Genomic DNA, 115343 nt, shown 5'->3' with positions numbered 1-115343 from the left:
CCTTCATATTTCGCACGCATCTGTGCAATTTGCTCAGGGGTAGCTAGTAATTTATAGATGGTAAATACATTACATGTATCTGGATTCTTCGGTTCTTCTAACGGAGTACTATCTGTTTCAATACTCATCACTTGTTTTCTCAACGCTTTGTCGTTTTCAAAAATATTGATGATGTTATTTCTTGATTTACTCATTTTGTTTCCATCAAGGCCTGGTACAATCATAACATCTTCTGAAATTTTTGCATCAGGTAAAACAAAAGTCTCTCCCATTTGATGATTGAATCTTGCAGCAACATCACGTGTAATTTCTAAATGTTGCAATTGATCTTTTCCTACAGGAACAAAATTAGCATCATACAATAAAATATCTGCTGCCATTAACATCGGATAGGTAAATAAACCGGTGTTGACATCAGCTAAAACCTCTGCTTTATCTTTAAAAGAGTGAGCTAAGGTTAAACGTTGAAAAGGAAAGAAGCAACTTAAATACCAAGTTAACTCAGTCGTTTGCGGTACGTCAGACTGGCGGTAAAAAGTTACATGATTAACATCTAAACCACAAGCAAGCCATGTCGCCGCAACACTATAGGTGTTTTCCTGTAATGTTTTCGCATCTTTTATTTGTGTTGCTGAATGTAAATTCGCAATAAAAATAAAAGACTCATTCTCTTTGTTGTTTGCCATTTCTACTGCTGGTAGAATTGCGCCTAAGAGATTCCCTAAGTGTGGAGTTCCTGTACTTTGAACTCCTGTTAGAATTTTAGCCATTGCGTGTTTGTATTTATAATAATAGCAAAGATATAGCATTTGTTGGGATTGTTTTTCTTTTTTTGATTTTCCTTGGTTTAACATTTCTTTATTTTTTACTTTTGATAGGTTGCAAGCAATTTTAAAATGCATTGTTGAATGAAATACATCCGCACGTTTTTTAGTGTTTTATGGCGTTTTTGGTTTTACCTCTGGATGCTCATAGTTATACTTTTGTTATCCCCTTTACTTCTTATTACAATTTGGTCTGATCAAACCTATCCAGCCTTTTATAAGGTAGCGCGTTTATGGGCTAGATTGACTTTTTATGGTATGGGGATGTCCTATCATATTGAGCAGGTTTATCCGTTAGAAAAAGGAAAGAGTTATATGTTCATTGCAAATCATACCTCCATGATGGATATTATGATGATGTTGCTTTTGGTGAAAGACAATCCTTTTGTTTTTGTAGGGAAAAAAGAGTTAGCAAAGCTACCTATATTCGGATTTTTTTATAAAAAGACCTGTATTTTAGTCGATCGTAAAGATTCAAAAAGTAGGTATCAAGTTTTTCAAAGTGCACAAGATAAACTCAATAAAGGATTGAGTATTTGTATTTTTCCAGAAGGAGGGGTACCTGATGATCGAAATATTGCATTGGATAGTTTTAAAGATGGGGCTTTTCGTTTGGCTATTGACCATCAAATCCCAATTGTTCCAATTGCTATGGGCTACCTCAAATATTACTTTCCTTTTCAGTGGGGTATTGGTAAACCAGGTGTAGTGCCTGTGGTTATTTTACCTCCAATTGAAACCCAAGCAATTGGGCAAGACCACAAAAAGAGAATTAAAGATCAAGCATATCAAAGCATTTATCAAGTGGTTACAAAATGGGAAGAAGAAAGAAGGCAGAAGCGGTAGAAATAAATAGTATAGCGCGATTGCGCAAAATAAAAGAGCCGCTACATCAATTAATGTAGCGGCTCTTTCTTATGTTTAAAGCTTGAATTAAGCCTCTCTATTTTTAATTTCTTCTTTGATTTTTAGTTCTAATTCTTCCATTAATTCTGGATTGTCCTTAATCAAAGATTTTACAGCATCTCTACCTTGTCCTAGTTTGGTATCTCCATAGCTAAACCAAGAACCACTTTTCTTCACGATTTCATAGTCAACAGCTAAATCCAATACTTCACCTACTTTTGATACTCCCTCACCATACATAATATCAAATTCTGCTGTGCGGAAAGGAGGTGCTACTTTGTTTTTTACAATTTTAACCTTAGTGCGGTTACCAATTACATTTTCTCCATCTTTAATTTGAGTGGAACGACGAATATCAATACGAACAGAAGCATAGAATTTTAATGCATTACCTCCCGTAGTCGTTTCAGGGCTACCAAACATCACTCCAATCTTGTCTCTCAACTGGTTAATAAAGAAAACGGTACAATTCGTTTTGCTAATTGTGGAAGTTAATTTTCTCAACGCTTGAGACATTAAACGAGCGTGTAATCCCATTTTGGAATCTCCCATATCTCCTTCAATTTCTCCTTTTGGAGTCAAGGCAGCAACAGAGTCAATAACAACAATATCAATTGCACCTGAGCGAATCAAGTTTTCAGCAATCTCTAACGCTTGTTCTCCATTGTCTGGTTGTGAAATGATTAAGTTGTCAATATCAACACCTAACTTTTGCGCATAGAAACGGTCAAAAGCATGCTCCGCATCAATAAATGCCGCAATACCTCCAGCTTTCTGTGCTTCTGCAATTGCATGTAAGGTTAAGGTTGTCTTTCCTGATGATTCAGGTCCATATATTTCAATTATTCTTCCTCTCGGATATCCATTCACCCCTAAAGCTAAGTCTACACCTAATGAACCCGAAGAGATGACTTCAACTTCTTCCACAGCTGTATCTCCTAATTTCATTACAGTTCCTTTTCCGTAGGTTTTGTCTAATTTATCTAACGTAAGCTGTAAGGCTTTTAATTTAGCTTCTTTATCTGCACTCATTTTTTTGAACTATTGATTCTTAACTGATGTAAAAATAAGATAAAAATATTAGAGAATCTGAGTGAAATGTAATTATGCTACAAATTGTAGCAATAAAAGCGTTTTTGATTGCTCTGTTTTTAATTGAAGGGAACTGTGGGAGGCCTATGAAGCTTCAGAATCTTGCGTTTTTTCCTTCAAGTGGCGATTTTTTGTAGCTAAATCTACTGCGTATTGAGAGTTAAGCGCTGTTATTTTTTTAGTAAATCAATAATGTGGCTAAAAAATAAATAGAAATGTAGGGGTGTAATTTAGGAATTCTTTGCCATAGTTGGGTTTGATTGTAAATTTCATATTTAATTTGGTTTTTGTATCTGCTTAGTTTATACCTTTGTGGAAATTATACGTCAAGTTCACGGGATTCAATTATTTAAAATCTTATTTTGTGATGTCACAATCAAAATCGACGCATCTAGATCGCGTATCACTAGGCACACTATTAGTAACTTTAGGAATTATCTATGGGGATATTGGAACTTCTCCGCTGTATGTGATGAAAGCCATCATGGGAAAAGCCATTATTCAAGAAGAAGTTGTTTTAGGGGCTATTTCTTGTGTGTTTTGGACCTTAACGTTACAAACTACAATTAAATATGTTTTTCTGACATTAAAAGCAGATAACAATGGGGAAGGGGGGATCTTCTCGTTATTTACGTTAGTTAAAAAGCTGAAGAAACCTTGGTTAATCGTTCCTGCTATTATCGGTGGAAGTGCATTACTTGCCGACGGAATTATTACACCGCCGATTTCGATATCCTCTGCGGTAGAAGGACTTAAAATTTATCAACCGGAATTAGCAACGATACCAATCGTGATTGGAATATTAGTTGGAATCTTTTTTATTCAACAATTCGGGACCAAAACAATTGGACGTTTCTTTGGTCCCATGATGATGATTTGGTTTTTGATGCTTGGTATTCTCGGTTTTAGCCATTTAATTGATAACCTAAGCGTGCTTAGAGCGTTGAACCCCTATTATGCTTTTCATTTGTTGACCATTCATTCGGAAGGTTATTTGGTGTTGGGATTTGTATTCTTGTGTACAACCGGAGCCGAAGCATTATATAGTGATTTAGGGCATTGTGGTATCAAAAATATTCGAATCAGCTGGATGTTTGTCAAAACGATGTTGGTGTTGAGCTACTTTGGACAGGGAGCGTTGCTTATTGAGCATGCCGGAAGTACCTTGATGGACTTATCCCCACATTCAGAACAACCCGCAAATCCGTTTTACTTGGTGATGCCCGATTGGTTCTTGCCTTTTGGAATTGGAATTGCAACATTGGCAGCAGTTATTGCTTCTCAAGCCTTAATTAGTGGTTCGTTTACCTTGATTAACGAAGCCATTCGATTAAATTTATGGCCGAAGGTTCGCGTAAAATTCCCAACGAATATTAGAGGGCAACTTTATATCCCTTCCATTAACTTCCTTTTATTTATCGGTTGTGTCTTTGTGGTACTTCACTTTAAAGAATCGGGAAATATGGAGGCGGCTTATGGTTTGGCGATTACCCTTTGTATGATCATGACAACCATCTTATTGGGGTATTTTATGGTGCTCAAACGAGTACCCCTTATCATTATCATCTTGGTAGAAATTATCTATTTGTCCATTGAAGTCTCGTTCTTTATCTCCAATGTGCAAAAATTCTCACATGGAGGCTATGTAACGGTGATTATCGCTGGTGTTTTAGCGTCAGTTATGACTGTGAATTACTTGGGTAAAAAAATTAGACGCAACTATACGGATTTGGTGAATATCGTGGATTATCAAGATATTTTGACCGATTTAAGTCAGGACCAAACCATGCCGAAATACGTGACGAACTTGGTGTATTTAACCAATGCTCATAATCCCTCAAAAATTGAATACAAAGCCATGTTCTCCATCATTAACCGTCGTCCAAAGCGAGCGGATAATTATTGGTTTGTCCATGTAAATGTAGTGGATGAACCCTATAAATTAGAATATAAAGTCGTCAAATATGGCACACATCAAAATATATTGCGTATTGACTTTTACTTGGGATTCCGCAATGAACAACGCATCAATGTCTTGATGAAACAAGTCGTAACGGAATTAATGCTGCAAGGCGAAATTGATATTACTACGCGTTATGAATCCCTCCATAAAATTGATGCAATTGGTGATTTTGAGTATGTGTTGATTGAAAAAGAATTATCCTACGACAATGATTTACCAATGAAGGAGAAGATTATTTTAGATCTCTATGACTTCTTGAAAAAGATATCACTTTCAGAAGAAAAGGCATTCGGATTAGATAGTAGTGCCGTGAAAGTAGAGCGTTTTCCTTTGATTATTAATCCGATTGAAGACCTGCCTTTGAAGCGTTTAGAATAAAAAGGTATAATTTTATAAAAGGCTGATGTGTAGGGATATACATCAGCCTTTCGCATTTTAGTATTTGTTTTTTAAATCAAAAGCGTATCTTTGTCCTTTGAAATTCTTCCATTTAGAATTTCACTTCGTTTTTTTATTTATTCTACACTTAAATTTATATAGCATGCAACTGTATAACACATTAAGCGCAGAAGAAAGAGCAGAACTTATTGAACAAGCAGGAGAAAACCGCTTGACTTTGTCTTTCTATGCGTATGCCAAAATCGAAAACCCACAACAATTTAGAGATGATTTATTCCTAGCATGGGATGCGTTAGATGCCTTAGGTCGTACGTATGTAGCTCACGAGGGGATTAATGCACAGATGTCTGTACCCGCATCGAAATTTGAAGCTTTCCGCCAAACGTTGGAAGCCTATGATTTCATGAAGGGCATTCGCCTAAATGTTGCGGTAGAACAAGACGATTTGTCTTTCTTAAAGCTAACTGTGAAGGTTAGAAATAAAATCGTTGCCGACGGATTAAATGACGATACGTTTGATGTGACCAATAAAGGGATTCACTTAAGAGCCAAAGAATTTAATCAATTATTAGAGGATCCCAATACGGTTGTAGTGGATTTCCGTAACCACTATGAAAGTGAAGTCGGTCATTTTGTGGGGGCTATTACACCTGATGTAGATACTTTTCGTGAATCATTACCTATTATCAAAGATCAATTAGAAGAAATCAAAGAAGATAAAAACTTATTGATGTATTGTACTGGAGGGATTCGCTGTGAAAAAGCATCAGCTTACTTCAAACACCATGGATTCAAAAATGTTTACCAGTTAGAAGGTGGTATTATTGAATATACCCGTCAGGTAAAAGATGAAGGGTTAGAAAGTAAATTCATCGGTAAAAACTTCGTATTTGACCACCGTTTAGGGGAGCGAATTACGGATGATGTAATTGCTAATTGCCACCAATGCGGAAAACCTTGTGATGTACACGTAAACTGTGCCAATGAAGCATGCCACTTGTTGTTCATTCAATGTGATGAATGTGCGGAAAACATGCACGGTTGTTGTTCAACTGAATGTTTGGAAGTGATTCAATTACCTGTTGAAGAACAAAAGAATTTGAGAAAAGGCGTTCAAAAAGGAAATTTAATTTTCAAAAAAGGACGTTCAGAATCGCTAAAATTCAAGAAGAATGTAGAAGGAGCAGCTGAAATTCAACCTGTAAAAGTGAGTACAGTGACTCAAATTCGCAAAAAACAAGTAGAGCGCAAGCAATTAGTTGGAACCGTTCAACACTATTTTACGAAGGCGAGTGTGGGGCAGTTTGAGATGGAAAAAGCATTGCAGGTAGGGGATAAAATTGCCATTGTAGGGCCAACAACAGGAGATGAGCGTTTGGTTTTAGAGAAAATGTTGGTGAATGGACAAGAGGTTACGGTAGCACAAGCGGGTGACCGTATGACAATGGAACTGGGGTTCCGCGTGCGTAAAAACGACCAAATCTTTAAAATACTAGATTAAATATATAAGCTATGACAGTTTCAGGAAGAGTTGAATTGATGGCTCCCGCTGGAAACTTCGAATCGTTGCAAGCTGCAATTGATAACGGAGCAGATTCAGTGTATTTTGGAGTAGATCAATTGAATATGCGCGCACGTTCAACGGTGAATTTTTCAGTAGATGATTTACCCGAAATAGCCAGACGTTGTAAAGAGAAAAAGGTACGTACTTACTTGACATTAAACACGATTATTTACGATCATGATTTGTCTGTAGTAAAAACCTTGCTTAACAAAGCAAAAGAGGCTGATTTGACCGCAGTAATTGCGTCAGATCAAGCGGTAATTGCTTCAGCTAGAGCGATTGGTTTAGAGGTACACATCTCTACGCAATTGAACGTGACCAATATTGAAACTGTTAAGTTTTATAGTTTATTTGCTGATACCATTGTATTGTCGCGCGAATTGAGTTTGCGCCAAGTGAAAAAAATTACAGAAGCCATTGAACGTGAGCAGGTCAAAGGACCTTCGGGAAATTTAGTGGAGATTGAGATTTTTGGACATGGAGCTTTGTGTATGGCCGTTTCTGGCAAGTGTTATTTGAGTTTGCATTCGCATAATTCATCTGCCAATCGCGGAGCATGCAAACAAAATTGCCGCAAAAAGTATACGGTTATCGATCAAGAAAGCGGATTCGAAATTGAGATTGACAATGAGTACATGATGTCTCCGAAAGATTTATGTACGATTGATTTCTTGGATCAAGTCATTGATGCTGGAATAAAAGTGGTGAAAATCGAAGGGAGAGGTCGAGCTCCAGAATATGTAGCAACGGTGATTCGCGCGTATAGAGAAGCCATTGATGCGATTGCAGAAGGAACCTATAGCAAAGAAAAAGTAGCTGAATGGATGGCTGCGTTAGAAACAGTGTATAATCGCGGGTTCTGGAGTGGATACTATTTAGGACAGAAGTTAGGAGAATGGAGTGATAATCCTGGAAGTAATGCCACACAGAAAAAAGTTTATGTTGGTAAGGCTGCGCATTATTTTCAAAAAGCCGCTATTGGAGAGTTCAAAATCGAAGCCTATGACATTAAAGTTGGCGATCGTATTTTGATTACTGGACCCAGTACAGGTGCACAAGAATTGACCATTGATGAACTATTTGTGAATGAACAAGCCACAGAAAAAGCCATCAAAGGGGATGATTGTACGATTAAGCTACCATTCCGTGTGCGCTTGTCCGATAAAATGTACAAAATTGTAACAACAGAATGATTGTAATTACTTTACAGCGCGAGAAATGTATTGGATGCAATTACTGTGTTGAAGTTGCTCCACAGCAATTTCAAATGTCAAAGAAAGACGGTAAAACAGTATTGCTTAGAGCAGTCAATAATAAAGGATTTCACACCTTGAAATCACCAGACTATACCATTTTAGAAGCTTGTGAACAAGCAGAAAAAATATGCCCTGTGCATATTATTAATGTCAAAGAAGTATAAAGATGAGAAAAATATATTATTTGAGTTCTTGCGATACCTGTAAGCGAATTTTGGGCCAAATGCCAAATTTGGATACATTCGAATTACAGGATATCAAAAAAGAACCCGTTACTGCTGCGCAACTACAAGCGCTTTATGCTGTGGTAGGGAGTTATGAAAAACTCTTCAATAAACGAGCACAGCTGTATAAGGCAAGAGGTTTAAAAGACCAAAATTTACAAGAGGAAGATTACAAAAATTTGATTCTAGAACAGTACACTTTTTTGAATCGACCTGTAATCGTGATTGACGAAGCTGTTTTTGTTGGAAATAGCAAAAAAGTAGTAGAAGAAGCAATTGCGAAAGCAACAAAATAAATAAAAATCGAAGTGAGAGCTTCGATTTCTTTATTTTATAACCTGTTGTTTAATAGTGTGTTGTGTTTTTATTTGTATTTTTTTTTCAAAAATAAGTGACCAAATGGATGTCTAGGTGTCTTAATAATGAAAAAGGGAATAATTGCTATGACGTTTTTCTGTTTTTAATAAGAAGAAAATTTACGCTATACTGGTTTGGATTTTTAATTGTTTATTAAGGGGTTCAATCAGAAAGAAGAGCCGGTATAGTTCTATTAAAAAGGAAAAATTGCTATTGAAAAAGAACATTTTTATTTCATAATAGTAGGAAAGTTGGTAAATACTTAACATAATTAAAGATTGGTTTGTTTTAAAAGTTACAGTTAAGTACAACGTTGGTTTTGAAAAGGGAAGCGCTAGCTTCCCTTTTTTAGTTTACAGTTTACAGTGAACGGTTTACAGCTCAGTATACTGTCCGCTGTTCACGGTAAACTGTAAACCGTAAACCGTAAACTGTAAGCCGTAAGCCGTAAACTGTTCACCGTTAACCATTTTTTCTTACCTTTGCAGTCATTATCTTTTAGAATATGATACATTCAATGACTGGGTTTGGTAAGGCATGCTTACAATTACCCACAAAAAAAATCACAATCGAAGTGAAGTCGCTTAATAGTAAGAATCTAGATTTAAACGTGCGTTTGCCGTTAAGTTATAGAGAAAAAGAGTTGACTTTGCGCAATCAAATTGCTTTAGAGCTAGAACGTGGAAAAGTAGATTTCTCTTTGTTTTGCGAGATTACTGCAGAAGAAACATCGAGCAAAATCAACGCTCCAATCGTATTGGCGTACATTGAGCAAATGAAGGCGATTATACCGAATGCCGATGCAACAGAGTTGATGAAAATGGCCGTTCGTATGCCCGATGCATTGAAGGTAGAGCGCAATGATTTTGACGAAGCAGAATGGAAAGAGATTGAAGTCGTAATCCAAGAAGCTATTCAAAGCATGAAAGCCTTCCGCGTAAGCGAAGGAAAGTCATTAGAAAATGATTTCAGAGCCCGTATAGCGAATATTTTCACTTATATGGATCAAGTATCACTATTAGATAAAGATCGTATTGTGAGCGTAAAAGAACGCCTTCGTACAAATCTACTTGAATTGCAATTGAACATTGACGAAAATAGATTTGAACAAGAGGTCATTTATTATTTAGAAAAATTGGATATCACAGAAGAAAAAGTGCGTTTATCCAAACACTTAGAATATTTCTTAGAGACTCTTGGGGGTACAGAAGCAAATGGACGTAAATTAGGGTTCATTGCACAAGAAATGGGAAGAGAAATTAATACGATGGGTTCTAAGTCCAACCATGCAGAAATGCAAAAGATTGTCGTGAAGATGAAAGACGAGTTGGAAAAAATCAAAGAACAGGTATTAAACGTATTATAAAGACAACACAAGCATAAGATGAATAAAGGAAAATTAATCGTGTTTTCTGCTCCTTCGGGATCTGGGAAGACGACAATCGTACGTCATTTATTAGAGCAAGGAGATTTAAATCTTGATTTTTCTATTTCTTGTACCTCACGTGAGGCAAGAGCAGGAGAGGAGAATGGAAAAGATTATTACTTCATTTCTTTGGATGATTTTAAGAAACACATTAAAAATGATGATTTCTTGGAGTGGGAAGAGGTATATCGCGATAATTTTTATGGTACACTAAAGGCGGAAGTTGAACGTATTTGGGCTTTGGGCAAAAATGTTATTTTTGACATTGATGTTGCTGGTGGATTGCGTATCAAACGCAAATTTCCTGATGAAACACTTGCTGTTTTTGTAAAACCACCGAGTATAGATGAGTTGAAAATTCGCTTGAAAAAGCGTTCAACGGAAAGTGAGGATAAAATCAATATGCGCATTGCCAAGGCTTCAGTAGAATTAGCAACAGCGCCTCAGTTTGATACGATTATTAAGAACTACGACTTGGATACAGCTAAAGAAGAGGCTTACCAATTGGTGCGTAATTTTGTAAAATAAGAGGAAATGAAAATTGGTTTGTATTTCGGAACCTTTAATCCCGTGCATATTGGACATATAGTGATTGCCAATCACTTGGTTCAATACACCGATTTAGATGAGGTTTGGATGATAGTAACGCCCCATAATCCCCTAAAGAAAAAGAAGGGATTACTCGAAGACTTTCACCGTTTGCACATGGTTAATCTGGCTACAGCAGATTACGACTATATTCGTCCATCTGATATTGAATTTAACTTGCCTCAGCCTAATTATACGACTAATACCATGGCCTATTTGCATGAGCGTTTTCCCAAACACGAGTTTGCCTTGATTATGGGAGAAGACAATTTAGATTCTTTACCGAAATGGAAGAATTATGAAGTCTTGTTGGAGCAATATAAAATATACGTTTATCCGCGTTTAGATCGCGATAAAGTAGAAGAAAGTCCGCTGATGCAGCACCCGCACATTGTGAGAGTTGAAAATGCACCAGTGATGGAGATTTCTGCTACTTTTATTCGAACAGCAATCAAAGAAGGAAAAAACGTACAACCACTAGTTGATAAAGAGGTGTGGAAATATATTGACCACAATCTGTTTTATAAAAAATAAAAAAATGAAAAAGGGCTGTTCGACAGCTCTTTTTCTATATCATACGATTAAGAGAGCAAGATCTAAACGAATTGCCAGTATTTAGATGAATACGGTATATCCTTGCTAAGTATAGAAGAGAATGAAGTAAAAGTCTTAGAACTATAGCGTATTGTTTTACAGTTTTTCAATTGTTTGCATTAAGTTTTTTAGTTACTTTTGACCTATTATAAGCTAAAATTATGAGTGATTATCCAAAGTTTGCAGTAATTGGAGGGGGAAGTTGGGCGACAGCTATCGTAAAAATGCTAAGTGAGAATCTAGGGCAAATTGCCTGGTACATGAGAAATGAGAATGCGATAGAAGAAATTAAGGTAAACCATCATAACCCTAATTATTTGAGTTCTGTCGAATTTGATATCAATCAATTGTTATTGATCAATGATATTAATAAGGCCGTTTCTTATGCAGATTACGTAATTTTCGCTATTCCTTCCGCATTTTTGAGCGAAGAAATGGAACAATTATACGTTAGTTTAGAAAATAAAGTGGTGATTTCAGCCATTAAGGGAATTATTCCTGAAACCAGCTTAATTGTTGGAGAGCATTTCCATCAAACCTATGATGTATCGTATGATAACATCGCAGTCATTACAGGACCTTGTCATGCTGAAGAGGTTGCTCTAGAACGCTTATCTTACCTCACAATTGCTTGTCGCAACGAGGAACATGCAAAAGTCATTGAAAGTTGCATCAGCAGCCATTATATCAAAGTGAAATTAACCGATGATATTATTGGAACAGAATATGCTGCTGTGCTGAAAAATATTTATGCGATTGCCTGTGGAATGGCGCATGGATTAGGCTATGGTGATAATTTTCAAGCGCTATTGATGAGCAATGCTATTCGAGAAATGAAGAAGTTTATCAAGAAGGTGCACCACATGAAGCGCAATATTAATAATTCAGCCTATTTAGGCGATTTGTTAGTAACAGGGTATTCGCTCTTTTCTCGTAACCGCATGTTCGGTAATATGATCGGGAAGGGGTATACCGTAAAATCAGCGCAGATGGAAATGAATATGATTGCAGAAGGGTATTACGCAACCAAAAGTGCTTATGAACTCAATGCAAAATACGGTGCTAAAACACCTATTATCAATGCAGTGTACGATATTTTGTACAACGGCAAAGATCCTAAGAAAACATTTAGAAAGTTGACTGAAAAATTAGATTAAAAAAAGTACAAAAAAGACCGTTATTGGTTTTTTTATCCTATAAAGCAATATAATTGGCTGATATACAGTTTTTTATGTTGCTTTTTTTATTTTTAGTCTGTATTGAAAATTAGTTGTAAATTGTTGATATCTAATTTGTTATAACGCTTTGTCTAGGGGGAAAATATATCAACTAGTTTTGTCCTGTTAAAAAAATAAATAAAATGGATCATTTAATTAATCACCCTGGCCTGTTGGCTGTTTTTGGAATTGTAGTATTAGTTATGCTTTTGTTGGATTTAGGTGTTTTCAATCGAAATAGCCATGTGGTCTCCACAAAAGAAGCGTTAATTTGGACGGTAGTATGGATCGGTTTAGCCATGGTATTTAGTGGCGTTATCTATTACTACATGGACTTTGAAAACTTTGCGCGTTTCCAATCCGCTTATTGGATAGAAAAAGCCTTGTCCATTGATAATCTTTTTGTATTCATTTTGGTGTTTACCTTTTTTAAAGTACCGAAAGAATTACATCACCGTGTATTGTTTTGGGGGATTATTGGCGCTTTAGTCTTTAGAGCTATCTTTATCTTTGCCGGAGTTGAGCTAATTAATCATACGTATTTACCAGCATTTGAACTATTTGGCCATCTGGTTGAAATTAACGTTGTCTTGACTATTTTCGGGATTTTCTTATTGGTTTCGGGAATCAAATCTTGGTTTGCCAAAGAAGATCACAGTGAAGAACAAGACTTAACCAAGAACTTCGCTGTACGCATGGTACATAAGTTCTTTAAAGTGAGTAATGAATACGATGGAGATAAATTCTTTACCGTAAAGAATGGCGTAAAAATGGTAACCCCACTTTTCGTTGCGTTGATGGTGATTGAGTTTACCGATTTAGTTTTTGCGGTAGATAGTATTCCAGCGATTTTCGCTATTGCACCTGATGACCCATTCATTCTATATACGTCCAATATCTTTGCTATTTTAGGATTGCGTTCGCTTTATTTCCTACTAGCTAATTTCATGGATAAATTCTCGAAATTGAAATATGGTTTAGCAATTATCTTGTCCTTCATCGGAGTGAAGATGATTATCTCTCCTTTTGTACATATTGATTCATTGGTTTCTTTGGCGGTTATTGCAAGTGTATTGACCCTATCTGTAGTGCTTTCTTTGCTGTTCCCTCCCAAGAAAAAGGATGTTTCAGAAATCTAATATAAACACATAAAAAAAAGCTGCCTAAACCAAGGCAGCTTTTTTATTTTTAAGGATATGCTCGTTATTTCTTAGGGCTAGCTTTTCCTTTGTGGCACATGTTACAAGTGACCACATTATTATTTTCAGGATTGGGATCATTGTTCCAATTGAAATATTCTGCATTGATTTTACGGGTCATCACAATCATATGACGAGCAAAGTCCTTTTCTTTTTTAGCGTCAGAAGCAAAATCTAAGCCATCACCTTCGGCTGCAGGAGCATGGCAATAACTACATTTCACGCCTAAAGCGGCACTATATTCTTTCATCACTTTTTTCAGCTCGTCTTTCGAAATATCTTTCGGAAGTACCGTTAGATTTTTCCATTCCGTTGGGTCTACTGTACTTTCCGTTACCACCGTAGTGTTTGTAAACGAAAGTAAGCTAATCATTAAGCCCAAAAAGCCTAATACAATACAAGTGTTTTTTAGTTTCATATCTTTTCACAATTTGAGTTGATGAACTAAGGTAGGGAAACTAATATTCGGAATAAATATAAATAAGGGTGTAATGGATTGATTTCTACCTATTTTGAGGCAGTAATTCCCTTTTTGTCTGCATAAGTAAGCGTTGCTAATGATTCATCAGTGATACTTTGAGCAGGGAATACGAAATTTTTGTCATAAAGCTTATTCCCTTGAAAGTAAGTAAGCATAAAGGTGTTGTGTAAATCAAAAATAGCTTCATCCAATAGCTCTACTTTGATCGATTCACCTGCCGCTAATGATGGAAAGGCATGTCTGAAAATACTTGAATTTCTCTTTTCTCCATTCAGTTCACCTTCTGCCTTAGAAACAACTAAAATAGCTTCCATGGTTTCTTGTGTATTGTTAAATAGATAAGCATACCAAGCATCTTGTAAAAAATCTTCATTATACTCCTTTACAACGGCGATTTCTACATTTTTTACTTCGGGTATTTCTATGTCTTTTTTCATGTGAATAAAATTTGGGCAAAGATAAAATTATTTCTGCTATTCTACTTTTTGTTTTTGAAATCAATGTTTGGCCTAATGTTTGTTATATATAAACCAATAATAGTAGTTTTTTGGTTTTAGTTTTGTAAAAAACCTTTCACGCAATCGTGTGAAAGGTTTTTTTATGAAAATGGAGAAGAAATGTTGTAACGTTTAGTATAAGGCTCATACTAATGAGGTAAACTACTAAAAAACAAATATGATGTACAATTGGTTCTTTACTTTAGAGCGGAAGCGCTTAGCCAGAGGAAACAAGAGCAATATGGATATTGTGGTTCTTATTTTCAAGTGGCTCGCTATTGTTTATTTTGCGTCTATGATGTTGCTTGCTGGAATTGCTACCTATCACGGTATCCAAGAGTATTTCACTACAGCAACCCCTATTGAAATTGTAAGCCGTTACTTGATTTATTATTTTGCATTGGAATTAATGTTCCGCTTTTTCTTGCAAAAAGGACCAGTAGCCAGTATTAAACCTTATCTGATTCTCAATATTCCTCGTTCAAAGATTGTTTCCTTTTATGTAGGAAAAACTTTTTTGAGCGCATTTAATATTGTACAGCTGTTTTTCTTTATTCCATTTGCAATCGTTGCAATTGCTGAAGGAGAAAGCAGTATTGCAGTTTTAGCATGGACGTTGGCAATTTATAGTATTGTATTTATGATGCATTGCGTCGCGATTTTAATGAGCGCCTATGCCCCTGTATTTTATGGAGTGCTTGGATTTGTTGCGCTTTGTTTTGGGTTGCAGTATTATGATATCGTTGACCCTACTTTATATACGCAGTATTTTTATGTTTTGCCTTATCAATATCCATTAAGTGTAGGCGTCTATTTTCTTGTTTTGGGACTTTTCATCTGGAGTACGTATCGTTTCTTTCTCAAACGAATGTATTTGGATGATTTAGAAAAAGTACGCATTAAAGAAGGAATTGCATTAGAGATGAGTTGGCTTGATCGATTTGGTCGCTATGCGAGTTTTTTGCGCAACGATATTCGATTGATTGTTAGAAATAAAAGAGCAAGGGTAACAGTATTGATGAGTGTTGTTTTTCTTTTCTATGGAGTTTTTATGTTTAATACTTCTGGAAAGGAAGCCATGCCCATGACTTTCGCCGTGTTTCTTGCTTTTTTCTCAACAGGAGGATTCTTAATGTTGTTTGGACAATATGTGCCAAGTTGGGATTCTTCCTACTATCCGCTGTTGATGACGCAAAATGTATCATATCGCGATTATCTCATGTCAAAGTGGTTGATTATCGCTCTGGGTACATTTGTTTCGACGATACTGTGCTTCTTTTATATTTTTGTGGATCTAAAGTTGTTCTACTTGATTCTCGCTATGGGGATTTTTAATATTGGAATCAACGGTTATTTTGTTCTTTGGGGAGGAGCATACCTTAAAACACCCATGGACTTAACTGCAGCAAAAAATGTATTTGGAGATAAAAATGCGTTTAACCTTCGCGTGATGTTGATTAGTATGCCTAAAGTATTGCTGCCCATCCTCTTTTATTTCCTCGGTTCGCTGATTTATCCGTTTTGGGGAGGCTTTGTCTTGTTGATTCTAATTGGATTGGCTGGAATATTCTTTTATAAATATGCGTTCCAATTTATTGAAAAAATTTACATCCGTGAAAAATATGCAGCACTAGCTGCTTATAAAAAATAGTAACTGTTATGATACAAGTAGATAATTTACATAAAACATATAATGGAACTACGGTTCTACAGCTAGAGGCATTAACACTTGGACAAGGCGAAAGTATTGGCCTAGTTGGGAATAATGGAGCTGGAAAAACAACCTTTTTTAGCTTGTTACTCGATTTGATTCAACCTAGTTCAGGGCATATTTATTCCAAAGGACAATTGGTTTCTTCTTCTGAACAATGGAAAAATTACACGACAGCTTTTTTAGATGAAACATTCTTGATTGGTTATTTGACAGCAGAAGAATATTTTGTCTTTTTAGGGAGCTTACGCGGTTGGTCTAAGGCGGAAGTTGAAGCTTTTGTTTTAGAACACAGTGCGTTCTTTAATGGAGAGGTGCTAAACCAAAAGAAATACATTCGCGATTTTTCTAAGGGAAACCAAAAGAAGATTGGCATCATAGGTGCTTTTATTGGAAATCCTGAGTTGGTCATCTTAGATGAACCTTTTGCAAATCTCGATCCGTCGACTCAAATTCGATTGAAAGAATTAGTGAAACAAAAACGAGCAACTCGTGCCATGACAATCATCATTTCTAGTCACGATTTACAACATACCTATGAAGTATCTGATCGTATTATCGCACTAGAGAAAGGGGTCCTGAAACATGATGTGTTGACCGAAACGTTAACATACCAAGAACTAGAAGGCTTTTTTAGTACAGTAAATTAAAAAATAGATCCCAGGATATCATGAAGCAGTACTCCCAAAAGGAGTGCTGCTTTTTTGTGTTTTGTTACGCAATTTTATGATTTACATTGATTTATAATCGCCTTTTCTTTTGTATTTTGCATGGGTTTATTTGATGTCATTAAGCAATCATGGCGGATGAAAATAAAAGGATGATGGTGCATTATTTTTCTTTGCAGTGTGATTTGCCTCATACAAGAGGGGATTATTCCTCCTTAATTTTTAACAATATTTGCATAAAGTATTAAAAAGTGATGTATTTTTACTGTCTTGTGAATAATAATAGAGCGAAAAAATAGTTGTTATATAAAGTTTAACCTAGATATTGAAAACAAATTTTGTCATTCGGATAGGAGGTATTATCCTGCTAATTATATCTTTTATAGCGTGTTCTGTAAAAAAGGATAAGATGTTGAATCGAGGATATCATGCTTTAACAACAAAGTACAATATTCTATTCCACGGAGATGAATCTTATACCGAAGCACTCGACGCTTTGAAGGAAGGTTATTTTGATGACTATTGGGAAATCTTACCCATCGAGCGTATTCAAATTGAAGTTGACCCAGAACGAGAATTTGAAAAAGGCGTATCCCTAGAATCTAAACAAGGAAGTATCTTGGACAATTTAGCTGTTGCTGGAACTGACCTCGGATCTCCTGAAAGCACAGATGGACAAGGGTTCACGCGAGCTGAAAACAAAGCGGTAAAAGCAATTCAGAAACACTCCATGTATATCAAGGGGAGAGAGCGCAACAGCCAAATGGCAAATGCTTATTTGTTATTGGGTAAATCGCGTTATTACGATGGTCGTTTTGTACCTGCTTTAGAGGCCTTTAACTATATTCTATACAAATATCCAGATAGTGATTTAATTGCTGAAGCAAAAGTGTGGCGGGAGAAAACAAACTTGCGCTTGCGCTATGATGACTTAGCTATTAAAAATTTAAAAGAATTATTGCGAGAACGCAAAGGACGATTAAACAAACAAGTAGAATCGGATGCCTATGCAATGTTGGCGCAGGGGTATATCAATCTCGAGCAATTAGACAGTGCAAGTACGGCATTAAAATCAGCAGTAGGGTTGGTATCCAATCAAGAGGAGAAAGCAAGATATAATTATATCCTAGGCCAATTAAATGGGCGATTAGGAAAAAAAGAAGACGCTACACGTCATTTTGAAAATATTATTGAGATGAATCGCAAAGCACCGAGGACATATACAGTGCATGCGTATGCAGAGATTTTTGAATTAACGGGCGCAAAACAAACAGATTCTGTCGCCTTTTTAAAACAATACAATAGCTTGTTGAAGGATCGAGATAATCGACCATATCTCGATGTGTTGAATCGCCAAGTTGGACTTTTTTATCGCGATATCAATCAGGAAGAAAAGGCACTGGCCTATTTGAAAACAGCGGCTAAAGTAGGAAAAGAAGATAAACAGCTGAAAGCAAGAAACTTTTTGAGTATTGCTGATATTTATTTTAATTCGGCTGGATATGCAGTGGCAGGGCAATACTATGATAGTGCTTTGGCGCTATTGCCTCCCAAAGCAAAAGAAACGTTTCGAATTAGCAAACGTAGAGAGTCGCTGCGCGAAGTAGTCGATTTAGAGGTAATTGCACATAAAAACGACAGTATACTGCGTTTAGTTGCGATGTCAACAGAGGAGAAAAATGCTTACTTTCAGGCGTTTATTGATGAATTGCGCAAAGAAGATTTTCGAAAAATGCAAGCGAATTTGGGAACAAAAAACAATTCGGGAGCAGACTTTTTTAATGTAGCCAATTTTGGTGAAGCTATTGAAAAATCGTTTGGAGAAACCAACTTCGGAAGCATGGGCGGAAAGACAACGTTCTATTTCTACTCCAATCAAGCATTGACCCGTGGGCGACAAGATTTTAAACGCCGTTGGGGGAACCGACTACTCACTGACAATTGGAGATGGAGCGCAATGCAATCTTCGATGAATAACAACAATGAAGAAGAGGAGGAAGAAGCTTTAGCTGAAAATCAGAAGAAGGAGAAACAACAAGACGATTTTGTTGATCCACGCTATCAATTGGATACCTATGTGGGTAAAATTCCTTCCGATAGTACCCAAATTGCCAAGTTAAAAGAGGATAGGGATTTAGCTTATTTTGAATTAGGTGCGATTTACAGCGAGCGTTTTGGAAAGATCGAGGAAGGAATTGATCGATTGGAACGACTATTGACGTTTGATCCTAAAGAGCGATTGATTTTACCTACGATGTACAAGTTGTATAAGCTCTATCAGGAAAAAGATCCAGCAAAAGCAGCTCAGATGAAAGCGCAGATTATTGCTACTTATCCGGAATCGAGATATGCCAAATTGATGCAAAACCTAAGTATAGGCAGTGATGGTGATTTAGCGCCAGAACAAGTCTATGCAGGAATCTACCAAGTATTCAAGGCAGAGAATTATGAAGAGGCCAAGGCCATGATGAAAAACGCATTGGAGCGTATCGATGATGCTTATGTCAGCAAGTTTGAGCTGTTGAATGCCATGATTATTGCTCGAACAGAAGGGGTGAAAAAATACAAAGAAGCGCTGAATTACTTAGCCCTGACATATAGCTCAACCGCAGAAGGAAGAGAGGCTTCTCAGTTGTTGGAACGCGTAATACCTGCTTTAGAAGGGAAACAATTTGCAACAACGGATTCAAGTAACTGGAAAATAATCGTTGCCGTGCCAACGGAAAAAATAGCTGATTTTGCAGCGAAAAAATCGAATATGCAACGTTTAGCTGGTGTTGAGTCGGGTACAGGATTAAAATTCACAGAAGACTATTACACTCCATCAGCGAAGATATACGTCTTACATGGTTTTAAATCCAAAGTAGAGGCAGAGCGAATGATTGGTCGTTTGGGCGATGACCCTGCTTATATTCCAATTATGCAAGAGGATTATAGCGTCATTCAAATTAAAAAGAATCTAGAGGAATACAAGGCTCCAGGAAGTGTGGAGCCCTAATAAAAGTGTTTTACAATGTTTGATAAATCGAAAAAGAAAGCAAAAGGAACAGGATTAGATTTGTTGGGACAAACAAATCGTATTGTTGAAGGGACAACGATTAAAGGCGATATTGAAGCGATAGCAGATATTCGAATTGACGGTGTCATTGAGGGAAATGTTGTGGTTAAAGGACGATTAGTGCTGGGACCTATAGCGAGGATTGTAGGAAATATCAGTTGTGAAAACAGTGAGATTGAAGGAGAAATAGTGGGGAATATTCTAGTGAATGATTTGCTTACTGTAAAATCTGCTGCTCGAATCAAAGGCGATATCAAAGTGGGGCGCTTAGCGGTTGAACCAGGTGCCAAGATTGATGTAAAATGCCAAATGGTTGGCAATGAACAGCTATCCTAATGACAGAAAAGAAATCACCCAATAAGTGGTTGTCTTTAATTAATATCCCCATCCAGATGGGGATAATTATTTATTTATCACACCGTTTAGGTGTCTGGTTAGATGGTAAGTACGAGTTAGAAGGAGGAATCGCAAATAAAATTTGTACGTTATTGGGAGTAGGATTAGCTTTGTACCAAGTTATTAAACAAGTCAATCAGTTAAATAAATAAAAGAATGGATAAAGAAATTGTACAAATTGGATTGAAACTTTTTATTGGTTTAGTCGTGGTATTTGCCCTACATTATGCCGTTGTGGCTTTTACTGATGCAGGTGATTCGCTAATCGAACTCGGATATAGCTTAGAAAAGTTTTACGGATTTGAATTTATCTTTTCTATTATCATCTTTTTTGCTTTGTTCGGAATTAAAAATAGCTTGCCTAATAATTTGGGTTTTGTCTTCTTAGGATTCATTACAATGCGATTAATTGCAAGTTATTTATTCGCAAAAGATGGATTAGATCACGAAATGACAGACGAAGGATTTAAATACAATTTTTTAGTGATTGTATTGGTTTTCCTTGGCGGGGATGCATTTGTTGCCTATAGTATTTTAAATAAGAATACTACGTCAAACGAAACTAAGTAAAAAAAGTTTGATATAAAGGTATGATAATACAAGAATTATTGTACTTTTGCACAAAATTTTAGGAACCAAAATATTCAAGAAGTTAAGATATGGTGACTCTCAAGAAATCACTGAATTTATTAGCAGCTGTTTTATTTACAGCCTCGTCGGTATTTTCGTACGCGCAAACTACTACTCAAAAGCTTGAAAACTCAATTCAAGAAGCTGAGCAATCTATTGAAGAAACCCTTGAACACGTTGAAGGGCATGAAATAGAAAAACCTGCTGAAATGACTCAAGCTGAGAAAGTTCAAGCTCATATTACGCATCACTTGGCAGATGATTATTCTTTTATCTTCTTCTCTGATGAAGAAACAGGTGAAAACTACGGTTTTTCATTGCCAGTTATCTTAATTGACAACGGTCTTAAAATCTTCATGTCTTCTGAATTTGACTTTGGAAAGAAAGTAGTTGAGAAAAACGGACAATTCTACAAGTTATATCACAGTAAGATATACAAAACAGATGCTGAGGGTACTATCATGTACGATGAAGCACATCACCCTACCAATGAGAAACCACTTGATTTCTCTATCACAAAGAACGTAGCTTCTTTAATTTTTACTACAATTTTAATGTTTATCCTGTTCTTAGGATTAGCAAAAACATACAAAAACGGACCAAATAATTTGCCAAAAGGAATCGCAAGAGGATTAGAGCCATTAGTGCTTTATGTTCGCGATGAAATGGCAGTGCCAAATATCGGTAAAGCAAAATACAAAAAGTTCATGCCGTATTTGTTGTCTGTTTTCTTTTTGATTTTCATTTTGAATATCTTGGGATTAACACCACTAGGATTTAACGTTACAGGTAATATTTCAGTAACAGTATGTTTGGCAATTTGTACGTTTATTATCGTTCATTTTTCTGCAAACAAAGATTACTGGAAACACATGTTCTGGATGCCAGGAGTTCCAGTGCCAATGAAATTGATGTTAATGCCTATTGAAATTTTAGGTGCAATTATTAAACCATTCTCTTTAATGGTGCGTTTATTTGCTAACATTACAGCTGGTCACTCGGTCGTATTCGGACTAATTGCAATCATCTTCGTTATGAAGGAAGCATTAGGAACTGGAGGAGCAATCGGAATTGGATTCTTCTTATCTACGTTCTTAGTTGTATTAGAAATTTTAGTTGCTTTCTTACAAGCGTTCATCTTTACTATGTTATCGTCATTATTTATTGGAATGGCTGTGGCAGAACATGATCACGAAGAAGCACATTAATCAAAGAGAGAATAAAAATAGAGTATAAATAAATTTGTTTAATTAATATTAAATTCAATACTATGACAATCCCAACTATCATTGGTGCAGGTTTAATCGTAATCGGAGCTGGTTACGGTTTAGGTAAAATTGGTTCTTCTGCAATGGACGCTATTGCTCGTCAACCAGAAGCTGCTGGAAAAATCCAAACTGCAATGATTATCATTGGAGCTTTATTGGAAGGTTTAGCATTCGGTGCTTTAATCTTAGGTAAATAATCCAAGTTAGTACAAAGAGTTTATCTGCAACGGTTGGTTGCAGGTAAACTTCTTATTTTAATTAAACAAAATCAGATATTAAAAAGTATAATTTTAGATAATGGATAAGTTAATTAACGATTTCAGTTTTGGACTATTTTTCTGGCAACTAATTATTATGATAGTAATTGTTGTTATCTTAGGAAAATTCGCGTGGAAACCAATTGTAAATGCTTTAGAAGCTCGTGAAGAGGGTATTACTGATGCATTAGCAGCTGCAGAAAACGCTAAAAGAGAAATGGCTAATTTAAAAGCAGATAACGAGAAGTTATTAGCTGAAGCTCGTGCGGAGCGCGATACTTTACTAAAAGAAGCTCGTGAGATCAAAGAAAAATTGATTGCAGATGCTAAAACAGAAGCGGAAGCTCAGGGTGAACGATTAATCGCTCAAGCAAAAGCTACAATTGAAAGTGAGAAGGCTGCGGCTATTCTTGACTTAAAAACGCAAGTTTCATCTATTTCAATTGAAATCGCTGAAAAATTATTGAAAGATCAATTATCTAACAAAGAAGCTCAAGCTAAATTGGTTGAGAAAATGTTAGATGATGTAAAATTAAACTAATATCACTATGGTAAGCACAAGAGCTGCGGCACGTTATGCAAAAGCAATGCTTGAGGTTTCTTTAGAAAAAGGAAATGTTGATGCTATCAATGGGGATATGATCCTTATTTCTCAATCAATAGCTCAAAGCAGTGAATTGAATGTGTTTCTTACAAATCCAATTGTTAAAGATCAGTTGAAATTAAATGCTTTATTGGAAGTATTCGCTGGAGTTAATGAAGGAACGAAAGAACTATTCAAAGTATTAAAAGCAAATAGTAGATTTGGGATTTTAGAAGCAACTGCTTTGGAGTTTCAAAAACAATACGATTTGTATAAAGGTATTGAGAAAGTAACTGTTACTACAGCAATGCCTATTGATGCTAGTATAGAGGCTAAGGTACTTGAGAAAGTAAAAACTTTAGCTCCTGGAAAAGAAGCTGTAATTACAAATATTGTGGATGAATCAATCTTAGGAGGGTTTATCTTGAAAATTGGAGATATCCAATACAATGCTTCTTTAGCAAATCAATTACAAGTATTAAAAAGAGAATTAATTAAGTAAAAAAAATCACCGCACGAATTTTCGTGTATAAACATAGATAAAAATGGCGGACATTAAACCAGCTGAAATTTCAGCGATTTTAAAGAAACAATTATCTGGATTTAGCTCTGAGGCTTCTTTAGAAGAAGTTGGTACAGTACTAGAAGTAGGAGATGGAGTTGCTCGTGTTTACGGGTTAACAAATGCGGAGTACGGAGAGCTAGTTGTATTTGACAACGGATTAGAGGCAATGGTACAAAACTTAGAAGAAGATAACGTAGGTATTGTATTGTTAGGTTCTTCTGTTGGTGTAAGCGAAGGTGCTACAGTGAAAAGAACAGGTCGTATCGCTTCTCTACGCGTAGGAGAGAAAATGGTAGGACGTGTTGTAAATACGTTAGGACAACCAATCGATGGTAAAGGTCCTATCGAAGGTGATTTATATGAAATGCCATTGGAGCGTAAAGCACCAGGTGTTATCTACCGTCAACCAGTAACTGAACCATTACAAACAGGTATTAAAGCAATTGATGCGATGATTCCTGTTGGACGTGGACAACGTGAGTTAGTTATTGGTGACCGTCAAACTGGAAAAACTACGGTTTGTATCGATACAATTCTGAACCAAAAAGAATTCTATGATGCAGGTCAACCAGTTTACTGTATCTATGTTGCTATTGGACAAAAAGCTTCAACTGTTGCAGCTATCGCTAAAACATTAGAAGAAAAAGGTGCAATGGCTTATACAATCATTGTTGCGGCTAATGCATCAGATCCTGCTCCAATGCAAGTTTACTCTGCTATGGCAGGTGCTGCAATCGGAGAATACTTCCGTGATACAGGTCGTCCAGCATTGATTATTTATGATGATTTATCTAAACAAGCTGTTGCTTACCGTGAAATGTCTTTGATCTTAAGAAGACCACCGGGACGTGAGGCTTACCCTGGAGACGTTTTCTACCTTCACTCAAGATTATTAGAAAGAGCGGCTCGTGTTATTGGTGATGATGAAATCGCTAAAAACATGAACGACTTACCAGAGTCAATCAAACCTTTCGTTAAAGGTGGTGGGTCATTAACAGCTTTACCTATTATTGAAACTCAAGCGGGTGACGTTTCTGCTTATATTCCAACAAACGTAATTTCAATTACGGATGGACAGATTTTCTTAGAGTCTGATTTATTCAACTCAGGGGTACGTCCTGCAATTAACGTAGGTATTTCTGTATCTCGTGTTGGAGGTTCTGCTCAAATTAAATCAATGAAAAAAGTAGCAGGTACATTAAAATTAGACCAAGCACAATTCCGTGAATTAGAAGCTTTCGCGAAATTCGGTTCTGATTTAGATGCAGCTACAATGAACGTTATCTCTAAAGGTCAACGTAACGTTGAAATCTTGAAACAAGCAGTTAACGATCCTTATACAGTGGAAGATCAAGTAGCAATTATTTATGCTGGGTCTAAAAACTTATTGAGAAATGTTCCTGTGAACAAAGTAAAAGAGTTTGAAAAAGATTTCTTAGAAGCTCTTAACTCACGTCACAGAGATGTTTTAGATCAATTAAAAGCTGGTAAATTCGGTGACGAACAAACTAGTGTTTTAGAGAAAGTAGCTAAAGAATTAGCTTCAAAATATTAAGAATTTTTTGAAAGAGTCTAAGCTTGTCTAAAAGCTTATTCTCTTTCTGAATTATATACGTTTTCAAATGGCAAATCTTAAAGAAATACGCAATAGGATTTCTTCTATTGGATCTACAATGCAGATTACATCTGCGATGAAAATGGTATCTGCAGCAAAATTGAAAAAGGCTACGGATACGATTACAGCTATGCGTCCTTATTCAGAGAAGCTAACTGAGATTATTCAAAATGTTAGTTCTACTTTAGAAGGAGAGAATTCAAGTGTATATTCGCAAGTTAGAGAGGTAAAAAATGTATTGTTCATTACAGTAACTTCGAACAGAGGGTTATGTGGTGGTTTCAATGCTAACATTATTAAACAAATTAATGTATTAGCGAATACAGCATTCAAAGGAGCAAACATTGATTTATTGACAATTGGTAAGAAAGGAAATGATATCCTTAAAAAATCATTCCACGTTGTTGACAATCAAAGTTCATTATACGATCATTTTGATTTTGAGCATACAGCAGTTATTGCTGAGCATGTAATGGAAGCGTTTGTGAATGAGAAATACGACTCTATTCAAATTGTATATAACCAGTTTAAAAATGCAGCTACTCAAAATGTAGTTACAGAGCAATTTTTGCCATTATTGCCTATCGAAACGGAAGCAACTGCAGCAGCATCTGATTATATTTATGAGCCTTCAAAAGAGGAAATCATAGAGACCTTGATTCCTTTGTCGTTAAAAACACAATTGTTCAAAGCAATTGCTGATTCTGTAGCGTCTGAGCACGGAGCTCGTATGACTGCGATGCACAAAGCAACAGATAACGCACAAGAATTGAGAGATGCGTTGAAATTAACGTACAACAAAGCTCGTCAGGCTGCGATTACAAATGAAATTTTAGAGATTGTTGGAGGTGCAGAAGCATTGAAAAACTAATCGAAAAAATAATTATACTTTTTAAAAGGCGCTCTTTGGAGCGCCTTTTTTGTTTGTATAGTTGTGTCTCATTTCAACTTGTTTGTCACGTAGATGCGTTTAAAATAAGTATAACAAGCGGTTTTTTATCGCGTTCGGCAATAAAAAAAGCTCGGACGAGCCGAGCTTTTAGATATGGAGTCTATTTATTGGAAATAAATACTGTCTATTAAGAGTTCATAGGTTGAACCACTACCTGTCTTCAAGGAGAATACATCGCCATTACCTGTGCTGTTGTAGGCTGTATCGCTTAAATCAAGGGTTAGTTTGACCCATTGTCCGCCCGTATCAATTGATCCATTGTATTGATTCGTGGTAAACTTGACTAAGTTTAAATTTGTAGTAGTTAGGGTACCTGCATTGAAAGGATCATACCCACCAGTAGGTTTGTTTACGTTGAATGAAAGCGATTTTTTATCGGACGTCCCCTTCACCCAAATGACCAATTTCGTTTTTCCTTCTGGAACTTGTTTTCCATTGATGGTAAATACAAAGTCATTGGCTGTTGTCGTTCCTGATAATTTCATCGCAGCTTTGCCATTTCGCCCTTCTCCTGGTGCTTGTGTTGCATATGGTTTTAGGCCATGTGTGCTCAATTTACTGGTAAATTCATCCCAGTTGTTGAAGTTTGCCAATATATCTGCCGCTGTTGGTTCTGGTTCTTCTGGCTCAACAGGGCCTTCATCGTCTTTCACAGGTGTTCCATCTTCAAATCGGATTTCATCAATGACTAAGTCATAATTGGCTTTGTTTCCATTTTTAAAGCTGATGAAGGTTCCCGTTCCTTCTGTATGGTATTCCCCGTTGAATGCCGTTAAATCTAAGGTGATTTTTACCCATTTACCTTGGGTGTCAATTTTACCATTATAACTATTGGTTGTGTTGTTGGGATTGTTTTCCATTGGAGTTTCATTGGGTTGTACGACTTTACTGCCCGATACCGCATCTAAGTTATAGGCTTTGTAGTTGATACCATTCGCTCTGTTAATGTTGATGGATAGAGATCGTTCTGATGTTCCTTTCATGAGGAAAGAAAGTTTTGTTGCGTCTTTCGGCATTTTTACTCCTTGTACGGAGAACAGATAACCATTTTGTTCTCTATTTCCCTTAATGGCTAAACCTGTTGAATTCTCCCATCCTTGACCTTCTGCTTTTGTAGCCATCGGATCACTCAATTGATTGTTGAAAATCACACGTAGAAAATCATCCCATTTTTCGAAATCAGCACCAGGGAAAGCTAAGAATTTACCAGGTTTAACCTCTTCAATAACAAATGGTTCATCCTTTAGATTGATGTCTTCCAGTATACGTGGATAGAATTGGATCATATCGTTGTAGATATCGAATATACCCGTGATAGATCCACTATTGGCGGGAATTTGATAAGAAACGAAATCTGTAGCATATTGGCTTGTTCTTATATAAAAAGAATTACTGTTTTCATCAACCACTTGTCTCAGCGTTTGATACTGAGCATCAACATCCTTTTCATCATATAATTTTTTTCCAACGAGTCCATGTGCAAATTGTACATCGGTTACGGTAACTAATTTTCCTTTGTATTCCTTTTTGTTTTTTATAAGTTCATCTAAAGTTACAATGTTATTATACTTTTTGATGTCAGCGAGTTTACAGTATTTTCCTACGTATTGGTTAATTACTGTTTTGGAGATAGCAGAGGTGTATTTTCCATTTTGAATACCCCCTCCTAAGTTGACCATACCTCCATTATTGTGTATATAAAGCCCGCCTAGTTTCACATAGACAATAGTTCCAGGAGGATATGTTACATAAGCGGATCTATCAGCAAGGTTGACAATGATTGGTTTTTGTGTAGTTTCGTCAACAATATGAATTTTGTTGTAGAAATTTCCTCCTTTATCACTAGAAACAACTACACCTTTTAAGATGTCTTTTGCATCTCCATTATAAGGAGCTACTTCTTCTGGGGCGATACGATAGAGGTCATCAATTGTTGTAGTTACGGTCACTTGAGGATCGTTACATTTCAATGAAGGCACTGAAAAGTCGTCATTCTTTGCACAACTAGTCACTAAAAAAGTGGTAAGTGCGGTAAAAAGTATGGATTTAAATATTGTTCTCATAGTAAAAGAAATTAGAAGTTGTAGTAAACATTAACGGAGAAGTTACGTCCATACCCATAGAAATATTTGTTGCCAAATAGATTGTAGGGACCGCTATTGCGCTGTACTTCTTGTTTGTAATTTGCATTTCTAGCTTGTTCAAAACCTCCAGTTTTGTATTCTTTGTCAAAAAGGTTATTAATCGAGGCGAAAAATCCGATAATAGATCGATTCGGCATTCTCCATGATTTTCCTCCTGTGATGTTGACGATGGTAAAATCATTTAACTTTTCTTGTTTTAATACATCGCGTAGTTTATCTTCTGTTAATCCTTCAAATGGAAGCCCTGAATTATCTGGGTCTATAATAAAATTCTGCGTTCGACGAATAGCTGACACTTCTGTATAAGCGTCGGCTAAATAGTTGATGTTTGCTCCGATGAACCAGAATTTAGGATCTCGATATTCTAATCCAAAAGATAAGGCTGTTTGAGGACCGTTAGAAAGTTTGTATTTTTTCAAACTTGTTTCTCCATAATCAAATGTTCTGGCGAGATTATCCGAGGATAAGTAGACGTTGGGGTTATTGGTGTAAAATGCCTGTCCTAAGGCTGCTGCTGCAGTCGCTTTTACGGATTGTGTAATCTGATATTCCGCACCGATTTCCAGCCCTAATTGTCTTTTGTTGATGCCGGTTATAATTTCGGATACAAACGAACCTCCATTATTGTATAAGGCTCCTTCTTCATCTACTAATCCTATACCATCTCCATAGTAGTAGTTGATTTTGGTTCCATTTTTAGTTTCACTTAAATATCCCGTTACTCTGGCTTTTAGTAAGGGTGTTCGCAAAATATAACTCCCATCTACACTAAAAATATCTTCGTTGCTCAAGTTAGGTACAAGGGAATTGTTTACGCGTATGTTGGCAAATGTATTTTTAATCGAAGGCGCTTGATTGATATAAGCAATATTAAAATCTAAGGCATGTTTTCCAGTGAGGTGGAAAGTAGCGCCACCTTTAAAACCAAAGTTGTTAAAACTTTTGTTCTCACTTTTTCCATAGGAATTATCTAGATATACTGGGTTTTTATACAACCCTTCTCTTTGATATGTGGTATACCCTATATTTTGCGCCAAGTAAAAATCAAAGAAATCATAATCAAAAACAACTTGTGTGAATACATTAATTACATCAGCCGTAAGTTTGTAGTTGTAACCAAAACGATCGCCTTCTTTTACTAGGCGGTTTGGATGATTGATATCTTTATCTTGGAGGCCAGCGTCTTGATAGGTATCAATGTCTTTGTAATATTTCCCGCCCAATAAATCAGTTAATTTTTGATAGTTATTGGAGTGTAATTTGCGGTAATTGACACCCGCATCTACAGTTGTATTGGCATTAATCTTCGTGCGAAAGTTAGAGTTGAAAGACAGTATGTTTTCTTGTTGTCTATCTTCATATAGAACAATCTGGCTTCTCCCTAGATTAATAGAATCGCTATTAATCGCGTAGATATTATTCCAATCCACTTGTCCTCCTCGACGAAAAGCTGCTCTACTTTGATTGGCTTGCCCTAGGTCTGCTATTGTATTTCGTTTGAAAGGATCATTATCATCTAGGGCATTGAATTCGTCAGATGTCATATTCCAATAGCGAGGGTCAATTTTTGACGTATGGAAACTCGGTAAATGTTGGTAATACGTTGGATCGGGATTTTGATTATTCTGATAACCCAATCGACTATCCGCAATATGTCCGAATTGGTAAGAAGCAGTGGTAGTTAAGCTGCTTTTGTCGTTGATATCCCAATAGTGGGTTAACATGAAGATAGGTTGCTCCACATCTTTGTAACGCGAATTTCGTTTATCTCCTTCTTGATACCCCCAATACGAATTGTATTTAAAGCCTTTGATATCCGCTTGTTCTTGCGTGATAGGAGCGTTTTTTCCTCTTTTGTTTTTCGCGTAAATGGCAGAAAAATTTAAGCTATGGTTGTCGTTGAATTTCTTTTCTACAGCGGCAAATAAAGAAGCTGCATGGTAATTGCTTCCTTCCCAATAACCTTCTTTAGCCCCGCGATACGAACCAGAAAATACATAAGCCCATCCCTTTTTATTCATCCCAGAAGAATGGGTGAAGGTTGGTCGCCAATTATAATTGGTATTGGTTCCAGTGAAAGTGGCCCGTGATCCTTTTCGAATATGAGAAGCGCGGGTGGAGATTGCTTGTGTCCCCAAAATACTACCAAACGTATAATCGGAAGGAGTAGAACCTGAAGAAAATTCTTGATTGCGCATCACATCGTTTAATCCTCCCCAGTTGCTGAATTGTGGGCGACCATCTAGGATTCTGTTCATCTCAATTCCGTTGATTAACGTCTTGCCATATTCGTTGTCAAGACCCCGTATTCTAAAGAAAGCCTGCCCCCAGTTGAAGGCTGCAACCTGTTGAAACGGGTCTTTGGTCGCTTGTAATAATCCCGAAGACGTATCCGAACCGGAGTTGTCATCGCTAAGATCATTTTCAGTCAGGGTGATAAAGCCTATTTGGGCTTGTGTCACTAAATCTTCTTCAATGAAAATGTCGCCTAAATCAAAGGGCTGATCTGGCTGGGCGTCTATGGGAAACTGTTTGCTGATAAATCCTGGATAGGATATCACAACAATTTGGTTGCCCATCTGATTGTTTTCAAGAACAAAGATTCCTTCACCATTGGTTAGAGTAGAAATGTTTGAGCCAACAACTCTCGCCACCACTGCATTAATCGGGGTTTGAGATTTAGCATCGAGTACTTTTCCTCTAATCTCGTGATTGCTTTGTGCATATGTAACTGTCGATACTACACCAAGCAAAACAAATAAAAGTTTCCTCATAAGTACGATTATGTATTAAAGTGCTAATCTAAAAAGTGCGATACTTTTTATACAAGTAAAGTTAAGTTTTTAAGATAAAAACTGCTACTTTTGTAAGAAGTATTTTTGTAAATTACGTTAACTTATGAAGATTATGGTAAAAAAACTGATTTTATCGATATTTCTAGTAGTACTGGGTATAAACCTTCATGCACAAGAAAAAAAGTTTCAAATTCACACCATCGCATTTTATAATGTTGAGAATTTGTTTGATACCATTCGCGATCCAAAAATTTACGATGAAGAGTGGACCCCTGATGGTGCTCAGGCTTGGACCAAGAAGAAATACGAAAAGAAAATTGATAATCTGACGCGCGTCATGTCCCAGATTGGTACGGATGAAAATCCAAAAATGCCAACTATTATTGGTGTGGCTGAAGTTGAAAATAGAGGAGTATTAGAAGATTTAATTCACGCACCAGCTTTGCAAGCAGGAATGTATGATATTGTACACTATGACTCACCAGATCGACGAGGTATTGATGTAGGTTTTTTGTATAATACCCAACATTTTGTACCTACACATACGTCCAAACACACGTTGTATATCTATGATCAACTGAAAGGAAAAAAAGAAGATCCTGCTTCTCAAAAGCGTATTTATACGCGTGATCAATTGTTAGTGACAGGATTGTTGGATGGAGAAGAAGTGCATTTTATCGTTAATCACTGGCCTTCAAGAGTAGGGGGTGAAAAAGCAAGTAGTCCTAATCGTGAGGCTGCTGCAGCACTGAACATGAAAATTATCGACTCGTTACAGACCATCAATCCCAAAGCTAAAATTATTACCATGGGGGATATGAATGATGGTCCTTACAATAAGAGTATTAAAAAAGTATTGAAGGCAGAAGGAGAACGCCAAAAAGTACAACCTCAAGGATTATTCAATCCGATGGAAAAAATGGCGAAAGAAGGGCTAGGAACTTTAGCCTATCGCGATGCTTGGGATATTTTTGATCAAATGTTACTGACAGAAGCCTATTTACAAGAAGGATATGAGTCTTGGAAATATTGGAAAGCGAGAATATTTAAAAAACCGTTTATGGTACAAGCAACAGGACAATACAAAGGATATCCATTGCGAAATAGTCACAGTGAACCTGGATTTAGTGATCACTTTCCTGTTTATATTTATTTGATTAAGGAACAATAATAGATAAAGAGCGGCTAACGAGCCGCTCTTGTTTTTTACTAGTGGATTGGTCGTTTCATTCCATGGAGGATTCCTCAAATCGGATTTCATCGAGTACTAGGTTATAGGTACTAGGAATAGTTGCTGTTTTTCCTCCAAAGCGAAAAGTGAGAAAATCTCCTTCTCCCGTTGTGTTGTACCTCACACCTTGTAGTGGTAGTATGATTTTTACCCATTCACCCTGAGTATCAATAGTGCCTTTATACTTATTGACGTTTCCTTGCTGATTGGTAATGGAAGTGGGGGACACAATTTTACTTGTTGTGACATTTTCCAAATTAAAAGCAACATAAGCGCCATCTGCTTGATAAAGATAAATAGATAAGGATTTCGCATTCGCTGTTCCTTTGAGCAAGAAAGAAATAGCTGTTGCGTTAGAAGGTACTTGAACTTGAGCTATGGTAAAGGCATTTTCTGTTTTTGTAGGAGTACCTCGAAAGGCTAATCCTGTTGAGTTGTTCCACCCTTCCTCCATGACTTGCGTAGCGAATTTTAAGCCAGGTCGTTTGAGCACCCCAAGAAACTGTTCCCAATTTTCGAAGTCTGCCCCAGGAAAGACTAACGTTTGTCCAGGTTCAACGACGATGGGTAGGGATCCTTGTTCTTCCTCCTCTTCTGTTGTTTCCGCTTCAAAGGGCGGTTGATCAAAATTGAAATCTTCCAATACGCGAGGATAGAATTGAATTTGTTTACTGAATACATCTGCAATTCCGATAATTGTGCCACTTTGTGCAGGAATGACGTAATCCACAAAGTCTTTGGTCAGTTTTCCTGTACGGATATAGAGACTATTTCCGTTCTGATCTACCATTTTTCGCAAGGTATAGCCTTGCGCATCAACTTCTTTAGGGTCATATAGTGTTTTGCCAACTAATTTGCGATCGAATTGTACATTTTCGAGTAGAACTAATCGACTGGTATACGTTTCTATCTCTTGCTTTAAAGTAGCTAAAGAAAGTTTAGTGGTATAAGCGTCGAGATTTAAAGGTTCGCAATACTTTTGAATAGTGGTGTTGATGGCATTTTTAGCCAGGCTACCAATGTATTTTTTGCCAGTAGAAGATGTGTAGATTCCTCCGCCAATATTCAGTTTACCAAAAGCATTGCTGTAGTAGAGTCCGCTTAAGGCGATGGCTACTTTTGTACCAGGTGGAAATGCAGTATAAGATGCTCCCATCTCCAAATTAACGATAGCAGGTACTTGTGTGATTTCATCAACAAGGTGTAATTTATTGTAGAAATTACCTCCTTGATCACTGGAGATAACAACCCCAGTCAAGACATCATTGGCTTGGCCGGGATACAGCTGAATGGTAGCGTCTGCTAGCAATTGTAACTGCTCAAGTGTGGTATTAGGGGCTAGGGTTGGAGCCAGACAATCAAGAGTAGGGAGTGAAAAGTTGTCGCTTTTGGCACAACCAACCAACAGTAAGACTATGAAACTGAAGGTTATTATTTTTCTTTGTAGGATTTGCATGAGTAGAAAATTAAAAATTATAGTAAACCTGAATAAAAAAATTGCGTCCATAACCGAACCAATATTTGGTCCCAAACATGGGATGACCTCCTTTAGAGCGGGCAATCTCTTCTGCATAAGTAGCATTTCTCGCTTGTTCATATCCTCCTGTTTTGTAGGTGGTGTTCAAGAGATTTTGCACAGAAGCAAAGAAACCGAGGATGGTGCGATTTAAAAGTCGCCATGATTTACCGCCAGTTAAGGCAACCAAGGAAAAGGCAGGGAGTTTCTCTTGCTTTAGCAGGCGATGTAATGCTTCGGGTGTTAAATCATCAAAGGTTTGTCCTACTTTTTCAGGATCCATAATGAAATTTTGCGTTCGTTTTAAAGAAGCGACTTGAACAAAGGCATCAGCGAGATAATTGAACGAGGTACTGATAAACCAAAATGAGGGAGCTCTATATTCTATTCCGAAAGACAAGGCCGTTTGCGGTCCATTTGCAAGGCGATAGTTGGTCAGTTTAGCTTTTCCATAATCCAAAGGCTTTACAAGTTGCTGCGTTTGTAGTTGCAATTGAGAATCATGCGTATAAAAAGATTGGCCTATACCTGTTGCAGTTGTCATCCGCAACGAGGGAGTGAGTTGATAAGCCGCTCCAAATTCAACACCAACATGACACTTGTTTATATCCGTGAGAATTTCAGAAAGCAGTACCCCTTTTGTATCACCAAGACCTAAACCTTCTGTATAATACGTCGTTAGTTGCGTACTGTTACTGATATTAGCAATATACCCAGTAAGTTTAGCTTGAAACTTAGGCGTTCTTAGGTTGTAAGTTGCATCAAACCCCAAAACCGTTTCTGGCTTTAAATTCGGAATGATGGTATTGCTCACTTGAATGGACGGGAAGGTATTGTGTATCGTTGGTGGTTGATTATACCAGGCCCCGTTGACACTGAAGATGTGCTTTCCGGAGAGGTAGTAGGTAAATCCACCTTTGATCCCCAAATTATTCAATAGAACAACCTCACTTTTTCCAAAAGAAGTTGTGGGAAAAAGCGGATTTTTATACAATCCCTCCCTTTGATATGCCGTATAGTGCAGCTGTTCCGCAAAGTAAAAGCTCAAGCGTTTGTAATTAAACGTAAATAAGGTAAATGCTTCTGCCTCTTCTCCTGAAATGTGGTAATTGTAACCATAGGTATCTCCAAGGCGAATCTGACGATTGGGATGGTATAAATTGCTATCGCGCAATTCGATGTCTTGAAAAGTATCGATATCCATGTAGTAGGTTCCACCCAGTAAATCAACAGCTTTCTTAAAATTGGATGTACGTAGTTTTCGATAGGTAATACCCGCATCTAGGGTAAGGTGATCTGTCAATACGGTGTGGAAATTGGTCGTAGCTGCAAGCGTTCGATCTTCTTGTCTATCCTCAAAGAGAATAATCTTACTCTGTCCGTTGAATTGTTGATTCTTTTGATAGATACTTGCCCAATCCAATTGTCCCTCACGGATAAAGGCTGCTTGTGCACCCTTGGCTTGTTGTAAAGCTGCCCATGTTGCTTGTTTAAAAGGATCTTCATCTGATAGTGCTTCAAATTCATTGGAGGATAGCTGCCAATATGCAGCATCAATTTGAGCGAGATAGTAGCTGGGCAAATTTTTATAGTAGGTTGGGTCAGGATTGAGGTTGTCTTGATAGTCCAGCCTACTGTTGGCACTATAGCCCCATTGATAGCCTACTGTTGTGGTCAGCGTACTATGTTCATTAATATTCCAATAATGGGTGAGCATGACCAAGGGTTCTGCTAGGTCTTTATATCGAGCATTGCGTTTTTCTCCTTGTTGCCACCCCCAATAAGCATTGTAATTTATACCTTTTAAGTTTATTTGTTCTTGCGTATTGACCGAAGTTTTAGCCCGTTTGTTTTTGGCATATATGCCAGAAAGATTCAAACTATGTTGAGGGTTGATTTTCTTCTCCACAGCCACAAAAAAAGAAGTAGCATCATAATTACTCCCAGGCCAATATCCTTCTTTGGCTCCGCGATAAGAACCAGAAACAGCGTACGCCCAGTTGTTTTTACGCAACCCAGAGGCATAGGTTCCAAAGGTGCGCCAACGATAGCTAGTGTTGGATCCAGAAAAGCCGATGCGCATTCCTTTTCTCATCATAGCGGCTCGTGTTGTAATCATTTGGGTACCTAAAATACCCCCGAAAGCAAGAGGAGAAGGCGGAACGCCTATCGTAAAGAGTTGATTCCGCGTAGCATCATTTAAACCTCCCCAATTGTTCCATTGTGGCCGACCCGTTTGTAATTTGTTCATGACTAAACCGTTCACAAGCGTTTTGCCATACGACTGGTCTAATCCACGCATGCGATAAAATCCCGAACTCCACGTATAAGCAACCGCTTGTTGAAAAGGATCTTTGGTCGCTTGAAGTAAACTCGCAGACCCTTCAGTACTTGAATCGTCGTCATCCAAATCATTGTCAGTCAACGGAATTAAGCCAAAATGTTCTACTGTGGTGGAATCTTCTTCTAACACGACGGTACCTATATCGAGAAGCTGATGCGGTAGCAGGGACAGGGTAAACCGTTGTGTAATACAAGAAGGATAAGATACTTCAATAATACAAGTCTCTTTGATGGGAACAGCTAGAACAAAATCACCTGAGGCATCTGTTAAAGTGTACTGATCCGAGTTGCTAACTTGTACTAAGGCTTCTTGCAAAGGTCGGTGGAATCGTGCGTCAACTACTTTTCCTTTGAGTTCTACTCGATGTTGTGCGTGAGCTAAATTCGAGCAATGGGCTAGAAATAAAAGAAGTAATACTACTCTCATAAATTATTTTGATTAAAAAAGGGTTGGAATTGATTTATCTCTTATAAAGTTAATTTTTTATTGAATTATTCTTTATTTTTAATTAATAATAATGATTAAATGTTATAAAAATGAATGAAATAAAGAATATGTGTTTGAAAATGATAATTTTTATTGCGTTTTTGTCGATGAGGATGAGTCTTGCTCAAGAAAGGCAGTATCATATTCGAACGATTGCTTTTTACAATTGTGAAAATCTGTTTGATACCATACGCAATCCAAAAATTTACGATGAAGATTGGACGCCAAATGGAGCAAGAGCCTGGACAAAGGAGAAGTATGAAAAGAAGATTAACAATTTAGCGCGTGTCTTGTCGCAAGTAGGTCGTGAGGACAATCCTACGATGCCTGCAACCATTATTGGTGTAGCGGAAGTAGAAAATAGAGGAGTGTTGGAAGATTTGGTGCGTTCATCAGCCTTACAAGCAACGAATTATGGTATTGTGCATTTTGATTCTCCTGATAAGCGAGGCATTGATGTCGGTTTGTTGTATGATCAACAGCATTTTACCGTGCTTCACACGTCGAAACATCCGTTGTATATCTACACTCAGTATCCAAGGAAGCGAAAAGAGCAAAAGGAAAAGAGGATTTTTACACGAGACCAATTATTAGTTTCGGGTTTATTGGATGGAGAAGAAATACATGTAATTGTCAACCATTGGCCTTCGAGAGTAGGTGGTGAACAATTGAGTCGTCCCAATAGGGAAGCAGCTGCCGCATTAAATAAGAAAATTATCGATTCTTTACAGCGCATCAATCCACAGGCGAAAGTCATCACGATGGGGGATATGAATGATGGTCCTTTTAATTCGAGTATGAAAAAGGTTCTTCAAACCGAAGGAGTCAAGCATAAGGTTGCTGTTCAGGGATTATTTAATCCGATGGAAAAAATGGCGAAACAGGGATACGGTACATTAGCCTATCGAGATGCGTGGGACATTTTTGATCACATTGTGATTACCGAAGCTTTTTTGAAAGGACAACAAGAAAGTTGGACGTATTGGAAAGCGCGTATTTTTCAGCAACCGTTTATGGTGCAATCTACAGGACAATACAAGGGGTATCCACTGAGGAATAGTAGTAGCGAACCTGGTTTTAGCGATCATTTTCCCGTGTATGTCTACCTGTTGCGTAAACGATGAGCAAAAAAAAAGAGGTAGCTTACTGCTACCTCTTTTTTTATTGAAACAGCTGTTCAATAATTTCTTGTCCGTATACTTGTGATACTTGTTTTACAAAGGATTCAAAGCTAAAACTAGCTTCTTGATTCGCCTTGTCTGAGATGGTTCGAATTACCGTACAAGGAATACCGTACTCGTAGCAGACTTGGGCAACTGCTGCTCCTTCCATTTCTACACATAGTACATCTGGAAGTGCTTGTTGTAAATTTTCTTTTTGCTGATTCGTGGAAAAAAATTGGTCACCACTGGCAATCGTCCCAAAGTAAACTTGGGGTTGCTTGATTGCAAATTTATCCAATTCTTGAGGGGCAATCTTCGCAGAAAGGATATCAGGGGATAGAAAACGTTCAATGTGTTGCATCACTTGCTTAGAACGCATTTCGCTTGTTTCAAAATACGTCTTGTTGAGCAAGGGAATTTCGTATTGTGGACGCAAAGGAGATACATCCATATCATATTGAATTAAATCTCGTGCAACAATGACATCGCCTACTTCAATATGAGGAGCAATGCCTCCAGCAACACCAATAAAAATAATTTCACTAACATTAAAACGCAACAGTAGGGCGGAAGCCGTTGCAGAAGCAGCAACTTTACCAATGCGCGAATAAACCACCACCACGTTTTGCTTGCCTAATACGCCTTGGTAGTAGGTGCGATTGCCAAGGGTAATGGTCTTTTTATCTTGTAAAATAGCGATAATGCCATCGACTTCTTGGGGTATAGCCCCCATGATTCCTATGATCTGTTCCTTCATGTAGAATTGTATATGTGAACATCAAAAGTAGAAATAAATGTTTAATATGTAAGGAGCATTCACTGATTGATAGCTGAACGATTGTAATCCAATGCACAGCACAATTGGTTTTAACTGCTTTTTTTAGCTAATAAAATAACGATCTGTGACTTATTCCTTTTTTTTACAAGGAAACAGAGAATTGTTTGTCCTAAAAAAATCTTCAATCAACCTATAAAAAAATAGTATCTTTACAACGAAAAGTGAGAAAATAATTCCTTCTTAATTTAGAAGGATTAATATATAAATACATAAATATATAAATGGCTTGTACAAATTGTTCAACGAAGACAGATAGTAATGGCGTACCCAGAGGGTGTCAGAGTAAAGGAACATGCGGAACAGATAGCTGTAATAAATTAGCAGTTTTTGATTGGTTGTCAAATATGGTTTATCCAAATTCAGACAGCATCTTTGATATAGTTGAGGTTCGATTTAAGAACGGAAGAAAAGATTTTTATCGTTATCCAAGTGGAATAACAGTAGCAATGGGAGATATTGTTGCAACTGAAAGTTCCCCAGGACACGATGTGGGTATTGTTTCTTTAGTCGGTGAACTGGTTAAGGTTCAAATGAAAAAAAAGAAAGCAGATCCAGACGGAGAAATCCTAAAAATCTATCGCAAAGCAACACAAAAAGATATTGATATTTGGCAGGAAGTTCGCGAAAAAGAAGAACCTGTGCGAATGCGAGCAAGAGAGATTGCCATCAGTTTGAACCTAGAAATGAAAATATCTGATGTTGAGTTTCAAGGTGATGGATCAAAAGCTACATTTTATTATACCGCTAGTGAGCGTGTCGATTTTAGACAGTTAATTAAAGAATTTGCAAGAGAATTTAGCATTCGAATCGAGATGAAACAGGTTGGTTTCCGACAAGAGGCAGCGCGCTTAGGCGGTATTGGATCTTGTGGAAGAGAATTGTGTTGCTCTACTTGGCTGACGGATTTTCGAAGTGTAAATACAGCAGCAGCACGTTACCAACAATTGTCCCTGAATCCACAAAAATTAGCAGGACAATGTGGGAAACTAAAATGTTGTTTAAATTTTGAATTGGATACGTATTTAGAGGCATTGAAAGATATGCCAGATTCAGATACGAAACTAATGACAGTGAAGGGAATTGCTTTTTGTCAGAAAATAGATATTTTCAAAGGGCAAATGTGGTTTGCTTATGCTAATAATTCAGCCAATTGGTATGTATTGACTACAGAGCAAGTGAAAGAGATCTTGGAGTTAAATGCACAGAATGAAAAAGGAAATGAACTTGAAAGTTATAGCGAGGATATTCCTTCAGATAAAGATCACTTCCAAAATGCAGTAGAGCAAGATAGTGTAACGCGTTTTGATCAACCAAAGCGAAAAAGAAAAAATACCAAGGCAAAAGGTAAATCCGGAGAGCGAGAAGGCAATGCACCTGCTAGAGGGGCAGAAGCCAAAGGAGCCGAAGATAAGGATGCCTCAAATGCAAGAGAAGATAGAAAACGCAGACCAAAGAATAGGCCTGCTAAAAATGCAGATGGTAAAGATAGACCGGTAAGCAAGGAGGGAGAACGCAAAACGGAGGGTAGACCAGAACGTAAAACGGAAGGTAGACCTGAGCGCAAAGCAGAAGATCGCAACGAAAGAGCAGAAGGTAGACCAGAACGCAAAACAGAAGGTCGATCAACGCGAAAACCGGCGGATCGAAATGAAAGAGTAGAGGGTAAATCTGAGGGCAAATTGGATAAAAAAGGCGGTAATAGAGAGCCTAAATCAGGGAATGAACAAGGAACTGAGGAAAACCAAGGCAAGAATCAAAAACCGAGATCCAATAAACCAAAACCGAGAAAACCTCGACCAACAAACCCGAATACAAACCCAACAAATAAACAAGACGGTGAAAATAAATAGTCTTTATTTAGCTTTGAGTTTTTTGTTATGCTTGTTTATTAGCTGTAAACACGATAGCAAAGTAGTTTTTGATGAGTACCAACCCACGAAAGGGGTCTGGGAGAAAAACGACGTGAAGACCTTTGTTTGGGATGTACAAGATACATTGACGGCTCATAATTTGTTTATGAATGTCCGAGTAAATAATGAGTATCCATACAGTAATATGTTTGTGATTTTTAAAATTTACAAACCTAGTACAGCTATTGTAATTGATACGATTCAATTTCAAATGGCTGATCCTAATGGTGCACTGTTAGGGAATGGTTTTTCAGATGTGAAAGAGAGTACATTGTGGTTGAAAGAACACTACATCTTCAACGAAACTGGAAAGTATAAAATGACAGTAGAACAAGCTGTTAGAGCACTAGGAGAGGTAGAAGGTGTCCCTGCCTTACAAGGGGTAAGTGAAGTTGGATTGAGAATCGAAAAAGCAGAATAAGTTTTTTAAAGTTGTATGAAAAACAAAAAACAAACGAATAAAAATGCCGCTAATTTCAAAAAGTATGTATCTGCTTTTTGGATCGCCTTTTTTGGGTTGGGTGTGGCTATAGTACTATTTTTCCTTTGTGCTTCTTGGGGAGTTTTTGGAGCAATGCCTACGTTTGATGAGTTGGAAAACCCTTCAAGTAACGTGGCAACCGAAATCATTTCTTCAGACGGAAAGACGATTGGGAAATTCTATTTAGAAAATCGCGTTCCTGTAAACTATGACGATTTGCCTCCTCATTTGGTGCAAGCGTTGATTGCAACAGAAGATGAGCGTTTTTATGGTCACTCTGGTATTGATGCTAGAGGGACTTTACGTGCCGTGACTTCTGTAGGAAGTAGTGGTGGTGCAAGTACAATTACACAACAGCTCGCTAAATTGTTATTTCACGGGGAAGGATCTCGTAACTTAGCGAAACGTATTGCACAAAAAGCAAAAGAATGGGTTATTGCGATTAAATTAGAGCGCCAATATACCAAAGAGGAAATCTTGACGATGTATTTGAACAAAGCAGATTTCGTAAATAATGCAGTTGGAATTCGTTCGGCAGCAAAAGTATACTTAGGTAAAGAGCCGAAAGATTTAACTATTGATGAAGCGGCTATGTTAGTAGGAATGCTTCAGAATCCGGCTTATTTTAACCCTGTACGTAGACCTGAATTAGTACAGAAAAGACGTAATGTCGTTTTGCACCAAATGGCAAAAAATGACTTCATTACGAAAGAAGAAAGTCTTCGTATGCAAGAACTTCCTTTGTCTTTACACTTTACACCAGAAAGTCACAGAGAGGGAATTGCGACCTATTTTAGAGAGTATTTACGCGATTATATGCGCCGTTGGGTGAAAGAAAACCCGAAAAAAGACGGAACAACCTACGATATTTATAGAGATGGTTTAAAAATTTATGTTTCTATCGATTCGCGTATGCAAAAATATGCGGAAGAAGCGGTACAAGAACACATCAGTAATTTACAAGAGGAGTTCTTCATCCAGCAAAAGAACAATAAAAATGCACCGTTTTTTAATATTAATGATAAAGAAACAGAGGCGATTATTAATCGTGCGATGAAAACATCAGAACGTTGGCGTCAAATGAAAGAACAAGGTAAATCGGAAGAGGAAATCCTGAATTCTTTCAAAGTAAAAACAGAGATGCGTATCTTCTCTTGGAAAGGAGAAATTGATACGATGATGACACCAAGAGATTCTATTATTTATTACAAGCATTTCTTGCAAACAGGATTGATGTCGATGGAACCACAAACCGGTCATATTAAGGCTTGGGTTGGAGGAATCAACTATAAACATTTTCAATATGATCACGTTGGGCAAGGAGCTAGACAAGTAGGGTCTGTATTTAAGCCATTTGTATACGCGACAGCGATTGAACAATTGCATTATTCTCCTTGTGATTCCATTATCGATTCACCATTTACAATGCCAAAAGGTAGATATGGAATTAGCCAAGATTGGTCTCCTCAAAACTCAAATAGAAGTTACAAAGGAATCATGACGTTAAAGCAAGCCTTAGCGGGATCAGTGAATACTGTTACAGCTAAGTTGATGGATAAAGTAGGACCGAAAGCGGTAGTAAATATGACTAGAGATTTGGGTGTATCAGCAGATATCCCACAAAGTCCAGCTATTGCGTTGGGTGCAGTTGATATTACCGTAAGTGATATGGTAGCAGCTTACAGTACGTTTGCGAACCAAGGAATTTATGTGAAGCCTGTTTTCGTAACGAGAATTGAAGATAAAAATGGCGTTATCTTATTTAATGCTGTGCCAGAAACAAAAGATGTATTGAGCAAAGATGTGGCTTACACGGTAGTAAAACTACTGGAAGGAGTTACAGAAAGTGGTTCTGGGGTGCGTTTGAGAACGACGTGGCAAGGTCCAGGATATAAACGAGTAACTGGTCACCCTTATAAATTTACGAATCCAATCGCAGGTAAAACTGGAACGACACAGAACAATAGTGACGGTTGGTTTATTGGAATGGTTCCCAATTTAGCAACGGGTGTTTGGGTAGGTAATGATGATCGCGCCGCTCACTTTAAAACCATGTTATATGGACAAGGAGCAACGATGGCATTACCAGTTTGGGGCTTGTTTATGAATAAATGTTACGCAGATAAAACATTACATGTTTCTAAATCTGCTTTTGAAGTTCCAGAAGGATTATCCATTCGAGTAGATTGTACAAAAATTGTGCAAGAAGCCGAGACGGAAGACGAAGGACTAGACACAAATGAATTTGATTTCTAATATTGAAAACGCCTTTTTTTAAAGGCGTTTTTTTTATACTTTAGAGCAGTTAATTAAACCAAAGATTATGATAAACAAAAAAGTAGCCAATGTTCAGGAAGCATTAGCTGATGTTCAAGATAATATGACGATAATGCTTGGTGGTTTTGGATTGTGTGGAATACCTGAAAACTCAATCGCAGAGCTTGTTCGCAAGAATATTAAAGGCTTAACGTGTATTTCTAATAATGCAGGTGTAGATGATTTTGGTCTAGGTTTGTTGTTGCAAAAACACCAAATTGATAAGATGATTTCATCCTATGTTGGTGAAAATGCAGAGTTTGAACGTCAAATGCTGTCAGGAGAACTGAATGTAGAGTTGACTCCACAAGGAACTTTAGCAGAAAAATGTAGAGCTGCTAAGATGGGAATTCCCGCTTTTTTCACTCCAGCTGGTTATGGAACGGAAGTAGCAGAAGGAAAAGAAGTACGTGTTTTCAATGGAAAACCTCATATTTTAGAAGAAGCTTTTGACGCAGATTTTGCCATTGTAAAAGCATGGAAAGGAGATGAGGCTGGGAACTTAATTTTTAAGGGAACAGCAAGAAACTTTAATGAATGTATGGCAGGTGCTGGAAAAATTACAGTTGCTGAGGTAGAAGAATTAGTGCCAATTGGAACACTAGATCCAAATGAAATTCATGTGCCTGGTATTTTCGTAAAACGTATTTTTCAAGGTGAAAAATATGAAAAGAGAATTGAACAACGCACTGTACGTCAAAGATAGTAACCCACCAACCGTTTAAAAAGAAATTATGTTAGATAAAGTAGGTATTGCAAAGCGAATTGCAAAAGAATTACAAGATGGATTTTTTGTAAACCTAGGTATAGGTATCCCAACACTTGTAGCGAATTATGTACCAGAAGGAATGAATGTTGATTTTCAAAGCGAAAACGGCGTTTTAGGGATGGGACCATTTCCTTATGAAGGAGAAGAAGACGCGGACTTAATTAACGCAGGAAAACAAACGATAACCACTTTACCAGGGGCGTCTTTCTTTGATTCGTCAACGAGCTTCGGTATGATCAGAGGAAAACACGTAGACTTGACTATTTTAGGAGCGATGGAGGTTTCTGAAAAGGGAGATATTGCCAACTGGAAAATTCCAGGTAAAATGGTAAAAGGAATGGGAGGAGCAATGGATTTAGTTGCATCTGCTGAAAATATTATCGTGGCGATGATGCACGTGAATAAAGCAGGTGAATCAAAAATCTTAAAAGAATGTTCTTTGCCATTAACGGGAGTAGGATGTGTAAAAAAGATCGTTACGGAGTTAGCGGTAATGGAAGTGACACCGAATGGAATGAAGCTTTTAGAACGAGCACCAGGTGTTTCTGTGGAAGATATTATCAAAGCAACAGAGGTAACGCTAATTATTGAAGGAGATATTCCAGAAATGAATATAGATTAAATAGAAAAGGAGGTTTTAAACCTCCTTTTTTTATAGCGTTTGGTAAGGTATACCCGTTTGTTGAACAATTTTATCGCCTGTAATTTTGCGATAGGTTTTCCAATCGTTTTCTCCTAGTGGAGGGAGAGTTAAATCTAATTCCTCCGCTTCTTGGGTGTAATAGTCTAAACGATTCTTGTAATGAGGAGATACTAAATTGTATATTGTAGTGGTGGTTAATCCTTGGGCAAGTAGAGCCGCCGTAAAGGCTACAATATCGCGAATGTGAATCATGTTCACAGGCAAATCGGGGTTGTCTAGAACGCCACGGTTCACAATATAACGCACCGGTTTGCGATCTGGACCAAATAATCCTCCTAAGCGCAAAATACAACTTGTGATTTCATTGGTGTTCAACAATAGTTGTTCAGCAGCTAAAATCTGTTTGCTTGTCGGATCGTTGCTGTAGTCTACACTTTCTTCTGTTACTTCTTGTTCTTGAGGGCTATATACGGAAACAGAACTCATCATCATGACTTGTTGTACGCCTTGTTGTTTAAGATAAGGAATTAATCGCTCAAAACTACGGGCATATAAGTCACTTTCTTCTCCTCGAATGGGAGGAATAGTAATGACTAACACGTCTACATCTTTTAAAAAGAGTTGGATTTGTTCTTCGTCTGGTTCTTGTAAATTCACAAGATAAGGATCTATGTTGGCAGCTCGTAATTCAGGTATTTTAGCCTCACTTGTTGTCGATCCTTTGATGGTGTATTGTTTATCTTGAAGATAGTGGTTTAGGTGTAAACCCAACCAACCACAACCTAGTATTCCTATCGTTTTCATCTGGCGTATCTTTTAATTAAATGCTAAAAGTAAGCAATTCCTTTGGGGGAGTGAATTTATCTGGTGATATTTGAAATTATAAATTTCAGTAGACATGAAAAAATTAGCATTATCCTTGATGACTTTATTTCTTGTAGGGGGAAGTTTTGCCTTGCAAGCCCAAGAAATAGAGAAGCAACTGGTTATAGAAGAAAGAAAAAATGATCCAAAGAGCGAAGAAAGTCCTTATGTTATTTTAGTTTCCTTGGATGGGTTTCGCTATGATTATATTGAAAAACACGAGGCGAAGTTTTTAGCTGAACTAGCGAATTTGGGAACTAAAGCAGAATCGCTAATCCCTTCGTATCCTTCTGTTACTTTTCCAAACCATTATTCTATTGTGACGGGGATGTATCCTGGACATCATGGTTTGGTTGGAAATAACATGTACGACAGAAATACGGAAGAACGCTATTCATTGGGTAATGCAAAGGCCGTTACGGATGCGAAATGGTATGGTGGTACTCCGCTATGGGTACTAGCAGAACAACAAGGCATGTTGAGTGCTTGTTACTATTGGCCAGGATCTGAGGCACCAATTCAAAAAGTACTACCAACCTATTATTACAAATATTCAGAAAAATCGGATATCGATAGTCGTTTAGTACAAGTAAAAGAATGGTTGAAATTACCCGCAGAAAAACGACCGCATTTCATTACGTTTTATATGCCTGAAGTGGATCATGCCGGACACCAGTTTGGCCCAGACGCTGAGGAAACTCAAAAAGCAGTTCAGTATGTAGATGAGGCCATGGAAAAACTATATACTTTAGTTAAAGATTCAGGATTGCCAATTAACTTATTTATCGTTTCTGATCATGGAATGTTAGAATTAGATCAAAAAACGCTATTAAAATTGCCTTTCGAAGTAGATGAAAAAGAAATGGCAGTAGCTTCTAATGGAACATATGTAAGCTTATTTATCAAAGATCCGAAGAAGATTAAAACTTGGTATGAGAAGATAAAAAAAGCTATTGATCCTAAATTAATGGAGGTGCATCTAAAAGATAATTTACCTCAAGAGTATCACTTCGGATCGAAAGATGATCGTTATAATCGAGTAGGTGATATTGTATTGACTGCCCATGCTCCGTATTACTTTACGAATAGACCTTTGGCTGGAAGTCACGGTTTTGACCCTGCAAAGGTGAAAGAAATGCATGCGTTATTTATGGCTGTTGGACCGAATATCAAAGAGAAGCATACAATCAAATCGTTTGAGAATGTACACATCTATCCAATGATTGCAAAAATCTTAGGATTATCTGTAGATGAGAAGCAATTAGATGGAACTGGAGCAGTTGCCAAAGAGGTGTTGAAATAAAGGTTGATTTTATAGGGATAAAAAAAGCAGCGGTAAATTAATTTTATCGCTGCTTTTTATTAGTATTAGTTATAATCCTATAATTGTATAGTTTTTAAAATCTCTATAGTCAAGTGGTTTTTCTATTAGGTTATCTACCCAGTCTTTAATACCATATGTGTTTAAAATGTATTGATCTTTAATTGCATACGCAAATTTAGTATTGCCTTCATTCGTGTGTAGATAGGTCATGTTGGTGTTTTGATCAGTAAACTTGTAAAAATTATTTCCTTCAAAGTTTGTAACAGGTCTAATATAGTTCTCTTTTCGAGCAACAGTATAAAAGACGAAATTATCCTTCACTATTTTTAGATTTTTAAATGGACTATTTTTTAATTTAGTACTATTTAAAAAATTATCAACTATTGAATTAAATTCATCTTGTGATTCACTTAATTCATAGTCATTTGTTAGTAATAAGTAGTCTGTAAATCTTGTTTGTAAAGCAATATTGTAGATAACTTTACCAGTATCAGGAAAGTAAAAATTAGATATTACTATTTTAGGTTCAACAAGTTTTTTACCACCATTAAATGGTCTTGTGTTTATAATATTATCAATGTAGAATTTAATGTTTTCTTCTGCAATAAAGCTGTGAATAGGTATTAATCCTTTGGGGGCAACATCTGTCATTACGGTGCTATTTCTATCGTTAAGAGAAGAATACCAGCTTGTTAGGTTGATGCTTGTTTGGTTTATATCGTTAGGATTACTACTGACATTTACTCCATATTCACCGCCAACAGTTTGGACAGAACAAAGTACAGTGTTTAAACTTTGAGTAGTTATTACTTTATTTTCATTTCTATTTCCAATTACTATTTTAGTACTTCCTCCACTACCAGTTATTGGAAAAGTAACAGAGCCATCAATGGTATAATTTACGTCCCTTTTTAGTTCCGTTTCAGTTCTATTATATTTACCGTCTCCAACATACATTGCAGTTGCTAAACCACCAGTGAAAAAATTGGAAAGAACTAATCTACCGTAATTATTTAGGAAATCCTGACCGTTATTATTATATAATTCAGATAAAAACATTTCAGACAAATATTTAGCTCTAATTAGTTCTAAAGTATTAGGAGACATAAATAATTCATATTGTCTATCAATAATGCCAATATCTAATTGACCAAATATAAGGTTACTTTTGTTTAAGATTGACTGTGTAAATGTTTTAGTATATTTAGATTGAACACCAAGTGAAATTCTTGTTCCATATATACTGAAATTTGTATTACCATCAACATTTCGTATTTTCTCGTTTAAAACATAACTTTCACGCTCGCCAAAAGTTTTAAATGCTGTGCTTTTGTAAGTACTTTCTCCAATTCTATGAATCAGTAATGCATCAGGTCTATCATTAACATAGCGATTAACATCAATTACTGGAAATCTAATGCCTCTTTCAACATTGTCTTGGAGATGTTCTAAATTATAAACTCGGCCAAGATAATTTTTGAAATCAATTAAGTCAGAATTATTTTGAGTTGTGAAAGGTGTTCTTTCTGTTTTTTCTAGCTTTAGAATAAAAGGCTCTTTACTAGTTCTTTCTTTAAGAATAATTTCTTTTGATTGAGTTAGATCTTCTTTTTTAGTGAAATCCTCCTCCTCACTACAACTTAGTACAGCGAATGCTAATAAAGTAGTTAAAAATAATTTTGTTTTCATAATATAGTTTTAAATATTAATTGGTATAATTTAAATTCTAAAAAAATTAAAATTGATAACCAAAACCTAGGTTCAAGTATATATTGTGCATACTAAAAGAAATGTCTTCGAAGTCTTTTTTAAATAATCGATTTGCACCGTAGCTTACATCACTAAAAAGCCTAAAATGACTGTTTAAATTCCATTCACCACCTGCTTGAAAGCCCCATTGAAAGCGATTTAAATCATCAGAATAGTCAAAATCAGCTGAAGCATCATCATTAAATTCTACTTTTAAACCTGTTGGTGTATTTTCACGTAAGTAACCGTTCGATACATTTCCAGTAAAATTTCGATCAATTAAACCAGATAAAAAGACACCTCCATATAAATTCCAATTTTCAGATAAGTTATATACGGCTGAAATGGGAAAGGTTAAATATGTATTGCTTACGTTGGTATGAACATCTCCTGTAAAGTATCCTCTACTTGGACCTTTAGCAGAATTTACTTGTATTAAGTAGTTTTTTACACGTGCATCCGTTTTCATTCCTTTTTCTTCAAATCGAACCCCTAGTCGGACGCCCCACTGTTGGTTCACCCATTTTGTTGCATTGGCTTCAAAACCAGTTTGTAAACCCGGGTTGTAACTTTTGATACTTCGAATCTCACGAGGTAATCCCAAGGGAGCGGCTCCTCCAATGCTAAACTGAGCTTTTACTTGGTAATCCATTTTTTGTGTAAAAAAGGATTGAAATGCAGAGGAGGGCTTCTCTTGTACTTCTTGTGCATATAGGGCTGTTCCTAGCGCAAAGAACAAACACCCAGAGAGTATATGTTTAAAATTCATTTGTTTTTTGAATTAGTTGTTTACTTCTTGATCTGTTAACACTTCAATTTCATCTATTGAAAGTCGACTTCCAATAGCTCCATTGTATTTGTCTCCTTCAAGACTTGAAGTTAGAACGATGGCTAACATGTATTCCGCAGTAGGGTCATAGTTTCTACCTGCAATAGTGATAAAGGGTAATTCGAAATAGGTCCACTGCGCTGTTTCGATTCGATCTTCTGGTTTAATTCTTGCGTAGGATAGAATACGCGGATCATCTTGAGGATTGTCAATGAATCTAAAACCATGTGTTGCTTTAAGGTAATCATTAGCCGAATCTTTTCTAAAGAAAATGGCATAAATATCAAAAGTGTCTTCTGTTAGATTACTTTGTCCATCTTTACTATTGATTTCGAAAGAATCTCCTTTTTTATACTTAAAATAACCAATTAATTTAGTTGGTGCTTTTTCCCAATTGGTCCCAAATCGAGGAGACTCTTCAGGTTTTGTAATATTAGTCTCAAATTTTCCAGTAAAAAAGTTTCCAGCTGCTATAGCTGCAAAAGCTTGTCCCATTTTGCCTGTTTTTTGTGTTTCCAATCTTATACCTTGGCCTATTTTCCCTTGAGGTTCAATGGTAGTAATCATATGATCTTTATCAGGTCTATTTTGAGGATCTGTCAAGAAACTGAGATAAAACCCAGCATTTCCACTATCCCAAATTCGAGCTTCTTTATCTCCATCAATTTCAATCCATTCATAAAAACCACCATTTGAAAATACACGGGTATTCTCAAATGAAAACTTACTAGATATTTCAGCTGTGTAAAAGCTAATTTTATAGGTTTTGGAATAAGCTCTATCTTGTGATGTTACAGTATAGAACTGTGGGTTCGTGAAATCTCTCACTGTACCACTACTGGGATCTATGGTTGCTCCTTCTGTTAGAGTAAATTCAGGTGCTAATTGAGTGATATCAGCATTGCTATTCACATAGAATGTAATAAAATCATTTTCAATTTCTACGGGTAACTTTGTTAGGTTATCGGGAATTTTAGCTGTTATAATATCGGCCTCCGTGTTTAACGCTTCATCTTTGACACAAGATGAAAAAAATAACCCTATCAATAGGGTTAAAAGAAAAAAGTATTTGTTTCTCATCATTGAAATTAGTGTTTATTAATATTTATATCATGTAATGGTAAAGGTTGTATAACCTTTGTTTTACAAATTTACGCTATAATGTTGAGAATACGCGTTTTCTGCATTTTACTACCTTAGATTGTGATTTTCAATGCTTAAAATGTATGAAAATGTTGGGTTATTTTAGTAATATTAAGTAAAAAACTCTTTTTTGTGCTAAAAAGGTGATGGGCTTGGAACAAAAAAGACTACAATCTTGCGATTATAGTCTATATTTTGAACCAGGTGCAGTTTTTATTTAAAACTGATAGCCAAAGCCAAGATTCAGATAAATACTGTACATGTTGAACGTAATGGCTTCAAAATCTTTTTTAAATAAACCATTGAGTCCCCAATTTAAATCTGAAAACAAGCGAAATTGACTATTCACCTTATATTCAAATCCCAATTCCGCACCCCATTGAAAACGGTTTAATTCAGAAGAGAAGTCGTATTCTCCTTTGGCATCTTCTTCAAATTCTATGGGTGTTCCAATGGGATTCCCTTCGCGTAGTACACCATCATATACATACCCTGTAAAATCACCATCAATGAGTCCAGATAAATAAACACCACCGTAAACATTCCATTTAGAATTGACATTGTATACCGCAAGTACTGGAAAAGTGATGTAAGAGTTCTTCATTTTTGTTTTTACATTTCCTGTAAAATACCCTTTCGTTTGCTTGCCCTCTTCACCATCAATCTGTGTGTAGTAGTTTTTTACTCGCGCATCTGTTCTCATACCACGTCCTTCAAAGCGGAGTCCTGTTCGAATTCCCCATGTCTGATCATCCGTGAACCATTTGGTTGCATTAACTTCTAATCCCAATTGTAAGGTAGGGTTGTAGCTGTTGATTTCGCGAATCTGTGCAGGTATTCCCAAAGGAGTACTTCCGCCAATGCTGAATTGTGCACGAGCTTGATAGGCGGTATTCTTTGTGAAGAATGTTGTAAAAGCAGAGGGAGTTGTTGGTTCTATCGTTGATATATCAGGTGACTGAGCAAATGAATCGTAAGGGAATACAAGTATGCAGATCAACAGCAAATATAAAGACGGAAGTGTATTATTCTTTTTCATAAACTAATTCTATTTCATCAACTAAAAGTGTACTGCCAATAGCGCCTTTAAAGTCTGCCCCATCAATACTTGAGGTCATGACAATGGCAATCATATAATCTTTGTTTGGATCGTAGGTTTTTCCTGGAACGATGGTAAATGGAATGGAAAAGGTACTCCACGTTGTTGTTTCCTTACGATCTTCTGCTGTGATGCGCGCAAGGGCAACATTGCGAGGATCAACAAAGGCATGATCTCCTGTTAGGTAGTTGTCTTTTTTCTGTAATTCAAAAATAATGGCATAGATGTCAAATGAATCTTGTGCACCAGGTACTTCGTTATAATTTTCATCCGTCACTACTTTTCCAGGCGTGTACTTATATACACCTCGCAAAGTTTGAGGCAAAGCTCCGTTATAAGGAAGTCCAAAGCGAGTGGATTTCAGCGTATTAAATGGATTGAGCTTGAATTGCCCCAGAAATAAGTTACCTGCTGCAATCGGATTTCCCGTTGCTGCAGCAAAATTTGAAGTATATACGGTTTGCATTTTAACGGCATATCCGCCTCTACGACCCGGAGCTACTGTTGTTGGATAGGCTTCTGGCGGTGTTGAACCAGCTATTGTAGCATATCCTTGATTTCCACTATCCCAATCGTAAATTTTCTCTCCGTTAGAACCAATTTCATAAAAGCGATAGTAACGATCTCTGTCAGTTAACTCTGCATTGTTGAAGTCATAATAGGTACTCAATTCATCACTCGTAAAGCTAACCAGGTATTTTTTCTGCCAACGTTTATCTTGGGCTATGATAACTACCTCTTGAGCAGTTGAAAAATCTCGCGTAACCCCATTCGGTGGATCCATAGTGGCGTTGGGAGAAATAATGAAAAAGGGCGACTGATGCGCTAGATCTACATTTGATTTTACTCTGAATTCTACCGAAGTATTCGTGATAATTGGATCCATTTTAAGGTATTCACTGGGAATATAAGCTTCTAATATGTCGGCATTTGTGTCTAGTTCTTCATCTTTGATGCAGCTGCTACACAATAAGCTGAGTCCAACTAAATAAAAAGAAACGGAGTGTTTCATAGGATAAATTATTAATTAATAACATATTTACAATTTTCTTGCCAAATTTAATGGCTTTGTGTTATGTTTTTTATAACATGGAAGGTAATATATTTTTGTTTAGTTAAAACGATTATTTTTTGCTTTTTATTTTGTAAAATAGAGCATTGAACTCGGGTTGATCTTGCTGGTTTTAACTTCATAGCAAAGGGAAACCCAAAATGAAAAGAAGAAGTTCATATTTCTTTTGATAGTAGTATATTTGTTTGATTGTAAATAGTCTGTATGAAAACCAAGCATTTAGTTTATTTGTTGCTTTTAGGAGTTACGAGTCTTTGGGCTCAAGATAATCACAAGTGGAATAGTTATTTCTCTTACACCGAAGTTGTGGCTCTTGCAAAAGGACGCGACGTTGTTTTTGGAGCAACGCCTTCTGCTTTGTTGCATTTTTCAGTCAATCAACAGAATATTGAAGTGTACAACTCCATTAGTGGGTTAAAAACCAATCAAATTACAGCCTTGTATTTTAGTGAGGTACATCAAAAACTTTTAATTGGAAATGAAGATGGTAGCTTGCTCGTTTTTGATTTGAAAAATGATCGTATACGCACCCTATCGGATATTAAAAATAAACCCTCTTTACAGGTTTTTGAACGTCGAATTAACGCTTTTCTAGAGGTTAAAGGACAAGTATATATCGCTACGAATTATGGGATTAGTGCGTTCAATATGAATGATAATTCATTTGGGGATAGCTATTATATTGGATCCAATGGAAGAAATAGCATCGTGAAGGATATTGTAGCGACGAATCAAGATTTGTTAGCTCTTACAGCTGAGGGGATTAAACAGATTGGCCTCCAAAACCCGAATAAGGTTGATTTCCGCCAATGGAATAATTGGGAGGATGGAGAAAGCTGGGAAAAAGGGTATGCAATAGGGGATAAAATTTTCTTGATCGCGAAAGATGAGGAAACCCTCTATCAATTAGTTCAGCCGAATCAAGTCGTAACCGTAGCGAAAGCGAATCAACCTTTAGTAAACTTCAATGAAAACGAGCAAGGACAATTGTTAGTGATTACAGCAACCCAAGTACTGACTTTACAAGGAGGAAATCAATTAATTGAAACAATCCAACATGGGAATCTTGTGGATGCTGTTGAGGTGAATGGGGTATATTATTTTGCGAGTAGTTCAGGAGGACTTTTTCAATTGGCAAAAGGGGGACAAAAAGAATCTTTATCGCCTGATGGACCGGAATCTAATCGTGTATTTTCACTTTTGGCAACAAGAGAGGGTACGTGGTTCATTAGTGGCGGATATGATAAAAATACGTACAACCCGTATGTGCCTACTTTAGCAGCCAAAGGATTGAGTTACTTTAATAAGAAAAAGGGATGGGAATTTTTGCCATTTGGCGCATTGAAAGACGCACGTGCCTTAACGTATGCCGCGTTAAATCCCAAAAATGACAAAGAATTGTATGTAGGATCTTACCATTCAGGATTACTCCAAATAAAATGGAAGAACAATAGTATTCAAGATAGTGAAGTTGTCTTGTTTAACCATGAAAATACAGGAACTACTGGCTTAGAGAATATGGAAATTGATCCCAATGACACTTCCTTTCCTCCAGGCTATGCCACCGTACGTGTAAATGGCGTTGTGTTTGATAAACAAGGAAAACTGTGGGTAACAAATAATTTTGTATCTAGTGCATTGAAGGCTATGGATGCGAATCAAAAATGGCAATCTTACTATTCGACTTACGGTATGTTTGATTACAAAAGAGGAAATTACGGGCGTTTAGTGGTGGATAAAAATGAGACCAAGTGGATCCCGTCCCTAGAAGATGGATTAACAGCATTTAATGAGACAAAAAATAATCGCATTGCCAAACTGAATTCAGATTTGGGTAATCTCCCTTCTGATAATGTTAGTGCCTTAGCGTTAGATAAAAACAATCAATTGTGGATTGGTACCGATAAAGGATTGCGTGTGATTCAAAACGTCAATCAATTTTTGCAAACAACGAGTTTACAACCAACCAATATTGTGATTGAAGAAAATGGAATTGCAGAAGAATTGTTTTATCAACAGTATATCACGAAAATAGAAGTGGACGGCGCCAATAAAAAATGGGTGGCAATTGCAGATGCAGGAGTATTTTTGGTGGCTGCTTCTGGTAAGAGTATCGTCTACCATTTCACCAAAGATAATTCCCCATTGCCTAGTAATACCATCAATGATATTGCGACAGACCCTATATCAGGTGAGGTGTTTTTTGCCACTGACTTAGGTGTTGTTTCCTTTATGGCGGATACTTCTGAAGGGCAAGATACGAATAGTTCGTTTTATGCTTATCCCAATCCCGTTCGCCCAGAATACCTTGGCGAAGTGCGTATTGTTGGATTGATGGATCGCTCTGTGGTAAAAATTACAGATATCGAAGGGAATTTAGTTTTTGAAGCAACCTCGAATGGAGGAACTGTGGTTTGGGATACACATGCATTCAATGGTAAAAGAGTTGCTTCAGGCGTGTATTTGATCATGGTCTCATCGGTTGATCACGCCAATACCAAGGTTAAAAAATTGATGATTATTCGTTAATGGTTATACAGACAAAAGCCATTGTATTACAGGCTATAAAATACCAAGACAAAAGCTTGATTGTGAAATGCTTGACGAAAGAAGTAGGGATTCAGACCTTTTTTGTTCGCAATGCATTTGCTAAAGGAAAAAACGCACAGAAAATAGCGTATTTTCAGCCTTTGATGTTGCTGGATATTACATTCGCTTTTAAAAATAAAGGTGGGATGGAGTACTTGAAAGAAATTAAGGTTGATCAAGTATATCACAGCATTTATTATGATTTTTCCAAAAATAGTATAGCTCTTTTTGTCAGTGAAATTCTCAGCATGGTGGTGAGTGAACAAGAACGCGATGAGCAATTTTATTCGTTTATTGAGACGGCACTCTTATGGCTAGATACACACGATGAAACAGCGAATTTCCACTTGTTGCTCTTGGTTGAATTATCAAAATACCTCGGATTTTATCCTGATTCCTCAGCAATAGATTGTCACTATTTTGATTGGTATGAAGGCGTGTTTACTGATATTCACGTTGCAAATTGTTTTGATGCAGAAGAGACATTTTTGTTCAAGCGTTTGTTAGACTTAGGGTTTGAATCGGATCAAAAGATATTCTCTTCTCGAGATCGAAAAACACTTTTAGCCTTGCTGATGAAATATTATGAAGTACATTTTACGGCTTTCAGAAAACCAAAATCACTGGAGATCTTGAAGGAAGTATTTTCGTAAGGTGAGGCGATGAGGTGTTTTTTTGTGAGGTTTGTTCTTTGTGAGGTTCCTCACCTTCTCACCTTCTCACCCTCTCATCGTCTCATCGTCTCACCACCTCACCACCTCACCGCCTCCCCAAAAAAACAACCATCCAATCTCAAAAAAACAAAAAACAGTCAATTTTTGCTCTTTTTAGTAGCAATTATTTGGTTTGTAATTAAATGAAAATGCGTAAATTCGCCCAATTGATTAAAAAATAGTAGAATAATAACGATGAGCGCTAAATTTACAGAATATAAGAATCTTGACATGTCAGGGGTAGCATCTGAGATGCTAGAGTTTTGGAAGGAACAATCCATATTCGAGAAAAGTATTAGTACGAGAGAGGATAATAAGCCTTTTGTATTTTTTGAAGGACCACCTTCAGCTAATGGTAAACCTGGGATTCACCACGTAATGGCTCGTACGATTAAAGATATTTTTTGTCGATATAAAACACAAAAGGGATTCCAAGTAAAGCGTAAAGCAGGTTGGGATACGCATGGATTACCTGTTGAATTAGGGACAGAGAAAGAATTAGGGATTACGAAAGAAGATATCGGGGTAAAGATTACCATCGAAGAATATAATCAAGCATGTAAGCGCACAGTAATGCGTTATACAGACTTATGGAATGAACTGACGCAACAAATGGGATACTGGGTGGATATGAATGACCCGTATGTAACCTATAAGCCAAAGTACATGGAGTCAGTATGGTGGTTGTTGAAACAGATTTATGATAAAAATTTATTGTACAAAGGATATACTATCCAACCTTATTCGCCAAAAGCAGGTACAGGTTTGTCTTCACATGAGATTAACCAACCAGGGGCATACAAAGATGTAACAGATACTACAATTGTTGCACAGTTTAAAGCGATAGAGGCTACATTACCAGACTTTTTACAAGGTTTTGGAACTATCCATTTCTTAGCTTGGACGACAACACCTTGGACGTTGCCATCCAATACAGCTTTGACGGTTGGACCAAAAATCGATTATGCTTTAGTGAAATCCTTCAACCAGTATACAGGTGAAGCGATTCAAGTTGTTCTAGCGAAGCCTCTAGTAGGGAAACAATTCGCTGGGAAATTTGCTGCAGTAGAAACAGAAGAAGAATTAAACGCATACAAAGAAGGAGATAAGAAAATTCCTTATTTGGTTGTGAAAGACTTTAAAGGAGCTGATTTAGTAGGGATTAAATACGAACAGTTATTGCCGTATACGTTGCCTTACCAAAATCCAGAACATGCCTTCAGAGTAATTGCTGGAGATTTCGTTACAACAGAAGACGGTACTGGAATTGTGCATACTGCCCCTACATTTGGAGCGGATGATGCGAAGGTTGCAAAAGAAGCAACTCCAGAAGTACCTGCCATGTTAATCTTGGATGCAGAAGGAAATCCTGTGCCATTAGTTGATTTACAAGGCCGTTTTGTGAAAGAAATGGGCGAAGAGTTAGGTGGTAAGTATGTGAAGAATGAGTATTATGATGAAGGAACTGCACCAGAACGTTCGGTAGATGTTGAAATCGCAATTAAACTAAAAGAAGAGAATAAAGCATTCAAAGTAGAAAAATACGTACACAGTTACCCACATTGTTGGAGAACCAACAAACCGGTATTGTATTATCCTTTAGATTCTTGGTTCATCAAGATCACAGAGGTAAAAGACCGTATGTTCGAATTGAATGAGACGATAAACTGGAAACCAAAAGCAACTGGAGAAGGACGTTTTGGAAATTGGTTGAAAAACGCCAATGATTGGAACTTATCTCGTTCTCGTTATTGGGGTATTCCATTGCCAATCTGGAGAACAGAGGATAAAACAGAGGAATTAATCATTGGTTCAGTAGAGCAAATGATGGCGGAGATTGAAAAATCTCAACAAGCAGGACTACAAAAAGATAATCCGTATGCTGGATTTATCGTTGGCGATATGTCTGAAGAAAACTACGACAAAATCGACTTGCACAAAAATGTAGTAGATGGTATCGTTTTAGTTTCTCCAAGTGGTAAACCGATGTATCGCGAATCTGATTTAATAGATGTTTGGTTTGATTCTGGAGCAATGCCGTATGCACAATGGCATTATCCATTTGAAAATAAAGAATTGGTGGATCAGAACGGAGCATATCCAGCTGACTTCATCGCTGAGGGAGTGGATCAAACCCGTGGTTGGTTTTATACACTTCATGCGATTGCAACGTTGGTATTTGATACAAAAGCGTATAAGAACGTGGTGTCAAATGGACTGGTATTGGATAAGAATGGATTGAAAATGTCTAAGAGTTTAGGCAATACAATTGATCCATTTGAAACACTAGCTGAGCATGGGCCTGATGCAACACGTTGGTATATGATATCAAATGCAAACCCATGGGATAACTTGAAATTCGATTTAGAAGGTATTACAGAAGTACGAAGAAAATTCTTTGGTACATTATATAATACCTATAACTTCTTTGCTTTGTATGCTAATATTGATGGATTCAAATACGCAGAAGCAGAGGTTCCTGTTCAAGATAGACCCGAAATTGACCGTTGGATTCTATCCGAATTAAATACATTGGTGCAAAAAGTAGATGAGTGCTATGCAGAATATGAACCAACGCGTGCAGCAAGAGCAATTACTGAGTTTGTAACAGAAAACTTGAGTAATTGGTATGTGCGTTTGTGTCGTAGAAGATTCTGGAAAGGGGAATATGCGCAAGATAAAATTGCGGCATATCAAACGTTATATACGTGTTTGGTAACAGTAGCTAAATTAGGTGCTCCTATTGCTCCATTCTTCATGGATAGACTTTACAGAGACTTAACATCAATAACGAATTCAGAAAATTTTGAATCCGTACATTTGGCTGATTTCCCGAAATTTGATGCTTCATTTGTCGATGCAGGGTTAGAAAGCAGAATGCATAAAGCGCAGATTATTTCTTCTTTAGTTTTATCACTTCGCAAGAAAGAAATGATTAAAGTACGTCAACCGTTACAACGCATTATGATTCCAATTTTGGATGAAAATCAGCGTTTAGAGATTCAAGCTGTTGAAGATTTGATTAAAGCGGAGGTAAACGTAAAAGAAATTGAGCTGTTAGATGATGCTTCGGGTATCTTAGTGAAACAAATAAAACCTAATTTTAAAACATTAGGACCGCGTTTTGGTAAAGATATGGGCTTGATTGCTAAGGAAATACAAAATTTCACCCAAGAGGATATTGCTGAGATTGAGAAAAATGGTGAAATAGTTTTAAAATTAACAGAAAAAAGTATTATATTAACACTTTCGGATGTGGAGATTATTTCTCAGGATATCGAAGGATGGTTAGTGGCTAATGAAGGAGGTATTACAGTTGCACTGGATATTACAATTACAGAGCAATTGCGCAAAGAGGGAATTGCCAGAGAGTTAGTAAACCGTATCCAAAATATTCGTAAAGATTGTGGATTCGAAGTTACAGATAAAGTAAAAGTTACATTGCAAGATGTAGTAGAAATAAAAGAAGCTGTTTTGGCTAATGAAGATTATATAAAATCTGAAACATTAACTCATACATTAGAATTTGTAGACACGCTAGAAAACGGAGTGGATGTAGAGTTTGATGAGCTGAAAACACGAGTATTAATTTTAAAATAAAATTAAAATTATGAAAGAGACTGGCGAATTAGTACGTTATTCTGACGCAGAGTTGGCAGAATTCAAAGAGTTGATTCAAGCTAAAATTGAAAAAGCACAAGCTGATTTAGAATTAATCAAAAGTGCATATATGAATGATTTAAATAATGGAACAGATGATACATCTCCTACGTTTAAAGCATTTGAAGAAGGTAGTGAAACGATGTCTAAAGAGGCGAATTCTCAATTGGCTATTCGTCAAGAAAAGTTCATTAGAGATTTAAAAAATGCCTTAATTCGCATTGAAAATAAGACCTATGGCTTATGTAAAGTGACAGGAAAGTTAATCGACAAAGAACGATTAAAATTAGTGCCACATGCTACAATGAGTATCGAAGCGAAAAATATGCAACGTTAAATGAATAACGAAGCGCTCTTTTTAATAAAAGAGCGCTTTTTTTATCACGTAAAATCGTTTACATTTGCTTCTAAAACTGAAGAGAATGTCATTAAAGAGAGCCTATTTATTAGCTGCTATAATTTTAATTATCGACCAATGGTCAAAAATCTACATCAAAACGAATTTTTTATTAGATGAAGAAATTTTTGTTTTTGATTGGTTTAGAATTCATTTTATAGAAAACGAGGGAATGGCTTGGGGAGTTTCTCTTCCAGGGGACTATGGAAAGTTGGCCTTAACGTTATTTCGCATCATCGCTGTATTTGGTATTGGTTGGTGGTTGCAGGACTCTGTAAAGAAAAAGCTTTCTAATTACCTTATTGTTGCAATCTCTTTGATTTTAGCTGGAGCAGTCGGTAATATTATTGATTCAATCTTCTACGGTGTTATTTTTGACGATAGCACACATCAATTGGCAACGCTATTTACTGATAAACCTTACGGAACCCTTTTCCATGGAAAAGTAGTGGATATGCTTTATTTCCCTATTTGGAAAGGAACGTTGCCGGAATGGTTACCTATTTGGGGCGGAAAATACTTCACGTTTTTTAATGCAATCTTCAATTTCGCCGATACAGCTATCTCGGTAGGTGTTGGAATTTTAATTGTTTGGAATAAACGCATTTTCAAAAATTAATTCCTTGAAATGGAGATGGGAAATGAGAAATCGAAACGCAGTGGAGATTCATTGAACACGAATAAGATAAAATAATAGAAGAGATAACAAAAAACGGACGAATGTAAATTCGTCCGTTTTTTGTTCACTGTTTACTTGGCACATCTTCATCGCCTAACCAACTTCACAAAAAACAACTTCACACCTTTACAATTTTCACTATCTTCACTTCTCGAAAATAAAGCGAGCTATGAAGATATTAGAGGAAGTTATTTTACCAGGAGAAAGTAAGACACTACATCTAGAAATTGCGCGATTACATACGGCAACTAAATTAAAAATCCCCGTAATTATTTCACGCGCCTTAGAAGAGGGACCCACAATACTCTTTTCAGCAGGATTACACGGAGATGAGCTTAATGGGGTTGATATTGTGCGCCAAATTGTACATCAGGGTTTAAATCGCCCAAAAAGAGGTACGATTATTTGTATTCCAGTCATTAATATCTTTGGATTTATTAACAAAACGCGTGAATTTCCCGATGGGAGAGATTTAAATCGCGTATTCCCAGGTAGTAAAACGGGCTCTTTAGCAGGGCGTTTTGCTTATCATATCTTAACGCATATTATTCCACATGTCGATTTTGTGATTGATTTTCACGCAGGAGGGCAAAGCCGATTCAATGCTCCTCAGTTGCGCATCTCGATGGATGATAAAGCAGTGCTGGAGCCTTTAGCAGAAATTTTCCATCCCCCTTTCTTATTGTATTCCAACCAAATTACAGGATCTTTTCGCAGTGCTTGTGCCAAGCGCGGAGTTAAAATGTTGTTGTTTGAAGGCGGAAAATCGCTAGACATTAATGCAGAAGTGTCTAAAATGGGAGTAGAAGGAACTAAGCGTGTTCTTCGTCATTTTGATATGTTACGCGAAGAGATTGAAGTTGAAAAACGCCAGGAGAAGATGGTAATTATTAGTCAATCTGTTTGGATTAGAGCAAAGCAATCTGGTTTAATGCATGATCAAGTTGCTGTGGGAACCTTTGTGAGAAAAGGAGAAGCGCTTGCGTATATCTCAGACCCTTATGGAAGAGAAAATGTAATGATTAAAGCACCCAATAGCGGATATGTTATTAATGTTAATGATTCGCCTATTGTTTATCAAGGGGATGCTATATTTCACTTGTCAAAAAACACAACCAATGAATAAAACTACAGCACGTCAAAAGTACATCCACGCTAGAGAAATACTCACAGATGAGGAGGTTGAGGAAAGAAGCTTGGCCATTGCGAATCAATGTTTGCGCTTGCCTATTTGGGATAAGATCAATTACCATTTGTTTTTGTCTATTGTAAAGAAAAAGGAAATAGATACGGATTACTTGATGCAGGTGTTAGCAGGTAAGGATAAAAATATAATTCTGTCGAAATCCGATTTCAAAACGGGAGAGATGCAACACTTTTTATTGACGGATAATACAGTATTACGCGTAAATAGTTATGGAATACCAGAACCACAAGAGGGAATTCAAATCCAAGAAAATCAGTTGGATGTTGTCTTCGTTCCGTTGTTGGCTTTTGATGAAAAAGGCAATCGTGTAGGCTATGGAAAGGGATTCTACGATCGATTCTTGGAAAAATGTAAACCTGAGGTAATCAAAGTTGGACTTAGCTTCTTTGAAGCGGAACCCAAAATTGAAGATGTTTCTGCCCTCGATGTTGCGCTAGATTACTGTGTGACACCAGATAAAATATATGCTTTTTAAAAGTGATGAAAGCAAAAAATGCCCCAAAAGGTCAACCTTTTGGGGCATTTTTTTATCGTCGCTGTAACGGATTGTTTTTAAAGAGCAGTTTTACTTTGGTCCATCTCTTTGAAATCTTCATCTTGTTGACGCATTTTAATAAAATCCGTCACTGATATTTTTGTTATTTCTTTAAAGGCAGTCGAAAAGCTCTTAGAGTTTCCAAAACCAAATTCGTCCGCTAAACCATTGAGATTAAGCAAGTGCAACTTGGGATTATAGGTTAATTCTCGTACAGCATGTTGAATGCGAAGTCGCTTGAGATAATCGGAAAAACTAATGTTTTTTTCTTCATTGAAGAATTTAGATAGCGTATTGCGATTTGTCCCAAATTGTCGAGCCAATTCATCCTGTGTAATCTTTTGTAAGAATCCTTTTTTGTTTTCGAAATCTATTAACTTTTTGATTAATACTTGATTGGTACTTAATAGGGTATTAGCTTCTGGTATTTCAATAAGCGGTAGAGCGTCAATTCTATTTTGTTGAACGTGTTCTAATAATGATACAGTCTCTTTGGGTGATTGATGAATCAATTGTTTATACTGTGATTGAAGCACCTGCTGTTTCTTCTGATAGTAAATAAGACCAATAAATACAACCAAAATAAGTACAGTAACTAGACCATATAATCCTTTTATTTTTGATTTACTTCTAGCGAGCTCATATTCTAATTTTTTCTGTGACGCTTCTAATTGTTTTGTATCCAAGTGGGTGTGCATATACGAACTAAGTTTAGTATTACTCTTGTGAAGTTCGGATGAGAGCGTCATTAGCAATTTAGTATAGTACAACTCTTTTTCAAGATCTTTTTTATCTTGATAGTAGGTGATGAGATAGTTAAAAGCTTCACTTAACTCGACATTGGCAAATTGTTTGTCTTGATAGAGGTGCTCTATTTTTTCAAAATAAGATAAAGCTTTGTCTTTGTCGTTCGTTTCCCAAGCATTTTTGCCTAGATACAAATAAAGGAGATGCTCATTGGCAAAATCTCTGTTATTTTGAATGGGAATTAAGGCTTTATTCAGAAGAGAATCGGAAACTCGATATTGTTTTAATTGATGGTTGTACATGCCATTGATTAAATCAAAATAGGCGGTTTCAAGTACTTTATCTTTAGACTTAAGTTGATTGGCAGCTTCATAACCTTTGCTAATTAATAACTGAATTGTATCGTTTTTTTGCTGACGAAAGTTGGTCTTACTTAACGAAAATAAATTAGTAATATAACCTCTCAGGTTGTTATATGCATTGCTAGTGTCCTTGAGTTGGCTTTGGTAATACAACAAAGCTTCTTTAGTTGCTTTTTCTGATTTGTCATATTCTTCCAAATGATAGTACATGGATCCAATAGAACTCTTAACCTTGTTTAAGGTGTATTCGTCTTCAGATTGTTTTAGATATTCTTCAGCATTTAAATTGTATTCTAATGCCTTTTTATAATTTTTATTGAGATATTCTACATAACCTTTAACATTATATGCTGAACCTATGGCTTGAATATTTTTTAATTGCTGAGTAAAATGAAGTAAACTATCGGCATATTGTTTTTGTGTCTCATAATTTTTTGCTAATAAAATCTTTTTGCGATACCCAATAATAACATCGTCTGAAGCTTTTTCTTCTTTTGCTTTTTGAAGGTAATAATCAAGATAAATTTCTTTATCTGTTGGACTCAATAAGTCGGAATTGATACTAAAAAGCAATTCTGATAGGGACCAATTTTTATAGTCTGTCTTAGTTTGAGCAGATAGGGTGCAAGAAAAATAACAACTAAAAGTTATAAAAGTGAAAGACAAGAGTTTTTTTAAAAACATTTATTGAGGTTTAGAAGGTGTCGTATTAAAGTTAATGCTTTTTTGTGTTTTATAAAGTGTTGATAATCATGGTTTTTACAATTTTTCCCTCTGATTGATAAATTTTCCTTTCACAGTAATTTAAAATGTGTAATAGGCTTAAAATCAGTGTTTTTTACAAAATCAACCCTAGTAATTACAATACTTCCTTTGCTTAAGAAGTAAAAATTTGTGCTTTTTTAAAAAGCCTCTTAAGTTTGTTTTGAAATTATCAGAATTGCAAGATTAAGCAACGATGAATTATTTGAGTTGAATAAGAAAAAGAACATTTGATTTAAAAAGCAAAACTATGAAAAAGATTTATATCTGCGCAGTATTAGCTGTATTGTTTGCTTCATGTAGTACAGAAGAAGAGGGAACAGGATCAATACAAAAAGAAAATATAATTCAAACGATTCCACAAGTGAATTGGGGTACGTTGATTGATGATATTGAAAAATCGTCTGAAAGTACGAGTGCTTATTCTAGTAAGTTGCAACTTATCTCTCAGGTAGAAAGTATTGCTTTTGCTAATGCAGATTTTCTTTCGATAATTAAACCAGAGTATACGTCGCCAACTGTATCGGAGTTAAATGAGGTTATGACTATGGATGCACTCCAGTTAATTAATGAAATGAATTATTCTCCAACGGCAAAAAAATATTTAAAAGAATTATTGGTTGATCATAGTCCTTTGACTGTCGATCCTCAAAAGGAAATAGGATTACTTCCCAAGGAAGTAAAATTGTTACAATTCTTAATTGACAAAAATGATCCTGATGATGATTGGAATGGAACAAGACCTCTAGCTTTTGCTTATGGGTATCAACAAGGGGCAGCTCGTGCAGTGGTGTTTACTGTATTAGCCCGTGAAGTTAAAAAAGTAGAAAAAATTGAAAAAGTAAATTAAGAAATCAATAAGTGTTGTTTCTATAGAGCTAGCAGTCCGGAATGCTGGTCAGAAACAAAGTAATTGATAAAAAAAGAGAAAATACACAAAGAAGAGGGTACATGAGAGTGAAATAAATACTAATATCCTTAGAAAGTAAAAATAGTAATGGAACTTATAATTACCTATCGGTTTAAAATATTTGCAGTGTTATTGCTACTATGGGCAGGGATGAACTTTTGGGTGTTTCCACCGGCCTGGTTTTGGGTTGCCATTGTTTGTATGATTCTGGTTTTGGGGATCAGTGTTAAGTTGTTCAAGGCGAAGCCTTAACTTTTAATACGATAATCAGTAAATCAACAAATAAGGCAAAAAATAGTAAGCTTTATCGTTTTAGACGGGTAAAAAAACAGAGGAATTATATCCATTATAATTGATTAATTTAGATGGTAAAAAGGGTGTTCAATCGAACACCTTTTTTTATTGATTGCCATGGAGATTCTCTTATAGATAAATGTTGGAATTTCAACCAAGAATACTACGTTTTAGGAAAGCATCTTTTGCCGTCCTAATTTTAAGCTTTATTTTTGTTACTAAATTACAGAGTAGATGCAAGTAAAAGAAGAGTTAGCGTTACAAATACAAACCTTACCAGATCAACCTGGTGTGTATCAGTATTTTGATAAAGAAGGTAAGATTTTATATGTTGGTAAGGCGAAGAACTTGAAAAAAAGGGTGAGCTCTTACTTTAATAAAATTCACGATAATGCAAAGACCAATGTATTAGTCAAAAAAATTGTGAAGATTAAGCATATAGTTGTGCCAACGGAAACGGATGCGTTGCTGTTGGAAAACAATTTAATCAAACAATTGCAGCCTCGTTATAATGTCCTATTAAAGGATGACAAGTCCTATCCGTGGATTTGTATTAAAAAAGAACCTTTCCCTCGAGTGTTTGTTACGCGTCGTATGGTGAAAGATGGTTCAGAATACTATGGACCCTATACGAGTATCAAAACCGTGAATACGCTCATGGAGCTTATCAAAGAACTTTACGCTATTCGTACCTGCAGTTATGATTTGTCCTTGCAGAATATCCGAAGTGAAAAGTTTAAAGTTTGTTTAGAATACCACATCGGCAATTGCGGAGGACCTTGTGAAGCCTATGAAACGACTATCCAATACGATAAGAAAATCACCGAAATACGAGATATCCTAAAAGGAAACTTCAAAGAAAGTCTAAAAGGATTTAAAGCCTATATGTTGGAATTGGCAACAGACATGCGTTTTGAAGAAGCACAACAAATCAAAGAAAAGATAGAATTACTTGAAAACTATCAAGCGAAATCAACCATCGTCAATCCAAAAATTGGCAATGTGGATGTGTTTTCTATTATCTCTGATGAAACCAATGCGTATGTCAACTTTTTGCAAGTTTCATACGGGGCGATTATTCGCTCTCATAACTTAGAGTTAAAAAAGAAATTAGAGGAAACAGATGAAGAATTATTGGCTTTAGCGATCATAGAGATACGCAGTAGGTTTGAATTGCTAACCAAAGAGATTCTCGTTCCTTTTGATTTAGATTTAGGAGAACAGATTAAAGTGACGGTACCCAAAATGGGCGATAAAAAAGCGCTGTTGGATTTATCAGAACGCAATGCCAAATTTTATCGCATGGATCAATTGAAACAAATTAAAATTGTGGATCCAGATCGACATGTGAAGCGTATTATGCAGCAGATGATGAAAGACTTGCGCTTGCCAAAAGAACCACGTCATATTGAGTGTTTTGATAACTCGAATATTCAAGGAACCAATCCTGTTGCCGCTTGTGTCGTCTTCAAAGATGGTAAACCAAGTAAAAAAGATTACCGTCATTTTAATGTCAAGACGGTTGAAGGCCCAAATGATTTTGCTTCCATGGAAGAAATTGTCTTTCGAAGATATAAGCGTTTACTCGAAGAAAAAGAAGCATTACCGGATCTTATTGTTATTGATGGGGGAAAAGGACAGCTGGGTGTTGCCCTAAAGAGTTTAGAAAAATTAGGACTAAGAGGGAAAATTCCAATCATCAGTTTGGCGGAACGCTTAGAAGAAATTTTTTATCCTGGAGATAGTTATCCGCTTTACTTGGATAAGCGATCAGAAACGATGAAAGTAATTATTCATCTTCGAGATGAGGCCCATCGCTTTGGATTAACGTTCCACCGCAATCAACGCAGTAAAAATGCGATTACGAGCCGATTGGATGAGGTGCCTGGCATTGGAGAAAAAACAAAAACGAAGTTGATGAATCATTTTAAATCGATTAAGCGACTCAAGGAAGCACCAGTAGAAGAAATAGAAAGTGTGATTGGAAAAGCAAAAACTAAAGTTTTATTGGAACATTTAAACTAAATTAGTAGAATAAAAAAGGATAACTATGCGCAGAATTATAGCATTATTAGCAATAGTATTAGCGGCAGGTACGAGTTTTGCCCAAGAAGAAGATCGCCCTAAAGTTGGAGTGGTGTTGAGTGGTGGTGGTGCAAAAGGACTTGCGCATATCGGCGTATTAAAAGTGTTAGAAGAACAAGGCGTACAAGTAGACTATATTACAGGAACGAGTATGGGGGCTATTGTAGGGGGATTATACGCTTCTGGGTATACCGCTTCAGAATTGGATTCTATCTTTAGTAGTATTGATGCTACAGCGCTAATTAGAGACTATATTCCTCGTATTTCTAAATCATTTTACGAAAAGAAAAACGACGAAATTTACGCCTTAACGTTACCCTTTGATAAGTTTAAGATTGGATTACCTAAAGCGTTTTCGCGAGGTATGTACAACTACAACTTGATGAATAGATTATTAGCGCATGTTCGACATGTGCGTGATTTTAATGATCTCAACATTCCGTTTCTTTGTGTGGCAACGAATATTGAAACAGGAAAACCTGTTTTGATTGACTCTGGATATTTACCTCAAGCCATCTTGGCGAGTGGGGCTTTTCCCTCTTTATTTGCACCTGTTTTAATTGATGATAAACACTTAATTGATGGGGGAATTGTCAATAATTACCCGATTGAAGAGCTTAAAGCATTGGGCGCGGATATTGTGATTGGAGTCGATGTTCAAGATGGATTAAAAGATATAGATGCTATCAGTGGCGCTGCGGATGTGTTGTTGCAGATTTCCAATTATTCAACCATTAATCAGATGAAGAATAAGATTGGAGAAACCGATATTTACATCAAACCCGATATCTCGGGCTATACCGTAGTCTCTTTTGAAGAAGGAAAAGCAATCATCCAACGTGGAGTTGCAGCAGCTGAAACGAAATTGGATGAAATCAAGAAAATTGGCGGGAAAAAGGATGTGTTGCAGAAGCAATTTGTACCGAAATACACCGATAAAATTTATGTAAATTCGATTGATATTAATGGATTAACTCGATATACACAACGTTATGTTCACGGAAAGTTAGGGTTTAAACCCAATAGTATGGTGACGTTTGATGAACTTGAAAAGGGAATCGATCAGCTGAACGGAACGGACAACTTTAGCAGTATATCCTATCGGTTTGATGCGAATGGAGCGGGAGATGAATTGGTTTTAGACCTAGTTGAAAACCCAACGAAACGCTATTTAAAATTAGGTGTTCACTACGATGGGTTATACAAATCAGCTGCCTTATTAAACATAACACAGAAGAATCTATTGATGAAAAGTGATGTTGCTTCTTTAGATGTTGCTGTTGGTGATAATGTACGTTACAATTTTAATTATTTCGTGGATAATGGATTTTATTGGAGTGTGGGAATCAATTCAAAATACAATCAATTTAGTCATGACTTGCGCTTTAAAATGCTATTGAAAAATGACCATTTTGAATTGCCTTCTGATATTGATCTTGCTAGTTTGCCTGCGAAGTTTAATGTCGATTACAAAGACTTAGAAAATCGCTTGGTTTTTCAAACTTTTTATCAACAGAAATTCCTCTTAGCGGCAGGATTAGAGCATCGTTACTTTGATATTAAGAGCAATACGCTGAATGTAAAAGAAAGCAATTTTGATCGCAGTACTTACCTGGGAGGATTTGCAAATTTTACTTTTGACACGTATGACAACAAGTATTTTCCGCGCAAAGGATTTATGTTTAAAGGAGAGTACAAAAACTACTTTTACTCGTCGGATTACCTCGATAATTTTCAGAACTTTTCCATGATTACTGGACATCTGGGCTATGCAACTCGTTTAGCAGATAAACTGTTTGTCGATGTGCGTTCGCGTGTAGGAGCAACCATTGGAAATACACCTTCTATGGGATTCATGTATTTTTTAGGAGGATATGGATTTGCTGATCGCGATAACCTTATTCCTTTTTATGGTTATGATTTGTTGAGTATTGCTGGAAATTCATATATCACAGGATCACTGAACTTAGATTATGAAATCTTTAAAAAGCATCACATCAACTTTTCTGCAAACCTAGCAAATGTTGGGGAAGATATTTTTTCTGGGTCTGAATGGTTGTTTAAATCAAATTTTTCGGGTTATGCGATAGGGTATGGGATGCAAACGATGATTGGACCTATTGAAGTGAAATACAGCTATTCCCCAGATACAGGTGGAAGCTATACTTATTTCTCCGTAGGCTTTTGGTTTTAGTTAAGAATTAAAGCAACTTAACTCTTTGTGTTTTAGCAATACGCAAATAAAATTTGGTTAACAAGTTGGATATATCATTTTTATTTCGATATTTGTGATATTATGAAAATACAATGGGACGGTTTATTGGCTTACATTAAGTTTCTGATCAAGAGAAATCCTGAATGAGAAACTTTTACTTATATCATTTTTTTCCAACCTTAAAACTATAAGTAATTATGCCTTTATATCATCGCTTAGGGAGTATTCCCCCTAAACGTCATACGATTTTCCGTAAGGAAAACGGTGACTTATACTATGAACAATTGTTTGGTACAGTTGGTTTTGACGGAATGTCAACAAATATGTACCATGTACACCGACCGACACAGGTGAAAGAAATACGTAAACAGTATTCAGTTGCGCCTAAAATTGCGAAAGCAAATAACATTCAATCTTACCGACTAAGAGGATTCCAAGTAGAACCTGAAAATGATTTTTTAGAAAGCCGAAAAGCAGTTTTGACCAATAGTGACTGTACCATTGTATTAGCGGCTCCTAAGAAATCAATGGAGGATTATTTCTACAAGAATACCGATTCTGATGAATTGATTTTTATCCATAAAGGATCAGGAACCCTGCGTACTTTTTTAGGAAACTTAACCTTTAAATACGGCGACTACTTAGTTATTCCAAGAGGAATGATTTATAAAATGGATTTCGATACTGAAGATAATCGTTTGTTTATCGTGGAATCTAAACATCCATTTTATACACCTAAACGTTATAGAAACTGGTTTGGACAATTGATGGAACATGCTCCTTTCTGTGAAAGAGATATCCGTCGTCCAGAAAACCTAGAAACCTATGACGAAAAAGGAGATTTTTTAATCAAGTTGAGAAAACAAGATGAAATCTTCGAAATGGTGTATGCAACGCATCCTTTTGACGTCGTAGGCTATGATGGTTACAACTATCCGTATGCCTTTTCTATTCACGATTTTGAACCGATTACCGGGCGTATTCACCAACCACCTCCAGTACATCAAACATTCGAAACTGCTGGTTTCGTCGTTTGTTCTTTTGTGCCGAGATTATACGACTATCACCCAGATGCTATTCCTGCTCCTTACAATCACAGTAATATTGACAGTGATGAGGTGTTGTACTATGTTGATGGTGATTTTATGAGTCGTAATGATATCGCACCAGGTCATATTTCATTACACCCTGCAGGTATTCCACACGGACCACATCCAGGTGCTGCAGAGCGTTCAATCGGAAAGACGGTAACAGAAGAATTAGCTGTTATGGTGGATACTTTTAAACCGTTGATGGTGACGGAAGAAGCAATGAAGATTGCCGATGAACAGTACTACCAATCGTGGTTAGAAGAATAACAAACAACAAGAGTAAAGAGAATAAATAAACAACAACAAAAACTATATTATGAGTAAAGAAGTAAAGTCGGTTGAATTTGGCTTAGAAAAAATATTTGAAGGAGCGCAAGATTTCTTGCCTTTGTTAGGAACAGATTACGTTGAATTTATTGTAGGTAACGCGAAACAAGCGGCTCACTTCTACAAGACAGCATTTGGTTTCCAATCATTAGCGTATGCAGGATTAGAAACAGGAGTGAAAGACAGAGCATCTTACGTATTAGTACAAGATAAAATCCGCATCGTTTTAACTACACCATTAACAGCAGAGTCTGAATTAAATGACCATATCGTAAAACACGGAGATGGAATTAAAGTAGTTGCACTTTGGGTAGAAGATGCACGTAAAGCATACGAAGAAACAACAAGCCGTGGTGCTAAATCATACATGGAGCCAGTTGTTGAAAAAGACGAATTTGGTGAAACAGTTCGCGCAGGAATCTATACTTACGGAGAAACTGTTCACATGTTTGTAGAAAGAAAAAACTACAATGGTGTATTCTTACCTGGTTTCGTTAAATGGGAAAGCGATTATAACCCAACACCAGTTGGATTAAAATACGTGGATCATATGGTAGGAAACGTGGGATGGAATGAAATGAATACTTGGGTAAAATGGTACGAAGATGTAATGGGATTCGTAAACTTTTTATCTTTTGACGACAAACAAATTAATACAGAATATTCTGCTTTGATGAGTAAAGTAATGTCAAACGGTAATGGACGTATTAAATTCCCAATCAACGAGCCTGCTGAAGGAGCGAAAAGATCACAAGTAGAAGAATATTTGGATTTCTATAATGGTCCTGGAGTTCAGCACATTGCTGTTGCAACAGATGATATCATCAAAACAGTTGGTGAAATGAGAGCAAGAGGAGTTGAGTTTTTATCTGCTCCACCACAAGCATATTATGATGCAATTCCTGGTCGTTTAGGTGTTCACATGGATATGATGAAAGAAGATATCAAAGAATTACAAAAATTGAGTATCTTAGTTGACGCTGATGAAGAAGGATATTTATTACAAATCTTCACGAAGCCAGTAGAGGATCGTCCAACTTTATTCTTCGAAATTATTCAAAGAATGGGTGCAAGAGGATTCGGTGCAGGTAACTTCAAGGCTCTTTTCGAATCAATTGAGCGCGAGCAAGAGTTAAGAGGAACGCTATAATCTGAGTTAAGAATATCTTAAAAACCTTCATTTTGAACACGTTATAGTTAAAGTGGGGTTAAAAGATAGGAGATATATAAATAATCAATAAAAAACTGTACATTTGCACTCGCAAAAATAAAGATGTCATAAGCTTTATTTGAGTGTAATAAATTTTTCATAATTTATAGTTTTTTGGTTGGTTAATAGCATAAAAACTCAGTCAATTATTTGACTGGGTTTTTTTGTTTGTTATTTTTGAATAAAATTAGCCAACTATGAAAAAAGTATTATTTGTTTTTTATACCATCCTATTAAGTGCATTAACTACTTTTGCACAAACTAAGCCTCAAGCATTTAAAGCAGGAGAGTACTTGAAATTCAGAGTGTCGTATGGTATTTTGAATGCCGGTATTGCTGAACTGACCTTATCTGAAACAACTTACAAAGGAAAAAGTATGTATCATGCCAAAGGTATTGGCTATACTACAGGGCTTTCTAAGGTTTTCTTCAAAGTATATGACGACTATCAAAGTTATTTTGAGAAAGATCAAGTTGTACCCCATCGTTTTATTCGTAAAATTGACGAGGGAGGGTATACCAAAGATCAAGAAGGTTTCTTTGATTATTCCAAGAAAAATGTTCTCGTTAAAGATTACGAGAAAAAGAAAGAAAGTACCTATCCTATTGTTAATGAGGTGCAGGATATTGTGTCCGCTTTTTATTACCTGAGAAATCACCCGAAATTAGATAATTTAAAAAAGAATGAAGCCGTTGAAATCGATATGTTTTTCGATGGAGAAGTGTTTCGTTTTAAATTGTTATACCTAGGTACAACAGAATTAAAAACTAAATTTGGAAAGGTAAAAGCTTTGAGTTTTAGACCTTATGTAATGGCAGGACGTGTGTTCAAAGAAAAAGAAAGTCTAACGGTTTGGGTATCTGCTGATGCGAATAAAGTTCCATTGCGAATCAAAGCAAGTTTAGCCGTTGGTTCGCTAAAAGCAGATTTAGAAGAATACAAAGGATTAGTTTCAACGTTAAAAACAGAAAAGTAATGAATGATATTACCCATCAACATATAAAAAATTTAGAAGAAAAATTCACCCAAATGGGCCAAAATCCCAATGTACATTTAGAAGGTTTGTTATATGGCAAGCCTTTGACGTATTGGGATTATATTCAAACAGATGCCCTATTAGGACTGCAAATTCAACGTACCTTATATCCAGATGAAATGGTGTTTATTATGTACCACCAGGTCAATGAATTATTGTTTAAAATGATTTTGTGGGAAATGGAGCAATTAGCCATACCTGCACCAATCGCCGTGGATGTTTTTACCGATAAATTGATGAGAATTAGCCGATATTTTGATATGTTGACTAATTCTTTTAGCATTATGGGAGATGGAATGGATATAGAACAATATAATAAGTTCAGAAATACACTAGCTCCTGCTAGCGGATTCCAAAGTGCACAGTATCGTTTAATCGAATTTGCTTCTACCGATTGGATTAATTTAATTGATAAGCGATTTATTCGCGATTTACCGGAGAATATTTCGGAAGAAGAAGCGTTAGAATATCTATATTGGCAAGCAGCAGGTAAAAATTACAAGACAGGTGAAAAGTCCTATTTGCTTGGTGCGTTTGAAAAAAAATACAGTCAAACTTTTGTTAAAGCAATGAAAGATTATGAAAAAACAAATTTATGGCAGAAATTTGTTGAACTTCCTAAAGAAGCGCAAGCATGTCCAGCATTAATTCAAGCGATGAAACATTACGATTATACTGTTAATGTTACTTGGGTGATTGGGCATTACAAAACAGCACTAAAGTATTTAGAAAGTACAGGAGTAACGAAAGAAGCTACTGGTGGGAGTGATTGGAAAAAATATATGCTGCCAGAGTATCAAAAGAGAATATTTTTCCCTGCCTTATGGTCAGAAGAGGAATTAGCAAATTGGGGTAAAGGATTGGTTTAAAAATAGAAAAAAGGAAGTTTTGAAGTATAAAATTTTTATGTTGTTAGCAGGCTTACTTTTCTTTTCTTCTTGTAAAAAAGAAGGAGAAATGGAAGTGAGTACGGATACGGAAAATGAAACAGTAGAGGAGATTGTCGCTGAATTGTATGGGTTTAATTTGAAGGACTATGTGGTATCAGAAGATACGATTAGGTCTGGAGATAACCTGGGGAAGATTTTTGGCAATTATAACCTCAATGCTTCAGACGTACACAATATTGTTACCAAAGTAAAAGACACAATCAATGTTCGAGGTATTCGAGCAGGACAACCGTATACGTTGATTAAATACAAAAATAACCCTGATAAATTAGCTGCCTTTGTTTATCATCCTAATATTTCAGGTTATCAAGTGATTGATCTGCGCGATACGATTACCGCTTATACAAAAACATATCCTGTAACGATTAAAAGAAGAACGGTTGCCTCTACAATTGATGGATCGCTATCGATGAGTTTGAGCAAAGAAGGAGTGGATCAATCACTAGCAACGCGTATGTCGCAAATTTTCGCTTGGTCGATTGACTTCTTTAAATTACAACCAGAAGATCGCTTTGCTGTGACAATTGAAGAAAAATACATTAACGATACCGTTTATGTCGGAATTTCAAAAGTAGAAGCGGCCTATTTCAACTACAGAGGAAAAGATTTATATTCCTTTCCATACCAAAGATCTGGAGCGAAAGGCAAGGATTATTACGATGAAGAAGGACGCCCCATGAAGAGTATGTTCTTAAAAGCACCATTGAAGTTCTTTAGAATTACCTCAAGATATACGAAGAGTCGATTCCACCCCGTTCAGAAAACATGGAAATCACATAACGGAACGGATTATGCTGCTCCAACAGGAACACCGATTATGACGACAGCTTCTGGAGTGGTAGAACGCACGGGATATACGGCAGGAAATGGAAACTATGTGAAGGTAAAACACAACGGTACTTATTCCACACAGTATTTGCACATGTCTAAGATCTTAGTGAGAAAAGGACAGTTTGTAGAACAAGGGCAATCTATCGGACTTGTTGGAAGTACGGGATTAGCTACAGGACCACACGTGTGCTATCGCTTTTGGAAAAATGGAGTACAAGTAGATCCTCTAGGACAGGTTTTACCAAACTCAGAACCCATGGATAAAAAAGATATCCCCGCTTTTAAAGAGCATATTCAACCTTTAAAAGCAGAGTTAGATGCTGTGATTAAAGAAAAATTTAATAAATAACCTCTGTTTCAAGTAAAATGTTACAATCTATTAATCCTACTAGTACTGCTGCATGGATCAAGCTACGTGAGCACTTTGAGCAAATGAAGTCCATCCAAATGCAAGACCTCTTCCAAGAGGATGCTAGTAGAGGGAATTCTTTTAATATTCAGTTTGACGCATTTTTGCTCGATTATTCTAAGAATAAAATTACAAAAGAAACCCTGTCTTATTTGCTTCAATTAGGTGAAGAAGTACAATTGAAACAAGCAATTGAAGCTTTATTTACAGGAGGTAAGATAAATAAAACAGAAAATAGAGCCGTATTGCATACGGCTTTACGCGATTTTACTCAAGCGTCGCCAATTGTGGTGGATGGTGTCAATGTGCTAGAAGAAATTCAAGAGACAAGAACGCGCATTGAGCATTTTGTAACAGCAGTGGTCGAAGGACGTTATCTTTCAAGTACAGGACAACCGTTTACGGATGTTGTTAATATTGGTATTGGAGGATCGGACTTAGGGCCAAAGATGGCGGTAAATGGACTAGAAAATTATCGCAATCACTTAAATACCCACTTCATCTCTAACGTAGATGACGATTATTTGTATGCGGTATTAAACAAGTTAAATCCTGCAACTACGTTAGTCTTGATTGTTTCTAAGACGTTTACCACGCAAGAAACAGTATTAAATGCAGATAAAGTTGTACAATGGCTATCAGCAACGGTAGAACAAAAGGATTTAGCCAAACATTTAGTAGGGGTTACTGCAGAAGTGGAACGAGCGGTTGCTTATGGTATTGATCGATCTACTATTTTTCCGATGTGGGATTATATCGGAGGGCGATTCTCGCTTTGGAGCTCCGTTGGATTGTCGATTGCGTTGTCTATTGGTTATGCCAACTTTGAACAACTATTAAAAGGTGCACATAAAATGGATCAGCATTTTAGAACGGCTCCTTTTCAAGATAACATTCCTGTTATTTGTGCTTTATTAAGCGTATGGTATAATAATTTTTATGGGTACCAGACCGAAGCAGTTGTGCCGTATAGTCAATTTCTAGAAAAATTTCCTGCCCATCTGCAACAGATGATTATGGAAAGTAATGGAAAAGATAAGAATCGCAATGGAGAACAATTGTCGTATGAAACTGGAACATTAATTTGGGGTGAGGTGGGTGTATCTGCTCAACATGCCTTTTTCCAATTATTTCACCAAGGAACGAAAGTAGTTCCTGTTGATTTTATTGGCTTTGTCAATCCTTTTTCGGATCAAGATACCAATCATACGATTTTGATGTCTAACTTTTTTGGACAAACAGAAGCCTTGTTGAATGGAAAAGCAGCTACACGTGAAGGAGAAGAGGAAGATGCATTAATTCAGAACTTTAGAGAGTTTTCAGGAAACAAACCTTCGAATACGTTGTTGATTGATAAACTTACTCCAGAAACATTAGGAGCCTTGGTTGCCTTATATGAACATAAGACTTTTGTACAAGGAGTGATATGGAATATTTATAGTTTTGACCAATTTGGCGTGGAATATGGCAAGGTTTTAGCAAAAAATATTCAGCGTGAAATTATTTCGAATAATGTATTGAAACACGACAGTTCTACAGCCTTTTTGCTGAATTACTACCTAACCAACAGAAGTATTTAGAATTCAATAAATTGGGATACACATAAAATTTAATAATTAGATAACATTATAGGATTTTCTTTTTGTACATTTGCCGTGAAATTAATTATCACTTACACTTACAAAATGAAAAACTTGAAGAACTGGATGTTGTTTATCGTAATGGTTATTACGTCGACATCTGCATTTTCACAAAACAAAGTAAAGGGTACGGTTATCGATGGAGAGCTTAAAATGAGCTTACCAGGAGCTACTGTATTGGTGAAAGGAACACAAAATGGAGTGTCGACAGACGCAAATGGAGTGTTTACTTTAAACGTTAATAGCGATAAAGGAGAAGTCGTTATCTCTTTTATTGGTTATCAATCAAAAACGGTTGCTTTTACCGTTGATGCTAACAAAGTTGCGAACTTAGGTAACATTGTGGTTAACCCAGATGAAAACATGTTAGATGACATTGTAATCATGGGAGTTGCGGACGTTGCAAAAGACCGTAAAACACCAGTTGCTGTTTCTACAATCAAGGCAGCTGAAATTCAAGAAAAATTAGGATCTCAAGAATTTCCTGAAATTTTAAACACTACACCTTCAGTATATGCTTCTAAAGGTGGAGGAGGTTATGGAGACTCGAATATTAATATTCGTGGATTCGACCAAAGAAACGTAGCTGTATTAATTAATGGTATGCCTGTTAATGATATGGAAGGTGGAGCTGTATACTGGTCAAACTGGGCAGGTTTATCAGACGTAACTTCTGCAATGCAAGTACAACGCGGTTTAGGTTCTTCTAAGATTGCAATTTCTTCTGTTGGAGGAACGATTAACGTTTTGACACGTACATCAGATGCAAAAGAAGGTGGATCTATTTCTGCAGGTATTGGAAATGAAAACTACTTTAAAGGGTTAGCTTCTTATAATACAGGAGTATTAGAGAATGGATTATCTGCTTCAATCTTATTAGGTTATACAAGAGGAGATGGATATGTAGAAGGAACAGGATTTGAAGGATATAATTATTACTTAGGTTTAGGGTATAAATCAAAAGATTCTCGTCACAATGTTCAATTCACATTTACTGGTGCGAAACAAGATCACGATCAACGATCAACTTCAGTTTCTATCGAAAATATCCAAAAATGGAATGATGGGAAAATGAATAAAAGATTCAACCCGGATACTGGATTTTACAATGGTGAACGTTTTAACTTTAAATCGAACTACTATAACAAACCTGTAATGTCTATCAACTATGATTTCAATATTAACGAAACTTGGACATTAGGTGCAGTATTCTACGGATCTTGGGGACGTGGTGGAGGAACTGGAACAATTGGTGGAGGACCAAATGGTTACAGAGACTTTGGTACAGAAGTAAGAGATGCTAACGGACATATGCGTTTTGATGATATTGCTGCTTGGAATAGAGGAGAAATTATTGAGGATTGGAAAGAAATTGGTAAAGATAAAAAACCATTTGGACCTGGTACAAGTAATAGTTTAATGGATGATCCTATGAATCCAGGTCAACAAGGATACTATATTACAGATTTTGACAATAAAACAAAAGCATATAGAGGAGGTTGGGCTCGTCGTTCAAGTATCAACTCACATGACTGGTATGGTACGGTAATTAATTTAAATGCGAAAGTAAATGAAAACTGGACGGTTGATTTTGGTTTAGATGGACGTATTTACAAAGGTTACCACTACCAATTAATAGATAATTTAATGGGAGCTGATGGTTTTTATGTAGCTAAGAATAAGAATAATAATAACCAACATTATATCGTAAATCAAACGTATGATGCTAAAGCTTCAATGAACCCATGGGTAAATTGGAATAATAGAGAAAAAGTTGGATACCACAATGATGGTAATGTGAAATGGTTAGGTGGATTTGGACAAGTTGAATACTCTAAAGATGATTTATCAGTATTTGTACAAGGAGCTATTTCAAACCAATGGATGCAACGTGTTGACTATTTTAGCTATGATCGTTCTACTGCTCAAGGAGCAAAAGATTACAAAACGGATTGGGAAAGTATCTTAGGTGGTAGTATTAAAGGAGGAGCAAATTATAACATTAATGAAAACCACAATGTTTTCGTGAATTCAGGTTATTTTTCTCGTCAACCATTTATGAATAATGGAGTGTATTTGAATAATACAAATACTGTGAATCCTGATTTGACAAATGAAAAGGTGTTTGGTTTAGAAGCAGGTTATGGATATAGAAGCCATAAATTAAGAGCTAATTTGAACTTGTATAGAACATCTTGGAAAGATAGAGTGACGCGAGTAACTTCTAAAGTTAAAGATATGGGGGCTGATGGAAGTATTGTTGATGCAAATGGATATGCTACTTTAGTTGGAGTTGAACAGATTCATACAGGTATGGAGATGGACTTCATTTACTTTCCAGTGGATCGTTTAACCATTACAGGATCATTTTCATGGGGAGATTGGAAGTATGCTTCTAATGTTACAGGAACGTACTATAACGAAGAAACGAATCAACCTATATATAATAAACCAGGAGAACCAGAGTCTGGATTTAAAACACAGACTTTATATATTGACGGAGCAAAAGTGGGTGGAGCACCTCAGTTAATTGCTAACTTAGGAGCTAGCTATGAAATTGTTAAAGGATTGAAAATCGACGCTAACTACCGATACAATGATAATTTCTATGGTTCATTAGATGTTGAAAAAACAGATTCAAGAGAAAAAAGCGGTTCAATGAAGTTACCTGCATTTAATTTATGGGATGCTGGAGTATCTTACCGTATGGAAGTCGGAAAAGAAAAACAAAATGCTTTGACTATGCGTTTCAACGTAAATAACGTATTCGATACAACTTATATTTCTTCTGCAAGAACAAATATTGAAGCAACTCCTGAAAGCAAAACTTGGAAAGGAATTGATGTTCGTAACGAAGTAATGTTAGGAGCTGGTAGAACATGGAACTTTACAATGAGATTTAACTTCTAGTAAGTTATTTTGATAAACTAAAAAAGGGCGATTATTTTTATAATCGTCCTTTTTTTTGTATTTTGTAAGTTAGGACAAAGGTACTCCACTATGGAGTTTAGTAGGGTCTAGTCAATGAATTAAACTACAAAAAATAACAGAAACCAAAACACCATGAAAAGAAAGAATTTAAATGCGGATATGAGTATTGCTCCAATTTGCTTCGGAGGAAATGTATTTGGATGGACTTTAGATGAAACAGCATCGCTGCGCATGTTAGATGAATTACATGATCAAGGCATTAATTTTATTGATACAGCGAATAGCTACTCTCACTGGGTAGAAGGAAATACAGGAGGAGAGTCCGAACGCATTTTGGGAAAGTGGTTCGCACAGAGTAAAAAGAGACAAGATATTGTATTAGCCACCAAAGTAGGGGGAGGTATGAAAGGCGTAGAGAAAGGGTTGACTAGACAACAGATTGTCGATGGAGTTGATGCTTCTTTACAGCGATTGCGTACGGATTATATTGATTTATACTATTCCCACCACGATGATGTGAATGTTGGAGTAGAAGAAATCATGGGAACATTTCAAGAACTGATTCAAGCAGGAAAAGTTCGTGCACTTGGAGCATCTAATCTAAGTGGAGCGCGTTTACTTGAAAGTAATCAAGTTGCAGAAGCCAAAGGATGGACAAAATATATTGCCCTACAACCACTGTATAACCTCTATGATCGCGCACAATTTGAAACGGAGTATCAAGACATTGTTGTGAAAGAAAAGCTGGCTGTAGCGCCTTATTTTGCTTTAGCTAGTGGTTTCTTATCTGGGAAATATAGAACAGCTGCAGATTTAGAAGGAAGTGCTCGAAAAATGATGGTAGAACAGTATCTAAATGATCGAGGGTTAGCCATTTTAGATGCGTTAGCGAAAACGGCTCAAAAACATCAAGCAACAAGTGCGGAAATAGCAATTGCTTGGTTGTTGCATCAATCTGTAATTACAGCTCCAATTGTTAGTGCAACCAGTTCAACCCAATTGAAAAGTCTTGTGCGTTCAACAGCTATTCAGCTGGATATTGATGATTTAGCTGCATTGGAAACAGCAAGTCAAAGGAAGTAAGGAGTACATAGTTTATGTTAAATATAAAAGTCTGGTTTTTTAACTGGACTTTTTTTTTTGATTTTTTTTCAATGGTAAAAAATATTAGGAGATTTCTGTTTCTTATTAGTTGATTATTAATAAAATATTAACATGTTATATATTTAATATTAAATAACAGTAAAGTTTATTTTATTTATGTTTAAAAATAAAAACACTGTGCTTTTTAAAGGATAAATTAACTTAATTTCGCGAAATAATTAACTTAATTTTTTAAACAATGAATAAAATTGTCTTACTAATGGTTTTGTTTCCTTTAGTTGCTTTAGCTCAACAGTTACCTACTAAGGTGGTTTTTGAGTATGATAGTGCAGGAAATCAAATTTATCGAGGCATTGAAATTGACATGACGCCAGTTGCGAGGTCAATGTTCGAAAATGGAGAGGATACTCAAACTGAGCAAGAAATGTTTGGTTATGAGGATTCTAAATTGAAATACTATCCCAATCCAGTTCAAAATGTGTTGTATGTAGAATGGGATAGAGTGTATAAAGAAGTAGCTGCCATCAGCTTGTACACGGCTAATCATCAAGTGCTACAACAAATCGGAAATCTTTCTTTTGAAAATCAGACCCAAGTAAGATTTGATCAATTGCCTAAGGGGTCTTATTTTATGGTTGTCTTTTATCAAGATGGAACGAAAGAAAATATTACAATCATTAAACGATAAGCGATGAGAAATAAATACTTATTATTACTGTGTAGTGTATTCACTGCTATTGTATCGTATAGTCAAGTGGTGGTTTTACCAGATAATCCAATCCCATTCCCCGTTAATGATAACCCAATTGGAAAAACAGAAGGTAGCCTAAACGTTGATTTGGTAGGTGCAGCTATTTATACTGTTCCGATTCAAGTCCCAAAAGGAGTTAATGGAGTAGAACCTACTATAAACTTAGTTTATAATAGTCAGGCCGCAAATGGTATAGTTGGATTAGGATGGTCAATCTCTGGTGTTTCTGGTATAAGTAGAGTACCTTCTACTTTATATCACGATGGAAAAAAGAGCGCTGTCGATTTTTCTGCTTCGGATCGATTTGCATTAGATGGTCAGCGCTTACTTTTAAAATCAGGAACTTATGGAGGAGATGGAGCAGAGTATCAAACCGAAAATTATTCAAATCTTAAAATTACCTCTCATGGGGTGTCTCCTTATGGAGTAAGTTATGGACCTCGATATTTTAAGGTACAGTATCCAAATGGTAGTGTTGCTACTTACGGAAATACAGATAATTCTCGTTCAAAGCTCCTCTATAGTATTGACAGTTGGAAGGATGCTTCAAATAATAGTTTAGTCTATAAATATGAAGAAAAGGATGGTATTTTACTTATTTCGTCAATTCAATATGTATCAAGACTTTCGTCAATAATTACTAATCCGGGCGACGTTGTTCTTACACCTACACCTAATTCTGAACAAGTAACGGAGTCACAACAAGTAAATATTGATGTAAAACCTACATTTAGATTATATGATAATGAAGTTAAGTTTTATTATGACAGAAGGAATGATGTTACTGACGAATTTTATGTAGGGGGGCAAAAATTCAGCAATAATCAATATTTGACTCAAATTGAAGCAATAAGTGGAGGACAAGTTTTTAGATCGTATCAATTAGAGTATGACAAGTTGTGGCTAGGGTACTTACAATTAAAGAGTATAAAAGAGTTTAATGGAATAGACGAAAAATCCTTAGCTCCACTTGAATTTGTATATGATCGAGCAGATGGAAAAGTCAAAAGTACGACACAACTCTATTCTCGGGTTACAAATAGTAATTTGGAGAAGGATGTAACTGCACAGACACATAGTATCGTTACAGGTGATTTTGATGGTGATGGTGATTTAGACTATCTCTTATATGACACTTCTAAAGCAGAATATTGGGTATTCAATACATCTGTAAGTAATCAAAAAACAGGGACGTATAAATTAATTAATGATAGAGCAAAATTTAAAAATATTTTTCGCTTTACAGGAGTAAACCAAAATAATGAATTGCAGCCCAAGGATAGCTGGGTAACCATAATTGATAATAAGATAGTCGTTAATAAATTTGAGAACAATAACATTATAGAGGATTATTCAAAGACCTTTAATTTTCCTGCTACTTTTATAGATTTTAGTAGCCCATTTGAATGTGGAGGTACCCTTCAGTTTGTTCCAGATAGAGATTATTATATTGGAGATTTTACTGGAAGTGGGAAGACAGGGGTTTTAGCTATAGAGAAATATGAAGAAAGCTATATTGAGTTATGTGATTATTATGGAGAAAGAACCGATAAGGTCTACTATCATTCATCGGAGGATGTTTATTTACTAAATATGGATAGAAATGAAGGAGCTACGATGACTCATTTGGGTTTCTTACGTCATAGAAATGCTATTCAGATTATAACTCAAGATTTCACTGGTGATGGAAAAACTGATGTCTTGTTAATTAATAAAGGGGCTTTATTATTGTATACAATAAATTCTATTACGAATAAATTAGAATTGACTTACCAATATACAGATGATTCTATCACAAAAGACAGCCAAATCCACATTGGTGATTTCAATGGAGACGGTAAGTTGGATTTGCTAATAGCTAATCAGTATTCTTCTTATTTTTATTATAGTACAGGAACAAGTTTCGAGAGAAAAAATGCGGATAGAGGTTTTTATTGCGAACCAACAGGATATAACCATGATCATAATAGAATATTTGAAAATACTGGTTTAAGGGGTTTACGAAATTATAAGACTATTATTTGTGATGATATCGATAATGATGGAAAAACGGATATTATTCAAATTTCAACCAATGCTCAAATTGCTAAGAACACTCCGTTTACTAGTTATGTGGGGTCAATAGTTGGGGTATTGGTTATGAAAAATATGGGAGGAGGAGAATTTAAAAGTTCTAGTTGGGATGGAGATAATTATTGGACAGAATCACTGGGGATAACAATGCAAATGTATGGAGACAAAATATATTTCCCTATACCGTTTAATTTGACGCCCAATCGAAATTTTGCATTTTCGAAAAATAATTATCGACTTGGCTTTTTTGCGAGTGGTGCGATTATCGAATTTGAATTGTCGCATAATACGAATCGAGATAAATTGCTTAAGGAAATAAAAAGTGATGGATTGGTTACTGAAATCCAATATGGACAATATGGTATTGATCAACAAAATTTAGATTTTTCTCATTTTCAAAAATTTGATACAAGGACAGTGCAGTATCCTTTAGCTGAACTTAACTTCTTGCCTAATATGTCAGTTGTATCAAGAGTACGGGTTTTTGATGGTACAAATAATTTATATCAATCATTTGCTTATGCTTCACCTGTTTTTAATCTTCATGGCCTTGGATTTATAGGCTTTAAGGGAAATGTTAGTACTAATTGGTATGATAAACCTGAGAATATGTTTAAAAATATCAAAGAGTTTGACATTATCAATAGAGGTTTGTTGAAAAAAGAAAGTGTAATTGCAGGTAACCAATGGGATAAATTCACAGAAGTACTTGTACCTGGTACAATGTTTAGAAATAAGGCTTATGAAAGTATAATAAACTATGAGTATCAAACAGAATTATTGACGAATAAAGTTTTTAAAGCGCAATTAACAAAAACAAAGGAAAGTAATTTAGGAGGATTGTTGTTTTCAGACTCTTTTATGAAAGAAACAACGAATGTATACAATTCTTATAATGATATAATTAAGCAAACATCTTTATATAAATTAGTTAAAGGTCTTTCATTAGTTGGTCAACCAGGAACTATTACAGAAAAAACAGAGACAATCGAAAATACCTATGCTTATGGAGTTGCAAATCCGAACTATTTTATGAGTCGATTGGTGAAATCGAAATATACGCAAATTGTTACAGGAGAGAGTAGTTTTATCACAGAAGATAGTTATACGTATGATGAGAAAGGAAATGTAATTGAAGTGTCGAAAAAAGGGAATAATTCAACTGAAATTCTCAAAGAAAAAATTGGATATGACTCCTTTGGTAATATGGTAGAAAAGAGTATGAAAGCAGGGAATTTACCTGAGCGAAAAAAAACCTATAAATATGGACATTATGGACGTTTTTTAACTGAAGAAACAAATTTTGAAGGTTTAAAAACAGAGTATAAATACAATAGTAATCGCGGAGTTTTAACTGAGAAGACAAATGAGTTGGGACATAAAACACAATATGTTTATAATAGTTGGGAACAACCAACAAATACTACGGATTATCTAGGGAAAAAAAATACGATCAACTATGTAAAAACGAATAAAGGATCTGAAATTACAAAAACAGCAGAAACAGGTATATGGAGTAAGGAAAAATATGATAGAAAAGGCAATATAATACAAACATCAGCTAAAAATGTAATAGGTGAAATTGTAAGTAAATCATTTGAATATGATGCTTTTAATCGATTGATTAAAGAAAGTGAAAACTATTTTGGAAATATTCCATCTTTATGGAATGAGACAATTTATGATAAAAAAGGTAGAGTAAGTAAACTTAAAACAAGTAAAGGAAAAGAAATTACATCTACTTATTCTGTAACAACAACAACAGTAAACGATGGTGTTTCTGTAAAGGAAACGAAAGTTAATTCAGTAGGTCATGTAACAAGTAGAAAGGATGCAGGAGGAGAAATTAAGTATGTTTATTTTTCTAATGGAAATTTAAAGTCTGCTAATTATGCAGATATTGTTGTATCTCAAGAGCAAGATGGATGGGGTAGAAAAACAAAATTGATTGACCCTTCAGCAGGCACTTATACTTATACCTATAATGCTTTTGGAGAATTAATTAAAGAAATATCACCTAAAGGAACGACTCAATTCATCTTAGATGGTTTTGGGAAATTAGTGAGTAAAAAAATTATTGGAGATAATAATAATACTGAAATTAATTATAATTATGGAGAAACTACAAAACAATTAATTTCTTCTATTGCTATTGTTAATGGACAAAATTACACCAATAATTATGAGTATGATAATAAGAATAGACTCATTAAAACACTTGAGAGTACACCATTTGGAATATTTGGAAAAAAAATAGTTTTTGATGAATTTGGTAGAGAATCAGAAGAAATATTTTCAGCAATATCACATGGCAAATCTGCTGAGAAGAAAATAAAACACCAGTACAAAAATGGATTCCATTGGCAAGTTCTTGATGCGTTAACTAATCAAGTACTTACTTCTAAAGAAGGTATGAATGAAAATAGTCAATTATTAAAAATAAAGTTAGGAAATGGATTAGAGCTTACTAAGGGTTATGATATTTATGGATATCCAAAAACAAGTAGTATAAAAGATGGAATGCTAAATCTATTCAATTTAAGTTATCAGTTTGATGGTACTAGAGGGAACCTAATGAGTAGAACAAGAAGAACAACGGCATTTAATAATCGTACAGAAACTTTTGGTTATGATGATTTAGATCGATTAACGTCATTTACAAATAAAGTAGGAGTTCAAGAAACACAAATGTATGACAATAAAGGGCGTATAGAAAGTAATGCAATAGGTGAGTATGGGTATCCTAGTACAATATCCTATCAGTTAGAGTCAATTGACTTAGCCCCAGTAGCTCAATCATACTATCAAGTGCGTCCAGAACAAAGGGTATTATATAATACATCGAAGAATCCTGTTTGGATTAAAGAGGAAGGAAAAGAAAATATTTATTTTGATTACAATCCGAATAATCAACGCAGTGTGATGTATTATGGCGATTTAGCTACAACAAAGGAGCAAAGTCCTTTAAGACGTTATTATTCATCTGATGGGAGTATAGAAGTAAATTACAATAAAACGAATAATAGTGTTGATTTTGTTTTCTATTTAGATGGTGACGCGTATTCTGCCACTGTCATGGCTAAAGGAGAAAATGCACTTGAGTATTATTATGTTAACCGTGATTATTTAGGCAGTATTTTGACAGTAATGAACAATACAGGGGCTATTATTGAAGATAGACATTTTGATGCTTGGGGTAATGTAGTTTTTGTTAAAGATGGACAGGGGAATGATTTAGGTAAATTGACTTTTATTGATCGTGGATATACGGGGCATGAGCATTTACAAGGAGTGGCTTTAATTCACATGAATGGACGTTTGTATGATCCTGTAGTACGTCGTTTTTTAGCACCTGATAATTTTGTTCAAGATCCAACTAATACACAAAATTTTAACCGTTATGGGTATGTGTTAAATAATCCGTTGGTTTATGTAGATCAATCAGGAGAATTCTTTTGGGCACCTGTTATTATTGGTGCTGTGATTGGAGGATATACTGGATATAAAATAGCAGAGGCAAAAGGATTAGATATAGGGAATTTAAAAACATGGGGATATATGTTGAGTGGAGCTGTTGTTGGTGGTGTATCTGGATATTTAGGAGCTTCCGTAGCTGCTAGTGGAGCTATTATGGCTAGTACTCAAGCTATGATTGTCTCTTCTTTTACATATTCATTGGGAATGAATTTTGTTGGGGGAGGAATGAATTCTGTCAATGTTAGTTTTGGATTCGGATCCTTTGATTTTTCTTCTGGTCAGTTTGGATATCTTGGGAAGAAACGAAATAGTTTTTTACAAAACTTTTCTTATGGATTAGGAGCTATAGCTAATATTAATGATGTTATGGCTGGATTTAGTACTACTAATATTGGAGATACTGAACTAGTTACAGATCATAACGGAATAATAGGACATTCTGCTATTGTTGAACCTGGGACAATGAAGGATCAATCAATAATCTCTTTTGGACCTGAGGGGGGACGATTCTCTTTGAGTCCATTTAAAAGTGTACCAGGTGACGCAGATTGGTCTAATCATATTGGAGAGGCGAAAGTTTGGAGGACTACGATATCTGGAGTTAATACATCAAAAATTCTAAAATATGGACTTCAATTATCTACAGATACACCTAAATATAATGTATACTTTAGTAGCTGTGTAACTCATACGAGTGCTGCATTAATGAGATCAGGTTTTTTTAATATTGGTATTCACCCTTTTATCTTGCATGGTCAAGCTTATTTGAGAAGTATAGGTATCCGTACTTATATGTCTCATTATTTGCAGAATTAAAAAGAGAAGAAGTGCTTATATTTATGAGTTTAGATCAAAAAAGGGGATACTTTAATGTATCCCCTTTTTTTGTTAAATTTGATTTTCAGAAAAGAATTAGAGTAGTCCGTTTTTGAAACTTTCTCTAACACTAGTAAAGACTTTATTTATCACTTTGTTTCTAGATGAAAAGGGGGTATAGCGTTAGCTCTTGCCTTAATATGTCTTCAATTTTTTAGAATCAATTCGGACACTGGTATTTCTTTCTATATTTGAGTTATTATTTTAGTATCGTGTTAGATGAAAAACTATTTTATTTTATGCTTTGTATTGGTGGGTTATAGCTGCTTTGCTCAGCAATTTCGTGTAGATTGGAAAGATATACCCGAACATTGGTGTGAAAAATTGGATACTTTGGGACAAAATGGTTTGTCCATTTTGAGTGAAGAGGAAGGCCTTTTCTTAGCGGATTATTTTAAGCAAGAAGGACAGCCTTTGGATTTGAAAGGTAAAAAAATAGCATTTATTTGTTCAGTGTCAAAAACAGATAAAGCTCGTTTTTTTCAAGATGTGAGATCTAGGTATTTTCAACTCAACTCTTCAGTTTCAAGTACGCTGTACGTATTTGATGAAAATCAAAAAGAACAAACAGGAGGGTATGATGGAGCTATTGTATTTTGGTCTAAACAAATGCTTAAGCCCAAAAAGATTATATCAATACTGAAAAAAGAATAGAACAAGAATAAAAAAGCCTGCATTTGCAGGCTTTTTTTAGTATAATTAATTAATCGTTGCTCCGTTTTTTACACCCTCTTCATCTGGGTTGACAAATACCAATTTACCGTTGGCATCTTCTGTCATTAAGATCATCCCTTGACTTTCTACACCGCGTAAAGCTCGTGGTGCTAAATTCGCCAAAACAGTTACGCGTTTCCCGATGATTTCTTCTGGTTTGAAATGCTCAGCAATTCCCGATACAATCGTTCTTACATCCATTCCGGTATCCACTTTTAATACTAAAAGTTTGTTTGCTTTTGGCATTTTTTCCGCTTCTACAATCGTTCCAACACGCAAATCTAATTTAGTGAAATCGTCATAGGTTGCTGTTTCTTTTTGTGGCTCCACTACTGCATTTGCTGCCTTATTTGCCTGTTTTGATGCTTCTAAACGATCCAATTGTTTTTGAACCTCTTCATCCTCAATCTTAGCAAATAATAATTCCGCTTCTCCAATTTGGTGTCCATGTTGAATTAACGGTTGATCTACTTCAACGGCAGGCCAGGCAATCGGTGTTGCTAAGCGCAAGATCGATTTTAATTTTGCTGCAGTAAAGGGCAAGAAAGGCTCTGCTAACGTACTTAAAGCCGCTGCAATTTGCAAAGCGACATACATTTGCGTTTGAACGCGATCCGCATCTTCCTTGATTAATTTCCAAGGCTCTTCATCCGCCAAGTATTTATTTCCTAAACGTGCCACATTCATTACTTCACCTAAAGCTTCTCTGAAGCGGTAACGATCGATTGAACTTTCGATTACAGCTGGATAGGCTCTTAATTCTTGTAAAGTAGCAATATCCACATCAGAAAAGGCATGTGGTTGTGGAACTACACCGTTGTAATATTTATTTGTTAATACTACTACACGGTTGATGAAATTTCCAAAAATAGCTACTAATTCGTTGTTATTTCTTGCTTGGAAATCCTTCCATGTAAAGTCATTGTCTTTTGTTTCTGGTGCATTTGCCGTTAAAGCATAACGCAATACATCTTGTTTTCCTGGGAAATCTTCCAAGTATTCATGCAACCAAACCGCCCAGTTCTTCGACGTAGAAAGCTTGTTTCCTTCTAAGTTCAAGAACTCATTTGCTGGTACATTATCTGGTAAGATGTAGCTTCCTTCTGCTTTTAACATCGCTGGGAAAATAACACAGTGGAATACGATATTATCTTTTCCGATGAAGTGTACCAATTTAGTATCTTCTGATTTCCAATACGGTTCCCAATCTTTTCCTACGCGTGCGGCCCATTCTTTCGTTGAGGAAATGTACCCAATAGGTGCATCAAACCATACGTATAAAACTTTTCCATCTGCACCTTCAACAGGAACGGGAATCCCCCAGTCTAAATCGCGAGTTACCGCACGAGGTTTTAATCCATCATCTAACCAAGACTTTACTTGTCCATATACATTGGGTTTCCAATCGTTTTTATGTCCTTCTAAAATCCACTGACGCAAGAATCCGTCGTATTGATCTAATGGTAAAAACCAGTGTTTGGTTGCTTTTAAGATGGGTTTACTACCTGAAATGGTTGATTTAGGATTGATTAAATCCGTTGCATTTAAAGAGGTACCACATTTTTCACATTGGTCTCCATACGCTTCTTCATTTCCACATTTCGGGCAAGTTCCTGTTACAAAGCGGTCTGCTAAGAATTGCTGTGCTTGTTCGTCGTATAATTGTTCCGTTACCTCTTCAATAAATTTTCCTTCGTTGTACAATTTCTTGAAAAATTCAGAAGCTGTCTGATGGTGAATAGAAGAGGAGGTACGAGAATAGTTGTCAAAAGAAATACCAAAATCTTCAAAAGATTGTTTGATAATGCCGTTGTATTTATCAATTACCTGTTGAGGGGTAATGCCTTCTTTTTTCGCTTTCATAGAAATAGCCACCCCGTGTTCGTCGCTTCCACAGATGAAGGCAACATCTTTGCCTTGCATTCGCAAGAATCGAGCATAAATATCAGCTGGAACATAAACACCTGCTAGGTGTCCAATATGGATTGGCCCATTGGTATAAGGCAATGCCGCAGTTAGCGTATATCTCTTCGGATCTTGTATCATAAACTATATTCTATATGAAATTAATAAGAATGCAAAAATAAGCAATATTGCTGGAAGTTGAATGGATTATTTTGTGGTGTTTTGGTCTTCTTTTGAATCGAAAAAAGCAATAAAAAAGGCGAAATCAAATCGATTTCGCCTTTTTACGGATATTAAATAATAAAATAACTACATTATGGTAGTGGTTGTCCTACAGGTATTTCACAGCTGTGTCCTGGTTGACCATGTGGAGGGTTGATTTTTCCACTATTCGCTGTTGCAGGTTTTCCTTGTTCTTGCATGATGCGGTTTTTTGCCTCATCATTCACTAAGAATGGCTGTCCTTGACTACTAGTTGCTGGTTGTGCAGTAGCTTGCATCGCATTACCACCTCCTGGAGGGGTATCTAATGGAGCTCCTACTGGAATATCACAACGGTGTCCTGGTTGTCCATGGGCAGGGTTAATATTGTTGTTTGCCACAGCAGCACCTTGGTTTGCTGTTGCTGGGGTACTCTGAACAGGTGTTGCTTCTCCATCAGCAGGTGTAGCAGGTTGTTCTGTTGTAGTCCCATCAATAGAAATATTAGAAGGTTCTTTTCCTGTATCTTTGCAAGCAGTTAAGCCTAAAAGTAATAGCGTGGATAACGCAAATAAATAATTTTTCATGATTAGCCTATTGGTTTGTTAAGTAAACTTAACTAATTTTTATTGGAAAAAAAATAGCAGCGTGTTAAACCTTATTCGTCCGCGGTATTTTTTTCTGTTGTATTTTCTTTCATATCTTCTTTCATTTTGAAAGAACTCATGCCAGAAGAACTATTTTCTTTTGTTCCATGCATGGGAATTTGAACAGGCTGTGTCCCTGATGTAGAAGTAGTCTGTTCGCGTTTGATATACTGTGGTTCCTGTGTTTCTTTGCTTTTGTCTGTACAATTGGATAATCCCAAAGCAATAACAAATAAGGGGAGTATAGCTGATAATCTCATAGTCATTCGTTTAAATTAAAGCACTATTTCACTTCTGGAATAGCAGTTGTTGACTCTAAATCCGTCAAAGCCACTTTCTTTTTCTTTAAAAATAAAAAGAAAATAGCAGAAAAGATCCAAGCAACCCAAAATAAATAGACCCCGATATGAAAATTGCTCTTCATGTATTTGTGCGAGGTAGTGGTAAAATCGAGGTACGTAAAATAGGCCGCACCAAGACCAAGAAGAATGGTAAAGATGGAAAGTGCATTGGCAATTTTAGCAGGTGTAAAATACTTAAAGAATGCTAAAATGACAATGAGAAAAAGCTGAATAGCAAAAATAAGTGCCGCTGTTTTCCAAGGAGATTTTAGTACCAAGTATTCGCGATATAAAAAGGTAATGCCCATACGTCCCATAAAAGACATCTTAGCAATCATAAAGGACATTAACACAGCCATGAGTGCCTGTATTAAAACTAAAATGAAAATATTTTTTCCCATGTGTTAATTTGTAATTCTCCAGCCCGTTTCTTCTGCGTATTTCATTTTGAATTTTTTCGTAATAAACTCCGTATGCGGAGATTTATCTTCTTTTAAGAAATGAAAAGGCGTTGGGTTTTTCTTTAGCATAACGGTAGCTGTTGCTGATTTTTTTCCTTTAGCATCCAGTTGAAAACCATTGTCTTTATCCACCAAGTATTCGATGGTTTTAATTTTGATTTTATTGCCTTTTTGCTCTAATACATAGGGATGCGCCTTTTCCGTTAACTTAATGGTTCCTTGCCAGATGCTGTCTTTGGAAAGAAAACGTTTCTTCGCGGTAAAATCGGCAAGATTTAAATACCCTTCATCTGCTAATTGTTGATAACGTTCAATAAGTGCAGCATCTTTCTTTTGTCTCAATTTGGTGTCGCCTACTGTAAATATTGTGCTTTCATATATGGGTTGCGTTTCCATGTATGCTTCAATGGCACTAAGGGCTTTGGAGGAATTTAGCGATTTATTATCACAGGAAATAACTGTGAGTGCAACTAAAAATAAGCCTACAAATGATACGATGATTTTTTGCATTTTTTATTTCAAATGTACAAAAAAGTAGCAGGCTAAAACGTATTAATTTTTGATTCGCTTCTTTTTTGTAAGAAAATTAAAATCAAATAGTTAGTGGGATATTATTGCGCTATGGAAACAAGATTATTCGAATTTTTGAAGTCTTTATTTTCAAATAATTCCTACATTGGGCAATAAAAGTAAAACCATGAGAAAAATTTGTGTAGGTGCCCTTGTTGGATTATTGGTATTGGGTTGTACTCCTAAAGAGAAAAAAGAAGGAGAGGAAGGAACGAAAATTGTGGAGCAAGTTACTCCTTTGACATTGAGTATCAAGGAGGCTGAGAAAATTATTGCGTTGCCTTTACATTGCATTGAACAAGAATATCCCAATAAATTGGGGCAAGTGTTAGGAGCAGATACAGATTTGAAAACACCGAAGCAACTACGCCCTATTTTTTATGGTTGTTTTGATTGGCACTCATCTGTTCATGGGTATTGGTCGATTATTGAATTGATGAAACGCTTTCCAGCACTCAATGAAACCCACCAAATTCGCAAACGCCTGAATGCATTAATTACAGCAGAAAATGTACAAGTAGAATTGGCTTTTTTTGATGATCCCAATAACAAAACATTTGAGCGTACCTATGGGTGGGCTTGGTTATTCCAATTGCATGGTGCTTTAGCTACTTGGGAGGATGAGGATGCACAACGTTGGGCTGCGTTATTAGAGCCTTTAGCAAAAGTATTAATGGAACGCTATGAAACTTATTTGCCTAAATTGAATTATCCTATTCGCACGGGAACACATGATAATACAGCTTATGGCTTATCATTGTCTTTAGAATATGCGCGTTTAATGAAAGAAACAGCTTTTGAGCAGCTACTTGTTGAAACGGCGAATCGCTTGTATGCGAAAGATATCAACTGCAATCTAGCTTTTGAACCGAGTGGACATGATTTTCTATCCCCTTGCTTAGAAGAAGCTAGATTAATGAGTAAAATTCAGGATGAAGCTGCCTTTAAAACATGGTTAACAGCATTTTTACCCGAAATATTTGAACCTGATTTTCAGTTGGAGATTGGAAAGGTATCGGATCGAACCGATGGGCATTTAGTCCATTTGGATGGATTGAATTTCAGTAGAGCTACGTGTTTAAGTGATTTGGCTAAGAAATTACCAGAGTTAGCCCATGTAAAAGCCATTGGGAAGCATCATTTCGAATCTTCTTTCGGCAATATTACAAATGATGATTATATGGGAAGTCATTGGTTAGGTACTTTTGCCTTATACGCTTTACTCCATCAATAATATAAAAAAAGGTTTCGCCATGCGAAACCTTTTTTATTATCCTATTCTCAGTCCGTTTTTAACGGGTTTGTCTAAACTCATCAAGGTTACTTCTTTGCCTTCCACTGCACCCATGACCAAACATTCACTCATGATATTGGCAATTTGCTTTGGCGGAAAGTTAACGACTGCAATCACTTGTTTGCCGATTAATTCTTCAGCGGTGTATAATTTTGTGATTTGGGCAGATGTTTTTCTCATTCCAATTTCTTCTCCAAAATCAACCACTAATTTATAAGCAGGATTGCGGACTTCTTTGAATTCTTCGGCTTGAATAATTGTACCAACGCGCATTTCTACTTTCATAAAATCATCCCACGTTAGCGTATTATTGTTGCTGTTTTCCATAATTTAAGTTTTGTTTACACTCAAAAATAAAGAAAAAATAAAAAAGACGACTTGCCAAATGCGAAAAAGATCAAATCCTTTCGTTTAAAATAAGGTTAATTGCGTTTCTTCTGTTATAGGTTGTGATAGAAAAGGATAATACTGGATAATATCGAATTGTCTACGCTCCATATTGAGTCTACGCAATACGATTTGGTTGCAACAAAAAGAAAGGTTAGGCTGTTTTAATGCCGCATAGGCTTGTTGGATTTTAGCCTCTTCTAGTTTTCGTCCAATAGAAAGATGAGGATCAGTGCATTTATAGGCATTTTTCAATTGTAAGGTTTGAAAAAGCTTTTGTGCATAGGCTTTTAATTGAGGTTTAGCAAGGGCATCTACTTCAAGGAAGAAAGTGCCGTTGGGATAAGTCCCAAAAGCAGTTAGATAGGTGTCAACAGGAGTAAACCCCGAACAACAACGCGTAATTTGTTGATGCATGCGGGCAATGTCTTTTTCACTGGCCTGAAACTCAGCAATCGTTAAATGCGCTAAAGAGTTTTTACTGTGATACCACCCAATGACTTCTCCTAGTTGGTCTTTCATCATTTTGACTTGCTCAATGAGTAAGGCGTCAGGTTGAAAACACAAAGAATATTTATCGCTATACATGGGGTACGGTTTATAGTTTACGGTTTACAGTATACAGTTTAGTTTCTAGTTCTAATTTTATAATCTATTTTTTTTGTAAGAAATAAGAATTGACAGTTACTTGGCAAATTGCCATTTACCACACTACGGGGTTTTACATCACACCGCCTTACTTTCTCACCGCCACACCTTCTCACCCTCTCATCGCCCTTAAAAAAACGCACGCAATTGCACACTTCCCGTGTGAATAGTGGCCGTTGATTCATTACTTCTTCCTTGGTAATTCAAACTTAAATCCAAGTACTGCGTTAGGTTTTTTTGGAACATGAATCGCCAAGTCATATTCTTTCCAGGTTGTAATCCTTCTAGCATTTGATAACCAATGGGCGAAAAGGCATTACCCGTAAAGGTATTCTGAAAAAAGGAGAATTCACCATTCATCGTGAATAATTTAATTTGATTCACAGCAAAAGAAACACCTAAACGATGTTGTTCTAATGTTTCAAAATCAGCTGTTTGGTTTTTCTTTTCTTGGAAATTATAAAAGATATCTACTTGCGCTTGAGATGAAAATAAGTAAGATAATTTCGTTTCAAAACCTTGAATTTGGAGCTCGTAATTCTTACTTGCATAAGAAGGCGACTTTGTTTCTTGTTGGGTTGTTTTTCCTAGAAGATCCACCAACCATGTTTTTCGGATCAAGTGATTATAACCCAATTGATGGGTTTTAATGGTATTTTCTGTTGAACCGAAAGACAATAGATTTTTGCTCTTCGATTGGGTATACATATAGGTTACACTATGGCGTTTTTTCCCGCGATTGTAATACAGATAGTTGTTGAAATTCTCCAGTAATCCCACCATTTGTTCTTCATCGGAAGTAAAAGGATGGAGTCGAATCTGGTTGCCTTTCTTCAGATCTTTGCGGTCTATACTATAAGATGTTTGATTGTAGAAAAAAGCTAAAATTCGCTTGAAACCTGTTTCATTTTGCCAAAGTGCCGCAGGGTTCAAGGTTAGGGTTTGGGTGAATTTATTTTGGTTAGTAGGTAAAAATACCTGACTTGGTAAGTATAAACGTACATATTTCCCCAAATCAGGGTAAGGAGCGAGTTCAAATTCTTCCAATTCTTGGATTCCATTGTTGTTGTAATCAATCCACATGTATTGTCCGCGACCTGGTTCCACCTCCAAATAGGTGTATTCTTGTTGGGCTATCGTTCCTGCACTGATCTCATATAAGGTATGGGATTGCGCAAATCCTTTGAAGAATTGATCGCGATAGGTGAGGACACTGTTGATGGTGTTTTCCGTTGGTTTGCTGGTCTCTTCATGGCGAACAGATCGATAATTCGCATAGAGATTCAAGTCTCTTGTTTCAGACTTGAGCAATTGGGATTTGAGGTAAAATGTATGGGCTTTTGAAAAACGCTGCAATTGATTGTTTTGCAAGCTGTCATTCAGGCGGAATTGATACCCCAATTCAATATTTTGCCCAAGGGAATCTCCTCTACCTATAAATAAGTCAAGCGATGAATAGCGGTGACTCAGTGGATTGAGCAGTTGCGTTTCTTGATTGGTTTCTTTATTTTGTTCAAAGTCAAGTTTTGTTCCTACGTAATTGGTACGCCAATGGTATTTTGCTTGGGAATGACTTTGAATAAAGGTTGTTTTGGAGGTTAATCCATCTGCTTGCATCAAGCTGTTCTGCGTTTGGATCAACCAAGGATCTGCTTGCCATTTCCCAGCTAAATTTTGCCTATTTCCCTTGTAATCTGTACCAAAATTGAGCTGCTCAAATAAGTAAGTCGCACTTGCTTTACCAGGAAGGAGAAATTCCAATCCTCCTGTGACTAAACTTTGATTGCCTTCAGCATATTGTAAATTCCAATCGCGATCAAATTCAATAGAGAATAAATTCTCCAAGGCATGGAAATTTTTATGGATGAATTGAATGTCGGTTAACACATTTAGTTGCGCTTGATTGTGGGTCCACAAACGCTGTTTTCCTTTCAATGCTGTTGCCCAACCTTTGTTTTCGTCTTGGTCAATGGAAGAGAAAAGGTTCGCATCGTGATTGCTAAAGGCAAGCTCTAAATCTATAGCGGTCTTCTCAGAAGGATGATAAGCCGCGTTAATTGTTGCGATGGTGTTTTGTATGGGAGCAATAAGCTTCACTACAGGGGAATAGTTTCCCTGCGGAATGCCTCCCACAGGGGCACGGTATTCATAAATACGACCAATAGACTGCGTGCTTTGTATGACGTAATCCCCTTGATTGTTTCCTACAGCAGTAAAAGTAACGTGATAGAGTTCGGCCTCAGGATCTGTGGAAAATACAAAATAATACTGCCCTTCTGGGGTTTGCTCTCGCGTATATAACACTTTGTTCTCAGAATAGGTGTCTCTATAGGCAGAAGGAGCAATCATGCGATTGGGATCGTTTCCTGCTTGTTTGAGGATGTCGATTTGCTCTTCCGTTAGATTCTGTTGAAGGGATTGATTTTTTAAATCGGTTTCTGTAAATACACTTAATCCCAATTGCCAGGTTTCAGCCTCATGTTGAATATTGCCATATCCCACAAAACGCGTGTAATTGCGATCGGTATACTGATATTCCACCGCAATTCGCATATCGGATGTAATGGGATATCGCGTGGTAAAACGCAATTCGCCCGAATTATAATCGATGACATAGTCATTTTCTTCTCCTCGTTTGAGTAGTAAACCATTGACGTATACTTTTTCTGAACCAGAAACAATGAGGATGTACAATTCGCCATTGCTTCCCTTTAATTTATAAGGCCCTTGATTGCCTTCTTGTCCATTAAACGTACTGCGGGTATATTGTCCTCTGGCCAAGGCTGCCGCTGCTTCAACGGTGGTTTTACTTTCGCCGTGATCAAAGACAAAACGCGTAGATAATCCCTGTACTTTTTTATTGAAATTTAAAAAGCGTCTTGCTCTATTTTCTAAGTAAATATCTCCAGCGCGAATCGACCAATCATCGGAGAATAACTCGATAAAAATCTGGTCGAATTCATTAATTTTCTGTGAGTATCCTCCATATTGTAAGGGTAAATTATTATCCTGTATAGAGGCGCGAATCTTGACGCGGTCCGATAAGTTTCCCGTGATTTGTAAATCTAAATTTGAGGAGGTAACCGCACTTTGGTTGGTTCCCATCGTTAATCCTCGAGATAAACTTCCCATGGTATTTAAACCCTCAAACGGAACAAAAGAAGCGCGGTTGTTGGTCTGATGTTGGTATGTAAAACTACCTGCCTCATTGGGAACAATACGCGAGGTATCATAATAACTAATCGGTGTAGTTAGAAAAGAGGGTAGTTCTAAATAGTATACAGTTAGCGGAAAAGCGAGATTCGCTTGGAGTAAGGTAACGGTATTGGTGTCAAAATCGATGCGATAGGCCGATGTTGGAACAACCGCTTCTTGGGCATCTCGAATTTCAAAATAGCTGTTGTTTAAAGGTGTGGCTGGAAGTTGCAATGTTGTTTGCTGCTCTTCCCATGTCCGTTGTTGATACAGCGAATTTCCTTCTTGTGCATAAGTACAAGAATACCAAAAAAGGAAAAGAAAAAGAAATCGCTGTAGGTTCATGTATGTATAAACTCCAAAAAACCAAAAGTAGTGTATTTAACCCAAAATTAACGAAATCTATTTTAGGGAAATTTAAATCTCTACATGAGGTGTTTAGTAAAGAAAGAGGAAAGTCGTTTGATTTAGACTAACTGGATAATGGGGGCTTGTTCGATGCTAAGGACAAGCCATGCAATAGGTGGGAAGGATTTAGATAAAAAAATAGCTTCAACGAGGTGAAGCTATTTTTTTTATTCTCTTGTTACCATTTGCATGGTTTCTCGATTCACTTGTTTTAATAACAGGGTCTTATCTTGTAGGATGCGATCCGCTGAGGTTTCGTCAAAATGGCGAATAGTATAGAGCGAAACATTTTCATTATAACTGACGCGATATTGATCATTTAGTTTTTGGCGCAATTCTTCAAAGTGATTGAATTTATCCTCCACACAAACCGAAAAACTAATCGCTGAGTTTTGGATGACATTCACCTTGATGTTGTATTCGCAGAATAATTTGAAAATATCACTGATGTTTTGTTCCATGATAAAGGAGAAATCCTTAGAAGAAAGAGAAATCAACAATTGATTTTTCTTTACAATGAAACAAGGAATTGCTGGTTTTAAATCTGCACCTTTTGATACCGAAGTTCCGGGTAAAGTCGGATTTACAAAGGATTTTACATATAGTGGAATTTCCTTTTGGCGCAGGGGTTGTAAGGTTTTAGGATGGATGACAGAGGCACCATAAAAGGCTAATTCGATGGCTTCTTGATAGGAAATTTGTTCCAATAAAGTGGTTTCTTCAAAGTAGCGCGGATCTGCATTCAGCACGCCAGGTACATCCTTCCAAATGGTTACACTTTCTGCATTCAGTGCATATGCAAAAATAGCAGCAGAGTAATCAGAACCTTCTCTGCCTAATGTTGTGGAAAAACCATTGTAATCTGATCCGATAAATCCTTGGGTAATATATAATTCTTTTTTATCTATCGCTTGTGTAATGGCAGCTTCAGTACTCTCCCATTGCACATTAGCATCGCGATAGGTCGTGTCTGTTTTAATTAAATTACGCGCGTCAATCCACGTATTTTCAATGTTGCAACACAGCAAGTAATGATGTAAAATCGTCGTAGATAGCAACTCACCATAGCTGACAATCTGATCATAGACAAAATTGTAGTTAGGCGATTTGTTGTTGAGTAAAAATGAAGTTAGCGATTCAAATAAGTGATCGACGGCTTGATAAACCGCATGGGTTGAATCGGTGAATAAATCGTGTAGAATCTCGAGGTGGTAGTCTTTGACTACTTGAACTGATTCAGCCAAATCAAACCGATTTTGAAAATAGTTGTGTACTACAACTTCTAAGGCATTGGTTGTTTTCCCCATTGCAGAAGCAATCAGTAAACTATCTGAATAACCGACGGTACGCAAGACATGACCTACATTTTTTACATTATCGGCATCTTTTACCGAAGCTCCACCAAATTTATATATTTTCATTGTCCACTAATTATTGATAAAGGCATGAATACCTTGTTCATCCATTTGTACCGTATACCAATCCTCCAACACCTGTGCGCCTGATTTTTGATAAAATTCAATCGCTGGTTGATTCCAATTTAAAACCACCCATTCTACGCGTCTTACCTGTTCTTCTTTTGCCAGTTGAATCACGTTTTTATACAAAGCCATTCCCGCTCCTGTTCCTCTTGCTTTTGCTGTTACGATGAGGTCTTCTAAATGGATGGTCTTCCCTTTCCAAGTAGAATATCGATAGTAAAAGAGGGCCATACCAATAATTTCACTGTCGTGTTCTGCAACTAATACGCGAAAAAGAGGATGAGCACCAAAACCATCTCGAATAAGGTCCTCTGGAGTTAGGACAACTGCATCGGGTTCCTTTTCAAATGTGGCTAATTCTTGAATTAATTGTAGCACAGCTGGCATATCGGCTGGAGTAGCGGCTCTAACATTCATGTCTTTTGTTGGATTTATGGTTAATAACTTCATTTGAATGACAAAATTAACGATATTTGCACAGCAAAATACACAACTAAAGAATCATTTTTCCATGACAACAAAAAGACACCAAACACTAGGGGAGTTTATTATTGACAAACAAGAGGATTTTAAATACTCATCGGGAGAGCTTTCTCGCTTAATTAACTCTTTACGACTTGCAGCGAAGGTAGTTAGTCATCAGGTAAACCAAGCGGGTTTAGTTGATATCGTAGGCGCTTTTGGTACTGAAAACGTACAAGGAGAACAACAACAAAAATTGGACGTTTACGCGAATGAGGTTTTTATCAATACGTTAGTTAATCGCGAAATTGTATGTGGAATTGCTTCTGAAGAGGAAGATGATTTTATTACCATTCAAGGAAAAAAAGGGGATAACGATAGTAAATATGTTGTATTGATTGATCCATTAGATGGATCTTCTAATATTGATGTAAACGTTTCGGTAGGAACTATTTTCTCTATCTATCGCCGTGTGACGCCAACAGGTACTCCAGTGCAGTTGGAAGACTTCTTGCAAAAAGGAGAAAACCAAGTAGCAGCTGGTTATATTGTGTATGGTTCATCAACGATGTTGGTGTACACAACAGGGGCAGGAGTTAATGGTTTCACGTTGAATCCAGCGATTGGAACGTTCTATTTGTCTCATCCAAATATGAAAATTAAAGAAGATGGAAGTGTTTATTCTATCAATGAAGGAAATTATATCCAATTCCCACAAGGAGTGAAAGATTACTTGAAATATTGCCAAGAAGAACAAGGAAATCGCCCTTATTCAGCTCGTTATATTGGAAGTTTAGTTTCTGATATTCACCGTAATATTTTAAAAGGAGGAATCTATATTTATCCAACAAGTACAAAAGCACCGAAAGGAAAATTGAGATTGTTGTATGAGTGTAATCCAATTGCTTTTATCATGGAACAAGCTGGAGGAAAAGCATCAGATGGATATAAGCGTATCATGGAAATTGAACCAACGGAGTTACACCAACGTGTTCCGTTCTTCTGTGGAAGTAAAAATATGGTGGAAAAGGCAGAAGAATTTATGGCTTTACACCAATAAGAACATATCAAGCACAGAAAAGGGGGTTTTACGTCGTAAAACCCCCTTTTTTTAATGCTTTATTTTTTGAATTTCTGCGATAAAAGTATCGATATCAACTTCTAAAACTAAGAGTGATAAAGATTTGTTTACAATCAAGTCAATATCTCCTGTAAACCCAAGGGCAGAAGCAAATTTGCGCAAAATATCTTTTTGTCTAGGTCCTAAGATATGATTTGCATAAACCATACGAGCCAAATCATACAAACGTTCGATTCTGTTAATCTCTAAGTATGGAGGATTAACCGGGTATTTTTCGGGATTGGCCATGATTTTATCATAATCATCTGTCGAGATATCCAATTTATCCGCTAATTCATTTAAGAATTTAAGCTCTTCTTCACTGATATCTCCATCCGCTAAGGCAACGCGAACGATAGAAGCAAAGTGCCCTTTGTTACGCTCTTTAAAATCACTGTTATATAAATCTAAATAAGCCATATGAGTTCTCTTTTTGTTGTTAATTGGTTTAAGGTGTTAATTAGAAGTAATGTACAAAAAAACTTTATAATAATGCGTGTTTGAAGCAAAAAAAAATGGAGGTCAAAAAGACGCTTATGAGGGAGATAATAGGTGTTAGGCTAGGGTTAGACAAGTAATTCTATCAGGATAATTGCATTATTTCAAACGAGGATAGAGAGTCACGTGAAACTTATGTGTATTTTTGTCGTATATTAAGAGTTATAAAATAGAGGTTTATGTCAAATCCTAAAGTAACTAAGTACGATAAGGCGTATTTGCGTATAGCACGCGAATGGGGCCAATTGTCTTACTGTAAACGCAAAAAAGTTGGTGCAATCATTGTCAAAGATCGCATGATTATATCGGATGGATATAATGGAACACCTACAGGATTCGATAATTGTTGTGAAGATGAAAATGACCAGACGCATTGGTATGTATTACATGCTGAAGCCAACGCTATTCTAAAAGTAGCAAGCTCTACCCAAAGCTGTCAAGATGCAACTTTATATATTACTATGTCTCCTTGTCGCGATTGTAGTAAATTAATTCATCAAGCGGGAATAAAACGCGTGGTGTATGTGGAAGGATACAAAGATATGGCGGGTATTGATTTTCTGCATAAAGCAGGAGTTGAGGTGGTCCATATCGAGGACCTAGATTAATGCGTGTGCTATGAAAAAGTTTTTTTGGCCTTTTATCGTTGCAATTTCTATTTCCCTTGGCGTTTTGTTGGGCGGATTTTTAGTGTCTGCTTCTCAGCGTTCACATGGGAACTTTTTTACCAATCACAATAAACTAAAGCTAAATCGCTTGCTTGACTTTATTGAGCAAGAATACGTGGATCAAGTGGATACGGATTCTATAGTGGATCGCACAGTAACCACAATCCTAGAGCAACTCGACCCTCATTCGGTTTACATTGGTAAAGACCTCATGAAAGAGGTCACAGAATCCATGCAAGGAAGCTTTGTCGGTATTGGGGTGCAATATTACCTCTATCAAGATTCATTGGCTGTCATTAAACCGTTAGAAGGAGGACCTTCTATTCAAGCGGGTATTTTGGCTGGAGATCGCATTCTAAAAGCAAATCAAGAGGTGCTATATGGAAAGGAAATCTCTTCCGATACGATTTCTTCTGTATTAAGGGGAGATGAAGGCACAGCTATTACCTTAGAAGTCTATCGTAAAACAACCAAAGAAAGAAAAAACATCAAGGTAAAACGCGAACCGATACCATTAAAAAGTGTAGATATTGCCCTTAAGTTGGACAACCAATATGGCTATATCAAAATCAATCGCTTTGCAAGTACAACCTATGAAGAATTTCAAGCGGGATTGTTGCAATTAATTGAAGAGGGAATTCAAGGGTTAATTATTGATTTACGCGATAATAGTGGAGGCTATATGGATCAATCGAGCAAAATTTTAAATGATTTATTGCTGACGGATCAAATCATCGTCAAAACGATTAATCGCGGAGGACAAGAAAAAGTAACCAAAGCGAAGAGTACAAATCTCTTTACAACGAAACCCCTTTATGTATTAGTAAATGAAAATAGTGCTTCTGCTAGTGAGATTATTGCAGGGGCGATTCAGGATAATGATCGAGGAACTATTGTTGGAAGACGCACATTTGGAAAAGGATTAGTACAACGCGAATTGATGTTGGGCGATGGTTCTGCAATTCGACTAACAACCGCACGTTATTACACCCCTTCTGGACGTTCTATCCAAAAGAACTACAAGAACGGTATAGAGGATTACAACAATGATTTCCGTTCGCGTTATGAGCATGGTGAATTGTATGCCGCAGATAGTATTAAAGTTGCGGATAGTTTGCAGTTTAAAACGCTAAAAGGACGAATTGTGTATGGAGGTGGGGGAATCGTTCCCGATTTGTTTGTACCTATTGCCAGAAAGCACGGCGAGGAAGCCATTGTCATGATGATGAAATCGGGAATGGTGAGTTATTATGTATTTCAAGAAATTGATCAAGCGCGCCAAAGGTATAATAACATGACCACAGCAGAATTAATTGCCTATTTACAAGCAGATAAAAAAGAATATACTTCCTTTAAGCGTCATTTAGAGAGCAATAAATTATTTTTCAAACTGGATCGCCATAAAGAATTAGTTATGCATTTTCTAATTGCGGAATATTTGAATCAATTGAAAGGACAAAAGGATTATTATGAATGGTTGTTGAAGATTGATCCAATGGTTTTGAAAGTGGGAGAAAAGCAATAAGAAATCAGAACGTAGCAAATTAAAACAAAGATAAACCTATAAGGTAAATGGGATAGAAGTGAGTGTATCATTTGTATCCCATTTTTCGTTTGTAGTCATTAGTATTGTTGCCTTATATTCCACTTTCAATAGTTGCTCCCAGTAACCCTGTAGTATGTCATCTCGACGCAGGAGAGGTCGCATCTCGTAATCCATCATACGGAGCATAACAGCTATTGAGTAACGGGTGCGATGCTTCCTTCGTCAGCATGACATACTGAACGGACTGAACGAGTGTGAGTAACAAGTGTTGCTTTTCCTCGTCAGCATATAGAGGGGATTTTCTATTGTGATAATAATTTTTAATTCGAGAATTTACCCATCACTAATAACTCATAACCCATATAAAAAAAGGGTATTTCGTTAGAAATACCCTTTTTTTATATTACCAAATCTTAACTCGTTCTTCTGGTTTGATGTAAAGTTTGTTTGTTTCTTTGATATCGAATGCTTCGTAGAAAGCATCAACATTTTGTAAAGGAACAAAAGCTCTATAATAACCTGGCGCGTGTGGATCTGTTTTTACTTGGTTTTTAACCGCCTCATCACGTGCTTTCGTTCTCCAGATTGTTCCCCATGAAATAAAGAAACGTTGTTCTGGTGTATATCCATCGATTAAACCTGGATCTCCATTCTCTTTCAAGTAGATTTTTAATCCGTCATAAGCAGCGTTTACACCACCTAAATCTCCAATGTTTTCACCTAAAGTAAATTTACCATCTACAAATACACCTGGAAGTGGTTCTAATGCGCTGTATTGATCTGCAAGTTTATTCCCTAAAACAGTAAAACGCTCTAAGTCAGCATCTGTCCACCAGTTGTTTAAGTTACCATTTTTGTCGTAACGCGCTCCAGAGTCGTCAAAACTATGTGAAATTTCGTGTCCAATAACTGCACCGATTCCTCCGTAGTTGATAGCCTCATCTGCTTTGTAATCGTAGAATGGCGGTTGTAAGATAGCCGCAGGGAATACGATTTCGTTGTATAATGGGTTGAAGTACGCATTTACTGTTTGCGGTGACATTCCCCATTTCGTTTTATCTACTGGTTTACCGTAATCTTCTCTGTTTTTCGCTACTTCCCATTTCGATGCATTTCTCATGTTTTCGAAATAGTTTCCTTTAGCTGCGGGTGATTTGATATCCATTTTAGAATAATCCTCCCATTTGTCAGGGTAACCAATTTTAACTGTAGTAGTCGCTAATTTTTCTAACGCTCCTTTTTTAGTCTCTTCAGCCATCCAAGGTAAGTTTTTGATACGCTCACCAAATGCTGTTAATACGTTTTTAATCATCGCCTGAGCTTTTGCTTTCGCTTCAGCAGGGAATTTTTCAGCTACGTATAATTGACCTAAAGCCTCACCAATTGTATTGTTTACAACAGCAAGTGCTCTTTCTTCAGCTGGTCTTTGTTCTTTTGCTCCTTCTAATGTTTTAGAATAGAATTCCCAGTTTGCTGTCTCCATGTCGGTAGATAACGTACTAGCATATCCGTTCACTAAGGTCCATTTTAAATAAGCTTTTGCATCTGCGATGTTTTTAGCCGATAAAATGTCATTTAACGCTTTCATGTATCTTGGTTGAGAAACAACAACTTTGTCGATGTTTTTCAAACCTGTTGCATTAAAATAAGCCGTCCAATCAACTACTGGAGTTGTTTTTTGTAACTCCGCAATGGTCATTGGGTTATAAGTTAAACGGCTATCTCTACGTTCTACTCTTGTTAAACGAGGCTCAGCCATTTTTGTTTCAATTGCTAAAACGCGTTTTGAATCTGCAGTAGCTTCTTCTTTTGATTCTCCTGCCATCTCTAACATACGAGCTACGTGTGCAACGTATTGTTCGCGTTTTTCTTTCATGTCAGCATCTTGCAACACATAATAATCACGATCAGGTAACCCAAGAGAACCTGTACTTAAATAAATCGTGTTTTCATTTGAGTTTTTTGCATCAGCATATACGTAAGAAGAGTAGAATCCTAAACCACCCTCGTCAGCTAAGTCATTGATTAACTTAGTCACATCAGCAGGAGTTTGAATCGCATTGATTTGATCCAAGTATGGTTTTAGAGGCGTTACACCTACACTGTTACGTGTAGCATCATCTAGATACGTTTCAAATAAAGCAACTGCTTTCGCTTGATCTGATTTGGCATCCAAATTATGAGCTTCAGCTGCTTTCTTTAAAATAGCTAAGGCATCTTTATCTGTATTCTGTCTCAATTCATCAAAACTTCCCCAACGTGTTCTATCATTAGGAATTTCTGTGTTATCATACCACGTACCGTTTACAAAACGGAAAAAGTCATCACCAGGATTAACACTTAGGTCCATGTATTCTAAGTTAATTCCGTGATTTTCTTGATCTGCAACTTCTTCTGTTTTCTTGCCATCTTTACAGGCAACTAATGAAGCTAGAGCTAGACCAGAGGTTAACAATACTCTTTTTTTCATTTGTATTTAAGTTTTTACTTTAATTCTAGTTTAAACAAAAATAGAAAATATCTTTTGAGTAATTTCTTTTTGAGGCTATAAATTGAATTTTTAGGAATAAATCTTGTTTTTTGGCGTGATTTACGGTTTTAAAATGAAAAATGAGAGAAGTAGAGCGCTGAGGAAAGAGGTAGGGTTTTTAAGCTAGCTTTAACGTATTTATAGGTTGGAATTTGTAAGTTTGTAACAAACTCAAAGTATCATGTTTCAATTTTTTAAACGCTATAGATATTTCTTTCTATTTTTCTTTTTGATGAGTTGTGGAATTCTCGTTTTGTTTTACAATGCATTGAAATATAGAAAAAGCTTGCCTGTGTATACTCCTTCTATGGTTAATCCAGAAATGGTAGATAGTTTAATTCAACACGAGGCGAATAAGCAAAAACACCGTATTGCTCCTTTTACGTTTATCAACCAGAATGGAGATACCATTACCAATAAAGATTATGAAGGCCATATTTATGTAGCCGATTTCTTCTTTACGACTTGTCCAACTATTTGCCCTATCATGGGAGATAATATGGAGTGGTTGCAAGATAAAATCAAAACATTACCCGGAGTGAAGTTACTTTCTCATACCGTTACACCAGATATTGATAGCGTTCCCGTTTTGAAGGAATATGCTTTAAAACGAGGAGTGGATGATTCCATTTGGAATTTAGTAACGGGAGATAAACGCGACATTTACTACATCGCTAGAAATTCATACTTGGCTGTAAAAACAGGTTCACCAGAGGAGATGTACGACATGGTACATACAGAGAATTTTGTTTTAGTGGATAGCGAAGGACGAATCCGAGGATTTTATGACGGAACAAATTTGAATACCAAGGACCCTGAAAATAAGAATATGGAAGAACTATGGGAAGATATCCAATGGTTGTACCAACACGAAAAAGAGACGAAGTAAATAATAGTCCATAAGAAAAGGAAAGCCATGCTGTGTACTCAGCATGGCTTTTTCATTTTATCGTAAAATCTCAGCCTACAAGGTAGATTCAAGACGTTGACTTAGTAGTATTTGGACTAATTAATCCTTAAATTATGTTCGAATTCTTTTTTTATTGCTTACTTTTGCAATGTGAATTAAATCTAAATAAGGTGAATACAACATTAGACTTATTGAAAAGAAATGAAAAGGGCGTAATTGCTGATTTTGATATGCATAAAGTTCCTTTAAAATTATTAGAAATGGGCTGTTTACCAGGTAATGCTGTTGAGCTTTTGGAAGTTGCTCCTTTAGGAGATCCTATTTATTTCTGTATCAATGATACCCATCTATCCATCCGCAAGGAATTAGCGAGAGAAATTGTAGTGAGCCTAGAAGGCGATTTGAAGTAAGATTAGCAGGACCAATTGATGAAAAAAGATATTAAAGTTGCCCTAATAGGGAATCCTAACGTAGGTAAAACCTCTGTATTCAATGCCTTAACGGGTTTAAATCACAAAATCGGGAACTATCCTGGTATTACCGTAGATAAAAAATCAGGTACAACTAAGTTAAATGATGAGGTAACAGCTACCATCATTGACTTACCTGGAACCTATAGTATCAATGCGAGCTCTGAAGATGAGCGTATTGTGTTGGATTTATTGTTTGATTCAACGAATGAAGACTATCCAGATGTGGCGATTGTCGTTGCCGAAATTGAAAACTTAAAACGCAATTTATTGCTATTTACCCAAGTGAAAGAGCTGGGATTCCCTACGATTTTAGTCATTAATATGGCGGATCATATGGAGGAGAAGGGAATTAGCATTCAAGTTGCCGCCTTAGAAAAGAAACTCAATACCAAAATTGTTTTGATGAGTGCCAAGAAGAAATTGGGTATTCAAGAATTAAAACAAGCGGTATTAGACTATAAGAATTATTCCATTGAACCTTGTTTAAATGCAACAGATGTTGATCCAACATTCTTTGGAAAATTAGCCTTGACTTTCTCGAATCTATCCGTATTCAAGTTATGGATGATTTATTCGCAAGATATTACCATTGGCAATATTGGAAAGAAAGACATTGAGGCGAAAGGCATTCACTTGTCGGAAAATGAAATAAAAAAATTACAACATAAGAAGACGATTAAGCGCTATCAGTTTATTAATGATACGCTGAAAGAAACGTATACCCGTGATACATCAAAAGCAACGGGATTTCGTACGAAAGTAGATCGAATCTTAACGCATAAAGTGTATGGGTATTTGATTTTCTTCGGAATCATGATGTTGGTTTTTCAAGCGATTTTTGAATGGTCAAGTATTCCTATGGATTGGATTGATGAGCAATTCTCTAATTTAGGTTCATGGGTACACGAAGTGATGGAGCCAGGAAAACTGACGGATTTAATTGCCGATGGTATTGTACCAGGTATTGGAGGAGTAATGCCATTTATTCCACAAATTGCCATCTTGTTCATGTTTATCTCAATTTTAGAAGAAACAGGCTATATGAGTCGTGTGGTTTTCTTGATGGATAAACTCATGCGTCCATTTGGATTAAGTGGAAAATCAGTGGTGCCTTTAATTTCTGGAAATGCTTGTGCAATTCCGGCGATTATGTCTGCACGTAATATTGAGAATCCCAAAGAGCGATTGATTACCATCCTAGTAACGCCATTTACGACCTGTTCTGCACGTATTCCGGTCTATATTATTATCATTGCTTTAGTAATTCCAGAAACGCGTTTGTTCGGCTTTTTAAGCTTGCAAGGATTAACCTTAACGTTGTTCTATTTCATTGGATTCTTAGCTGCACTTGTGTCATCTTGGGCGTTGAGTAAGTACATCAAAAGCGAACGAAAATCGTATTTTGTTATTGAAATGCCGAATTATCGTACGCCTATCATCAAGAACGTAGTGGCCAATATGTACGAAAAAACAAAAGCTTTCGTTGTGGGAGCTGGAAAGATTATTTTCGTATTGTCCATCATTATTTGGTTCTTAGGAGCACATGGTCCTGGTGATAAATTTGAACATGCAGAAGAACACATGGCTCAAGTACACCAAGGACAAGAGGTTTCAGAAGAAGAAATGAGTGAGTATGTAGCAAGTTACCGCTTAGAAAACTCGTATATTGGGATATTAGGTAAATCTATTGAACCGGTGATCAAACCGTTGGGGTATGATTGGAAAGTGGGAATTGCCGTGTTGTCTTCTTTTGTAGGACGTGAGATTTTTGTCGGAGTTTTAGGAACAATCTACAATGTAGGATCAGGAGATGAAAACGATGAAGATGGACGTATCAAGCAAAAAATGGCTGCTGAGGTATGGCCAGATACAGGCGAAAAAGTGTTTACCTTAGCAAGTGGAGTATCCTTGATGTTTTTCTATGCTTTTGCGATGCAGTGTACCGCTACAGTAGCGATTGTTAGAAGAGAAACGAAATCTTGGAAGTGGACCATTTATCAGTTGGTCTTTATGACGGTTTTCGCTTATGTGGCAGCGTTTATAGCCTATCAACTCTTAAAGTAAAGTACAATGGATTACCAAGAGATTATCGTTTATGGCCTATTGCTTTTTGCCATTGGATTTTTCATCAAGAAAGCCTGGGGTAAAAAGAGCAATAAAAAAGGTGGAGGCTCTTGTGGGAGCGGCGATTGTGGATGTTCGTAACGCAGTTTAAGACCTTATAAAGGCAAATAAATAAAAATAGAAAAGCAGCAATAGACTAGGGTTTATTGCTGTTTTTTTTGTTGATCGATTTTAGATTTCAAAAAGGGTTAGACTTTAATTGGAAATCTAATCCATATTTTGTTTTTTATGTACTTATTTTTTAATTATTATTTCTTTCCCTGATTCATCGACAATAATTATATTTTCAGTTTTTTGATCGAGTTTTAAAGTTATTTCAGAAACTTTATTATAAAATAAATCCTCTGATTGATATGCTTTTTCTAATAAATCTAAATCATATGAAACTAAATTCTTATCGCTATTGAATTTCATTATTTCTTTAAACGTAATTAATTCTTTAACATCTAAATTTTTTTGTACTTCAATTAAATTTTCGGAGATATATGCATTCTTTAAGTTTTCTAATTGTAAATGATCACCGGTATAAGGGGTAAGGTTAATTCTATCTGGGGCAGTTTCTAGTTTTTTGACTTCCACAACACATAGACCACTTGTCCCTGTACAACCACTTAACCAAAACCATCTATTTTCCATATTTTTATATAAATATGTTCCTGGTTTAGCAGGTAGATCTAAGGTTGAATTATTATTTGATAGTAATTCTTTTTCTTCTGTGTCACAAGAGATAAAAGAAATTGTGCATAAAAGCAGTCCTAAGCAAAAAAAGTTTTTTCTCATTTTATATAATTTTAATTGTATTTTTTTAAAAGTGATTTTAGATTTTCTTCTGTGAAAAAATTTATATCCATTTTTAATTTAATTGTTTTGCCATTTTTCCTATAAAAAACATAGGGAAAACCATCAGTTTTATCACTATATTCTGGAAGCAATTGTTTTACTATATCTTCTGAATTAAAGAAAATGTTCCAATTTTTATTAAGAAAACCAAAATTTGAATATGCGGTTCCTTTTTTATAATTTTCAAGAATGATAGATGATTGTGGAAAAAGAGCCACTAATTTTACATCACTATTAGATAAGTTATTTAAAGTTTTGAAAAACTCTAAACAATGCCCACATCTTAAGGATGTAATTAAGAACAAACCATCCCATGTTACTATTTCACTTAAAGGAATTTCTTCATTAGAAGTATTAGTAAAATAATTATTTACTAATGCTTCCTCTTCACCGACTTCATTTATTATTGCGATATAATCTACATTACTACCCAAATCTTTAGTGAAGTTTTCGATATAATTTTTAAATTCTTTTTTACTTCCTTTTTTTAATAAATCTATGTCTAATGATGCTAGTATGCCTTGTTCATTAAATTTCATTACATTAATAAAAGAGTCAATTTCTGTTTTGTTTAAATTATTAATTAGCAGAGGGAATCTTTCTTCTATATAGGTATATTTAGTCTCGTAGTCGATATTTGTTTTTTTTTCTTTGACACAAGCTGTAAAAAGCAAACAAATTATTATTTGCATTATTTTTAATAAATCCATATGGTAAAATAGTCTATATTAATTTTATTTAGTTTTTAGTCGGTTACTTGAATTTTAAATGAGATTGTTTTTCTGGATTTGTTTAGTGTATTTTATCACTGAGGCGTATCAAATAGGAAAATAAAGGGTTTACTAATGATGGAGTAAAAAAGCAGTAGCAAACGAAGTTGGCTGCTGCTTTTGTCCTTAGTAGAAAATGATTAAAAAAACTAGTTCGTTGGTTGTTTTAGATTTTGGAGCAGATGGACCAATTCTAGTAGATCTTGTACATCATCTGTATTGAGCGAAAAATCGTCATGGGTTTGGGTGCAATGATGCATATAGTAATAAAAAAGTGTGGTGACGCACTTCGCATAAGCGGCAAAATTAGAATTGTGGTTATACAATTGCTGGATTAAATTGAGATTGTGCGAATCAGGGTCTGAAATTACGCGACGGAGGGGTTTTGTACTCATAAGTTGTGATTTAAGTCCAACTTGTTTGAACGGGAAATGAGTGTACATCAATCACTTAAAAAGAAGTGTAGCTTACTCAAAGAAACTCGTTGAAACAGGTATATAGTAAGTTAATAAGTTGTTATTAGGAGTACTAAAATAGGTTTTTTTACTATATGTTTTTGAATTAAAGTATTGAAAATCTGTGATTTATTTGTTTTTTGAATGAGATTTTTGGTTGTTGTTTGAATTGTTTATTTGGGGGAGAAGATGAGGGGGTGAGTTGGTGAGGGGGTGAGTTGGTGAGGGGGTGAGGTGATGAGAAGGTGAGGCGATGAGAAGGTGAGGCGATGAGTTGGTGAGAAGTTGAGGCGATGAGAGAGTGAAGGGGTTAGTTGTTGAGGGGGTGAAATCGAAACGTAGTGAAGATTCATCGAACACCAAAACCAATATAAATTAGGTGAGATAAATGGTGAGGGGGTGAGTTGATGAGAGGGTGGGATAAATGATGAGGGGGGTGAACTGTGAACTCATTTCTTACAAAGGAAAGTGCGTACAGTGAACTGGGCACTATCTCTTAAAGTGTGTAAGTTCAAAAATAAAGCTTGGGTTAGGTTTTGAATTAAAGTCTAACCCTTTCTTGATATAGGATTAAGAATTGATCAAGTATAATTCCCCAGCTTTTTACTGGCATTGACCATCTTTTAGTTGCTTCTCTTACAGCCAAATATACGGATTTCATCACAGCTTCGTCTGTAGGAAAGGATAATTTATTCTTGGTATACTTCCTTATTTTACCGTTTAAATTCTCAATTAAATTGGTGGTATAGATGATTTTTCTAATCTCTATAGGGAATTCAAAGAATACTGTAAGATCTTCCCAATTGTTTCTCCAACTTTGTATTGCATAGGAATATTTATGTTCCCATTTAACAGCAAAGTCATTAAAAGCAGCTTGCGCAGCTTGTTTATTTGGAGCATTATAAATATGTTTCATATCAGCAGTAAAAGGTCTTTTATCTTTCCAAACAACGTATTTACAAGCATTTCGTATTTGATGTACAACGCATATCTGCGTTTTAGATTCAGGAAAAACAGTGCGAATAGTATCAGTAAAACCGTTTAAATTGTCAGTTGCTGTAATTAAAATATCCTCAGTTCCACGGGCTTTTATATCCGTTAAAACACCCATCCAAAAGGAAGATGACTCATTTTTACCTAACCACAAACCTAAAACTTCTTTACGCCCATCACGTTTTAATCCTACTGCGATATAAATAGTTTTATTAATCACTTTTGAATCTTCTCGAACTTTAAATACAATTCCATCCATCCAAACAATTAAATAAACTGGTTCTAATGGGCGATTTTGCCAAGCGATAATATCTGCAGTAACAGCATCGGTTATACGAGATATTGTGGATTTAGAGACATCGAAATTATATACTTCTCGTATTTGTTCTTCGATATCAGAAACAGACATCCCTTTGGCGTAAAGGGAAACAATAACGTTTTCCAAGCCCTCCACCATGCTTTTTCGTTTGGGGATAATCATAGGGTTAAAACTAGCATCACGATCCCTAGGAACCTTTATTTCTTCTTCTCCGTAACTCGTTTTTATCTTTTTGGTAGAGTAACCATTACGCGTATTTTCTTCCTTTCGTAAATCATGCTTATCGTAATCTAGATGAGCATCTAACTCGCCTTCTAACATTTTTTCAATTCCTCGCTTTTGTAAGTCTTTTAGGAAGTTTTGAAGTTCATCTCCAGTTTTAAACTGTTTGAAAAACTCATCCGGAAATAGGTCTTTTGTTTCCATAACTATTTAAATATTAAATATATAAAAAAATTCTGCGCGGTTTTAACCCAAGCAGAATTTTATACTTACACAGTTTTTGGTACAGTGTC

General features: G+C 36.2%; 92 protein-coding genes (1 of these 92 running past the window's edge). 60 read left to right on the top strand and 32 right to left on the bottom strand.

Going from position 1 to position 115343, the window contains the following annotated elements:
- Positions 1-770: the 5' portion of a tryptophan--tRNA ligase gene (gene trpS, locus AWV75_RS12315; RefSeq protein WP_060874668.1), read on the bottom strand. 208 nt of this gene lie to the left of the window's left edge; the window shows 770 of its 978 coding nt (coding positions 1-770); it begins with the start codon at positions 768-770; its stop codon lies off the left edge, out of view.
- Between the two features lie 138 nt (positions 771-908).
- Between trpS and AWV75_RS12310 the strand changes: the two genes are divergently transcribed.
- Positions 909-1670: a lysophospholipid acyltransferase family protein gene (locus AWV75_RS12310; protein WP_060874654.1), complete on the top strand. Its 762-nt coding sequence runs from the start codon at positions 909-911 to the stop codon at positions 1668-1670.
- Between the two features lie 87 nt (positions 1671-1757).
- Here AWV75_RS12310 and recA read toward each other — a convergent pair whose 3' ends face one another.
- The gene (gene recA / locus AWV75_RS12305; RefSeq protein WP_002988814.1) at positions 1758-2762 is read right to left on the bottom strand and encodes a recombinase RecA; all 1005 of its coding nucleotides are present in this window, start codon (positions 2760-2762) and stop codon (positions 1758-1760) included.
- A gap of 427 nt (positions 2763-3189) precedes the next feature.
- On the opposite strand from recA, the gene AWV75_RS12300 reads away from it, so the two are divergent.
- From AWV75_RS12300 to AWV75_RS12255, 10 genes are all read left to right on the top strand, one after another.
- The gene (locus AWV75_RS12300) at positions 3190-5163 is read left to right on the top strand and encodes a KUP/HAK/KT family potassium transporter (RefSeq protein WP_060874653.1); all 1974 of its coding nucleotides are present in this window, start codon (positions 3190-3192) and stop codon (positions 5161-5163) included.
- A gap of 163 nt (positions 5164-5326) precedes the next feature.
- Entirely contained in the window at positions 5327-6685 is a 1359-nt protein-coding gene (trhO, locus tag AWV75_RS12295) for an oxygen-dependent tRNA uridine(34) hydroxylase TrhO (RefSeq protein ID WP_060874652.1), read from the top strand.
- A gap of 11 nt (positions 6686-6696) precedes the next feature.
- Complete coding sequence (locus AWV75_RS12290) at positions 6697-7941, top strand: peptidase U32 family protein (protein ID WP_060874651.1); 1245 nt, start codon at positions 6697-6699, stop codon at positions 7939-7941.
- Positions 7938-8168, top strand: coding sequence for a ferredoxin (locus tag AWV75_RS12285; protein ID WP_002988821.1), 231 nt, complete (start codon positions 7938-7940; stop codon positions 8166-8168). The genes AWV75_RS12290 and AWV75_RS12285 overlap by 4 nt, the downstream gene beginning before the upstream one ends.
- 2 nt (positions 8169-8170) lie before the next feature.
- On the top strand, positions 8171-8524 hold the full coding sequence (locus tag AWV75_RS12280; RefSeq protein ID WP_002988823.1) for an arsenate reductase family protein: 354 nt from the start codon (positions 8171-8173) through the stop codon (positions 8522-8524).
- Positions 8525-9102: 578 nt separating this feature from the next.
- Entirely contained in the window at positions 9103-9951 is an 849-nt protein-coding gene (locus tag AWV75_RS12275) for a YicC/YloC family endoribonuclease (protein WP_082711078.1), read from the top strand.
- A gap of 18 nt (positions 9952-9969) precedes the next feature.
- Entirely contained in the window at positions 9970-10539 is a 570-nt protein-coding gene (gene gmk, locus AWV75_RS12270; protein WP_060874649.1) for a guanylate kinase, read from the top strand.
- Between the two features lie 6 nt (positions 10540-10545).
- A complete protein-coding gene (gene nadD, locus AWV75_RS12265) occupies positions 10546-11133 on the top strand; it encodes a nicotinate (nicotinamide) nucleotide adenylyltransferase (protein WP_060874648.1) in 588 nt (195 codons plus the stop codon).
- Positions 11134-11354: 221 nt separating this feature from the next.
- Positions 11355-12350: an NAD(P)H-dependent glycerol-3-phosphate dehydrogenase gene (locus tag AWV75_RS12260; RefSeq protein WP_060874647.1), complete on the top strand. Its 996-nt coding sequence runs from the start codon at positions 11355-11357 to the stop codon at positions 12348-12350.
- A gap of 203 nt (positions 12351-12553) precedes the next feature.
- On the top strand, positions 12554-13549 hold the full coding sequence (locus tag AWV75_RS12255; protein ID WP_060874646.1) for a TerC/Alx family metal homeostasis membrane protein: 996 nt from the start codon (positions 12554-12556) through the stop codon (positions 13547-13549).
- Positions 13550-13613: 64 nt separating this feature from the next.
- On the opposite strand, the gene AWV75_RS12250 is transcribed toward AWV75_RS12255, so the two are convergent.
- On the bottom strand, positions 13614-14027 hold the full coding sequence (locus tag AWV75_RS12250; protein WP_060874645.1) for a c-type cytochrome: 414 nt from the start codon (positions 14025-14027) through the stop codon (positions 13614-13616).
- A gap of 89 nt (positions 14028-14116) precedes the next feature.
- Positions 14117-14527, bottom strand: coding sequence for a hypothetical protein (locus AWV75_RS12245; protein ID WP_060874644.1), 411 nt, complete (start codon positions 14525-14527; stop codon positions 14117-14119).
- 238 nt (positions 14528-14765) lie between these two features.
- Here AWV75_RS12245 and AWV75_RS12240 point away from each other — a divergent pair, with 238 nt between their 5' ends.
- The 12 genes from AWV75_RS12240 (at position 14766) to atpG (ending at position 26209) form a co-directional block, all read left to right on the top strand.
- Positions 14766-16238, top strand: coding sequence for a DUF5687 family protein (locus AWV75_RS12240; RefSeq protein WP_060874643.1), 1473 nt, complete (start codon positions 14766-14768; stop codon positions 16236-16238).
- Positions 16239-16246: 8 nt separating this feature from the next.
- Positions 16247-16948 carry an ATP-binding cassette domain-containing protein gene (locus AWV75_RS12235; protein WP_060874642.1) on the top strand — a complete coding sequence of 234 codons (702 nt, stop codon included), beginning with the start codon at positions 16247-16249 and terminating at the stop codon, positions 16946-16948.
- A gap of 427 nt (positions 16949-17375) precedes the next feature.
- The gene (locus AWV75_RS12230; RefSeq protein WP_231738116.1) at positions 17376-19964 is read left to right on the top strand and encodes a tetratricopeptide repeat protein; all 2589 of its coding nucleotides are present in this window, start codon (positions 17376-17378) and stop codon (positions 19962-19964) included.
- Between the two features lie 15 nt (positions 19965-19979).
- Positions 19980-20360: a bactofilin family protein gene (locus AWV75_RS12225; RefSeq protein ID WP_002988847.1), complete on the top strand. Its 381-nt coding sequence runs from the start codon at positions 19980-19982 to the stop codon at positions 20358-20360.
- Entirely contained in the window at positions 20360-20572 is a 213-nt protein-coding gene (locus AWV75_RS12220) for an AtpZ/AtpI family protein (protein ID WP_060874641.1), read from the top strand. Before AWV75_RS12225 ends, AWV75_RS12220 begins: the two co-directional genes overlap by 1 nt.
- Positions 20573-20576: 4 nt before the next feature.
- Positions 20577-20990 (top strand): DUF6168 family protein, encoded by a 414-nt coding sequence (locus AWV75_RS12215; RefSeq protein WP_060874640.1) that lies wholly within the window; start codon positions 20577-20579, stop codon positions 20988-20990.
- 89 nt (positions 20991-21079) lie between these two features.
- Positions 21080-22258 (top strand): F0F1 ATP synthase subunit A, encoded by a 1179-nt coding sequence (gene atpB, locus AWV75_RS12210; RefSeq protein ID WP_060874639.1) that lies wholly within the window; start codon positions 21080-21082, stop codon positions 22256-22258.
- A gap of 62 nt (positions 22259-22320) precedes the next feature.
- Complete coding sequence (locus tag AWV75_RS12205) at positions 22321-22515, top strand: ATP synthase F0 subunit C (protein ID WP_060874638.1); 195 nt, start codon at positions 22321-22323, stop codon at positions 22513-22515.
- A 100-nt stretch (positions 22516-22615) separates the two neighbouring features.
- Positions 22616-23116 (top strand): F0F1 ATP synthase subunit B, encoded by a 501-nt coding sequence (locus AWV75_RS12200; protein WP_060874637.1) that lies wholly within the window; start codon positions 22616-22618, stop codon positions 23114-23116.
- A 7-nt stretch (positions 23117-23123) separates the two neighbouring features.
- Entirely contained in the window at positions 23124-23660 is a 537-nt protein-coding gene (atpH, locus tag AWV75_RS12195; RefSeq protein ID WP_060874636.1) for an ATP synthase F1 subunit delta, read from the top strand.
- Between the two features lie 43 nt (positions 23661-23703).
- Complete coding sequence (atpA, locus tag AWV75_RS12190) at positions 23704-25278, top strand: F0F1 ATP synthase subunit alpha (protein WP_060874635.1); 1575 nt, start codon at positions 23704-23706, stop codon at positions 25276-25278.
- A 67-nt stretch (positions 25279-25345) separates the two neighbouring features.
- Complete coding sequence (atpG, locus tag AWV75_RS12185; protein ID WP_060874634.1) at positions 25346-26209, top strand: ATP synthase F1 subunit gamma; 864 nt, start codon at positions 25346-25348, stop codon at positions 26207-26209.
- A 185-nt stretch (positions 26210-26394) separates the two neighbouring features.
- Here atpG and AWV75_RS12180 read toward each other — a convergent pair whose 3' ends face one another.
- Positions 26395-28353, bottom strand: a complete 1959-nt coding sequence (locus tag AWV75_RS12180; protein WP_060874633.1) for a DUF5689 domain-containing protein — start codon at positions 28351-28353, stop codon at positions 26395-26397.
- A gap of 11 nt (positions 28354-28364) precedes the next feature.
- On the bottom strand, positions 28365-31208 hold the full coding sequence (locus AWV75_RS12175) for a carboxypeptidase-like regulatory domain-containing protein (protein ID WP_060874632.1): 2844 nt from the start codon (positions 31206-31208) through the stop codon (positions 28365-28367).
- 133 nt (positions 31209-31341) lie between these two features.
- Here AWV75_RS12175 and AWV75_RS12170 point away from each other — a divergent pair, with 133 nt between their 5' ends.
- A complete protein-coding gene (locus tag AWV75_RS12170; protein WP_440131131.1) occupies positions 31342-32400 on the top strand; it encodes an endonuclease/exonuclease/phosphatase family protein in 1059 nt (352 codons plus the stop codon).
- Positions 32401-32455: 55 nt separating this feature from the next.
- Here the strand turns inward: AWV75_RS12170 and AWV75_RS12165 are convergent, their stop codons facing one another.
- Together AWV75_RS12165 and AWV75_RS12160 are read right to left on the bottom strand one after the other, a co-directional pair.
- On the bottom strand, positions 32456-33916 hold the full coding sequence (locus AWV75_RS12165; RefSeq protein WP_060874630.1) for a DUF5689 domain-containing protein: 1461 nt from the start codon (positions 33914-33916) through the stop codon (positions 32456-32458).
- Between the two features lie 10 nt (positions 33917-33926).
- Positions 33927-36746, bottom strand: a complete 2820-nt coding sequence (locus AWV75_RS12160; RefSeq protein WP_060874629.1) for a TonB-dependent receptor — start codon at positions 36744-36746, stop codon at positions 33927-33929.
- A 110-nt stretch (positions 36747-36856) separates the two neighbouring features.
- On the opposite strand from AWV75_RS12160, the gene AWV75_RS12155 reads away from it, so the two are divergent.
- The gene (locus tag AWV75_RS12155) at positions 36857-37930 is read left to right on the top strand and encodes an endonuclease/exonuclease/phosphatase family protein (RefSeq protein WP_060874628.1); all 1074 of its coding nucleotides are present in this window, start codon (positions 36857-36859) and stop codon (positions 37928-37930) included.
- A gap of 37 nt (positions 37931-37967) precedes the next feature.
- Here the strand turns inward: AWV75_RS12155 and AWV75_RS12150 are convergent, their stop codons facing one another.
- Complete coding sequence (locus tag AWV75_RS12150) at positions 37968-38726, bottom strand: 5'-methylthioadenosine/adenosylhomocysteine nucleosidase (RefSeq protein WP_060874627.1); 759 nt, start codon at positions 38724-38726, stop codon at positions 37968-37970.
- 302 nt (positions 38727-39028) lie between these two features.
- On the opposite strand from AWV75_RS12150, the gene ricT reads away from it, so the two are divergent.
- From ricT to AWV75_RS12125, 5 genes are all read left to right on the top strand, one after another.
- Positions 39029-40657 carry a regulatory iron-sulfur-containing complex subunit RicT gene (gene ricT, locus AWV75_RS12145; protein ID WP_060874626.1) on the top strand — a complete coding sequence of 543 codons (1629 nt, stop codon included), beginning with the start codon at positions 39029-39031 and terminating at the stop codon, positions 40655-40657.
- Positions 40644-41138 (top strand): gliding motility lipoprotein GldH, encoded by a 495-nt coding sequence (locus AWV75_RS12140; RefSeq protein WP_060874625.1) that lies wholly within the window; start codon positions 40644-40646, stop codon positions 41136-41138. Before ricT ends, AWV75_RS12140 begins: the two co-directional genes overlap by 14 nt.
- Before the next feature lie 15 nt (positions 41139-41153).
- On the top strand, positions 41154-43454 hold the full coding sequence (locus AWV75_RS12135) for a penicillin-binding protein 1A (RefSeq protein ID WP_060874624.1): 2301 nt from the start codon (positions 41154-41156) through the stop codon (positions 43452-43454).
- 67 nt (positions 43455-43521) lie between these two features.
- Positions 43522-44220: a CoA transferase subunit A gene (locus AWV75_RS12130; protein WP_060874623.1), complete on the top strand. Its 699-nt coding sequence runs from the start codon at positions 43522-43524 to the stop codon at positions 44218-44220.
- 28 nt (positions 44221-44248) lie between these two features.
- Positions 44249-44905: a CoA transferase subunit B gene (locus AWV75_RS12125; RefSeq protein ID WP_060874622.1), complete on the top strand. Its 657-nt coding sequence runs from the start codon at positions 44249-44251 to the stop codon at positions 44903-44905.
- 30 nt (positions 44906-44935) lie between these two features.
- Here AWV75_RS12125 and AWV75_RS12120 read toward each other — a convergent pair whose 3' ends face one another.
- A complete protein-coding gene (locus tag AWV75_RS12120) occupies positions 44936-45730 on the bottom strand; it encodes an NAD(P)H-binding protein (RefSeq protein WP_060874621.1) in 795 nt (264 codons plus the stop codon).
- 94 nt (positions 45731-45824) lie between these two features.
- On the opposite strand from AWV75_RS12120, the gene AWV75_RS12115 reads away from it, so the two are divergent.
- Positions 45825-47093: an alkaline phosphatase family protein gene (locus tag AWV75_RS12115; RefSeq protein ID WP_060874620.1), complete on the top strand. Its 1269-nt coding sequence runs from the start codon at positions 45825-45827 to the stop codon at positions 47091-47093.
- A 69-nt stretch (positions 47094-47162) separates the two neighbouring features.
- Here the strand turns inward: AWV75_RS12115 and AWV75_RS12110 are convergent, their stop codons facing one another.
- The 5 genes from AWV75_RS12110 to AWV75_RS12090 form a co-directional block, all read right to left on the bottom strand.
- Positions 47163-48803, bottom strand: coding sequence for an MAC/perforin domain-containing protein (locus AWV75_RS12110; RefSeq protein ID WP_060874619.1), 1641 nt, complete (start codon positions 48801-48803; stop codon positions 47163-47165).
- Positions 48804-48849: 46 nt separating this feature from the next.
- Positions 48850-49632 (bottom strand): porin family protein, encoded by a 783-nt coding sequence (locus tag AWV75_RS12105; RefSeq protein ID WP_060874618.1) that lies wholly within the window; start codon positions 49630-49632, stop codon positions 48850-48852.
- Positions 49633-49644: 12 nt separating this feature from the next.
- A complete protein-coding gene (locus AWV75_RS12100; RefSeq protein ID WP_231738114.1) occupies positions 49645-50775 on the bottom strand; it encodes a PCMD domain-containing protein in 1131 nt (376 codons plus the stop codon).
- A 277-nt stretch (positions 50776-51052) separates the two neighbouring features.
- Positions 51053-51874, bottom strand: coding sequence for a porin family protein (locus AWV75_RS12095; RefSeq protein WP_060874617.1), 822 nt, complete (start codon positions 51872-51874; stop codon positions 51053-51055).
- On the bottom strand, positions 51861-52946 hold the full coding sequence (locus tag AWV75_RS12090) for a PCMD domain-containing protein (RefSeq protein ID WP_060874616.1): 1086 nt from the start codon (positions 52944-52946) through the stop codon (positions 51861-51863). Before AWV75_RS12090 ends, AWV75_RS12095 begins: the two co-directional genes overlap by 14 nt.
- A gap of 264 nt (positions 52947-53210) precedes the next feature.
- On the opposite strand from AWV75_RS12090, the gene porZ reads away from it, so the two are divergent.
- From porZ to AWV75_RS12055, 7 genes are all read left to right on the top strand, one after another.
- Positions 53211-55535: a type IX secretion system anionic LPS delivery protein PorZ gene (gene porZ, locus AWV75_RS12085; protein WP_060874615.1), complete on the top strand. Its 2325-nt coding sequence runs from the start codon at positions 53211-53213 to the stop codon at positions 55533-55535.
- Positions 55535-56248: a DNA repair protein RecO gene (recO, locus tag AWV75_RS12080; protein WP_060874614.1), complete on the top strand. Its 714-nt coding sequence runs from the start codon at positions 55535-55537 to the stop codon at positions 56246-56248. Before porZ ends, recO begins: the two co-directional genes overlap by 1 nt.
- 255 nt (positions 56249-56503) lie before the next feature.
- Entirely contained in the window at positions 56504-59908 is a 3405-nt protein-coding gene (gene ileS / locus AWV75_RS12075) for an isoleucine--tRNA ligase (RefSeq protein WP_060874613.1), read from the top strand.
- Between the two features lie 10 nt (positions 59909-59918).
- A complete protein-coding gene (locus tag AWV75_RS12070; RefSeq protein ID WP_002988912.1) occupies positions 59919-60305 on the top strand; it encodes a TraR/DksA family transcriptional regulator in 387 nt (128 codons plus the stop codon).
- An 85-nt stretch (positions 60306-60390) separates the two neighbouring features.
- Positions 60391-60984, top strand: coding sequence for a lipoprotein signal peptidase (locus AWV75_RS12065; RefSeq protein WP_060874612.1), 594 nt, complete (start codon positions 60391-60393; stop codon positions 60982-60984).
- Positions 60985-61213: 229 nt separating this feature from the next.
- Positions 61214-62170 carry a succinylglutamate desuccinylase/aspartoacylase family protein gene (locus AWV75_RS12060; RefSeq protein ID WP_060874611.1) on the top strand — a complete coding sequence of 319 codons (957 nt, stop codon included), beginning with the start codon at positions 61214-61216 and terminating at the stop codon, positions 62168-62170.
- On the top strand, positions 62163-62726 hold the full coding sequence (locus AWV75_RS12055; RefSeq protein WP_060874610.1) for a 5-formyltetrahydrofolate cyclo-ligase: 564 nt from the start codon (positions 62163-62165) through the stop codon (positions 62724-62726). The genes AWV75_RS12060 and AWV75_RS12055 overlap by 8 nt, the downstream gene beginning before the upstream one ends.
- A 77-nt stretch (positions 62727-62803) precedes the next feature.
- Here the strand turns inward: AWV75_RS12055 and AWV75_RS12050 are convergent, their stop codons facing one another.
- Positions 62804-64441, bottom strand: coding sequence for a helix-turn-helix domain-containing protein (locus tag AWV75_RS12050; RefSeq protein ID WP_231738112.1), 1638 nt, complete (start codon positions 64439-64441; stop codon positions 62804-62806).
- A 466-nt stretch (positions 64442-64907) separates the two neighbouring features.
- Between AWV75_RS12050 and AWV75_RS12045 the strand changes: the two genes are divergently transcribed.
- The 14 genes from AWV75_RS12045 to AWV75_RS11980 all read left to right on the top strand — a co-directional run bounded on the left by AWV75_RS12045 (position 64908) and on the right by AWV75_RS11980 (position 89522).
- A complete protein-coding gene (locus AWV75_RS12045) occupies positions 64908-65507 on the top strand; it encodes a hypothetical protein (protein WP_060874608.1) in 600 nt (199 codons plus the stop codon).
- A gap of 588 nt (positions 65508-66095) precedes the next feature.
- Entirely contained in the window at positions 66096-67886 is a 1791-nt protein-coding gene (gene uvrC / locus AWV75_RS12040; RefSeq protein WP_060874607.1) for an excinuclease ABC subunit UvrC, read from the top strand.
- 25 nt (positions 67887-67911) lie between these two features.
- The gene (locus AWV75_RS12035; RefSeq protein WP_060874606.1) at positions 67912-70140 is read left to right on the top strand and encodes a patatin-like phospholipase family protein; all 2229 of its coding nucleotides are present in this window, start codon (positions 67912-67914) and stop codon (positions 70138-70140) included.
- A 218-nt stretch (positions 70141-70358) separates the two neighbouring features.
- Positions 70359-71519: a homogentisate 1,2-dioxygenase gene (locus tag AWV75_RS12030; protein ID WP_060874605.1), complete on the top strand. Its 1161-nt coding sequence runs from the start codon at positions 70359-70361 to the stop codon at positions 71517-71519.
- 49 nt (positions 71520-71568) lie between these two features.
- Positions 71569-72729: a 4-hydroxyphenylpyruvate dioxygenase gene (gene hppD, locus AWV75_RS12025; protein ID WP_060874604.1), complete on the top strand. Its 1161-nt coding sequence runs from the start codon at positions 71569-71571 to the stop codon at positions 72727-72729.
- Positions 72730-72986: 257 nt separating this feature from the next.
- Positions 72987-73766: a DUF3108 domain-containing protein gene (locus tag AWV75_RS12020; RefSeq protein WP_060874603.1), complete on the top strand. Its 780-nt coding sequence runs from the start codon at positions 72987-72989 to the stop codon at positions 73764-73766.
- 53 nt (positions 73767-73819) lie between these two features.
- Positions 73820-74695, top strand: a complete 876-nt coding sequence (locus AWV75_RS12015) for a tryptophan 2,3-dioxygenase family protein (protein WP_231738118.1) — start codon at positions 73820-73822, stop codon at positions 74693-74695.
- 37 nt (positions 74696-74732) lie between these two features.
- Complete coding sequence (locus tag AWV75_RS12010; protein WP_060874601.1) at positions 74733-75956, top strand: peptidoglycan DD-metalloendopeptidase family protein; 1224 nt, start codon at positions 74733-74735, stop codon at positions 75954-75956.
- A gap of 17 nt (positions 75957-75973) precedes the next feature.
- Entirely contained in the window at positions 75974-77596 is a 1623-nt protein-coding gene (gene pgi, locus AWV75_RS12005) for a glucose-6-phosphate isomerase (RefSeq protein WP_060874600.1), read from the top strand.
- Between the two features lie 105 nt (positions 77597-77701).
- On the top strand, positions 77702-80566 hold the full coding sequence (locus AWV75_RS12000) for a TonB-dependent receptor (protein ID WP_060874599.1): 2865 nt from the start codon (positions 77702-77704) through the stop codon (positions 80564-80566).
- A 153-nt stretch (positions 80567-80719) separates the two neighbouring features.
- Positions 80720-81670, top strand: a complete 951-nt coding sequence (locus AWV75_RS11995) for an aldo/keto reductase (RefSeq protein WP_060874598.1) — start codon at positions 80720-80722, stop codon at positions 81668-81670.
- A 259-nt stretch (positions 81671-81929) separates the two neighbouring features.
- Positions 81930-82379 (top strand): T9SS type A sorting domain-containing protein, encoded by a 450-nt coding sequence (locus tag AWV75_RS11990; protein WP_082711075.1) that lies wholly within the window; start codon positions 81930-81932, stop codon positions 82377-82379.
- Between the two features lie 3 nt (positions 82380-82382).
- On the top strand, positions 82383-88808 hold the full coding sequence (locus AWV75_RS11985; protein WP_060874596.1) for an FG-GAP-like repeat-containing protein: 6426 nt from the start codon (positions 82383-82385) through the stop codon (positions 88806-88808).
- A gap of 279 nt (positions 88809-89087) precedes the next feature.
- Positions 89088-89522 (top strand): hypothetical protein, encoded by a 435-nt coding sequence (locus AWV75_RS11980; RefSeq protein ID WP_060874595.1) that lies wholly within the window; start codon positions 89088-89090, stop codon positions 89520-89522.
- Positions 89523-89567: 45 nt separating this feature from the next.
- Here AWV75_RS11980 and metG read toward each other — a convergent pair whose 3' ends face one another.
- The 5 genes from metG to AWV75_RS11955 form a co-directional block, all read right to left on the bottom strand.
- Positions 89568-91628, bottom strand: coding sequence for a methionine--tRNA ligase (gene metG, locus AWV75_RS11975; RefSeq protein WP_060874594.1), 2061 nt, complete (start codon positions 91626-91628; stop codon positions 89568-89570).
- Positions 91629-91801: 173 nt separating this feature from the next.
- Complete coding sequence (locus AWV75_RS11970) at positions 91802-92275, bottom strand: hypothetical protein (RefSeq protein WP_060874593.1); 474 nt, start codon at positions 92273-92275, stop codon at positions 91802-91804.
- A gap of 71 nt (positions 92276-92346) precedes the next feature.
- A complete protein-coding gene (locus tag AWV75_RS11965; protein WP_060874592.1) occupies positions 92347-92595 on the bottom strand; it encodes a hypothetical protein in 249 nt (82 codons plus the stop codon).
- Between the two features lie 23 nt (positions 92596-92618).
- Positions 92619-93077 (bottom strand): hypothetical protein, encoded by a 459-nt coding sequence (locus AWV75_RS11960; RefSeq protein WP_060874591.1) that lies wholly within the window; start codon positions 93075-93077, stop codon positions 92619-92621.
- Between the two features lie 3 nt (positions 93078-93080).
- Positions 93081-93647 (bottom strand): hypothetical protein, encoded by a 567-nt coding sequence (locus AWV75_RS11955; protein WP_060874590.1) that lies wholly within the window; start codon positions 93645-93647, stop codon positions 93081-93083.
- A gap of 187 nt (positions 93648-93834) precedes the next feature.
- On the opposite strand from AWV75_RS11955, the gene AWV75_RS11950 reads away from it, so the two are divergent.
- Positions 93835-94941: a DUF2891 domain-containing protein gene (locus AWV75_RS11950; RefSeq protein WP_060874665.1), complete on the top strand. Its 1107-nt coding sequence runs from the start codon at positions 93835-93837 to the stop codon at positions 94939-94941.
- A 36-nt stretch (positions 94942-94977) separates the two neighbouring features.
- Here the strand turns inward: AWV75_RS11950 and AWV75_RS11945 are convergent, their stop codons facing one another.
- The 5 genes from AWV75_RS11945 to AWV75_RS11925 form a co-directional block, all read right to left on the bottom strand.
- Complete coding sequence (locus tag AWV75_RS11945; RefSeq protein ID WP_002988966.1) at positions 94978-95328, bottom strand: tRNA-binding protein; 351 nt, start codon at positions 95326-95328, stop codon at positions 94978-94980.
- An 84-nt stretch (positions 95329-95412) separates the two neighbouring features.
- A complete protein-coding gene (locus tag AWV75_RS11940) occupies positions 95413-95976 on the bottom strand; it encodes a 2'-5' RNA ligase family protein (protein ID WP_060874589.1) in 564 nt (187 codons plus the stop codon).
- Between the two features lie 189 nt (positions 95977-96165).
- Complete coding sequence (locus AWV75_RS11935) at positions 96166-99576, bottom strand: hypothetical protein (protein WP_060874588.1); 3411 nt, start codon at positions 99574-99576, stop codon at positions 96166-96168.
- A gap of 230 nt (positions 99577-99806) precedes the next feature.
- Entirely contained in the window at positions 99807-101060 is a 1254-nt protein-coding gene (locus AWV75_RS11930; RefSeq protein ID WP_060874587.1) for an aspartate kinase, read from the bottom strand.
- Positions 101061-101066: 6 nt separating this feature from the next.
- The gene (locus tag AWV75_RS11925) at positions 101067-101537 is read right to left on the bottom strand and encodes a GNAT family N-acetyltransferase (RefSeq protein WP_060874664.1); all 471 of its coding nucleotides are present in this window, start codon (positions 101535-101537) and stop codon (positions 101067-101069) included.
- A 94-nt stretch (positions 101538-101631) separates the two neighbouring features.
- Between AWV75_RS11925 and fbp the strand changes: the two genes are divergently transcribed.
- Positions 101632-102642: a class 1 fructose-bisphosphatase gene (fbp, locus tag AWV75_RS11920; RefSeq protein ID WP_060874663.1), complete on the top strand. Its 1011-nt coding sequence runs from the start codon at positions 101632-101634 to the stop codon at positions 102640-102642.
- A gap of 51 nt (positions 102643-102693) precedes the next feature.
- Here fbp and AWV75_RS11915 read toward each other — a convergent pair whose 3' ends face one another.
- Entirely contained in the window at positions 102694-103122 is a 429-nt protein-coding gene (locus AWV75_RS11915) for a TerB family tellurite resistance protein (RefSeq protein ID WP_060874586.1), read from the bottom strand.
- A 257-nt stretch (positions 103123-103379) separates the two neighbouring features.
- Here AWV75_RS11915 and AWV75_RS11910 point away from each other — a divergent pair, with 257 nt between their 5' ends.
- Both AWV75_RS11910 and AWV75_RS11905 read left to right on the top strand, forming a co-directional pair.
- Positions 103380-103808, top strand: coding sequence for a deoxycytidylate deaminase (locus AWV75_RS11910; protein WP_060874585.1), 429 nt, complete (start codon positions 103380-103382; stop codon positions 103806-103808).
- Between the two features lie 10 nt (positions 103809-103818).
- Positions 103819-105393 (top strand): S41 family peptidase, encoded by a 1575-nt coding sequence (locus AWV75_RS11905; RefSeq protein ID WP_060874584.1) that lies wholly within the window; start codon positions 103819-103821, stop codon positions 105391-105393.
- Between the two features lie 424 nt (positions 105394-105817).
- Here AWV75_RS11905 and AWV75_RS11900 read toward each other — a convergent pair whose 3' ends face one another.
- Positions 105818-107884, bottom strand: a complete 2067-nt coding sequence (locus tag AWV75_RS11900; RefSeq protein WP_060874583.1) for a M13 family metallopeptidase — start codon at positions 107882-107884, stop codon at positions 105818-105820.
- Between the two features lie 241 nt (positions 107885-108125).
- Here AWV75_RS11900 and AWV75_RS11895 point away from each other — a divergent pair, with 241 nt between their 5' ends.
- The 4 genes from AWV75_RS11895 to AWV75_RS18735 all read left to right on the top strand — a co-directional run bounded on the left by AWV75_RS11895 (position 108126) and on the right by AWV75_RS18735 (position 111532).
- Positions 108126-108833: an SCO family protein gene (locus AWV75_RS11895; protein ID WP_060874582.1), complete on the top strand. Its 708-nt coding sequence runs from the start codon at positions 108126-108128 to the stop codon at positions 108831-108833.
- Positions 108834-109024: 191 nt separating this feature from the next.
- Entirely contained in the window at positions 109025-109264 is a 240-nt protein-coding gene (locus tag AWV75_RS11890; protein ID WP_036462925.1) for a FeoA family protein, read from the top strand.
- Positions 109265-109282: 18 nt separating this feature from the next.
- Positions 109283-111391, top strand: coding sequence for a ferrous iron transport protein B (gene feoB, locus AWV75_RS11885; protein WP_060874580.1), 2109 nt, complete (start codon positions 109283-109285; stop codon positions 111389-111391).
- Positions 111392-111397: 6 nt separating this feature from the next.
- Entirely contained in the window at positions 111398-111532 is a 135-nt protein-coding gene (locus tag AWV75_RS18735; RefSeq protein ID WP_156424196.1) for a FeoB-associated Cys-rich membrane protein, read from the top strand.
- A 153-nt stretch (positions 111533-111685) separates the two neighbouring features.
- Here the strand turns inward: AWV75_RS18735 and AWV75_RS11880 are convergent, their stop codons facing one another.
- From AWV75_RS11880 to AWV75_RS11865, 4 genes are all read right to left on the bottom strand, one after another.
- Complete coding sequence (locus AWV75_RS11880; protein WP_060874579.1) at positions 111686-112231, bottom strand: hypothetical protein; 546 nt, start codon at positions 112229-112231, stop codon at positions 111686-111688.
- Between the two features lie 11 nt (positions 112232-112242).
- A complete protein-coding gene (locus AWV75_RS11875; RefSeq protein ID WP_231738110.1) occupies positions 112243-113001 on the bottom strand; it encodes a hypothetical protein in 759 nt (252 codons plus the stop codon).
- 209 nt (positions 113002-113210) lie between these two features.
- On the bottom strand, positions 113211-113456 hold the full coding sequence (locus AWV75_RS11870; protein ID WP_060874661.1) for a hypothetical protein: 246 nt from the start codon (positions 113454-113456) through the stop codon (positions 113211-113213).
- A 601-nt stretch (positions 113457-114057) separates the two neighbouring features.
- Positions 114058-115254, bottom strand: a complete 1197-nt coding sequence (locus tag AWV75_RS11865) for an IS256 family transposase (protein ID WP_060874578.1) — start codon at positions 115252-115254, stop codon at positions 114058-114060.
- Positions 115255-115343 lie beyond the last annotated feature (89 nt).

Origin of the sequence: Myroides odoratus, assembly GCF_001549985.1 — a bacterium.
Taxonomy (GTDB): Bacteria; Bacteroidota; Bacteroidia; order Flavobacteriales; family Flavobacteriaceae; genus Flavobacterium; species Flavobacterium odoratum_A.
Note: the sequence above shows the minus strand (reverse complement) of the source record. Positions and strands in the feature narration are given on the sequence as shown.

What these genes read in the sequence shown, in the direction of transcription:
- AWV75_RS12310 (WP_060874654.1), top strand. Translation starts at nt 909, where the DNA reads ATGAAATACATCCGCACGTTTTTTAGTGTTTTATGGCGTTTTTGGTTT.
- recA (WP_002988814.1), bottom strand. Translation starts at nt 2,762, where the DNA reads ATGAGTGCAGATAAAGAAGCTAAATTAAAAGCCTTACAGCTTACGTTA.
- AWV75_RS12300 (WP_060874653.1), top strand. Translation starts at nt 3,190, where the DNA reads ATGTCACAATCAAAATCGACGCATCTAGATCGCGTATCACTAGGCACA.
- trhO (WP_060874652.1), top strand. Translation starts at nt 5,327, where the DNA reads ATGCAACTGTATAACACATTAAGCGCAGAAGAAAGAGCAGAACTTATT.
- AWV75_RS12290 (WP_060874651.1), top strand. Translation starts at nt 6,697, where the DNA reads ATGACAGTTTCAGGAAGAGTTGAATTGATGGCTCCCGCTGGAAACTTC.
- AWV75_RS12285 (WP_002988821.1), top strand. Translation starts at nt 7,938, where the DNA reads ATGATTGTAATTACTTTACAGCGCGAGAAATGTATTGGATGCAATTAC.
- AWV75_RS12280 (WP_002988823.1), top strand. Translation starts at nt 8,171, where the DNA reads ATGAGAAAAATATATTATTTGAGTTCTTGCGATACCTGTAAGCGAATT.
- AWV75_RS12275 (WP_082711078.1), top strand. Translation starts at nt 9,103, where the DNA reads ATGACTGGGTTTGGTAAGGCATGCTTACAATTACCCACAAAAAAAATC.
- gmk (WP_060874649.1), top strand. Translation starts at nt 9,970, where the DNA reads ATGAATAAAGGAAAATTAATCGTGTTTTCTGCTCCTTCGGGATCTGGG.
- nadD (WP_060874648.1), top strand. Translation starts at nt 10,546, where the DNA reads ATGAAAATTGGTTTGTATTTCGGAACCTTTAATCCCGTGCATATTGGA.
- AWV75_RS12260 (WP_060874647.1), top strand. Translation starts at nt 11,355, where the DNA reads ATGAGTGATTATCCAAAGTTTGCAGTAATTGGAGGGGGAAGTTGGGCG.
- AWV75_RS12255 (WP_060874646.1), top strand. Translation starts at nt 12,554, where the DNA reads ATGGATCATTTAATTAATCACCCTGGCCTGTTGGCTGTTTTTGGAATT.
- AWV75_RS12250 (WP_060874645.1), bottom strand. Translation starts at nt 14,027, where the DNA reads ATGAAACTAAAAAACACTTGTATTGTATTAGGCTTTTTGGGCTTAATG.
- AWV75_RS12245 (WP_060874644.1), bottom strand. Translation starts at nt 14,527, where the DNA reads ATGAAAAAAGACATAGAAATACCCGAAGTAAAAAATGTAGAAATCGCC.
- AWV75_RS12240 (WP_060874643.1), top strand. Translation starts at nt 14,766, where the DNA reads ATGATGTACAATTGGTTCTTTACTTTAGAGCGGAAGCGCTTAGCCAGA.
- AWV75_RS12235 (WP_060874642.1), top strand. Translation starts at nt 16,247, where the DNA reads ATGATACAAGTAGATAATTTACATAAAACATATAATGGAACTACGGTT.
- AWV75_RS12230 (WP_231738116.1), top strand. Translation starts at nt 17,376, where the DNA reads ATGTTGAATCGAGGATATCATGCTTTAACAACAAAGTACAATATTCTA.
- AWV75_RS12225 (WP_002988847.1), top strand. Translation starts at nt 19,980, where the DNA reads ATGTTTGATAAATCGAAAAAGAAAGCAAAAGGAACAGGATTAGATTTG.
- AWV75_RS12220 (WP_060874641.1), top strand. Translation starts at nt 20,360, where the DNA reads ATGACAGAAAAGAAATCACCCAATAAGTGGTTGTCTTTAATTAATATC.
- AWV75_RS12215 (WP_060874640.1), top strand. Translation starts at nt 20,577, where the DNA reads ATGGATAAAGAAATTGTACAAATTGGATTGAAACTTTTTATTGGTTTA.
- atpB (WP_060874639.1), top strand. Translation starts at nt 21,080, where the DNA reads ATGGTGACTCTCAAGAAATCACTGAATTTATTAGCAGCTGTTTTATTT.
- AWV75_RS12205 (WP_060874638.1), top strand. Translation starts at nt 22,321, where the DNA reads ATGACAATCCCAACTATCATTGGTGCAGGTTTAATCGTAATCGGAGCT.
- AWV75_RS12200 (WP_060874637.1), top strand. Translation starts at nt 22,616, where the DNA reads ATGGATAAGTTAATTAACGATTTCAGTTTTGGACTATTTTTCTGGCAA.
- atpH (WP_060874636.1), top strand. Translation starts at nt 23,124, where the DNA reads ATGGTAAGCACAAGAGCTGCGGCACGTTATGCAAAAGCAATGCTTGAG.
- atpA (WP_060874635.1), top strand. Translation starts at nt 23,704, where the DNA reads ATGGCGGACATTAAACCAGCTGAAATTTCAGCGATTTTAAAGAAACAA.
- atpG (WP_060874634.1), top strand. Translation starts at nt 25,346, where the DNA reads ATGGCAAATCTTAAAGAAATACGCAATAGGATTTCTTCTATTGGATCT.
- AWV75_RS12180 (WP_060874633.1), bottom strand. Translation starts at nt 28,353, where the DNA reads ATGAGAACAATATTTAAATCCATACTTTTTACCGCACTTACCACTTTT.
- AWV75_RS12175 (WP_060874632.1), bottom strand. Translation starts at nt 31,208, where the DNA reads ATGAGGAAACTTTTATTTGTTTTGCTTGGTGTAGTATCGACAGTTACA.
- AWV75_RS12170 (WP_440131131.1), top strand. Translation starts at nt 31,342, where the DNA reads ATGGTAAAAAAACTGATTTTATCGATATTTCTAGTAGTACTGGGTATA.
- AWV75_RS12165 (WP_060874630.1), bottom strand. Translation starts at nt 33,916, where the DNA reads ATGCAAATCCTACAAAGAAAAATAATAACCTTCAGTTTCATAGTCTTA.
- AWV75_RS12160 (WP_060874629.1), bottom strand. Translation starts at nt 36,746, where the DNA reads ATGAGAGTAGTATTACTTCTTTTATTTCTAGCCCATTGCTCGAATTTA.
- AWV75_RS12155 (WP_060874628.1), top strand. Translation starts at nt 36,857, where the DNA reads ATGAATGAAATAAAGAATATGTGTTTGAAAATGATAATTTTTATTGCG.
- AWV75_RS12150 (WP_060874627.1), bottom strand. Translation starts at nt 38,726, where the DNA reads ATGAAGGAACAGATCATAGGAATCATGGGGGCTATACCCCAAGAAGTC.
- ricT (WP_060874626.1), top strand. Translation starts at nt 39,029, where the DNA reads ATGGCTTGTACAAATTGTTCAACGAAGACAGATAGTAATGGCGTACCC.
- AWV75_RS12135 (WP_060874624.1), top strand. Translation starts at nt 41,154, where the DNA reads ATGAAAAACAAAAAACAAACGAATAAAAATGCCGCTAATTTCAAAAAG.
- AWV75_RS12130 (WP_060874623.1), top strand. Translation starts at nt 43,522, where the DNA reads ATGATAAACAAAAAAGTAGCCAATGTTCAGGAAGCATTAGCTGATGTT.
- AWV75_RS12125 (WP_060874622.1), top strand. Translation starts at nt 44,249, where the DNA reads ATGTTAGATAAAGTAGGTATTGCAAAGCGAATTGCAAAAGAATTACAA.
- AWV75_RS12120 (WP_060874621.1), bottom strand. Translation starts at nt 45,730, where the DNA reads ATGAAAACGATAGGAATACTAGGTTGTGGTTGGTTGGGTTTACACCTA.
- AWV75_RS12115 (WP_060874620.1), top strand. Translation starts at nt 45,825, where the DNA reads ATGAAAAAATTAGCATTATCCTTGATGACTTTATTTCTTGTAGGGGGA.
- AWV75_RS12110 (WP_060874619.1), bottom strand. Translation starts at nt 48,803, where the DNA reads ATGAAAACAAAATTATTTTTAACTACTTTATTAGCATTCGCTGTACTA.
- AWV75_RS12105 (WP_060874618.1), bottom strand. Translation starts at nt 49,632, where the DNA reads ATGAATTTTAAACATATACTCTCTGGGTGTTTGTTCTTTGCGCTAGGA.
- AWV75_RS12100 (WP_231738114.1), bottom strand. Translation starts at nt 50,775, where the DNA reads ATGATGAGAAACAAATACTTTTTTCTTTTAACCCTATTGATAGGGTTA.
- AWV75_RS12095 (WP_060874617.1), bottom strand. Translation starts at nt 51,874, where the DNA reads ATGAAAAAGAATAATACACTTCCGTCTTTATATTTGCTGTTGATCTGC.
- AWV75_RS12090 (WP_060874616.1), bottom strand. Translation starts at nt 52,946, where the DNA reads ATGAAACACTCCGTTTCTTTTTATTTAGTTGGACTCAGCTTATTGTGT.
- porZ (WP_060874615.1), top strand. Translation starts at nt 53,211, where the DNA reads ATGAAAACCAAGCATTTAGTTTATTTGTTGCTTTTAGGAGTTACGAGT.
- recO (WP_060874614.1), top strand. Translation starts at nt 55,535, where the DNA reads ATGGTTATACAGACAAAAGCCATTGTATTACAGGCTATAAAATACCAA.
- ileS (WP_060874613.1), top strand. Translation starts at nt 56,504, where the DNA reads ATGAGCGCTAAATTTACAGAATATAAGAATCTTGACATGTCAGGGGTA.
- AWV75_RS12070 (WP_002988912.1), top strand. Translation starts at nt 59,919, where the DNA reads ATGAAAGAGACTGGCGAATTAGTACGTTATTCTGACGCAGAGTTGGCA.
- AWV75_RS12065 (WP_060874612.1), top strand. Translation starts at nt 60,391, where the DNA reads ATGTCATTAAAGAGAGCCTATTTATTAGCTGCTATAATTTTAATTATC.
- AWV75_RS12060 (WP_060874611.1), top strand. Translation starts at nt 61,214, where the DNA reads ATGAAGATATTAGAGGAAGTTATTTTACCAGGAGAAAGTAAGACACTA.
- AWV75_RS12055 (WP_060874610.1), top strand. Translation starts at nt 62,163, where the DNA reads ATGAATAAAACTACAGCACGTCAAAAGTACATCCACGCTAGAGAAATA.
- AWV75_RS12045 (WP_060874608.1), top strand. Translation starts at nt 64,908, where the DNA reads ATGAAAAAGATTTATATCTGCGCAGTATTAGCTGTATTGTTTGCTTCA.
- uvrC (WP_060874607.1), top strand. Translation starts at nt 66,096, where the DNA reads ATGCAAGTAAAAGAAGAGTTAGCGTTACAAATACAAACCTTACCAGAT.
- AWV75_RS12035 (WP_060874606.1), top strand. Translation starts at nt 67,912, where the DNA reads ATGCGCAGAATTATAGCATTATTAGCAATAGTATTAGCGGCAGGTACG.
- AWV75_RS12030 (WP_060874605.1), top strand. Translation starts at nt 70,359, where the DNA reads ATGCCTTTATATCATCGCTTAGGGAGTATTCCCCCTAAACGTCATACG.
- hppD (WP_060874604.1), top strand. Translation starts at nt 71,569, where the DNA reads ATGAGTAAAGAAGTAAAGTCGGTTGAATTTGGCTTAGAAAAAATATTT.
- AWV75_RS12020 (WP_060874603.1), top strand. Translation starts at nt 72,987, where the DNA reads ATGAAAAAAGTATTATTTGTTTTTTATACCATCCTATTAAGTGCATTA.
- AWV75_RS12015 (WP_231738118.1), top strand. Translation starts at nt 73,820, where the DNA reads ATGGGCCAAAATCCCAATGTACATTTAGAAGGTTTGTTATATGGCAAG.
- AWV75_RS12010 (WP_060874601.1), top strand. Translation starts at nt 74,733, where the DNA reads ATGTTGTTAGCAGGCTTACTTTTCTTTTCTTCTTGTAAAAAAGAAGGA.
- pgi (WP_060874600.1), top strand. Translation starts at nt 75,974, where the DNA reads ATGTTACAATCTATTAATCCTACTAGTACTGCTGCATGGATCAAGCTA.
- AWV75_RS12000 (WP_060874599.1), top strand. Translation starts at nt 77,702, where the DNA reads ATGAAAAACTTGAAGAACTGGATGTTGTTTATCGTAATGGTTATTACG.
- AWV75_RS11995 (WP_060874598.1), top strand. Translation starts at nt 80,720, where the DNA reads ATGAAAAGAAAGAATTTAAATGCGGATATGAGTATTGCTCCAATTTGC.
- AWV75_RS11990 (WP_082711075.1), top strand. Translation starts at nt 81,930, where the DNA reads ATGAATAAAATTGTCTTACTAATGGTTTTGTTTCCTTTAGTTGCTTTA.
- AWV75_RS11985 (WP_060874596.1), top strand. Translation starts at nt 82,383, where the DNA reads ATGAGAAATAAATACTTATTATTACTGTGTAGTGTATTCACTGCTATT.
- AWV75_RS11980 (WP_060874595.1), top strand. Translation starts at nt 89,088, where the DNA reads ATGAAAAACTATTTTATTTTATGCTTTGTATTGGTGGGTTATAGCTGC.
- metG (WP_060874594.1), bottom strand. Translation starts at nt 91,628, where the DNA reads ATGATACAAGATCCGAAGAGATATACGCTAACTGCGGCATTGCCTTAT.
- AWV75_RS11970 (WP_060874593.1), bottom strand. Translation starts at nt 92,275, where the DNA reads ATGAAAAATTATTTATTTGCGTTATCCACGCTATTACTTTTAGGCTTA.
- AWV75_RS11965 (WP_060874592.1), bottom strand. Translation starts at nt 92,595, where the DNA reads ATGAGATTATCAGCTATACTCCCCTTATTTGTTATTGCTTTGGGATTA.
- AWV75_RS11960 (WP_060874591.1), bottom strand. Translation starts at nt 93,077, where the DNA reads ATGGGAAAAAATATTTTCATTTTAGTTTTAATACAGGCACTCATGGCT.
- AWV75_RS11955 (WP_060874590.1), bottom strand. Translation starts at nt 93,647, where the DNA reads ATGCAAAAAATCATCGTATCATTTGTAGGCTTATTTTTAGTTGCACTC.
- AWV75_RS11950 (WP_060874665.1), top strand. Translation starts at nt 93,835, where the DNA reads ATGAGAAAAATTTGTGTAGGTGCCCTTGTTGGATTATTGGTATTGGGT.
- AWV75_RS11945 (WP_002988966.1), bottom strand. Translation starts at nt 95,328, where the DNA reads ATGGAAAACAGCAACAATAATACGCTAACGTGGGATGATTTTATGAAA.
- AWV75_RS11940 (WP_060874589.1), bottom strand. Translation starts at nt 95,976, where the DNA reads ATGTATAGCGATAAATATTCTTTGTGTTTTCAACCTGACGCCTTACTC.
- AWV75_RS11935 (WP_060874588.1), bottom strand. Translation starts at nt 99,576, where the DNA reads ATGAACCTACAGCGATTTCTTTTTCTTTTCCTTTTTTGGTATTCTTGT.
- AWV75_RS11930 (WP_060874587.1), bottom strand. Translation starts at nt 101,060, where the DNA reads ATGAAAATATATAAATTTGGTGGAGCTTCGGTAAAAGATGCCGATAAT.
- AWV75_RS11925 (WP_060874664.1), bottom strand. Translation starts at nt 101,537, where the DNA reads ATGAATGTTAGAGCCGCTACTCCAGCCGATATGCCAGCTGTGCTACAA.
- fbp (WP_060874663.1), top strand. Translation starts at nt 101,632, where the DNA reads ATGACAACAAAAAGACACCAAACACTAGGGGAGTTTATTATTGACAAA.
- AWV75_RS11915 (WP_060874586.1), bottom strand. Translation starts at nt 103,122, where the DNA reads ATGGCTTATTTAGATTTATATAACAGTGATTTTAAAGAGCGTAACAAA.
- AWV75_RS11910 (WP_060874585.1), top strand. Translation starts at nt 103,380, where the DNA reads ATGTCAAATCCTAAAGTAACTAAGTACGATAAGGCGTATTTGCGTATA.
- AWV75_RS11905 (WP_060874584.1), top strand. Translation starts at nt 103,819, where the DNA reads ATGAAAAAGTTTTTTTGGCCTTTTATCGTTGCAATTTCTATTTCCCTT.
- AWV75_RS11900 (WP_060874583.1), bottom strand. Translation starts at nt 107,884, where the DNA reads ATGAAAAAAAGAGTATTGTTAACCTCTGGTCTAGCTCTAGCTTCATTA.
- AWV75_RS11895 (WP_060874582.1), top strand. Translation starts at nt 108,126, where the DNA reads ATGTTTCAATTTTTTAAACGCTATAGATATTTCTTTCTATTTTTCTTT.
- feoB (WP_060874580.1), top strand. Translation starts at nt 109,283, where the DNA reads ATGAAAAAAGATATTAAAGTTGCCCTAATAGGGAATCCTAACGTAGGT.
- AWV75_RS18735 (WP_156424196.1), top strand. Translation starts at nt 111,398, where the DNA reads ATGGATTACCAAGAGATTATCGTTTATGGCCTATTGCTTTTTGCCATT.
- AWV75_RS11880 (WP_060874579.1), bottom strand. Translation starts at nt 112,231, where the DNA reads ATGAGAAAAAACTTTTTTTGCTTAGGACTGCTTTTATGCACAATTTCT.
- AWV75_RS11875 (WP_231738110.1), bottom strand. Translation starts at nt 113,001, where the DNA reads ATGGATTTATTAAAAATAATGCAAATAATAATTTGTTTGCTTTTTACA.
- AWV75_RS11870 (WP_060874661.1), bottom strand. Translation starts at nt 113,456, where the DNA reads ATGAGTACAAAACCCCTCCGTCGCGTAATTTCAGACCCTGATTCGCAC.
- AWV75_RS11865 (WP_060874578.1), bottom strand. Translation starts at nt 115,254, where the DNA reads ATGGAAACAAAAGACCTATTTCCGGATGAGTTTTTCAAACAGTTTAAA.